The sequence below is a fragment of the Poseidonibacter parvus genome (genome assembly GCF_001956695.1).
Classification (GTDB): domain Bacteria; phylum Campylobacterota; class Campylobacteria; order Campylobacterales; family Arcobacteraceae; genus Poseidonibacter; species Poseidonibacter parvus.
On record NZ_CP019070.1, the window covers coordinates 57,672 to 173,014 of the forward strand.

Annotated in this window: 105 protein-coding genes, 1 tRNA gene, 1 rRNA gene and 1 pseudogene (2 of these 108 cut by a window edge); 63 read left to right on the forward strand and 45 right to left on the reverse strand. The window is 27.6% G+C overall.

The annotated features are described in order from the left end of the window. A protein-coding gene (locus tag LPB137_RS00265) for a class I SAM-dependent methyltransferase (RefSeq protein WP_076082804.1) crosses the window boundary here: on the reverse strand, window positions 1–220 show its start. Its footprint begins 359 nt before the window's first position; 220 of the gene's 579 nt are visible here — the first part of the coding sequence; it begins with the start codon at window positions 218–220; its stop codon lies off the left edge, out of view. 3 nt (window positions 221–223) lie between these two features. Continuing rightward, window positions 224–664, reverse strand: coding sequence for a deoxycytidylate deaminase (locus LPB137_RS00270; RefSeq protein WP_076082806.1), 441 nt, complete (start codon window positions 662–664; stop codon window positions 224–226). A gap of 160 nt (window positions 665–824) precedes the next feature. Between LPB137_RS00270 and accB the strand changes: the two genes are divergently transcribed. From accB to LPB137_RS00315, 9 genes are all read left to right on the forward strand, one after another. Beyond that, a complete protein-coding gene (gene accB, locus LPB137_RS00275) occupies window positions 825–1,286 on the forward strand; it encodes an acetyl-CoA carboxylase biotin carboxyl carrier protein (protein ID WP_076082809.1) in 462 nt (153 codons plus the stop codon). Window positions 1,287–1,295: 9 nt separating this feature from the next. Then, entirely contained in the window at window positions 1,296–2,648 is a 1,353-nt protein-coding gene (locus LPB137_RS00280; protein WP_076082812.1) for an acetyl-CoA carboxylase biotin carboxylase subunit, read from the forward strand. Window positions 2,649–2,902: 254 nt separating this feature from the next. Then, complete coding sequence (locus LPB137_RS00285) at window positions 2,903–4,432, forward strand: DEAD/DEAH box helicase (protein WP_076082815.1); 1,530 nt, start codon at window positions 2,903–2,905, stop codon at window positions 4,430–4,432. A 240-nt stretch (window positions 4,433–4,672) separates the two neighbouring features. After that, window positions 4,673–6,253, forward strand: a complete 1,581-nt coding sequence (locus LPB137_RS00290) for an inorganic phosphate transporter (protein WP_076082818.1) — start codon at window positions 4,673–4,675, stop codon at window positions 6,251–6,253. Window positions 6,254–6,361: 108 nt separating this feature from the next. Further along, on the forward strand, window positions 6,362–7,267 hold the full coding sequence (locus LPB137_RS00295) for an AEC family transporter (protein WP_228144716.1): 906 nt from the start codon (window positions 6,362–6,364) through the stop codon (window positions 7,265–7,267). A gap of 8 nt (window positions 7,268–7,275) precedes the next feature. Beyond that, the gene (gene asnB, locus LPB137_RS00300) at window positions 7,276–9,066 is read left to right on the forward strand and encodes an asparagine synthase (glutamine-hydrolyzing) (RefSeq protein ID WP_076082823.1); all 1,791 of its coding nucleotides are present in this window, start codon (window positions 7,276–7,278) and stop codon (window positions 9,064–9,066) included. Between the two features lie 57 nt (window positions 9,067–9,123). Then, the gene (locus LPB137_RS00305) at window positions 9,124–9,426 is read left to right on the forward strand and encodes a hypothetical protein (RefSeq protein ID WP_076082825.1); all 303 of its coding nucleotides are present in this window, start codon (window positions 9,124–9,126) and stop codon (window positions 9,424–9,426) included. Further along, window positions 9,427–10,059, forward strand: a complete 633-nt coding sequence (bluB, locus tag LPB137_RS00310; RefSeq protein WP_076082828.1) for a 5,6-dimethylbenzimidazole synthase — start codon at window positions 9,427–9,429, stop codon at window positions 10,057–10,059. It begins immediately after the preceding gene. After that, on the forward strand, window positions 10,056–11,126 hold the full coding sequence (locus LPB137_RS00315; RefSeq protein WP_156981713.1) for a TRAP transporter substrate-binding protein: 1,071 nt from the start codon (window positions 10,056–10,058) through the stop codon (window positions 11,124–11,126). The genes bluB and LPB137_RS00315 overlap by 4 nt, the downstream gene beginning before the upstream one ends. Before the next feature lie 35 nt (window positions 11,127–11,161). On the opposite strand, the gene LPB137_RS00320 is transcribed toward LPB137_RS00315, so the two are convergent. From LPB137_RS00320 to rsmA, 10 genes are all read right to left on the reverse strand, one after another. Further along, window positions 11,162–11,881 carry a succinate dehydrogenase/fumarate reductase iron-sulfur subunit gene (locus LPB137_RS00320; RefSeq protein WP_076082831.1) on the reverse strand — a complete coding sequence of 240 codons (720 nt, stop codon included), beginning with the start codon at window positions 11,879–11,881 and terminating at the stop codon, window positions 11,162–11,164. Beyond that, window positions 11,878–13,482, reverse strand: coding sequence for an FAD-dependent oxidoreductase (locus LPB137_RS00325; RefSeq protein WP_076082834.1), 1,605 nt, complete (start codon window positions 13,480–13,482; stop codon window positions 11,878–11,880). The genes LPB137_RS00320 and LPB137_RS00325 overlap by 4 nt, the downstream gene beginning before the upstream one ends. A gap of 1 nt (window position 13,483) precedes the next feature. Further along, window positions 13,484–13,894: a hypothetical protein gene (locus LPB137_RS00330; RefSeq protein ID WP_076082837.1), complete on the reverse strand. Its 411-nt coding sequence runs from the start codon at window positions 13,892–13,894 to the stop codon at window positions 13,484–13,486. A 164-nt stretch (window positions 13,895–14,058) separates the two neighbouring features. Beyond that, window positions 14,059–15,459, reverse strand: coding sequence for a PhoH family protein (locus LPB137_RS00335; RefSeq protein ID WP_076082840.1), 1,401 nt, complete (start codon window positions 15,457–15,459; stop codon window positions 14,059–14,061). Then, complete coding sequence (hemJ, locus tag LPB137_RS00340; RefSeq protein WP_076082843.1) at window positions 15,460–15,978, reverse strand: protoporphyrinogen oxidase HemJ; 519 nt, start codon at window positions 15,976–15,978, stop codon at window positions 15,460–15,462. It abuts the gene before it with no gap. Beyond that, window positions 15,978–17,165: a replication-associated recombination protein A gene (locus tag LPB137_RS00345; protein WP_076082846.1), complete on the reverse strand. Its 1,188-nt coding sequence runs from the start codon at window positions 17,163–17,165 to the stop codon at window positions 15,978–15,980. Before LPB137_RS00345 ends, hemJ begins: the two co-directional genes overlap by 1 nt. Continuing rightward, on the reverse strand, window positions 17,149–17,955 hold the full coding sequence (locus LPB137_RS00350; RefSeq protein WP_076082849.1) for a pseudouridine synthase: 807 nt from the start codon (window positions 17,953–17,955) through the stop codon (window positions 17,149–17,151). Before LPB137_RS00350 ends, LPB137_RS00345 begins: the two co-directional genes overlap by 17 nt. Continuing rightward, window positions 17,955–18,917 (reverse strand): KpsF/GutQ family sugar-phosphate isomerase, encoded by a 963-nt coding sequence (locus LPB137_RS00355; RefSeq protein ID WP_076082852.1) that lies wholly within the window; start codon window positions 18,915–18,917, stop codon window positions 17,955–17,957. Before LPB137_RS00355 ends, LPB137_RS00350 begins: the two co-directional genes overlap by 1 nt. A gap of 10 nt (window positions 18,918–18,927) precedes the next feature. Further along, on the reverse strand, window positions 18,928–20,889 hold the full coding sequence (locus LPB137_RS00360) for a ribonuclease J (protein ID WP_076082855.1): 1,962 nt from the start codon (window positions 20,887–20,889) through the stop codon (window positions 18,928–18,930). Further along, a complete protein-coding gene (gene rsmA, locus LPB137_RS00365) occupies window positions 20,876–21,670 on the reverse strand; it encodes a 16S rRNA (adenine(1518)-N(6)/adenine(1519)-N(6))-dimethyltransferase RsmA (protein WP_076082858.1) in 795 nt (264 codons plus the stop codon). The genes LPB137_RS00360 and rsmA overlap by 14 nt, the downstream gene beginning before the upstream one ends. A gap of 73 nt (window positions 21,671–21,743) precedes the next feature. Here rsmA and hisF point away from each other — a divergent pair, with 73 nt between their 5' ends. The 5 genes from hisF (at window position 21,744) to gltX (ending at window position 26,330) form a co-directional block, all read left to right on the forward strand. Further along, window positions 21,744–22,505 carry an imidazole glycerol phosphate synthase subunit HisF gene (gene hisF, locus LPB137_RS00370; protein WP_076082861.1) on the forward strand — a complete coding sequence of 254 codons (762 nt, stop codon included), beginning with the start codon at window positions 21,744–21,746 and terminating at the stop codon, window positions 22,503–22,505. A 1-nt stretch (window position 22,506) separates the two neighbouring features. After that, a complete protein-coding gene (locus tag LPB137_RS00375; protein ID WP_076082864.1) occupies window positions 22,507–23,190 on the forward strand; it encodes an SIMPL domain-containing protein in 684 nt (227 codons plus the stop codon). After that, window positions 23,187–23,723, forward strand: a complete 537-nt coding sequence (locus tag LPB137_RS00380) for a phosphorylase family protein (RefSeq protein WP_076082867.1) — start codon at window positions 23,187–23,189, stop codon at window positions 23,721–23,723. The genes LPB137_RS00375 and LPB137_RS00380 overlap by 4 nt, the downstream gene beginning before the upstream one ends. A gap of 26 nt (window positions 23,724–23,749) precedes the next feature. Next, window positions 23,750–24,832, forward strand: a complete 1,083-nt coding sequence (gene rlmN, locus LPB137_RS00385) for a dual-specificity RNA methyltransferase RlmN (protein WP_076082869.1) — start codon at window positions 23,750–23,752, stop codon at window positions 24,830–24,832. Window positions 24,833–24,920: 88 nt separating this feature from the next. After that, window positions 24,921–26,330 carry a glutamate--tRNA ligase gene (gene gltX / locus LPB137_RS00390; RefSeq protein WP_076082872.1) on the forward strand — a complete coding sequence of 470 codons (1,410 nt, stop codon included), beginning with the start codon at window positions 24,921–24,923 and terminating at the stop codon, window positions 26,328–26,330. Between the two features lie 45 nt (window positions 26,331–26,375). On the opposite strand, the gene LPB137_RS00395 is transcribed toward gltX, so the two are convergent. After that, window positions 26,376–27,035, reverse strand: a complete 660-nt coding sequence (locus LPB137_RS00395; protein ID WP_076082874.1) for a response regulator transcription factor — start codon at window positions 27,033–27,035, stop codon at window positions 26,376–26,378. Between the two features lie 50 nt (window positions 27,036–27,085). Between LPB137_RS00395 and LPB137_RS00400 the strand changes: the two genes are divergently transcribed. The 9 genes from LPB137_RS00400 to LPB137_RS00440 all read left to right on the forward strand — a co-directional run bounded on the left by LPB137_RS00400 (window position 27,086) and on the right by LPB137_RS00440 (window position 37,378). Then, entirely contained in the window at window positions 27,086–28,276 is a 1,191-nt protein-coding gene (locus tag LPB137_RS00400) for a sensor histidine kinase (protein WP_083657295.1), read from the forward strand. 72 nt (window positions 28,277–28,348) lie between these two features. Beyond that, window positions 28,349–28,729 (forward strand): FixH family protein, encoded by a 381-nt coding sequence (locus tag LPB137_RS00405; protein ID WP_076082877.1) that lies wholly within the window; start codon window positions 28,349–28,351, stop codon window positions 28,727–28,729. Between the two features lie 8 nt (window positions 28,730–28,737). Beyond that, window positions 28,738–29,946 carry a TolC family protein gene (locus LPB137_RS00410; protein WP_076082881.1) on the forward strand — a complete coding sequence of 403 codons (1,209 nt, stop codon included), beginning with the start codon at window positions 28,738–28,740 and terminating at the stop codon, window positions 29,944–29,946. Then, window positions 29,943–30,947, forward strand: a complete 1,005-nt coding sequence (locus tag LPB137_RS00415) for an efflux RND transporter periplasmic adaptor subunit (protein ID WP_076082884.1) — start codon at window positions 29,943–29,945, stop codon at window positions 30,945–30,947. The genes LPB137_RS00410 and LPB137_RS00415 overlap by 4 nt, the downstream gene beginning before the upstream one ends. Before the next feature lie 18 nt (window positions 30,948–30,965). Beyond that, window positions 30,966–34,055: an efflux RND transporter permease subunit gene (locus LPB137_RS00420; protein ID WP_076082886.1), complete on the forward strand. Its 3,090-nt coding sequence runs from the start codon at window positions 30,966–30,968 to the stop codon at window positions 34,053–34,055. 209 nt (window positions 34,056–34,264) lie between these two features. Beyond that, window positions 34,265–34,543 carry an HvfA family oxazolone/thioamide-modified RiPP metallophore gene (locus tag LPB137_RS00425; protein WP_076082889.1) on the forward strand — a complete coding sequence of 93 codons (279 nt, stop codon included), beginning with the start codon at window positions 34,265–34,267 and terminating at the stop codon, window positions 34,541–34,543. 19 nt (window positions 34,544–34,562) lie between these two features. Continuing rightward, entirely contained in the window at window positions 34,563–35,387 is an 825-nt protein-coding gene (locus tag LPB137_RS00430) for an MbnB/TglH/ChrH family RiPP precursor modification enzyme (RefSeq protein WP_076082892.1), read from the forward strand. Then, window positions 35,377–36,072, forward strand: a complete 696-nt coding sequence (locus LPB137_RS00435; protein ID WP_076082894.1) for an HvfC family peptide modification chaperone — start codon at window positions 35,377–35,379, stop codon at window positions 36,070–36,072. The genes LPB137_RS00430 and LPB137_RS00435 overlap by 11 nt, the downstream gene beginning before the upstream one ends. A gap of 67 nt (window positions 36,073–36,139) precedes the next feature. Further along, complete coding sequence (locus LPB137_RS00440; RefSeq protein ID WP_076082897.1) at window positions 36,140–37,378, forward strand: MFS transporter; 1,239 nt, start codon at window positions 36,140–36,142, stop codon at window positions 37,376–37,378. Here the strand turns inward: LPB137_RS00440 and LPB137_RS00445 are convergent. The 10 genes from LPB137_RS00445 to LPB137_RS00490 all read right to left on the reverse strand — a co-directional run bounded on the left by LPB137_RS00445 (window position 37,375) and on the right by LPB137_RS00490 (window position 46,474). Beyond that, window positions 37,375–38,730: an MATE family efflux transporter gene (locus tag LPB137_RS00445; protein ID WP_076082899.1), complete on the reverse strand. Its 1,356-nt coding sequence runs from the start codon at window positions 38,728–38,730 to the stop codon at window positions 37,375–37,377. The two genes, LPB137_RS00440 and LPB137_RS00445, sit on opposite strands and share 4 nt — an antisense overlap. A gap of 67 nt (window positions 38,731–38,797) precedes the next feature. Beyond that, window positions 38,798–40,060: a homoserine dehydrogenase gene (locus LPB137_RS00450; protein WP_076082902.1), complete on the reverse strand. Its 1,263-nt coding sequence runs from the start codon at window positions 40,058–40,060 to the stop codon at window positions 38,798–38,800. Window positions 40,061–40,074: 14 nt separating this feature from the next. Beyond that, window positions 40,075–41,289, reverse strand: a complete 1,215-nt coding sequence (locus tag LPB137_RS00455) for an LL-diaminopimelate aminotransferase (RefSeq protein ID WP_076082904.1) — start codon at window positions 41,287–41,289, stop codon at window positions 40,075–40,077. A 4-nt stretch (window positions 41,290–41,293) separates the two neighbouring features. Beyond that, the gene (locus LPB137_RS00460; protein WP_076082907.1) at window positions 41,294–42,106 is read right to left on the reverse strand and encodes a hypothetical protein; all 813 of its coding nucleotides are present in this window, start codon (window positions 42,104–42,106) and stop codon (window positions 41,294–41,296) included. Window positions 42,107–42,116: 10 nt separating this feature from the next. Next, window positions 42,117–42,806 carry a 23S rRNA (guanosine(2251)-2'-O)-methyltransferase RlmB gene (gene rlmB, locus LPB137_RS00465; protein ID WP_076082910.1) on the reverse strand — a complete coding sequence of 230 codons (690 nt, stop codon included), beginning with the start codon at window positions 42,804–42,806 and terminating at the stop codon, window positions 42,117–42,119. Between the two features lie 2 nt (window positions 42,807–42,808). Beyond that, window positions 42,809–43,624, reverse strand: coding sequence for a 16S rRNA (cytidine(1402)-2'-O)-methyltransferase (rsmI, locus tag LPB137_RS00470; RefSeq protein ID WP_076082913.1), 816 nt, complete (start codon window positions 43,622–43,624; stop codon window positions 42,809–42,811). A gap of 9 nt (window positions 43,625–43,633) precedes the next feature. Then, window positions 43,634–43,840 carry a 50S ribosomal protein L31 gene (gene rpmE / locus LPB137_RS00475; protein ID WP_076082916.1) on the reverse strand — a complete coding sequence of 69 codons (207 nt, stop codon included), beginning with the start codon at window positions 43,838–43,840 and terminating at the stop codon, window positions 43,634–43,636. Window positions 43,841–43,927: 87 nt separating this feature from the next. Next, window positions 43,928–44,800, reverse strand: a complete 873-nt coding sequence (gene miaA / locus LPB137_RS00480; RefSeq protein WP_076089143.1) for a tRNA (adenosine(37)-N6)-dimethylallyltransferase MiaA — start codon at window positions 44,798–44,800, stop codon at window positions 43,928–43,930. A gap of 35 nt (window positions 44,801–44,835) precedes the next feature. Continuing rightward, window positions 44,836–45,039, reverse strand: a complete 204-nt coding sequence (locus LPB137_RS00485) for a hypothetical protein (protein WP_076082919.1) — start codon at window positions 45,037–45,039, stop codon at window positions 44,836–44,838. A gap of 64 nt (window positions 45,040–45,103) precedes the next feature. Continuing rightward, on the reverse strand, window positions 45,104–46,474 hold the full coding sequence (locus LPB137_RS00490) for a peptidoglycan-binding domain-containing protein (RefSeq protein WP_076082922.1): 1,371 nt from the start codon (window positions 46,472–46,474) through the stop codon (window positions 45,104–45,106). 118 nt (window positions 46,475–46,592) lie between these two features. On the opposite strand from LPB137_RS00490, the gene LPB137_RS00495 reads away from it, so the two are divergent. The 3 genes from LPB137_RS00495 (at window position 46,593) to LPB137_RS00505 (ending at window position 48,153) form a co-directional block, all read left to right on the forward strand. After that, window positions 46,593–47,072 carry an OmpA family protein gene (locus LPB137_RS00495; RefSeq protein WP_076082925.1) on the forward strand — a complete coding sequence of 160 codons (480 nt, stop codon included), beginning with the start codon at window positions 46,593–46,595 and terminating at the stop codon, window positions 47,070–47,072. 71 nt (window positions 47,073–47,143) lie between these two features. Next, on the forward strand, window positions 47,144–48,004 hold the full coding sequence (mqnP, locus tag LPB137_RS00500; protein WP_076082928.1) for a menaquinone biosynthesis prenyltransferase MqnP: 861 nt from the start codon (window positions 47,144–47,146) through the stop codon (window positions 48,002–48,004). A 72-nt stretch (window positions 48,005–48,076) separates the two neighbouring features. Next, window positions 48,077–48,153: transfer RNA gene (locus LPB137_RS00505), tRNA-Arg, on the forward strand. Window positions 48,154–48,480: 327 nt separating this feature from the next. On the opposite strand, the pseudogene LPB137_RS00510 reads toward LPB137_RS00505, so the two are convergent. Then, a pseudogene (locus LPB137_RS00510) lies at window positions 48,481–48,987 on the reverse strand (IS30 family transposase); the annotation flags it as partial. Window positions 48,988–49,576: 589 nt separating this feature from the next. Here LPB137_RS00510 and rrf point away from each other — a divergent pair. Further along, a 5S ribosomal RNA gene (rrf, locus tag LPB137_RS00515) occupies window positions 49,577–49,692 on the forward strand. A gap of 518 nt (window positions 49,693–50,210) precedes the next feature. Here rrf and LPB137_RS00520 read toward each other — a convergent pair. Then, window positions 50,211–50,768, reverse strand: a complete 558-nt coding sequence (locus LPB137_RS00520) for a hypothetical protein (protein WP_076082934.1) — start codon at window positions 50,766–50,768, stop codon at window positions 50,211–50,213. A gap of 138 nt (window positions 50,769–50,906) precedes the next feature. Between LPB137_RS00520 and LPB137_RS00525 the strand changes: the two genes are divergently transcribed. The 8 genes from LPB137_RS00525 (at window position 50,907) to LPB137_RS00560 (ending at window position 58,289) form a co-directional block, all read left to right on the forward strand. After that, window positions 50,907–51,137, forward strand: coding sequence for a helix-turn-helix domain-containing protein (locus LPB137_RS00525; RefSeq protein WP_076082936.1), 231 nt, complete (start codon window positions 50,907–50,909; stop codon window positions 51,135–51,137). A gap of 111 nt (window positions 51,138–51,248) precedes the next feature. Then, window positions 51,249–51,587, forward strand: a complete 339-nt coding sequence (locus LPB137_RS00530) for a helix-turn-helix domain-containing protein (RefSeq protein WP_076082939.1) — start codon at window positions 51,249–51,251, stop codon at window positions 51,585–51,587. 103 nt (window positions 51,588–51,690) lie between these two features. Next, complete coding sequence (locus LPB137_RS00535) at window positions 51,691–52,050, forward strand: hypothetical protein (protein WP_076082942.1); 360 nt, start codon at window positions 51,691–51,693, stop codon at window positions 52,048–52,050. A 74-nt stretch (window positions 52,051–52,124) separates the two neighbouring features. Then, the gene (locus tag LPB137_RS00540; RefSeq protein WP_076082945.1) at window positions 52,125–52,505 is read left to right on the forward strand and encodes a plasmid mobilization protein; all 381 of its coding nucleotides are present in this window, start codon (window positions 52,125–52,127) and stop codon (window positions 52,503–52,505) included. Further along, on the forward strand, window positions 52,502–54,091 hold the full coding sequence (gene traI, locus LPB137_RS00545; RefSeq protein ID WP_076082947.1) for a TraI/MobA(P) family conjugative relaxase: 1,590 nt from the start codon (window positions 52,502–52,504) through the stop codon (window positions 54,089–54,091). The genes LPB137_RS00540 and traI overlap by 4 nt, the downstream gene beginning before the upstream one ends. 327 nt (window positions 54,092–54,418) lie before the next feature. After that, window positions 54,419–55,027 (forward strand): DUF6088 family protein, encoded by a 609-nt coding sequence (locus LPB137_RS00550; protein ID WP_076082950.1) that lies wholly within the window; start codon window positions 54,419–54,421, stop codon window positions 55,025–55,027. A gap of 48 nt (window positions 55,028–55,075) precedes the next feature. Continuing rightward, window positions 55,076–55,681, forward strand: coding sequence for a class I SAM-dependent methyltransferase (locus tag LPB137_RS00555; protein WP_076082953.1), 606 nt, complete (start codon window positions 55,076–55,078; stop codon window positions 55,679–55,681). A gap of 1 nt (window position 55,682) precedes the next feature. Next, window positions 55,683–58,289, forward strand: a complete 2,607-nt coding sequence (locus LPB137_RS00560) for a DEAD/DEAH box helicase (protein WP_076082956.1) — start codon at window positions 55,683–55,685, stop codon at window positions 58,287–58,289. A gap of 145 nt (window positions 58,290–58,434) precedes the next feature. Here the strand turns inward: LPB137_RS00560 and LPB137_RS00565 are convergent, their stop codons facing one another. The 4 genes from LPB137_RS00565 to LPB137_RS00580 form a co-directional block, all read right to left on the reverse strand. Continuing rightward, window positions 58,435–59,433 carry a type II toxin-antitoxin system HipA family toxin gene (locus LPB137_RS00565; RefSeq protein WP_076082959.1) on the reverse strand — a complete coding sequence of 333 codons (999 nt, stop codon included), beginning with the start codon at window positions 59,431–59,433 and terminating at the stop codon, window positions 58,435–58,437. A gap of 2 nt (window positions 59,434–59,435) precedes the next feature. Beyond that, a complete protein-coding gene (locus tag LPB137_RS00570) occupies window positions 59,436–59,762 on the reverse strand; it encodes a HipA N-terminal domain-containing protein (protein ID WP_076082962.1) in 327 nt (108 codons plus the stop codon). After that, entirely contained in the window at window positions 59,762–59,974 is a 213-nt protein-coding gene (locus LPB137_RS00575; RefSeq protein ID WP_076082964.1) for a helix-turn-helix domain-containing protein, read from the reverse strand. The genes LPB137_RS00570 and LPB137_RS00575 overlap by 1 nt, the downstream gene beginning before the upstream one ends. Window positions 59,975–60,144: 170 nt before the next feature. Next, window positions 60,145–60,483, reverse strand: coding sequence for a hypothetical protein (locus LPB137_RS00580; RefSeq protein WP_076082967.1), 339 nt, complete (start codon window positions 60,481–60,483; stop codon window positions 60,145–60,147). Between the two features lie 252 nt (window positions 60,484–60,735). Here LPB137_RS00580 and LPB137_RS00585 point away from each other — a divergent pair, with 252 nt between their 5' ends. Beyond that, window positions 60,736–62,136 (forward strand): hypothetical protein, encoded by a 1,401-nt coding sequence (locus LPB137_RS00585; RefSeq protein WP_076082970.1) that lies wholly within the window; start codon window positions 60,736–60,738, stop codon window positions 62,134–62,136. A gap of 270 nt (window positions 62,137–62,406) precedes the next feature. On the opposite strand, the gene LPB137_RS00590 is transcribed toward LPB137_RS00585, so the two are convergent. The 4 genes from LPB137_RS00590 to LPB137_RS00605 form a co-directional block, all read right to left on the reverse strand. Further along, window positions 62,407–63,525 (reverse strand): tyrosine-type recombinase/integrase, encoded by a 1,119-nt coding sequence (locus LPB137_RS00590; protein ID WP_076082973.1) that lies wholly within the window; start codon window positions 63,523–63,525, stop codon window positions 62,407–62,409. Between the two features lie 568 nt (window positions 63,526–64,093). Further along, window positions 64,094–65,092 carry a type II toxin-antitoxin system HipA family toxin gene (locus LPB137_RS00595; RefSeq protein ID WP_076082976.1) on the reverse strand — a complete coding sequence of 333 codons (999 nt, stop codon included), beginning with the start codon at window positions 65,090–65,092 and terminating at the stop codon, window positions 64,094–64,096. A 2-nt stretch (window positions 65,093–65,094) separates the two neighbouring features. Then, window positions 65,095–65,421 carry a HipA N-terminal domain-containing protein gene (locus LPB137_RS00600; RefSeq protein WP_076082979.1) on the reverse strand — a complete coding sequence of 109 codons (327 nt, stop codon included), beginning with the start codon at window positions 65,419–65,421 and terminating at the stop codon, window positions 65,095–65,097. Further along, entirely contained in the window at window positions 65,421–65,633 is a 213-nt protein-coding gene (locus LPB137_RS00605; protein WP_076082982.1) for a helix-turn-helix domain-containing protein, read from the reverse strand. Before LPB137_RS00605 ends, LPB137_RS00600 begins: the two co-directional genes overlap by 1 nt. A 209-nt stretch (window positions 65,634–65,842) precedes the next feature. On the opposite strand from LPB137_RS00605, the gene LPB137_RS00610 reads away from it, so the two are divergent. Beyond that, complete coding sequence (locus LPB137_RS00610) at window positions 65,843–68,971, forward strand: DUF3427 domain-containing protein (RefSeq protein WP_076082985.1); 3,129 nt, start codon at window positions 65,843–65,845, stop codon at window positions 68,969–68,971. Window positions 68,972–69,450: 479 nt separating this feature from the next. Continuing rightward, on the forward strand, window positions 69,451–76,521 hold the full coding sequence (locus LPB137_RS00615) for a type I polyketide synthase (protein WP_172802454.1): 7,071 nt from the start codon (window positions 69,451–69,453) through the stop codon (window positions 76,519–76,521). Between the two features lie 18 nt (window positions 76,522–76,539). On the opposite strand, the gene LPB137_RS00620 is transcribed toward LPB137_RS00615, so the two are convergent. Both LPB137_RS00620 and LPB137_RS00625 read right to left on the reverse strand, forming a co-directional pair. Next, window positions 76,540–77,214, reverse strand: coding sequence for a 4'-phosphopantetheinyl transferase family protein (locus LPB137_RS00620; protein WP_076082990.1), 675 nt, complete (start codon window positions 77,212–77,214; stop codon window positions 76,540–76,542). 7 nt (window positions 77,215–77,221) lie between these two features. Continuing rightward, window positions 77,222–77,686, reverse strand: a complete 465-nt coding sequence (locus tag LPB137_RS00625) for a hypothetical protein (RefSeq protein ID WP_076082992.1) — start codon at window positions 77,684–77,686, stop codon at window positions 77,222–77,224. 319 nt (window positions 77,687–78,005) lie between these two features. Between LPB137_RS00625 and LPB137_RS00630 the strand changes: the two genes are divergently transcribed. From LPB137_RS00630 to LPB137_RS00695, 14 genes are all read left to right on the forward strand, one after another. Continuing rightward, window positions 78,006–78,536: a hypothetical protein gene (locus LPB137_RS00630; protein ID WP_076082994.1), complete on the forward strand. Its 531-nt coding sequence runs from the start codon at window positions 78,006–78,008 to the stop codon at window positions 78,534–78,536. A gap of 86 nt (window positions 78,537–78,622) precedes the next feature. Further along, entirely contained in the window at window positions 78,623–79,279 is a 657-nt protein-coding gene (locus LPB137_RS00635) for a hypothetical protein (protein ID WP_076082996.1), read from the forward strand. 109 nt (window positions 79,280–79,388) lie between these two features. Next, the gene (locus LPB137_RS00640) at window positions 79,389–80,129 is read left to right on the forward strand and encodes a hypothetical protein (RefSeq protein ID WP_076082998.1); all 741 of its coding nucleotides are present in this window, start codon (window positions 79,389–79,391) and stop codon (window positions 80,127–80,129) included. Continuing rightward, on the forward strand, window positions 80,126–80,872 hold the full coding sequence (locus LPB137_RS00645) for a hypothetical protein (RefSeq protein WP_076083000.1): 747 nt from the start codon (window positions 80,126–80,128) through the stop codon (window positions 80,870–80,872). Before LPB137_RS00640 ends, LPB137_RS00645 begins: the two co-directional genes overlap by 4 nt. Next, window positions 80,872–81,579 carry a hypothetical protein gene (locus LPB137_RS00650; protein WP_076083002.1) on the forward strand — a complete coding sequence of 236 codons (708 nt, stop codon included), beginning with the start codon at window positions 80,872–80,874 and terminating at the stop codon, window positions 81,577–81,579. The genes LPB137_RS00645 and LPB137_RS00650 overlap by 1 nt, the downstream gene beginning before the upstream one ends. Continuing rightward, window positions 81,580–84,498 carry an RCC1-like domain-containing protein gene (locus tag LPB137_RS00655; RefSeq protein ID WP_076083004.1) on the forward strand — a complete coding sequence of 973 codons (2,919 nt, stop codon included), beginning with the start codon at window positions 81,580–81,582 and terminating at the stop codon, window positions 84,496–84,498. A 9-nt stretch (window positions 84,499–84,507) separates the two neighbouring features. Further along, window positions 84,508–86,163, forward strand: coding sequence for a hypothetical protein (locus LPB137_RS00660; RefSeq protein ID WP_076083006.1), 1,656 nt, complete (start codon window positions 84,508–84,510; stop codon window positions 86,161–86,163). A gap of 2 nt (window positions 86,164–86,165) precedes the next feature. Beyond that, window positions 86,166–87,182 carry a hypothetical protein gene (locus LPB137_RS00665; protein ID WP_076083008.1) on the forward strand — a complete coding sequence of 339 codons (1,017 nt, stop codon included), beginning with the start codon at window positions 86,166–86,168 and terminating at the stop codon, window positions 87,180–87,182. Window positions 87,183–87,191: 9 nt separating this feature from the next. Then, window positions 87,192–88,850, forward strand: a complete 1,659-nt coding sequence (locus tag LPB137_RS00670; RefSeq protein WP_076083011.1) for a GspE/PulE family protein — start codon at window positions 87,192–87,194, stop codon at window positions 88,848–88,850. Then, window positions 88,838–89,593 carry a hypothetical protein gene (locus tag LPB137_RS00675; RefSeq protein WP_076083013.1) on the forward strand — a complete coding sequence of 252 codons (756 nt, stop codon included), beginning with the start codon at window positions 88,838–88,840 and terminating at the stop codon, window positions 89,591–89,593. The genes LPB137_RS00670 and LPB137_RS00675 overlap by 13 nt, the downstream gene beginning before the upstream one ends. Beyond that, window positions 89,586–90,080: a hypothetical protein gene (locus LPB137_RS00680; protein ID WP_076083016.1), complete on the forward strand. Its 495-nt coding sequence runs from the start codon at window positions 89,586–89,588 to the stop codon at window positions 90,078–90,080. Before LPB137_RS00675 ends, LPB137_RS00680 begins: the two co-directional genes overlap by 8 nt. Further along, window positions 90,077–92,263: an RCC1 domain-containing protein gene (locus LPB137_RS00685; RefSeq protein ID WP_076083018.1), complete on the forward strand. Its 2,187-nt coding sequence runs from the start codon at window positions 90,077–90,079 to the stop codon at window positions 92,261–92,263. The genes LPB137_RS00680 and LPB137_RS00685 overlap by 4 nt, the downstream gene beginning before the upstream one ends. A 19-nt stretch (window positions 92,264–92,282) precedes the next feature. Further along, window positions 92,283–93,296 (forward strand): SH3 domain-containing protein, encoded by a 1,014-nt coding sequence (locus LPB137_RS00690; protein WP_156981714.1) that lies wholly within the window; start codon window positions 92,283–92,285, stop codon window positions 93,294–93,296. Window positions 93,297–93,305: 9 nt separating this feature from the next. Beyond that, complete coding sequence (locus LPB137_RS00695) at window positions 93,306–94,379, forward strand: hypothetical protein (protein ID WP_076083024.1); 1,074 nt, start codon at window positions 93,306–93,308, stop codon at window positions 94,377–94,379. Window positions 94,380–94,404: 25 nt separating this feature from the next. Here LPB137_RS00695 and purT read toward each other — a convergent pair whose 3' ends face one another. The 4 genes from purT to coaE are packed head-to-tail and all read right to left on the reverse strand — an operon-like array spanning window position 94,405 to window position 97,659. Beyond that, the gene (purT, locus tag LPB137_RS00700; RefSeq protein WP_076083026.1) at window positions 94,405–95,574 is read right to left on the reverse strand and encodes a formate-dependent phosphoribosylglycinamide formyltransferase; all 1,170 of its coding nucleotides are present in this window, start codon (window positions 95,572–95,574) and stop codon (window positions 94,405–94,407) included. Between the two features lie 15 nt (window positions 95,575–95,589). Continuing rightward, window positions 95,590–96,321 (reverse strand): glucosaminidase domain-containing protein, encoded by a 732-nt coding sequence (locus LPB137_RS00705; RefSeq protein WP_076083029.1) that lies wholly within the window; start codon window positions 96,319–96,321, stop codon window positions 95,590–95,592. Window position 96,322: 1 nt separating this feature from the next. Then, a complete protein-coding gene (gene dapF, locus LPB137_RS00710; protein WP_076083032.1) occupies window positions 96,323–97,072 on the reverse strand; it encodes a diaminopimelate epimerase in 750 nt (249 codons plus the stop codon). Continuing rightward, window positions 97,069–97,659 carry a dephospho-CoA kinase gene (coaE, locus tag LPB137_RS00715; RefSeq protein WP_076083035.1) on the reverse strand — a complete coding sequence of 197 codons (591 nt, stop codon included), beginning with the start codon at window positions 97,657–97,659 and terminating at the stop codon, window positions 97,069–97,071. Before coaE ends, dapF begins: the two co-directional genes overlap by 4 nt. 148 nt (window positions 97,660–97,807) lie before the next feature. On the opposite strand from coaE, the gene purM reads away from it, so the two are divergent. Then, window positions 97,808–98,803 carry a phosphoribosylformylglycinamidine cyclo-ligase gene (gene purM / locus LPB137_RS00720; protein WP_076083037.1) on the forward strand — a complete coding sequence of 332 codons (996 nt, stop codon included), beginning with the start codon at window positions 97,808–97,810 and terminating at the stop codon, window positions 98,801–98,803. Between the two features lie 47 nt (window positions 98,804–98,850). On the opposite strand, the gene LPB137_RS00725 is transcribed toward purM, so the two are convergent. Beyond that, window positions 98,851–99,882 carry a glyceraldehyde 3-phosphate dehydrogenase NAD-binding domain-containing protein gene (locus LPB137_RS00725; RefSeq protein ID WP_076083040.1) on the reverse strand — a complete coding sequence of 344 codons (1,032 nt, stop codon included), beginning with the start codon at window positions 99,880–99,882 and terminating at the stop codon, window positions 98,851–98,853. Window positions 99,883–100,065: 183 nt separating this feature from the next. Here LPB137_RS00725 and LPB137_RS00730 point away from each other — a divergent pair, with 183 nt between their 5' ends. Further along, window positions 100,066–100,395, forward strand: a complete 330-nt coding sequence (locus tag LPB137_RS00730) for a c-type cytochrome (protein ID WP_076083043.1) — start codon at window positions 100,066–100,068, stop codon at window positions 100,393–100,395. Here the strand turns inward: LPB137_RS00730 and LPB137_RS00735 are convergent, their stop codons facing one another. Next, window positions 100,396–101,019, reverse strand: coding sequence for a LysE family transporter (locus LPB137_RS00735; RefSeq protein ID WP_076083045.1), 624 nt, complete (start codon window positions 101,017–101,019; stop codon window positions 100,396–100,398). Between the two features lie 138 nt (window positions 101,020–101,157). On the opposite strand from LPB137_RS00735, the gene LPB137_RS00740 reads away from it, so the two are divergent. From LPB137_RS00740 to LPB137_RS00755, 4 genes are read left to right on the forward strand one after another with little or no spacing between them, the layout of a single operon-like run. Further along, entirely contained in the window at window positions 101,158–101,778 is a 621-nt protein-coding gene (locus LPB137_RS00740) for a TetR/AcrR family transcriptional regulator (protein ID WP_076083048.1), read from the forward strand. Then, entirely contained in the window at window positions 101,768–102,850 is a 1,083-nt protein-coding gene (locus LPB137_RS00745) for an efflux RND transporter periplasmic adaptor subunit (RefSeq protein WP_076083051.1), read from the forward strand. The genes LPB137_RS00740 and LPB137_RS00745 overlap by 11 nt, the downstream gene beginning before the upstream one ends. A 1-nt stretch (window position 102,851) precedes the next feature. After that, entirely contained in the window at window positions 102,852–105,899 is a 3,048-nt protein-coding gene (locus LPB137_RS00750) for an efflux RND transporter permease subunit (RefSeq protein ID WP_076083054.1), read from the forward strand. Then, entirely contained in the window at window positions 105,899–107,203 is a 1,305-nt protein-coding gene (locus LPB137_RS00755) for a dicarboxylate/amino acid:cation symporter (RefSeq protein WP_076083057.1), read from the forward strand. Before LPB137_RS00750 ends, LPB137_RS00755 begins: the two co-directional genes overlap by 1 nt. A 48-nt stretch (window positions 107,204–107,251) precedes the next feature. Here the strand turns inward: LPB137_RS00755 and LPB137_RS00760 are convergent, their stop codons facing one another. After that, on the reverse strand, window positions 107,252–107,821 hold the full coding sequence (locus LPB137_RS00760) for a YceI family protein (protein ID WP_076083060.1): 570 nt from the start codon (window positions 107,819–107,821) through the stop codon (window positions 107,252–107,254). Window positions 107,822–107,981: 160 nt separating this feature from the next. Here LPB137_RS00760 and LPB137_RS00765 point away from each other — a divergent pair, with 160 nt between their 5' ends. From LPB137_RS00765 to carA, 5 genes are read left to right on the forward strand one after another with little or no spacing between them, the layout of a single operon-like run. Then, the gene (locus LPB137_RS00765; protein WP_076083064.1) at window positions 107,982–109,091 is read left to right on the forward strand and encodes a pyridoxal-phosphate-dependent aminotransferase family protein; all 1,110 of its coding nucleotides are present in this window, start codon (window positions 107,982–107,984) and stop codon (window positions 109,089–109,091) included. Window positions 109,092–109,096: 5 nt separating this feature from the next. Beyond that, window positions 109,097–109,942: an ATP phosphoribosyltransferase regulatory subunit gene (locus LPB137_RS00770; protein WP_076083067.1), complete on the forward strand. Its 846-nt coding sequence runs from the start codon at window positions 109,097–109,099 to the stop codon at window positions 109,940–109,942. Between the two features lies 1 nt (window position 109,943). After that, window positions 109,944–111,197, forward strand: a complete 1,254-nt coding sequence (locus tag LPB137_RS00775; protein ID WP_076083070.1) for an adenylosuccinate synthase — start codon at window positions 109,944–109,946, stop codon at window positions 111,195–111,197. 4 nt (window positions 111,198–111,201) lie between these two features. Continuing rightward, window positions 111,202–111,753 carry a DUF507 family protein gene (locus LPB137_RS00780; protein WP_076083073.1) on the forward strand — a complete coding sequence of 184 codons (552 nt, stop codon included), beginning with the start codon at window positions 111,202–111,204 and terminating at the stop codon, window positions 111,751–111,753. A 1-nt stretch (window position 111,754) separates the two neighbouring features. Next, complete coding sequence (gene carA / locus LPB137_RS00785) at window positions 111,755–112,876, forward strand: glutamine-hydrolyzing carbamoyl-phosphate synthase small subunit (protein ID WP_076083076.1); 1,122 nt, start codon at window positions 111,755–111,757, stop codon at window positions 112,874–112,876. Window positions 112,877–113,102: 226 nt separating this feature from the next. On the opposite strand, the gene LPB137_RS00790 is transcribed toward carA, so the two are convergent. The 3 genes in view from LPB137_RS00790 to LPB137_RS00800 are tightly spaced (at most 9 nt apart) and all read right to left on the reverse strand, a layout consistent with a single transcriptional unit that may run on beyond the window. Then, the gene (locus tag LPB137_RS00790) at window positions 113,103–113,579 is read right to left on the reverse strand and encodes a phosphatidylglycerophosphatase A family protein (RefSeq protein ID WP_076083078.1); all 477 of its coding nucleotides are present in this window, start codon (window positions 113,577–113,579) and stop codon (window positions 113,103–113,105) included. Window positions 113,580–113,588: 9 nt separating this feature from the next. Beyond that, window positions 113,589–114,485 carry a DNA-binding transcriptional response regulator gene (locus LPB137_RS00795; RefSeq protein ID WP_076083081.1) on the reverse strand — a complete coding sequence of 299 codons (897 nt, stop codon included), beginning with the start codon at window positions 114,483–114,485 and terminating at the stop codon, window positions 113,589–113,591. Continuing rightward, window positions 114,482–115,343: the 3' portion of a bifunctional 2-C-methyl-D-erythritol 4-phosphate cytidylyltransferase/2-C-methyl-D-erythritol 2,4-cyclodiphosphate synthase gene (locus tag LPB137_RS00800; protein ID WP_076083083.1), read on the reverse strand. 263 nt of this gene lie beyond the right edge of the window; 862 of the gene's 1,125 nt are visible here — the last part of the coding sequence; its start codon lies off the right edge, out of view; the stop codon is at window positions 114,482–114,484. The genes LPB137_RS00795 and LPB137_RS00800 overlap by 4 nt, the downstream gene beginning before the upstream one ends.

Genomic DNA, 115,343 nt, shown 5'->3' on the forward strand with positions numbered 1-115,343 from the left:
AATCATTATCAAATAAATAGTTGTAATATTCACCAAAGCCACAACCTGCATCAACAATTACACATTCTTTTACTTCGTCTTGAATAAATTGTGTTAATACTTTAAAACGTATATACTGTGACTCTTCGCAGCTCCAGTGAACTCCTCTAGCACTAATCCCATATTTTTTTATGACTCTTTTATAAAATTGAGTATTATTTTTATATCCAATATTTGCCATGATTTAGCAGTTATCTATTTGTTCAATTATTACATTGTTATCTTTAATAAATTTAGAGATAAGTTCTGAGTTTGTATGTTCATAGGCTTTATCGTAAACAATTCTTTTTATTCCACTTGCTATTAAATTTTTTGAACATTCACTACAAGGTTCTAGAGTTACATAAATTGTTGCATCTTCTATACTAATTCCTTTTCTTGCTGCCCAAATTATTGCATTCATTTCAGCATGAATTTCGTAAGTTTTAGACCAGTCATGATGGTCTTTTGTATATTCTCCATTCCAATGGTCACTACAATTTGTATATCCAGCAGGAGTTCCATTATAACCCGTTGAGAGTATTCTTCCATCTTTTACAATTACAGCGCCTACTTGTTTTGATACACATTTTGAAGCACTTGCTATTTCTTTTGCAATATTTATAAATGTTTGGTCTTTTAACATTTTTGTACCTTGTGGTTATTTATAGAAGTATAGCAAATAAAAGAATAAAAATCATTGCTATAAACTTAAATTATGCTTATTTGTTTTAACAAAAATAAAATTATAATTAAAATTGTGATAACATGTTGAAAATTTGACAAGATTAATAAAAAGGCTAACTATGGATTTTAAAGAAATCAAAGAATTAATAAGAGTATTTGACAAGAGTGCATTAAACAAATTAAAAGTTAAAGATGGAGAATTTGAAATCTCTATGCAAACTGGATTTGAAGGTGGTACGGTTGTAACTACTGCTGCTGCACCTGTTGCTGCACCAATTGCTCCTGTTGCAGCACCTGTTGCTGTTGCTAGTTCTGAAGCTGCAGTAAGCACTGCTGTTACTGGTGATACAATTGATTCGCCAATGGTAGGAACATACTATGCTTCTCCATCACCTGAAGCTCCTGCATTTGTAAAAGCTGGAGATACAGTTAAAAAAGGTCAAACTTTATGTATCTTAGAAGCTATGAAAATTATGAATGAAGTTGAAGCTGAATTTGATTGTAAGATTATTGACATCTTAGTTAAAGATGGTGACCCAGTTGAATATGATATGCCTATATTTACTGTAGAAAAAATATAAAGATTTCATATGGCTGAAATTAAAAAAATATTAATTGCTAATAGAGGAGAAATAGTTCAAAGAGCTATACGAACTATTAGAGAAATGGGTAAGAAATCAGTTGCAGTTTATTCTGCAGGTGATAAAAATGCATCATATTTAAAACATGCAGATGAAGCTGTTTGTATTGGTGATGTTAAGTCTGCTGATTCATACTTAAATATTCCTGCACTAATTACTGCTGCAGAAATGACAGGATGTGATGCAATTTTCCCAGGTTATGGTTTCCTTTCTGAAAACCAAGATTTTGTAGAAATTTGTAGATTACATAATATTAAATTTATTGGTCCTTCTGTTGAAGTAATGGAAAAAATGGCTGATAAATCAAAAGCAAAAGATGAAATGATTAAAGCTGGTGTTCCAGTTGTACCTGGTTCAGATGGTGCTGTTCATTCACTTGAAGAAGGTAGAAAAGTAGCACTTGAAATTGGTTATCCAATTATGGCTAAAGCATCTGCTGGTGGTGGTGGAAGAGGAATGAGACTTATTAATGATGAGTCTGATTTTGATCAGCTATTCATGGCTGCTTCTTCTGAAGCTTTAGCTGCATTTGGTGATGGTACTATGTACCTTGAGAGATTTATTAATAACCCAAGACATATTGAAGTTCAAGTTATTGGAGATTCTCATGGAAATGCAATTCATGTAGGTGAAAGAGATTGTTCTTTACAAAGAAGACATCAAAAAGTTATTGAAGAATCACCTGCAATTTTATTAAATGATGAGACTAGAGCTCATTTACATGATGTTGCTGTTAAAGCTACAAAATTCCTTAAGTATGAAGGTGCTGGTACATTTGAATTCTTAGCAGATGATAAGCAAAATATTTACTTTATGGAAATGAATACAAGACTTCAAGTTGAGCATCCTGTTTCTGAAATGGTTTCTGGGCTTGATATTGTTGAATGGATGATTAAAGTTGCACAAGGTGAGAAATTACCAGCACAAGAAAAAATCAAATTTAGAGGTCATGCAATTGAAGTAAGAATTACAGCTGAAGATCCTAATTCGTTCTTACCAAGTCCTGGAAAAGTTACACAATGGATGGTTCCTGGTGGAAGAAATGTAAGAGTTGATTCACATTTATACGCAGGATACGTTGTACCTCCTTATTATGATTCAATGGTTGGAAAACTAATTGTTTGGGGAAGAGATAGAAATAAAGCTATTAATATTATGAAAAGAGCTTTAAATGAGTTTGAAGTAGAAGGAATTAGAACTACAATTCCATTCCATAAAAAAATGATGGAAAATGAAGATTTTATTTCAAATGAATATGATACAAAATACCTAGAAAACTACAAATCACTTGATGATATTTAAGAAATAAGGGATTAACCCCTATTTCTTAAAGCTTAAATTTATCTAAAATTAGATATAATCCGCCAAATTATACACATTTATATACCCCATTCTACTTTGATAATATGTTTACATATTCATATCAAAGATTCATTTTTGATAAAATAACTCAACTTTGACATAACTGAAATTACGCTTTAATCGTACATTAATGGGAAGATAAGATCTACTTATATAACCGTGTATCATTTAATAAAAATATACTAAGGTAAAAAATGACTTTTAACGATTTCAATTTTAAAGAACAGTTACAAAAAGCAATAGATTTTGCAGGATTTAAAGAACCATCACCAATACAAGCTGAAGCAATTCCTATTGTTTTAGAAGGAAAAGATATGGTTGGTCAAGCTCATACAGGTACAGGTAAAACTGCTGCTTTTGGACTTCCTGTAATTAATATGATGAAGGGACAACAAGGCGTTGAAGCTGTTGTTATTGTTCCTACAAGAGAACTTGCAATGCAAGTATCAGATGAATTATTTAGATTTGGTAAAAATTTAAACTTTAATACAGCAACTGTATATGGTGGGCAATCTTACTCTATGCAATTAAGAAATATTGATAGGTCTTCAATCATTGTTGCAACTCCAGGAAGATTTTTAGATTTATTAAGAGGTGGAAAAATTAATATTAAACCTTCTTACGTAATTTTAGATGAAGCAGATGAAATGCTTGATATGGGATTCTTAGATGATATTAAAGAAATTTTCACATTTATGCCAGCTGAAAGACAAACTTTATTATTCTCTGCAACTATGCCTCAAGCTATTAAAAATCTTGCAAAAACAATTTTAAAAGACCCAGCATTTGTTACATTAACTAAAAAAGATGTTACAAACTCTAAAATTACACAAACATATTATGTTGTTGATGAAAGAGAAAGAGATGATGCATTAATTAGATTATACGACTTTAAAAACCCTACAAAATCAATAATTTTTTGTAGAACAAAAAAAGAAGTTGATAGATTATCTACTTTCTTAGTTTCTCAAGGATTTATGGCAAAAGGTCTTCATGGTGATATGGAGCAAAGACAAAGAGAAGAAGCAATTAGAGCTTTTAAATCATCTAAATTAGAAATCTTAATTGCAACAGATGTTGCTGCAAGAGGATTAGATGTAAATGATGTATCTCACGTATTTAACTACCACTTACCATTTGATTCTGAATCATATGTACATAGAATTGGTAGAACAGGACGTGCAGGTAAAGAAGGTGTTGCTGTTTCAATTGTAACTCCGCATGAATTCAGAATGCTTCAAAAAATTGAAAAAAATATTGGTACAAAACTTGAAAGTAAAATTGTTCCAAATATTGATTCTGTTAAAGTAAAAAAAGTTGCAGATTTAAAAGACAAAATTACTGAACAAGATATTAAAGATTACGCTTTACAATTAGTTGAAGAATTAAAAGAAGAATTTGATATTTCAACAATTGCATTTAAATTAGCTTCTATGGTTGCTTCTTCTACTTATGTAAAAGGTAACGATAAAATCGGTAAATCTGAAAGTGATATTAAAAGACTTATTGAAAATGCTCCAAGAGGAGATGACAGAGGTGGTCGAGGCCGAGGTAGAGGTGGTTACCGAGGTGGAAACAGAGGCGGAAGATCTGGTGGTGGAAGATCTGATGGTCGTTCTGGTGGAAGATCAGGCGGTGATAGAGATAGAGGCGGAAGATCTGGTGGTAGATCTGACGGACGGTCTGGTGGAAGATCAGGCGATAGAAATAGAAGAAGAGATTAATCTCTTTTTCTACACCCAATAAACTTCAAAAACTACTTATAGTATATAATACAAAATAATAATCCTAAATCTCTTTTTATCTTTTCTAATATTGTAAAATTTACAAATTTTTCAGGTATATAATATAGTCTTTTATCATAAATTAACTACTTTAGCTATAAATAAATTAAGCTTATTTAAAGGTTTAGCAAGTAATTTTCCACTAAAATAATATCCATTTAAAATTACAAAAGGGTTACATTGGATATTAAAACTTTCGATTCTATAGATAAAGCTACTGAGAAAACAGTTTCAAGCTTTGCTAAACTTTCACTTGCATTACTTTTTATGGTAGTAGTTTTTCTTTGGTCTTATACTTCACATGGTGATGTTCCAAATAACACATTTTTAGTTATTGGTGCAGTATTTGGTGCATATATGGCTATGAATATTGGTGCTAATGATGTTGCAAACAACGTAGGACCTGCTGTTGGTTCAAAAGCAATGACATTAATGTGGGCAATTATAATTGCAGCTACATTTGAAGCTCTTGGTGCTTTTGTTGCAGGTGGTGATGTTGTTAAGACTATTAAAAAAGGTATTATTGATCCTGCTTTAATTTCTGACCCTCAAATCTTTATTTGGGCTATGACAGCTGCTTTATTATCAGCTGCACTTTGGCTTAACTTTGCAACATCTGTTGGAGCTCCAGTTTCAACTACTCACTCAATTGTTGGTGGTGTTATGGGTGCAGGTATTGCAGCAGCAGGTTTTTCTATTGTAGATTGGGGAACAATGGGTAAAATTGCTGCTTCTTGGGTTATATCTCCTGTTTTAGGTGGAATTATTGCTGCAGCTTTTCTTTATCTTATTAAAACTAAGATTGTTTATAAAAAAGATATGGTTAGTTCCGCAAAAATAATTGTTCCTTATTTAATAGCTGTTATGACTTGGGCATTTTCTACTTATTTAATTTTAAAAGGTATTAAAAGATTAATAAAATTAGACTTCTTTACTGCTGCTGGAATTGCTTTAATAATTGCAGTAATAGCATATATATTAGTAAAACCATTAATTGCAAAAGCTGCAGATAAGCTTGAAAATACAAGAGTTAGTGTTAATACACTATTTACAGTTCCTTTAATTTTTGCAGCTGCACTTTTATCATTTGCTCATGGTGCTAATGATGTTGCAAATGCAATTGGACCATTAGCTGCTATTAATGATGCTGTTATGAACTCTGAAATTCATTCAAAAGTTGATATTCCATTTTGGGTAATGGCAGTTGGTGCTTTAGGTATTGCCGTTGGACTTGCATTATATGGACCAAAGCTTATTAAAACAGTTGGTTCTGAAATTACTGAATTAGACCAAATGAGAGCTTATTCAATTGCTATGGCTGCATCTATTACTGTTATTATTGCATCTCAACTTGGACTCCCTGTTTCTTCAACTCATATTGCAGTTGGTGGTGTATTTGGGGTAGGTTTTTTACGAGAATATTTAGATTCTAATGAAAGTAGATTTTTACAAGGTTTAAGAAAAAAGTTTAAAAAGCATAAAAAAGAATTAGACTCAATGACTAAAGAGCTTGATGAATTAGAAAAACTTGAATCAAAGTCTAAAACTAATTATGTAAGAATTGTTGAATTATACAAAAGTATTGAAGAAAAACAAGAGATTGTAAAACAAGAGAAAAAAGACGTTAAAGAAGCTAAAAGTGTTAAGTATGTAAAAAGAGATGCAGTTAAAAAGATTATTGCTGCATGGGTTATTACTGTACCTGCTGCTGCTATTCTATCAGCTGCAGTATTCTTTATGATAAAAGGAATTATGGCTTAAGTAGAATTATCTACTTAAAGCCTAAGATCTTACTTTTTATTCTATTTGAAAGATTTTATAACTTTATGTTAAAATCACGAAAAAAATAGGAATTACTCTATCGAAGCTATCTTATCTGTTTTACCAGTTTATTTTTTTATTGTTTTAGGTTTTATGGCTAAGAAAGTTTTTAGTGATGAGATTAATGAAAGAACATTAGTTCTTTTATCTCTTTACTTTTTCCAACCTATTTTAATCTTTTGGGGACTAACAAAAGCTCCTATTGATTATGCATTTATAGCTTCTCCTTTAGTATATTTAGCAATTGTTTTAATTTCACTACTAATTTTATTAATAGTAAATAAAAAGATATTTAAACAAAGACAAGATCAATCTATTTATTTAGCAACTTCACTTGTAGGAAATACTGGTAATTTAGGTATTCCTTTAGGAATTGCACTATTTGGAATGGCTTCTGTTCCTTACACAAGTATTATAAATATTGCAAATATATTATTTATATATATATTCTCAGTTTATTTCTTTGCAAGAGAGCAATTTTCACTAAAAGAAGCAATTTTCTCAATTTCAAAAATACCTGGTATTTGGTTTGCAATATTAGCATTACTTGTAAATTATAATGGTATTGGAATTGATAAAAATATTTATACTGCTTTAGAAATGGGTGCTTATGCTTCTATGGTAATTCAATTATTAATTTTTGGTATGTATTTATCTAAAATCAAAATCAAATCTATGCCTTGGTATTCATCTTTACATATTAGTTTTATCAAACATATATTTTTACCATTATTTGGAATATTTATCATTTTATACTTTACCAATTTAAACGCTTATGTGGCTTCAATTTTAATTATGGAGCTTATGGTACCACTTGCTGTTAATAATGTGAATTTAGCAGCTTTATACAACTGTAAACCATATGATGTAACAGCTTCGATTTTGATTTCATCTGTAATTTTTGTTTTTCTTTTATATCCTTATATTCAAATTATTGAATATTTTATTAAATAGGACTTTGTATGTGTGGAATTTTAGGTAGTAATTTTTTATCAAATGATTTTGAACAAGCTTTACAAATACAAAATAATAGAGGTCCTGATTATCAAAAAAGTGTGAAAATAAATAATATGCAATTTGGTCATAATAGATTAGCAATTATTGATTTAAATGAAGAAGCAAATCAACCTATGGTTTTTGATGATGTTTTGATTGTTTTTAATGGAGAAATTTATAACTATAAGCAGTTAATTATTGATGAAAATTTAGAGTGTAAAACTGCTTCTGATACAGAAGTAATTATTAGACTTTATCAGAAATATGAGCATGATTTTTTGAATAAATTAAATGGAATGTTTTCTTTTTGCCTTTACGATATGAAAAAAGAAAAGTATTTTTGTGCAAGAGATAGATATGGTAAAAAACCATTTTTTTACTATTTTAAAGATAACAAATTTATTTTTGCTTCTTCAATAAAATCAGTTTTAAAGCTATTAGATAAGAAACCTAATTTAAATAAAGTTGCTGTCAATAAATATTTACAATATTTTGTCTCATATGGTGAGGATACTTTTTATCAAAATATTTTAAAACTTGAAGCTTCTACTTATTTAATTTACGAACCAAAAAAATCAAAAGAGCTTATAAAAAAAAGATATTATAAGATTAATACCTATAAAAAAATAAAAGATGAAAATACAGCATTAAAAGATATTGAAGAACTTTTAATATCTAGTGTTGAAACAAGACTAGTAGGTGATGTTGAAGTTGCATCATTATTAAGTGGTGGAATTGATAGTTCACTAATATCAGCACTTTATACAAAAATTTCTGGCAAAAAGATTAATACTTTTTCAGTTGGTTATGATGAATATAAAAACTATTGTGAACTAGATTTTGCACAAATTACAGCAAAGCATATAGGCTCAAATCATCATCCTGTGATAATATCAAAAAAAGAGTATATAGATAACTTTCATGATTCTTTAGATGCTCTAGAAGAACCTCATGGAGATAGTGCAGCAATCCCTTTAAATATTTTAAGTCAAAATATTCATCAAAGTGGAATCAAGACTGTATTATCAGGAGAAGGAAGTGATGAAATATTTTTAGGATATGATAATTATGCAAAGTTTTTAAAATATTATGAATTTGAAAAAACACTCTCACAAGGTCAAAATGACTTTTTAAACACAATAGTTTCAGCTTTGCAAAATAATACAAAAGAAAGTGAATACTTACGAAGAATCGTTAAAAAACAAACTTTATATAACTCTTTTGGAGAAATATATACAGATATTCAAAGAAAAAAGCTTTTTAATAAACTTCCTAGTTATAAAGCAGAAAAACCAAAAAACGATCCTGTTGATTGGATGAGCTATATTGATTTAAAAATATGGTTAGGAGAGTCTTTACTTTCAAAAGTTGATAGGATTTCTATGAAAAACTCACTAGAAGTTAGAACTCCTTTTTTAGATTTTAATTTAGTTAATTATATGTTTTCTGTGGATTCAAATATAAAAGTTGGAAATACAAATAAGTATTTACTTAAAAAAATTGCAGCTAAATATATACCAAAAGAAATTATTAATAGAACAAAAAAAGGATTTAACTCACCTTTTAATGAATGGCTAAATGAAGAATATGGAAAATCAATTTTAGATACAATAATAGATGTAAATAATACAACTAAATTATTTAATGAAACGTATATTAGACATATATATGAACTTTCATTGAACAGAAAATTTAAGCAGCATTTGTATTCTTTATTTATATTCTCACTATGGTTTAAAAAAGAGTATATTTCTTAAGAAACAAAAGTGTAAAATCAAGACTTATATAATTTATAATATTTTAAAGAGGACTATATGACAGTACTAATACCTGTTGATTCAACAAATAGAGACGAATGTGTTATTGCATCAATAGAAGAAAATAAATCATGGGCTTTTGTAACTTTAGATGGTGGTAAAATATCGAAGATAGAGTTTGTAGAAAGAAGAGAAGATATTTCTGTATGGATTGATGCAGTAGTGGTTATAAATGAGTTAGAATATGTTTGGCCATTTATGGATGAAGGAATAATTGCTTTAATTGCTCCAACACAAAAAAGTATTGATGAAATCGTTGAAGCTTTTTTATTCAAAGATTTACACGACTTTACAGTATAAATGATTTTTAATAAAAAAGATCAAACTACATTAGAAAATATTATTACCTCAAGACGTGATGTTAGAGGTAATAATTTTATTAATAAAAAGATATCAAAAAAGAAACTTTTAAAGATTTTAAACTCAGCACAAAATGCACCTTCTGTTGGGTATTCACAACCTTGGCGCTTTATAATTGTTGATAAAAAGAAAAAGGACTTAGTTTATAATCACTTTTCAAAATCATTTGAAAAAAGTAAAAAGAAATTTAAAGATAGAAAATTATACTCTTCACTTAAATTAGAAGGTATAAAAGAATCAAATATCAATATTGCTGTTTATTATAAAAAAAGTAAAAAAGATATTTTGGGTCAAACATATATGAAAAGAACAGGTGAATATTCTGTCATATGTGCAATTTTAAATATGTGGTTAACTGCAAGATCATTAAATATTGGTATGGGATGGGTTTCAATTCTAAAGCCGAAAAAAATAAATGATATATTTGATATTAAAAAAGAAGATTACAAATTTATCGCATATTTATGCTTTGGATATACAAAAGAGTTTTATGATGAACCAGAATTAAAAAAACTTGGTTGGAAAAAGAAGAAGAAATTAGAAAAATTAATCTTAAAAAAAGGAAAAATATGAAAAAAATGATTACAAAAGTAGCTATTACATCTGCATTACTTATGGCAATGTCTGTAAGTATGCAAGCAAAAGAAAAAGTTTATAAACTTAAACTTGCTACTACATGGGGAAAAACAACTGTACCTTTAATTGATACAACTTATGAGATGGTAAAATTAGCTGAAGAGATGTCAAATGGTAGATTAAAAATTAGAGTTGATACTGCATCAAAGCATAAAGCACCTTTAGGTATTTTAGATATGGTAAAAGCTGGTCAATATGATATGGGACACTCAGCATCTTATTATTGGAAAGGTAAAGATATAAATACATTACCTTTTACTTCTATGCCTTTTGGTTTAACTGCACCTGAGCAATATGCATGGTTTTATCATGGTGGTGGCTTAGAACTTATGCAAAAAGTTTACTCAAAACATAAAGTATTATCATTTCCTGGTGGAAGCACTGGGGTTCAAATGGGTGGATGGTTTAGAAATGAAATTAATTCTCTTGATGACTTAAAAGGTCTTAAAATGAGAATTCCAGGTTTTGCAGGTGAAGTTATGGCTAAACTTGGTGTTGTTGTTACAAATATTGCTCCTGGGGAGCTTTATACTTCTTTAGATAGTAAAACAATTGATGCTTTAGAATGGGTTGGACCATCAATGGATATTAAAATGGGATTTCATAAAATAGCACCATTTTATTATACAGGTTGGCATGAACCAGCTTCAGAAATGCAATTTTTAATTAATAAAAGATCATTTGATAAACTTCCAAAAGATTTACAAACAATCTTAAAAGTTTCAATGAGAACATCTGCATATAATATGTATATTAAAAACTACGATATGAATATTACTGCATGGAAAAATATGTTAAAAGATAATCCTGATATCAAAGTTAAAACATTTCCAAAAGTTGTTATGGATGAAATGAAAAAATCAAATAAAGAATTAAGAGATGAAGTTAGTTCTAAAAGTCCTTTACTAAAAGAAGTTTTAGATTCTCAAGATGCTTATCAGAAAAAAGCTAGAGAATGGACAAAGATGTCTGATTATCTATACTTAAAAGATAATTTAAAATAGTTTACTAAAATTAATTAAGAGCATTCAGCTCTTAATTAAAATCCATTTGGATTAAATCCAAAATTAATAGAAGAATCAAATTTTGAAAAGTTAGGATTTTCATATCCTTTTTGAACAGAGATATTTTGTAACTGCATAATATCTGCTTTTGGATCAATACCTTGTGGACATACAAAAGTACAGGCACTGCATAAAGTACAATCCCAAATACCTTTTTTTTGTATAGAAGCAATTATAGAGCTATTATCTAACACTTTCTTATCATTTGCATATCTTAATGCTCTTGTTAGTGCAAAAGGCCCTAGAAACTCTTTATTTACATCATATACAGGACAAGAACTATAGCAGGAATTACAAAGTATACAATTACTTTGTGTATCAATTAGTTTTATGTCATTATTAGTAATTTCTGCATTGCTCTTATCATCTAAAAATGCATTTGAAGTTTTTATTAACAATGTTTCATGTGAAACATCTGTAACTAAATCTTTTATTACTGAACGATTTTTCAAAGGTTCAATCAAATCATTATCTTGTACATTTGTTTTACAACTTAGTTTTTCTACACCATTTACAAGAACAGCACAAGAACCACAAACTCCACTTTTACATCCGCATCTAAATGTTAAACTTGCATCTTGAGTAGTTTTTATTTCAGTTAAGGCTTGAAGTAAATTTGTTTTTTGTATATCAAAGAAATCTATATGATTTTTATCTTCATTCTCTTTACTAAATCTTTTTATCTTTATTTTCATATTACATCCTCAAAATCTATTTGAAGTTCATTATTAAGGATTTTTGCAAAAGAGTTTTTTTGATATGCATTTAGTTCAAATGGATAATCATCTCTATAATGAGCTCCCCTACTTTCTTTTCTTTGTATAGCTGTTTTAATAATTATTTCTGCTATGTCTATCATATTAATAAATTCTATAAATTCAATTAGATTCTTATTGTATATTCTGGATTTATCTTGAATACCCATTTGCTTTATTTTTTGTTTCATAGCTAGTACATCAATTAATGCTAAAGTTAGATTTTCATCATTTCTAAATACTCCAACGTTATTGAAAAATAGTTTTCCTAATTTTTCTTTTTCATAATAAAAGTTTATTTCATTTGTATATGAATAAACTTCATTAATAAAGTTTTTTTGTTTAGTAAAACTTGCTGTTTCTTTATTTATATTATTGCTAGATTTTATATTATTCTTTGATGCATTTGTTCCTGCTATTTTACCAAGTGTTACAATTTCTAATAAAGAATTACCACCTAATCTATTTGCACCATGAATTGATGCTTGAGCAACTTCACCACAAGCATATAAAGATTTGATGTTAGTTTTGCTATCTATATCTGTTTTTATTCCACCCATGGAATAATGAGCAGCTGGGTTAATCGGAAGTAGTTCTTCTTCAATTTTGACATTTGAAAATTCTAGTGCTAGTCTTTTTTCTTGAGGCATAGTTTCATTTATTTTGTCAAGACCTAGATGTCTTAAATCTAAATATACTTTTTGATCTTGATTTATTCTTTTATATATTGCTCTAGCAACTTCATCTCTAGGCTTTAGTTCATCAATAAATCTTTGTTTGTTTTCATCAAGTAAAAAACCACCCTCACCTCTAGCACTTTCACTAACTAATATATTACTATTTTCTAATGCTGTTGGATGGAACTGTACAAATTCCATATTTGATAATATTGCACCAGCTTTTAGTGTACAATTTAATCCATCTGCAGTATTAGAAAAAGAATTTGTTGTATGGTTTGAATAAATACCAGCATAACCACCAGATGCTATTATTGTGCTTTTTGATAATATTTCTTTTATAGTCCCTTCTTGTATATCAAAAATAATAGCACCTTTACATGTATCATTCTCTATTATTAATTCAAGAAGCATATGTTCATTTAAAAAGTTAATATTCTCTTTTATACATTGATCATATAATGTATGAACAATTTTTAATCCTGTGTAATCACTTGAGTAACATGTTCTTAGTTTTTTAGTTCCGCCAAACTTTCTTTGTGCAATTTGGTTACTATTATTTCTTGTAAACGGTACTCCAATACTATCAAGCCAGTTTATTGTATCTTTAGCATTTTTACACATAAAGTTTATATTATCTTTATTAGCAAGTCCTCTTGATGCCTTATATGTATCTTCTGTATGAATATCAACACTATCATCATCTTCATATAAAACTGCATTTATTCCACCTTGTGCTTGCACTGTTTGGGAATGTGTTGGATATGTTTTAGATATTACAAGTACTTTAGTATCTTTTTGTTGTGCTGATAAAGCTGCTGTTAATCCTGCTGCTCCAGAACCAATTATTATTACATCATACATTTTATTCCCAAAAATCTTTTAAAGCTTCATTCTCTTTTTTTGTTGTAGCTTTTTTTTGAAAATCAAGATCTAGATTTTCAATTTGAGCAAGAGCATTTTCTAAGTCTTTGTTATTAATTTCATCATCAATTATCTCTTCAATACTTTCTTCTTGAATTATTTCTTTTTCATCCTTAATAATTTCAGGTTTTCTAAGATTTTTTTCTTTTACTTTTTCTTGAAGTTTTATGTAATCATTTATTAGTTCTTCATATTTATTGAAATCTAATAACATAAAACTAGGCTTTCCATCTCTTAATATTACAGCTTTATCAATCTCTTTTTTTGATACTTTATCAAATATCATCTTGCTTTTTCTGATTAATTCGGTTGATGAAAACATCTCATTTGATCTATATTGTAGTAAGTCCATTTATACTCCTATACGTATTGTAATATGTATTGTAGCACATTTTACAATATTAATAAAAGATTTAAATATTTTTTTGATTAAAAGAGGTATTTTTTAAGAGTCTTATATAGCGTATCTAATAGTCATAATAGCACATATATTTACATATGTACTATTGAATTTTTTTATTTTGAAAATATCATTTCTGCCCATTCTGTGATTGGACCTCTTAATACTTTTTGTAATTTTATTGCAAAAGTATTTACTAAAGTATTTTCATTTTTTGTGGATTTCAGAAGTGTTGTTAAAGAGTTTGTATATTTATTTACATAGAAGTTATCTATTTGTTTATTTGAACCTAGTATTACAACTTTAGATGTATTATCTATTCTAGATAAAACCATTTGCATAGTTTTATTTGACATGTTTTGTGCTTCATCAATTATGATAAATGCATTAGAAATAGTTCTCCCTCTCATTTCTCCTACCCACATAGTTTCGATACTGTAATTTTGAATCATCTGTTCTACTCTTGAAGTAACTTCACCATCATCAAGTTCTGGTATATTTTCAAGATTCTTTTTTGATTTCTTTTTATATTCTGTTCTAATTATGTATTCTAAACTATCCATTAAAGGATGGTTATAAATTCTGAATTTTTCTTCAAATCCTGGAAGATATCCAACATCTTCACCTTTATCTAGTGATTCAACTGAGTTTCTAATGTAAATGATTTTTTGGTATTGTTTTTGTCTTATTAGTTTAAGTGCCCCACTTAAAGCTAAAAGAGTTTTACCCGAACCTGCTTTTGCTTCTATAATTAAAACATTATATAAGTGAGATGCAATTGCATTTGAAAAGAATAATTGTTCTTTATTTAAAGGAGTAATTATTTGATTTCGAATTTCACCTTCATCTAAAACTCTAATTCTTTTATTTTCAATATTTGCTAAAATTACTTGATCTGAATCTATAACTTTAAAACAATATGAATAGTTATAGGGTTTATAATCTTTATCAAATTTATATATTTCTTGATTATCAAAATCTTCTAAATCTTGAAAATCTATTTCAATATCTTTTATAAACTCATAGTTAAACTCATCTTTATTTGAACCAAGTAACGCATCAGTTTTTATATCAAGTGATATTGCTCTAGTTCTTGCCATAATATCAAGTGATAAAAATTCAACTTCTTTTTCATAATAGCTATTTGAAAAAGTCGCTATTTCTAATATCTTTCTGTCATTAATTATATTTAAAGATACATTCTTTGAATTTAGTGAATACTCTTCTTTTGAAATAATATCAATTATTGTAGCTTGTTTATTTTGTATTTCTAATCGTATTATTTTGTAAGTATCTTTTTTTATTGATTCTTTAATTTTTGAATTTTCAAGTATTCTTGCAAACTCTCTTGCTTGAAAATTTATCTCATCAAAACCTGATTTTTTAGTATCAATTTCATCTAAAACTGTCTCAGGTAAAATTATAAGGTTTTTACTATCTTGTGATAGTTTAAAAATATTACTTGCATCTTCTAATAAAATATTAGTATCAAGTACGTAGTATTTATCAAATTTCATTTATTTTTTCTCTTTTTGTTTATAAACTTTATAGACTATAAAAGCACCAATTAAAAGTGTAATTACTGTAAAGGCTATTGAAAATGTTTTTGTTATCACATATCCCACAATCAATAAAGCTAAAATTGTTGGTACTTCATTATAAGCTCTAAAGAAATTACCACTTCTTTCATAATTATCATTTTCAAGTTTTTTTCTAAAATATCCAAGAGAGTAAGAATAAATTACTAATAATAGTGCAAATAAAAGTTTTGCATGCATCCAACCACCTGCTTCACTTGAAAGTAAATATGGATTTAAATATATCATAACAGCACCACTTATAATTGTGGCCCACATAGCAGGAACACCAATATATTTATACATTTTTAATTCTTGTATTTTTACTACTTCAACAAACTCTTTTTTATTTTGATGTTCAGTGTGATAGACATAAAGTCTTGGTTGATAAAACAACATTGCCATCCATGACATTACAGCCATAATATGAAATGTTAATATCCATGTGTAGTATTCCATTATGAATCCTTGTTTTTAATTTTTTCTACCCAATCATTTAAAGTTTTTTCATACCCAATATTTAATGAATTATATATGTTTAGATCTTCTTTTAAATACTTTTGTTCAACATAACCACCAAAATCGTGAGGGTATAAATAGCCTATATGCTGCGAATCTAAATGTTTTGGTATATCTAGTAGTTTTCCAGCTTTAATGCCTTGTAGAGCTTTATTGATAGCTTTATAAGCACCATTAGATTTTGGACTTGATGTTAAGTAAATTATACACTGCCCTAGCATAATTCTAGATTCTGGATATCCGATTTTATTACATGCTGTCATTGTACTAACGGCAAGATTAAAAGCATTAGGATTAGCATTACCAATATCTTCACTTGCAAAGATTACTAGTCTTCTTGTAATAAAATCAACGCTTTCTCCACCGTTTATTAATCTTGCCATATAATATAAAGCTGCATCAATATTTGAACCTCTCATTGATTTAATCATCGCAGATGCTAAATCATAATGAGTATTAGAAGAGGATACTCCATCCCCTATAACATTCTCTCTTAGTTGCTTCAATAAATCAATTGTAATCTCTTTTGAAACTTTATAAGAAAAGTTTAAAAGTGTAAGCATTGCTCTTGCATCACCTGAACTTGAAAGGATTAAATACTCTTTTGTTTCTTTATCAAATTTTGCATCAATATCTTTTAAAGCTATTTGTAATATCTTTTCCATTTCTTCTTGAGTAAAAGCTTTAAATTCATAAAGAAAAGATCTAGAACGAATTGCATTTGTCAATGTAAAAAATGGATTTTCTGTACTTGCACCTATTATCGTTGCATCATAATTTTCCATTATTGGAAGAAGTACTTCTTGTTGATTTTTAGAAAGTCTATGTACTTCATCAATGAAAATTAAAGGTTTAATTAAAGCATTTTTATATCTATCAAATACTTTACGTAAATCTTCAACTTTAATACTTGTGGCATTAAAATAGTAATAATCTGTATCTATTTCACGAGCTATTATTTTTGCAAGAGTTGTTTTTCCAGTTCCTGGTTTTCCATAGAAAAATAAGTGTGGTATTTCTTTTTGTTTTATAAGTTTATAAAGGGCTTTGTCTTTTGATATTATGTGAGATTGACCAACAAAGTTATCTAAACTTGTTGGTCTTAATTTGTTAGAAAGATCTGTCATCTTCTTCGTTTTGGCTTAAAAAGTCTCTTAGGTTTCTGTATTCTTCTTTTGAAAGGAATCTGCTTTTTCCTGTTGGTAGATTATTTAGTGAAATTCCACCAAATTCAAATCTTTTAAGATCTAAAATATCAAGTCCGAAGTGTGCAAAGAATCTTCTTAATTCTCTGTTTTTACCTTCATTTATTGATACTTTAATTTTTGAAAATTTTTCACCATTACTTACGATGTTATATCCTAAGAATGGAGCAAATTTCATTGATCTGATTTTACTACCTTTAAATGCTCCATCTGTCGCATCTTCAAGTTCTAAACCATGCATCATCGCAGATTCAACTTTTGGACCAATTGGGCCATTTACTTTTATTTTGTAAATTCTTTCTAAATTAGAGTGCATTAAAGCATCAACAATCTGAACTGAATCAGATAAAAGAAGTAAACCTTCACTTGCATAATCAAGCCGTCCTACAGACATAAAGTGAGCATATCTTTTACCTAATGAATCATAAATAGTTTTTCTACCTTGTGGGTCTTTCTTAGATACTATTTCACCCTTTGGTTTATTGTAAATAATTACCGTAGGCATTTTATTTTTATCTTCTTTAATAGGAGTTTTATTGATATGAACTTCATCATTAACAGTTACTTTTGTAGCTAAATTTTCAACTACAACACCATTAACTTTTACTTTACCCTCTTCTATTAATCTATCTGCTTCTCTTCTTGAATATTTACTATTATGTGATAAAAATTTATTTAATCTAACAGCTTCTAGTTCTTCTTCTTTTCTCATTATTTTATACCAGCTTCTATTAAGTCATGAATATGAAGTACACCAATTAGTTTGTCTTCATTATCTGTAACTATTAATAATTGTATTTTAAAATCTTCAATAACTTGTAATGCATCACTAGCTAAAAGATCTTTATTTTTTAATGTTTTAGGATTTGTTGATGCTAATGATTCAACTGTACAATCAATTGTAAAGTCATCATTCATTAGAGCTCTTCTTAAATCTCCATCACTTAATAATCCAATTACTTTATTGTTGTCATCTGTGATTATTACACTTCCAAGTCTACCTTCACTCATTTGTAAAATGGCATCTTTTAGTTTTGTTTCACGTGAAACTATAGGAAGATTCTCTCTTCTTAGTAAATCATCAACTTTTACAAAAAGTTTTTTTCCTAAGCTTCCTCCTGGGTGAAATGATGCAAAATCTTCTTTTTGGAAGTTTCTTTTTCTCATTAAAGTAACTGCTAATGCATCACCCATTGCCATAGTTAATGTAGTAGAAGACATAGGAGCAACATCTAAAGGACATCCCTCTTTTTCAACTTTTACATTTATAAAAACATCTGAGTATTTTGCTAGTGTAGAATTTTCATTACTAGCCATTGCAATTAGTGGAATATTAAATCTTTTAAGATGAGGAAGAATTTGAACTAATTCTTCACTCTCACCTGAGTATGAGATACCTAAAACAATATCTTCTTTACCAATCATTCCTAAATCCCCATGCATAGCTTCAGTAGGATGAAGGAAAAATGAACTAGTACCAGTACTTGCAAGTGTAGCTGCTATTTTTGTTCCAACAAGTCCTGATTTACCAACACCTGTAATAATAAGTTTACCTTTTGAATTTACAATTAAATCAATAGCTTTATCTATATCAAAAGATATTTTTCCTGCCGCTTTTTCTAATTCCTTAGCTTCTGTTAACAGTGTATCTTTAACTATTTGTTTAAAATCCATTCTTTTCTCCTTATTGTACAAATATAGTAGGTACAATCATTGGGTATTTTTTATATTTTCTAATACAATGTTTTCTAACGGCTTTTCTAATTTCATCTTCTATCATTCTAGTGTTTTTGAAAATACCTGGTTTAACATTTGCTAGGAATGTAGCTAATAAATCTTCAATTTCTTTTGCAAAAAATTTATCTTGTTTATCAGGAACTAATCCAAATGAAGTAACTTTTGCTCTATCGGCTAATGTTCTATCATTTTCATTGATTTGTGCAACAATCATAACAACACCCTCGTTTGCCATTGTTTGTCTATCCATAACAATATCATCAGAAATTTTGTGATTTAATTGATTATCAATATACACTTTTCCTGATTTAACAGTTTTAACTTTTTTCATATACTTAGGAGTTACTTCAATTTGCTCACCAGCATTCATAATATAAAGATTTCTTTCTAAAATACCACAGTCAATCCCTGTTTTACCATGCTTTAATGCATGATTATATTCACCATGAACAGGCATAAAGAATTTAGGTTTAACTAATCTTAACATTAATTTTTGCTCTTCTTGAGCTGCGTGTCCTGATACGTGAATATCTGCGTAATCTTGGTATGCTACTTTAGCTCCAGCTTTTAATAAATTATTTAAAATTCCAGATACACTAGCTTCATTTCCAGGAATTGCTTTAGCAGATAATACAATTTGATCACTTGGCTTGATTTTAATATGTCTATGTTCATGAATAGCCATTCTAAATAATGCTGACATTGGTTCACCCTGACTACCTGTAGTTACAATTAGTACTTCTTCATCTTTATATTTATTCACTTCATGTGCATCTATAAAAGAATCTTTTGGGAATTTAACATATCCAAGACCCATTGCTAAGTCTAAGTTTTTCTCCATTGATCTACCAATTACACAAACTTTTCTATTTGCTTTAATTCCTCTTTCAATAGCTTGTGCAACTCTATGAATATTTGAAGAGAATGTAGACATAATAACTCTACCTTTTGCATCAGCAAAAATTCTGTCAAATGTAGGCCCTACTGTTTTTTCAGTTTTTGTAAATCCTGGTGAGTGAGAGTTTGTTGAATCAGATGTTAATAGTAAAACACCCTTCTCTCCATAATATGCAAGTCTGTGTAAATCTGTTGGATATCCATCAACAGGAGTATGGTCAATTTTAAAATCACCTGTGTGAATCATAGTTCCAGCTTCAGTTGTAACCGCAATTGCAGATGAATCAATAATTGAGTGAGTAACATGCATCCACTCTACTTCAAATTCACCAATTTTAATTGGTTTTCTTTTTTCAATACATCTAAAGAATTTTCTAAATTCTCTCATTTTATGTTCATCAAATTTTGAACCAATCATTTCTAATGGTAATGATGTACCATAAACTGGGAATTGCATCTCTTTGAATAAATATGGCATTGCACCAATATGATCTTCATGTCCATGTGTAATAATAACAGCTTCAATTTTGTGTTTAATTTCTCTTAAATAAGTAAAATCAGGAATTAAAATATCAACACCATGCATAGTTTCATCAGGGAAATTCATACCAACATCAACAATAATTGCAGACTTTTCAGTCTCAATAATCATCATATTTCCACCAATTTCACCTAATCCACCAAGAGGAGTAATTCTCATTTTTGCAGATGTGTTTAAGTTCAATTTATAATGAGGATTTAACCTATCTTTTTGAATCTTTTCATTTACTAAGTGTGCTTTTTTAAGATCATTCATCCAACCATCACCTGTCATTTCAGTTGGTAGTTTTGCTTTTGGTCTTCTATTATTGTTATTGTGGTTTGGTTTTCTTTTTTGAGGAGTTTTTTGACCTTCATTTGAAGGCTTATTATCTTCTTTTTTTGTTTGCTTTTGTTCTACTGGATTGTTTTCAGTAGTTTCTTTAGCAGCCTGCGTGTTAACAATTGTTTCTTCTTGTTTAATTTCTTCCATTTTTTACCTTTGTATACAATTGGCTATACAAAGATGAACTGATTTCATGAGGTCTTATATTATCATTAATTCCAAGTTCTTCATAATATTGAGATATTAATTTTTTATCAACAAGCGAAGAAAGATTTTTTGATAATTTTTTTCTAGGCTGCACGAAGCAAGCTTTCAAAAATTTATTAAAATCTTTATCAATAGTTTTACTCATATCTTTTCTAATATAAAGAATAGAAGACATAACTTTTGGTGGAGGATCAAATGATTCAGGAGGAACGTCAAATAGTATTCTTGATTCAAGTGATACCATATCCGCAATTACTCCTAATGAAGAGAACTCTTTATCCTTAGGCTTCGCCGAGAATTTTAAAGCTACTTCTTTTTGAATCATTACAATGATACTCTCACAGTTTTTGTCTTCAAATGCTCTTAATATAATATTTGTTGCAATATAATATGGTAAATTTGCTATTAAATCATATTTACCATCATGTAGAGTTCCTTGGGCATCCCAAGCTTCTAAAACATCAGTGTGGATCAGTTTTAGTTTATTCTCTTCTAATTCTATTGCAAATTTGGACTCTAAAATACTAATTAAATCAGTATCTACTTCATAAGCAGTCATCTCTTTGTACTTGACTATATTTTTAGTCAAATCACCTAATCCAGGCCCAATTTCCACGACATAGTTATTGTTGTTGGGCATCGATTGGATGATTCTATCCAAAACCATAGTATCTTTTAAAAAGTTTTGTCCGTATTTCTTTTTTGCTTTTATATTTTCCATAATTGCGAAGAGTATAACTGTTTTTAACTTACAATTAGATAAGATAATAACTAATAATAATTAAGGAATTTATTTGAGTAGTTTTGCAAAAAGAATTATACCTTGTTTAGATGTGGATAACGGACGAGTGGTTAAGGGAATTAACTTTGTTGGACTTCGTGATGCAGGTGATCCTGTAGAAGTTGCAAAAAGATATAATAATGAAGGTGCAGATGAAATAACTTTTTTAGATATTACTGCAAGTCATGAAAATCGAGGGACAATTGTAGATATTGTGAAAGAAGTTGCAAAAGAAGTTTTTATTCCTCTTACTGTTGGTGGAGGTATAAGAAAACTTGAAGATATTTACAAGCTACTAAATGTTGGTTGTGACAAGGTTTCTATTAATTCATCTGCTGTAACAAACCCTGATTTAATTAATGAAAGTGCAAAACGATTTGGTAGCCAGTGTATAGTAACCGCTATTGATGTAAAAAAAGTAGAAGATGGTTCCTATCATGTTTTTGTAAAAGGTGGACGAGAAGATACAGGACTTGACGCTGTAGCATGGGCAAAAGAAGTATATGATAGAGGTGCTGGAGAAATTCTACTTACTTCTATGGATACTGATGGTGCTAAAACTGGATTTGAGTTAAATATTACTGAAAAAATTTCTTCAATGATTGATATTCCTGTTATTGCATCTGGTGGTGCTGGGACTATGGAACACATGAAAGAAGCTTTTGAACATGGAGCAAGTGCAGCCTTAGCTGCATCAATTTTCCATTTTAAAGAAATTGATATTATGGATTTAAAAAGATATCTAAGAGATAATAATATACCAGTAAGGATATAATATGAAAGTTAAGTTTTTATTTTTAATTGCCCTACTTCTACCTATTTCACTATTGTCATATGAAATTAGTTTTAATAAGAAATTTTCAAAATCTGTTGCTCCTGATGTTTTAGTTGCAAGTGTAAATATTAGTATTGAAAATGAATCTGAAGGCTTTATAGCTTCACATATAGAAAAGTTTACTAAGTATATTGATAGAAATAAAACAGTTCAAAAAAGCCATGGAAATGTAACTATAAGTCCAAAATATAAATATTTTAAGAATACTCAAAAGTTTATTGGTTACCACGGAAATTTAAGATATACAATAAAAGGTGAAAGTGCAAAAAATATAAACTCTTTTATTGATGATTTAATAGCTTTAGAATCAAAGTACGATAAAGATAACGTTAAACTTAGAATTTCAAAGCTTTCATGGACTGTTAGTAATAAACTTTATGAAAGTAATCAAGATACATTAAGAATTGATGCTTTTAAATGGATTGAAGTATATGCAAACTCTTTAAAAAATGAAATATCTAAAGAATGTGAAGTAAAAAATATTAATATTAACCAATCAAGTCCACAAGTTTTTAGAGCAAGAACTGCACAATCTCTTACAGAAAAACGAATATCAAATATTGCACCTATTAGTACAAATGTAGAAATTAAAATTGAACCAAATTTTGTTTTGGAGTGTAAATGATAATTTGCGCAGGAAGAAATGAAACTTTTAAATTTGCTAATGCAATGGGTGTTGGCTTGATTGAATCGGCAATTAATTTAACTAAAAAATGCCTAGAAGATAAACCTGAATTTATAATTTTTGTAGGAAGTGCAGGTTCTTATGGAGAGCATGAGATATTTGATATTGTTGAATCAAAAAGTGCTTCAAATATTGAATTATCTTTTCTTTCAAATGATTCATATACACCTTTAGATAAAATTGCCCAGTCAAAAAATGAAATGCTAAGAGATGACACAATTGTTAATTCATCAAATTATATTTCAACAAATGAAGAATTATGTAAGAAATACAATGAATATGGTGTAGGAATTGAGAATATGGAGTTTTTTTCTCTTGTTCAAGTAGCAAATGAATTTAATATTCCAATTGCAGGCGTATTTATAATAACAAATTATACAAATGAAAATGCACATAAAGATTTTATAAAAAACCATAAAATTGCGATGGAAAAATTAAGTGAATATTTGCTTAATAAGAACATCATAAAATAAAATAATAGAAAAGAAATGGAAAAGTAATGGCAAAAGAAGGAACACCCTCAATATATGACTTCTCACTTGATGAATTAAAAGAGACTTTAAAACCATCATTTAGAGCAAAGCAAATATATAACTGGTTATACAAGCAATACGCATCTTCGTATGATGAGATGAAAAATATACCAAAAGATTTGAAAGAAGAACTAGAAGAAAAATACCCTATTGATGTAATGAGTATTTTAAAAAAAGAAGTAAGTACTGATGGAAGTATTAAATATCTTTTTAAATTAAGAGATAATTTAACAGTTGAAGCTGTTTTATTACTTATGAAAGAAAAAAAGAAAAACGAAGAAGGTGTAATTGTCCGAAGTGAAAAATACACTGTTTGTGTTTCTTCACAAGTTGGATGTAAAGTAGGTTGTACTTTTTGTTTAACTGCAAAAGGTGGCTTTGTTAGAAACCTTACAGTTGGCGAGTATATTGCACAAATTGTAAATATTAAAAGAGATAATGATATCCCAGCTAATAAATCAGTAAACATAGTATATATGGGAATGGGTGAACCACTTGATAACTTTAAAAACTTTACACGTGCTGTAAATGTATTTAGTGAAGAAGAGGGATTATCTATTAATAAAAGAAGACAAACTGTTTCTACTTCTGGTGTTGCTTCTAAGATTGAGAAACTAGGAGAGTTTGATTTAGGAATACAATTAGCTATTTCACTTCATGCTGTTGATGATGACTTAAGATCTGAGTTAATTCCTATGAATAAAGCTTATAATATTCAAACTATTATTGATGCAGTTAGAAAATTCCCTGTTGATACAAGAAAAAAAGTGATGTTTGAATATCTTGTAATCAAGGGTAAAAATGACAGTATTGAAGCTGCTGCTAAATTAATTAAACTATTAAATGGTATAAATGCAAAAGTAAATCTAATTTTCTTTAATCCTTATCCAGGAACTGATTATGAAAGACCAGAAGTTGCTGATATGATTAGATTTAAAGACTATTTAAATGATAGAGGACTTATTTGTACTATTAGAGAATCAAAAGGTATAGATATCTCTGCAGCATGTGGACAGTTAAAAGAAAAGGATGCAAATGGGCTTACTTGAAATAGGACTACTAATATTTATAGCAATTGTAGCAATAGTATCAGGCGTAGGATTTTACATATATAATAAAAAAGAGGAGAAGTAAGAAATGGCAATTACAAGATTTGCACCAAGTCCAACAGGATATTTACATATTGGAGGACTTAGAACTGCACTTTATTCTTATCTTTGGGCTAAAAAAACTAATGGTGAATTTAAATTAAGAATTGAAGATACAGATAATGCTAGAAATAATGAAGATGCTGTAAGAGCAATTTTAGAAGCTTTTGAATGGGTTGGAATGCCAAGTGACTGTGAGATTGAATACCAATCTAAAAGAGTAGATATTTATAAAAAATATATCGCACAACTTTTAGAAGAAGGTAAAGCTTATAAGTGTTACATGAGCAGAGATGAACTTGATGCTTTAAGAGCAAAACAAGAAGCTGCAAAAGAAAATCCAAGATATGATGAAACTTGGAGACCAGAAGAGGGTAAAGTATTACCTCAAATTCCTGCTGATATTGAACCAGTTATTAGAATTAAAGCTCCAAAAGAGGGTGCTATAACTTTTGAAGATGGTGTAAAAGGTTCTATGAAATTTGAAGCTAATCAAGTTGATGATTTTGTAATTGCTAGGGCAAATGGAATGCCTATTTATAACTTTGTTGTGGCTATTGATGACCATTTAATGGGAATGACTGATGTATTAAGAGGTGATGATCACTTAACTAATACTCCAAAGCAAATTGTAATTTATAATGCTCTAGGTTTTGAAGTACCAAAATTCTTCCATATGCCAATGATTAATAACCCTCAAGGTAAAAAACTATCTAAAAGAGATGGAGCTATGGATGTTATGCAATATAAAGCTGATGGTTATCTTCCAGAAGCTTTATTAAACTTTCTTGTTAGACTTGGTTGGTCAAATGGAGATCAAGAAGTATTCTCAATGGATGAAATGCTAGAACTGTTTGATCCAAATAATATTAATAAGTCAGCATCTTCATATAATGCAGAAAAACTTTTATGGTTAAACTCTGAATATATAAAAGCTGTTTCAAATGATAGATTAGTAGAGGAGTTAAAAGCTTTTGATTTAGATTTAACACACTACAATAAGAAAACAGAGATACTAGATTTAGCAAAACAAAGAGCACAAACTTTAATTGAATTAAAAAATGCTGTTAATACAATTTTAGAAGTACCAACTTCATATGAAGCAAAAGGAAGTAAAAAGTTTGTTAAAGAAGGAACAGTAGAGTTTTTAAATAAATATCTAGTATTATTAGGTGAAAATAAAGACAATTTATATTCAGTTGATAAAGTTGAAGCAATTACAAAACCATTTATTGAAGAGAATGGTTTAAAATTTCCTCAATTATTTCAACCAATTAGAATTGCATTAACAGGTGGAACACAAGCACCTTCTGTTTACGATATTATTTCTATTTTAGGTTACGATGAAACTCGGTCTAGACTTGATAGAGCAATAGAAAAGAACTTCGACAAAGAATAAAATCAACTTACATTTTAGGTGCCAGATGGTACCTAAAGTGATTACCTATAATTTCAGTTTATAACCTATCCCTTTTATAGTAATTATCATATCTTTTCCTAAAACTTTTCGTAAGTTTTTTATATAAGTTCTAATAGTTGTAGCAGTTGGTACTTCATCATAAACCCAGTTATTCAATGAAATTTCATCTATTGAGACAGCTTTATTTTTATTTTTTAATAAATATTCAAAAACTTTTGCTTCTGTTTTTGAAAGATGAGTTTGCTTATTTTCAAAGATTATATCTTTTGTATTATAATTATATGAGAAGTTTTGGCTTAAAACTTTTATCTCTTGATTGTCTATTTGTCTTAATCTTTTTATATTATTAATACGCAAATTTAATTCGCTTAAAGTAAAAGGTTTTTTAATATAATCATCAGCACCAGAATCGAACCCTTCTTGCATATCTTTCGAAGTATGCAAAGAAGTAATATAAATGCTTGGAATATCAATTTGACGCTCTTTTAAGCTTTTCAATAAATCAAAACCATTTAATGAAGGTACATTTACATCAAGAAGTAATAAATCAAATGATCTTTCATAAATAGCTTCAATTGCTTCTTGACCATCAAAAGTTGTATGAACTTCATGTCCTAATTCATCTAAAAATTCTTCTATGATTTCATTTAATAAGGAATCATCTTCTAGTAGTAATATTTTCATTCTAGAAGTATAGTTAATTTTACATGGAAAGTATATGGAAAAAAGCTTTTATGTTATACTCTTGCAAAAAATATGAAAAACAGGAGTTTTATATTAAATTAACACAAAGTGAAAAAAGAACATTTATAAGATTTCTTGGTCTATATTTAGGTAGTTCATTTTTTTTGATACTTTTTATTGCAATACTTTATTTTCAAAATGAAAAAAATGTATATTTTGATTTAACAAAAACAAAAATGCAAAATATTGTATCTAATATCGGATCACAAGTTATTCTTGCACATATGCAAGGTAAAACACTTGATAAATCTCAATTTTTAAAAAGTGACCTCTATCAAATATCATTTTATGACAAATATAAAAATAAGTTATATGGAAACTTAGAAGAAAAAGTTGATTTTTCAAAAAAGATTATTCAAAAAGAAAAATATTTTATTTTAGTGCATGATGATGATTATGGACATCTAGGAATATTTCATATTGCTATAAAAGAAAACTTATATTATCAAAAGATTATTGACTTAAGAAATGAAATCATAATTCTTTTTCTAATTATATATTCTATTTTGGGATTAATTGGATTCTATCTTGCTCGTTTATTTTTAAAACCAATAAAAGATGAAAGAGAAAAGTTAAACAACTTTATAAAAGACACTACCCATGAATTAAACACACCAATAAGCGCAATTTTAATGTCTTTGGAAAATGAAAAATTAAGTAAAAAACAAATTGAAAGAGTGCGCTTAGGTGCAATTAAAGTGAGTGATGTATATAAAGATTTAACATATATTTTTTTAGAAGAAAGAGAAACAAAGACTAACCTAGAAGAAATTTCTTTAAAAATTTTAATCGAAAAAGAATTGAAATACTTTGAAGTCTTAGCTGAAAAAAAGAAAATAATAATAGATGTTAACTTAGAAGACTTAAAATATAAAATTGATGAATCAGACTTTATTAGAGTTTTTAATAATCTCTTATCAAATGCTATAAAATATAATAAACAAAATGGTTCTATTAGTGTTTTATTAAAAGAAAGAAAACTTGTTATTAAAGATTCAGGTATTGGAATTGATAATGATAAAATTAAAGATATTTTTAATAGATATTATAGAGCTACAAAGGACAATGGTGGCTTTGGGTTAGGACTTAATATCGTAAAAAATATATGTGATGAATACAATATAAAAGTTGATGTTCATTCAAAAGTAAAAGAAGAAACTACTTTTACTCTTACTTTTTAAGTTACTTCTATTTCCTCCACACTTTCTCCTCATTAAATATATATACTTCTTTAAATTAAAAAAGGAGTTTATATGAACTTATTCAAATTATTAACAATACTTGCTTTAACATTTGGTTTTTTAAATGCAGAACGAATCTTTCAAGAAGGTGAAAAAAATGGCTATAAAATTGTACTTAAATCAGAAAAGTCCTTAGTTGTTGGAGATAATATTTTCTTTGTCACTTTATTAAAAGATGGAAAAAACTTTACAAATGCAAAAGTTAAAGCAAAGTTTTTTATGCCAGAAATGCCTGGTATGCCATATATGGAATTTAAAGATAAAGCAAAATTAATTGAAAATAAATATCAAATGAAAATAAACTTTTCAATGGGTGGAACTTGGCAATATCATTTACTATTTAAAACAGAAGATGGAAAAGTACATAAAATAAGATCAAGTGTAAACTTATAGGTTTTATTATGTTAAAAAAGACTCTTCTATTCTCATCACTACTGTTTTTTAATATTTTAAATGCTCAGAATATAAATAGTTTAATAGATTATAGTTTTAAACAAAACTATAATCTAAAAGCTTTAGAACAAAGTATTAAAAGTGCAAAAGAACAAATAGAACTTTCTTCTAAATGGAATAATCCAAATTTATCTTTTGGTGTAAATGATATACAGTTTGATGATGTTTCAAGAAGAGATTTAGAACCAATGCAATCTGCATTTATAGGTATTTCGCAAGTGGTACCTATAAATGATAAACTTAAAACAAAAGAGAAAATAGCTAAAAATGATTATGAAATATCAAAATATTTATTAGAGGATAAAAAACTAGAATATAAATCTAAAATATATGAATATGTTTATTATATAAAGTTAGTAGAAAAGAGATTAGCTTTATATGAAGAGTTTAAAATAAATACTAAAAATCTTGAAAAACTATTAACGCAACTTTATACATATAATAAAGCATCTCAAGTACAAATATTGAATACACAAATATTATATGAAAATTTAAAGCTAAAATCACAAAAATTAAAAACAATATTAAATACAATAAATTTAAAACTTGAGCAAATAACATATAAAAAAATAGAAGATATAGATATTAATCTAAGTGTAAAAGAAGTGAAGTTATCTATGGCTATTGATACTCATCCGATGATTTTATTATTAGAGCAAGCATCAAAGAAACAAGATAATATTTCTGTTTTAGAAAAAGAAAAGAAGAATTCAGATGTAAAAGTTTCACTTAGTTATTTTCAAAGAGATAGTAAATATGAAGATTATGTAAATGTTTCTTTATCTATTCCTTTATCTATTTATGGAAGTGAAGATTTAAAAGCTAAAAAAGCAAAAATTAAAACTCTTGAATTAAATCATAAACTCCAAGATACAAAAATGACTTTTATAAATAAAATCAAAACTTATCAAAGTAATATTAATGATTCTATAAAAACAATAAATATTATTGAAAATAATATCCTTCCAAAATTTAGTCATTTACAAAAAGTTTTAGAAGCATACAATTCAAACGGTTTTTCAAATAATATTGATTCAAGTTCTCTTATAAAAAATCTAAATGAAATTATAAAATATAAACTACAAGCTATTGATGAAAAAGAAAAATATTTCACTGCAATAGCAAAATCAATGTATTTAAGAGAGGAAGTCCAATGAAATATATCTTAAGTGCCCTAATAATAGGCTTTACAATACTGAATGCTCAAATTCTTGAAGTTTCACAAGTATTCAATAAAAAGCTCGTCAAAGTACAAAAAGAGCATATAGGTACTTTAAAAAGCTTTTATGGAACAAGTGCTTTAAATGAAACAAAAATTTATGATATTGTTACAAGATTTGATGGATATATTACAAATTTATATGCAAACGAACAATATAAAAGTATAAAAAAAGGAAAAGCACTTTTTACAATATATTCTGATGAAATAAATTCAATACAGCAAGAATTACAAATTGCTAAGAAATTTAATAAATCATTAATAAATAGTAATATTGAAAAACTAAAAGCTTTAGATATAAATTCTTCAACTATTAAAAGAATAAAATCTTCAAAAAAGACAATTAAAAATATTTCATTTTATTCTCCTTCAAATGCAATTATTTTACAAAAAAACATTAACAAAGGAAGTTTTGCTAAAAAAGGAAAACTTTTACTCCAGCTTGCCTCTTTAGATGAGCTTTGGTTTATAGCTTCTGTTTATCAAAAAGATTTAAGCTTTATAAAAAAAGATATGAAAGCAAGAATATATCTTGATGGAATAAAAAAACCTATAGTTTCAAAAGTTGATATGATTTATCCTACACTTGATTTAAAAACTAAAACAGTAGATGTAAGATTTGTATTAGAAAATAAAGATTTAAAACTAATTCCTAATATGTTTGGAAAAGTTGATATTAAAACTATTGAAAAAGAAATGCTGACTTTACCTAAAACAGCAGTACTTTCAAAAGGTGATAAGTTTTTTGTTTTTCAAAACCTTTCAAAAACAGAATTTGAACCAATAGAAGTAAAAGCAAAAAGGATTTCTTCTAATAAGTATGAAATTATAGAAGGTTTAGAAGAAGGACAAAGTGTAATAAATAATGCATTGTTTTTACTTGATTCTGATGCTACTACAAATGGACTTTATAGTTCAGATGATGACGATGACTGGTAATAGGTAGTAGGAAAAACAATGGTTGAAAATATAATCTCATATAGTATAAAAAATAAATTCTTAGTTCTTTTTTCTGTAATAATCTTAACAATTGCTTCTTTTTGGGCTGTAAAAAATACATCTTTAGACGCCTTACCTGATTTATCACCTCCCCAAGTAATTGTGCAGGTTAAATGGGCAGGACAAAGTCCTAAGACAATTGAAGAGCAAGTTTCATATCCTTTAATATCAAATTTAATGAGCCTACCAAATATTGATACAGTAAGAGCCATGAGTTCTTTTCAAAATGCTTTGATATATATTATATTTAAAGATGGTACAGACCTTTATGATTCACGAAATAGAATACTTGAACAACTTTCTCAACTTCAAGGAACATTTCCTCAAGGTGTTGATGTTGCAATTGGTCCAGATGCGACAGGAGTTGGTTGGGCTTATGAATATGCTCTTAAATCTGAAAGTAAATCTTTAGATGAATTAAGAACTTTACAAGATTATTACTATAAATATGCCTTGCTTGGTGTTGATGGAGTTAGTGAAATTGCTTCAATTGGTGGGTTTATAAAAAACTATGAGATTACTTTAAATCAAGATAGATTAGTTCAATATAACATTAGTATTGATGAGGTTAAAAGTGCCTTAGTAAAAAACAATGACGAAAAAGGCGGTCGAATTATTTTAGAAAATGGCTTTGAGCATATGATTCAAGCAAAAGGCTATTTAAAATCACGTGTAGATATTGAAAATATTACAGTAAAAACAAACAACTCAATACCTTTAAAAATAAGTGATATTGCAAGTGTAAATATTACTTCAACAAATCGTCGTGGAATGGTAGATTTAAATGGTGAAGGTGAAATAGTAGGTGGAATTGTAGTTGTAAGATATGGTGAGAATCCATATTCAGTAATAAAAGCAGTAAAAGAAAAAATCAAGACTTTAAATGTAGAAGGTGTGCAAGTAGTTGAAACTTATGATAGAACATCGTTAATTGATAAGGCTATTGATACATTAAAAAATACACTTATTGAAGAATCAATTATTGTGATGATTATTACTGGTTTATTTTTATTTCATTTTAGGTCTGCACTTATTATTATAATAACACTACCTCTTACAGTTTTAATCACTTTTTTACTAATGAAAGCATTTGGAATGGGTTCAAATATTATGAGTTTAGGAGGAATTGCTATTGCTATTGGTGCAATGGTTGATGCAACAATTGTAATGGTTGAAAATGCTCATAAATATCTTCAAGGAAAAGAAAATATTTCAAATGAGGAAAGAATTAAAATTATAATTAAGTCTGCTAAGCAAGTTGGACGTCCAATATTTTTTGCATTAATATTAGTTGTAGTTTCTTTTTTACCAATTTTTGCACTAACAGGACAAGAAGGAAGACTTTTCACTCCCTTAGCTTTTACAAAATCTTTTGCAATGATTAGTGGAGCAATTTTATCAATTACAATTGTTCCAATATTAATGATATTTTTAATACGAGGAAAACTTTTAAGTGAAGATAAAAACTGGTTAAATAAGTTTTTCGTCACTTTATATTCTCCTTTGCTAAAGATATCTCTTAGATTTAGATATTTAATAGTATTTATTTTTTTAGCAACAATAATTGCAGCATATCCTGTTTATAAGAAGCAAAATTGGGAATTTATGCCAATGATAAATGAACAAACTTTTATGTATATGCCAGTAACTCCCTATGGTTTAGGAATTGATTTATCAAAAGAGCTTACACAAAAAACAGATAAAATCTTAAAATCTTTTCCTGAAGTTCAAACTGTATTTGGAAAAGCAGGTCGAGCTGATACTGCTACAGATCCTGCACCTTTAGCAATGATTGAAACTATTATTACTTTTAAACCACAAGAGCAGTGGAGGGAAGGAATGACATATAAAAAGTTAATGCAGGAAATGGATAAAAAACTTCAAATAGCAGGGCTTATAAATTCTTGGACATATCCAATTCGAGGACGTATTGATATGCTTTTAACTGGTATAAGAACACCTCTTGGAATAAAATTATATGGGAATAGTCATACACAATTAGAAATTACAGCAACTTTAATTGAGCAAAAACTAAAAAAGTTTGATAAAACTCTTTCGGTATCAACAGATAAGATTAATTCAGGGTATTATTTAAATATTGATGTAAAAGAAGAAATGCTTGCAAGATTTGGAATAAATAAAAATGATGTACTTTCAACAATATCACTTGGTGTTGCAGGCTCAAAAATATCAACTTTTATAGATGGCTTAGAGAGATATCCAATTAGCTTAAGATTTGAAACTACTCAAAGAGAAGATATAACAGTTTTAAATAATCTTCAAATTAAAACAAAACTAGGTTTTCAGCCTTTAGAAATGTTTGCAAATTTAAAGTATGAAGAAGGACCTTCTGTAATTAAGTCTGAAAAAGCTTTAAATGTAAACTTTATCTATATAACACCTAAAAATGATATATCTGCAAAACAGTATAAAGATGAAGCAAAGCAGTTATTAAAAGATATAAAACTTCCTAATGGGTTTTATTATGAGTGGGCAGGGCAAAGTGAGTATTTAGAATCTGCTATGCAAAGGCTAATGTATATTATTCCTTTAACTTTTGTGCTTATCTTTATTTTGATTTATTTTGCACTAAAAAATATTACATATACAATGATTATATTTTTCACCCTTCCTTTTGCACTCACAGGTGGAATATTTTACTTAGACTATTTAGACTTTAATATATCTATTGCAGTTATAGTTGGCTTTTTAGCCTTACTTGGTGTTGCTGCTGAAACTTCAATTGTAATGCTAGTTTATTTACATGAAGCAATGAATGAATTAAAACAAAAATGTATAAAAATTGAAGATAAGGATATCTTTGAATATATTTATAAAGGAGCGGTATTAAGACTTCGCCCAAAACTTATGACATTATTTGCAATTTTAGGTGGTTTAATTCCTATTATGTATATAAATACAGTAGGAAGTGAAGTAATGCAAAGAATAGCAGCACCAATGATAGGAGGAATGATATCATCTGCGTTTTTAACTTTGATAATAATTCCCTCGATATTCTATATTTTAACTTTAAGACAAAAAAATTAAGTATAAAAAAGACTATAAATAAGGGGTTTATTGAGAATTTTTCATAAAAATATATAATATTTTGTAATCTAAACATTCACTACACAATAAAAATGTATAATTCCCTTGTACATATGAAAGAGATAAGAAAAAAATGACGCTTTTTTAAATAGAAAAGTAAATAATATATATGATAAGATAATTATCAATTAAAATACTAAGGAAATAAAATGAATACTAAAATGAAATTAGCTGGAATTATGTTAGGAGCTGCTTTAACAACTACATCTGCATTTGCTGCAGGAAGTTCATGTGGAGCTGGAAAATGTGGTGGTGAAGCTAAGAAAGTAGAAAAGAAGGGTTCTTGTGGAGCTGGAAAATGTGGTGGTGAAGCTAAGAAAGACATGAAAAAAGGTTCTTGTGGAGCTGGAAAATGTGGTGGTGAAGCTAAGAAAGACATGAAAAAAGGTTCTTGTGGAGCTGGTAAATGTGGTTCAGATAAAAAATAATTTTTAAAAAGAATAAACAATGATAAATTTAAATGGATGTGGACTAGGGCTTAGAAGTGATTTTTTACTTGATATAGAATCAAGTAAATTTCAACCAGATTGGTGGGAGGTAACTCCTGAGAACTGGATGCATATGCCAAGGCTTTATGAAAAAGCTTTTGAAAAAGCAGTTTTTTCTAAACCTACTGTTGCACATGGTTTATCTTTATCAATTGGTTCTGCTGACAAACTTAATAGAAAGTTTGTCAAGCAAATCAAAACTTTCCTAGATAGATATAATATAGAGTTCTATTCTGAACATCTTTCCTTCTCATCAATAGACAATAAACAATCATACGAATTATTACCATTACCAATGACAAAAAAAATGATAGAGATTGTAAGTGATAGAGTAAAAGAAGTTGAGGATATAATTCAAAGAAATCTAATATTAGAAAATGCAACATATTATTTAGTTCCATACGCTGAAATGGCAGAGGTTGATTTTATCAATGAAGTAATGGAAAAATCAGGTGCTAAAATGCTACTTGATGTAAATAATGTTTTTGTAAACTCAGTGAATCATTCATTTAAAGCACGAAAATTTATTGACCAGCTTGATAAAAGTAAAGTAGCATATATGCATATGGCTGGACATTACTTTGATGAAGATTCAGGACTTAAAATTGATTCACATGGTATGCCTATTTGTTCTGGTGTTTGGAAACTTTTAGAATATACACTAAAACAAATTGATGCTCCTGTTATGATTGAAAGAGATAATAACGTACCACCTCTTGATGAACTTGTAGTAGAATACAAAAAAATGGAAAGTATTTGTAAGGCTGTTCGTAATGCAAAATAAAAAACCACTTGAAAGAGAAGTTCAAGATAGATTCATTGATATTATAAGTGAACAAAAAGAAAACTCTACAAATTCAGTTTATAATGTTTATCAAAAATTAGTCTTTTATAGATATGAAGAAATTATAAAAACTACATTTATCGAATTTTGCAAGTATATAAGTGAAGATGAATTAGAAAAAAGTATATATGAATTTTTAAAAAATCCACCAAGTACACCATTTGTATGGCAAATAGCAAATGATTATAGAAAGTTTGTAAAAAAACAAAAGCTTTTTCACGATAGAAAATATTTGTATGAACTATTATATTTTGACTGGATTGAAGTTGAAATATACATGAAAGAGTATAAAAAAATAAAAGTAAAAGATTTTGATTGGAATAAAAGCTATAAATTAGCTCCAAGTGCAAGACTTAAAACTTTTAATTTTGATATTATTAATAAAGAACATAAAAATAAAAGAGAAAATTTTTTAATTATATATTATGACTATAAAAGTGATGAGGTATTATTTAGAGAAATTAATCAGTTCTTATATGTACTAATAAAACAATCGAATAAAAAACAAAGTATTCTAAAAATTTTAGAAGCTTTATGTATAGAAAATGAAATAGATTTGGAAGAGGCTAAAATGGTTTTATATGAGCCTTTAAAAGAGTTACTATTTTCAAAGGCTATTTATTAAAACCTAAGTTCTTTTTGTTAGTATATAAGTTTATTAAAAAATATATTAACAAAGAAAAGAGTCTACAATGGGTTTAAAAAAAATCATTTTTCCAATATCATCATTATTTTTTGCAATTGCTTTTTTAGCTATTGGTTATGGAATGATTTTAACATTTATAGGTGTTTACTTAAAAGACTTAGGTGTTAATAATACTGTTATTGGGATTATTAATGCTGCATTCTTTTTAGGTGCTATTTTATCTTCAATATTTTCTCAAAAAATTATATCTACTGTTGGACATATTAGAAGTTTTGCTGCTTTTGCTGCTTTAATGATTATTTCTTTTCTTTTGCATTCTGTTTTTTTTAATGAGATTTTATGGGCAGCCTTAAGATTAATTTCTGGCTTTTCTTTTTATGGTTTATTAATAATATTAGAAAGCTGGTTAAATGAAAAAAGCTCCGAAGAAAGTAGGGGGAAGATATTAGCTATTTATACAATAATTTTCTATTTAGCTACTGCATTAGGACAACTTTTTCTAAATATTGATGAGCATTTTAAGCAATTTATTTTTACAATAGGTTCTGTTCTTGTTCTCTTTTCTGTTCTTATTATCTCTTTAACTAAAATAAAAGAACCCATCTTAGAACCTTTTGATAAATTTAGTTTTCCAAAAATATTTTCAATAGTTCCACTTGCAACAGTTACTAGTTTTATTAGTGGATTTGTAGTGGGAGGGTTTTTTACAATGCTTCCTATTTATATTCTTATGCAAAGTGATTCGCTTGAACTTGTTTCAAAATTTATGCTAATTTCAATAATAGGTGGACTAATTTCTCAATGGCCTGTAGGAATACTTTCTGATAAATATGGAAGAAGAAAACTTATTTCTATTGTTTCTTTTCTTTCAGCTTTTACATCTCTTTTCTTTATTTTATATGCACAAGAAGAACTGTATTTATATATTCTTGGTTTCTTTCTAGGATTAACAATATTTACCTTGTATCCATTAGCAGTTGCAAGAGCTAATGATGTTGTTGATGAAAGTAAAGATATTATAGAGATAAGTAGAACATTGCTTTTTACATATGGAATTGGTTCTTTTCTTTCACCTCTTATAATAGGTGTTGGTCTTAGTCTAAGTCCTAACTTTTTGTTTATAAGTTTCTTTACTCTATGTTTTATTCTAAGTATCTATGCTTTAACACAAGAAAGAGTAAAAGACAAAGACTTAAGTGTCTTTGTAAATATTCCAGTTGCATCTGGGGCTGAATTACCACAATTAGATCCTAGACAAGATGAGAACTATGAGAAAGAGGTTTAAATAGTTTTGTTACAAACCTCTTTTAAAACTCTATTTGTATAAAAATATGCAAAAATAGCTGCTGAATAAATCATAAATAAAATACCAAACCATAGATAAATAAAATCAAGTTCAAAATATTTTACGATTACCCACGCAATAATAAGTTTTGCAACAATTTGTCTATATAAACTAATATATAAAATCATTTTAGGTTTTTTAATTCCCTGAAGTGTTGATACACAAATAAACAGAACAATATAAGCATAGAAAATCCAAATTTCAACTAGTAAGTAATCAACTCCAAAATTTACAACTGTTTCATTTGAATCAAATTGTGTAATAATAAATCTTCCAAGAAGTGTTAATAATACAATTCCAATTGTAGAAATAATAAATCCATATTTAAGTGATACTTTTAAAGTTTCAATAACTCTATCATATTTTTTAGCACCATAATTGTTTGAAACTAATGTTAAAACAGCTGTATTAAGACCAAGTGCAGGTAAAAGCATTAGTTGTTCAACTCTGTATCCAATTCCATAACCAGCAACTGCTTGCATACCATAATGAGATACAAAATAAGTAAGTATTAAAGAACCAAATGCCATTGTAAGCATACTTAAACTAATAGGTAAACCTTGAGATAAAAATAGTTTATATACTCTTAAATTAGGTATAAAGTATTCAAGTTTTTCAAAGTGAATAACTTTTGTTTGTAAAACTTTGTAAAACATAAAACACATATTTAATACTTGAATTAAAACTGTTGCTATTGCAATACCTTGTATTCCCATAGCAGGAATAAATAAAAACCCATAAATAAATAAAGGGTTTAAAACTAAGTTTGCAAAAAAACCAAATATAAGTGTATTTCTATATGTTTTTGTATCACCTTGGGCTACTAATATTGAGTTAAGAGAAAAGTTAAACATAAAAAATACTGTACCAAATAAAATAGGGTTAATATATTCAATAGAAGTATTTAAGTATTGCTCACTTGCACCTAAAAGTATAAACAAAGAAGGTGCTGCAAAATAACCTATAAGACCTAAAAAGATACCAAGTATAGGAATAAAAAATAAACCTTTATGTGCATAAATAGAAGCTAATTTATATTTCTTTTTTCCAAATGCATTTCCAAGTAGGGCTGTAATCGCAGATGAAAATCCATATCCTAATCCAATAATTAAAAAGAATATCATAAATGATAAAGATAGTGAAGCAATAGCCTCAGTTGATATAAGTCCTGCGTAAAATGTATCTACAACATTATACATTGTATTAAAAAACATTCCTACACTAGCTGGAATGGCTAATTGTTTAATAAGTGATGGAATATTTTGTGTAGTTAAGTGTTCTGATTTTCTCAAAAGGAAAGTCCTTGTATCAAAAAGATAGTTTAAGGGTGTATTTAATAATTAATTAGAAAAGAAGAGTTTAGTCTTCTATTCTAATCATTGAAGGTTCAGCTGTAACAACACCTGCTTCTTTGATATCGTTTAATGCTTTATTTATATCTTTTTCTATACAAGTATGAGTAGAAAGTAAAAGATGAGCACAAGTTCTATTAAGTGGCTTTTGAATCATTTTCTCAATTGAAATATTATGAGTTGTTAATATATTAGCAACTTTTGCTAATACACCAGTTTTGTCTTCAACTCTTAATCTTAAATAATATTTTGTTTGAATATCATCTTTATTCATAAGTTTTAACTCTTCACCATAAGAAGTTTCAAAACCAAGCATAGGTGAGCCTTTTCCTCGTCTTGCAATATCAACGATATTTGCAATAACAGCTGAAGCTGTAGCATCTCCACCTGCACCTGGTCCATAGTACATTGTTTCACCAACTTTATCACCAATTACAGAAACACCGTTCATAACACCATCAACTTTTGCAATCATCTGTGCATTTGGAATTAATACAGGATGAACTCTAAGTTCAATTTTGTTTTCTATTTTTTTAGCAATTGTTAATAATTTTATTGAATAATCAAACTCAGAAGCAAAATCAATATCTTCAGGAGAAATGTTTTCAATTCCTTCTATTAAAATATCTTCAGGTTTTGCATCAATTCCATAAGCAATAGAACCTAAGATTAATAGTTTATGAGCAGCATCAAAACCACCAACATCAAATGTTGGATCAGCTTCTGCATAACCTAATTCTTGAGATTCTTTTAAAATAGTGTCATAATCAACACCTTCATCAATCATTTTTGTAAGCATATAGTTACAAGTACCGTTCATAATACCTTTGATTGATAAAATATTATTTGCAGTTAATCCATCTCTTAATGCATTAACAATCGGAATACCACCAGCAATTGCTGCTTCATATTCAAATGCAGTATCTCCTGCTATTTCTTGAAGATCATATCTGTGATAAGCTAATAAGGCTTTATTAGCAGTAACTACTGCTTTGCCTTTTTCTAATGCTTTTTTAACAACTTCATAAGGCTTTTCAATTCCACCCATAAGCTCAACAACAATATCAATTGACTCGTCATTTAAAACTTCATCAATATTGTCTGTTAATTTTATTGAAACGTCTCTGTCTTTGTTTAAGTTAGAAACTACTCCAAGAACAGGTTCAATTTCGATACCAGCACGTGCTGTGATAATATTTTTATTATCTCTTAAAATATTTGCAACACTTGCTCCTACTGTTCCTACTCCAATAATTCCTACTTTTAACATTTGTTTTCCTATCTTTATTTTTCTAATGATTTTAAATATTTCTTAATATTTTTTGCTGCTTGTCTAATTCTTTTTTCATTTTCAATTAGTGCAATTCTTACATGTGTATCACCATAGTGTCCAAATCCAATACCAGGACTTACAGCTACTTTTGCATGTGTAATTAATTGTTTTGAGAATTCCATACTTCCTAAATGCTCTGCTTGTTTTGGAATTTTTGCCCAAATAAACATAGAAGCATTTGGTACATCCATATCCCAACCCGCATCTTTAAATGCATCAATCATTACATCACGTCTGAACCTGTATTTTTCAATATGCTCTTCAACACATTCTTGTGGACCATCAAGTGCAACAGTAGCTGCTACTTGAATTGGTGTAAACATTCCATAATCAAGCCATGATTTTATTCTTTTTAATGCACCTACAAGTTTTTCATTACCTACAATAAATCCAACTCTCCATCCTGCCATATTATATGACTTTGATAATGTAAATGATTCAACTGCAACATCAAGCGCACCAACTGCTCCAAAAATTGAAGGAGTTTTATATCCATCAAAAGTAATATCAGCATAAGCAATATCTGAAATTACATAGAATCTTTCTCTTTTTGCCATATCAACTAATCGTTGGTAAAACTCTGGTGTTACTGTAGCACAAGTTGGATTGTGTGGGAAGTTAACTAATACATATTTAACTTTTGGAATTGATTCATCTAAAGTTTTTTGTAATCTTTCAAAAAATAGATCTTCATCAACTTTAAAATCTTTTCCAAATGAAAGTTCAAACTTGTGAATAGCTGCTCCACTTAACATAAATGCGTATGAATGAATTGGATATGTAGGATCTGGTACAACTGCAACATCGCCTACATTTACAATAGCTTGAACTAAGTGAACATAACCTTCTTTAGAACCCATTGTTGCACAAGCGTGTTTATCTGGATCTAGGTAATCTACACCATATTTTCTTTTATACCAGTTACAAATTGCAAGTCTAAGCTTGTAAATACCAGCACTTGCTGAATAACCATGATTTTTTGCTTTATCAGCTGTTTCTTTTAATTTATCTATTACATGTTGTGGTGCAGGACCATCAGGATTTCCCATAGAAAAATCTATAATATCTTCACCAGCACGTCTTGCTTCCATTTTTATATTATTAACTTCTGCAAACACGTAGTTTGGAAGTCGCTTCATTCTTTCAAACTCTATTTCTTCAAACACTTGACTACTCCTTAGTAATACTAATTCCTCGCTTTAAATTAGCAAGGGAATACAAATCATCTATTTTTATATATGTTGTATTATTTGGTACATCTACTTTTAAATTTTGATGCAAACTATCATCTTTAAAGTTTTCTATAATCTTTAAATCATTATCATAAAAAACTACATTAGGATGCCATCTATTACCACTTTTTGAAATGATATTTATGCTATTTGCATTAGCAACTTTTAGCATATATGGTTTAAGTGGTTTTTTTAGAGATAATTGATTGTTATTTACTAAATCTTTTGATTTCTTAATCACAGAATTATCACTAATAATAGAATATCTCCAGTTATATGTTCCCTCTTTTTTTATAAAGCTTACTTTACAATTATTTTTTGCAAGTGCTTTTGATAATCTAAGAGGGTTAATGGCGGCTTCAGTTTTTAATTTTATATTCCAAATAAAACTGTTTCCATCATATTTTGCATCTTGAACTAAATAGTAATAATGTCCAAGAGATTTAAGTGAGTCTTGCAAAATCATTAAAGATTTTTTTGGATTGTCACTTATTTTAAAAGAAACATCTATATATCTTGATGTTCTATATTTTAATTTTAATAAACCATTACTTTGTAGTTTACTTGTTAATGCTATATAGTTTACTTGACCATTAGTATAATACGCAGAGCTATTATTTTTAAAAATATAGTTAATAAGGTTTTTATGCTTATTAAAAGCACTATTTCCTAAAATATTCTTAATTGGTGTATTTATATTTGCATTTAAAGTTATTGTACATACTATTATTAAAATTAAATTTTTTATCATTTTAAATCTCTTATCTTTTTAGATTATAAATTAATATCCCAGCTGCTACTGATACGTTTAATGAATCAAATTCATGTTCCATTGCAATTGATACTTTTAAGTCTAGTTTTTTAGCAACTTTTGGAGAAATTCCTTCACCTTCACTTCCTAAAAATAGTGCAACTTTATCGGTTTTCTCAATTTTTCCATATTTTTTTAAATCAACACCATCCATAGTTGCACCAATTAAAGTGAAACCTGAATCAATTAATTCACTTGCTAAATCAGCAGATCTTGGATGAACTGTAAATGGTAAATCAAGTAATGCACCAGCACTTGTTCTTACAATTCCTGAATTATTAATTGTTTTAATATTTGAAGCAATTAAGCCTTCAATTCCCATTGAATAAGCAGTTCTTGCAATTGCACCAATATTACCAACATCAGTTAATCCATCAAGAACTAAAATAAAGTTCATTTTCTTCAATTCTTTGATTGGGGTATAGTCAAATTGACTTAACTTTAAAAAGAAACCTTGATGATTTCCACCTTTTGCAAGAGCTTGAGCTTTTTGATTATCTACTTTGTAAATAACCTTATCTAGTTTTGCAAACCTTGAAAAAAGTTTTTTATCTATTTCTTTTGAAAGAAAAACTTCTTCAATTAAATTTGGGTAGTTGTCTAGTACGAATAGTACGATTTGTTTTCCATATATTATCATGGCTAGATTGTATCTAAAAGTTGTTGATAAACCTCTTTTGTAGATTGTCCTGTAAGTTTTGAGATAAGTTTTGCTTTAACTTTAGGTGCTAAGTCAAGGTCTTGAATGTCTTTTAATTCTAAAGCTGAACCTATAGTTTCTAAAGGTTCAATTATCACAACCCATTCACCTCTTATATTTATATTTTTAAACTCTTCAAAAAGATTTGAAGCTTTATTTTTATAAATAGTTTGATGTAGTTTTGTAATCTCTTTTGCTAAAAATATTGTTCTATTTGGAGCTTTGTCTTTTAATTCTTCTAGTAGTTTTGCAAGTCTATGTGGTGATTCATAAAGTATTGCTAATTTATTATCATTTAAAATTGCATCAAGTTTTGAAGCTCTTTGCTTTCCTTTGTGGTCTAAAAAACCATGAAAAGAAAAAGTAGTACTTTCAAAACCACTCATTGCGTAAGCAGTTAATACAGCATTTGCACCAGGAAGTACATCATATTCTATATTATTTTTTATGCAATAATCAACAAGTGAAGCACCTGGATCTGAAACACAAGGCATTCCTGCATCACTTACGTAAACAACATTTTTAGTAAAAGTTTCTTTTGATAATGTTTCTAAGACTTTTTTTTCATTGTGAGAATGATAAGATTTGTATTCTTTATTTGAAAAATCTAGATTATTTTTTTCACCTAAAAGTGAAAGTAGTTTTTTTGTGACTCTTGTATCTTCACAAAAAATTAGTTCACACTCCTGTAAAACTTGAAGAGATCTTTTTGAGACATCTTCAAGATTTCCAATTGGAGTGGGAACTAAGCAGAGCATAAAGTTCTACTACTTAGAAGCAGCAGCGTATTTAGCTTTGAATTTCTCAACTCTACCAGCAGCATCAACAATTTTTTGCTCTCCAGTAAAGAATGGGTGACAAGCTGAACAAATATCAATTCTCATAGTTTCAACATTTGATTTAGTTTCAAATGAATTACCACAAGCACAAGATACTGCACAAGTTTTGTAATCTGGGTGTATATCTTTTTTCACGCCATATTCCTTATATAAATTAATGTAAAATAAAAGGTCAAGTCTTAATGTTGCCCTTTATTAAACTCTTTTGGACGGGGATTATATCTAAAAATACTTAAGAATCTCTGAATTTAAGTTTGTTATAATATCTGAAATTTGAAGATTATTAAATTGTCCTTTATTAAAGGTATTTTGTCTCTTTGCTAATTTACTAGTATTTAAAGCAATTTTTTCTTCAAGTTGTTTTTTATTTAATTTTCCATCTAAAAACTCTAGTGTTTCAATAATTCCAATTGAAGACATGGCATTTGGTTTTCTTGTATATTTTTTTTCTAGATAAATTACTTCATCAATGATTCCATCATCTATCATCATTTTTGTTCTTTGATTAATTCTTTTTCTTAAATCTTCTTTTTCCCAAAGTATTTCAAAAAGTTTTAAATCTTTTACTATAGGAGTTTTAGGATTTTGAATAAAGTATTCACTAGGAGTTAAATTTGTTTCTTTATAAATGGCATAGGCTTTTTCAACTCTATATTTATCATTTCTTTTGATTTTAGACATATAATCTTCATCTTTTGAATATAGTAAATCATAAACTTCACCAACATTGCTATCAAGTTTTACTTTTGAGTTTACACCTGTAGATAAGCCTTCAATAAGTGCTTTTAAATAAAAACCAGTTCCACCAACGATGATTAAGTTTTTATTGTTTTGTAAAGCATAGTTTTTAGCTTTTTTATAACAATCAATAAATTGCATTACATCATACTCAACATTGGGATAAACTTCATCTATTCCAAAATGAATAATATCCCCTCTTTCTTCTTTTAAAGGTTTTGCAGACGCTATATCTATTTCTTTATATACAGATAATGAATCTAGTGAGAGTATAATAGAGTTTGTTTTTTGTGCTATTTCTAAGGATAAACCAGTTTTACCAGAGGCAGTTGAGCCAATTATTGCTATTTCTTTCATTGGCAAATTTTAGCTAATTTTTAGTGAAAGCAATATTATTTAGATTTTTGAGTTTCTTTGCAGTCTTCTATTTTCTGGTTTAATTTATTTATTTCTTGTTCTTTTTTTATTAGTTTTTTTAATAATGTTGAAACATTTTCTTTTTCAGATTCTACAACATGAGTTTGTACTTTTGATGCACATGCAGTAAATAATATTGTAATACTTATTATAAGTATTGTAGGTTTAAGGAATTTCATAAAGTTCTTTCTTTGTAATGTTAGATTAAAACAAAAAGCATTACTGCTTTTTGTTTTTGGGATACTATAAACCTAAAGATTTTAAAGTCTTTAAAGTAAGAGCACCTTCATTTAATTTGTTAGCTTTTTGGTAAGCGTTAACAGCAGCTTTTGTTTCTGAACCATAAACACCATCAATTTTAGTGATGTTAAAGTTTTTAGCTTTTAATGCTCTTTGTAAATTTGAAACTACATCAGAAGTTGTATTTGTTTCACAAAGAATTCCTTGCCATTTAAGGTAAGAATCTGCAACTTTAACTTTTGTTGGTACATTTGTATAAACAGCTGGAATGTTAGTTTTCATTTCTTTTGCTGGAGTTGCAACAACTCTAGTTTTAACCATTTTGCATACAGCTGGAATTTTAACTTCTTTAGTAGTAGCAGGAGTTGCAACAACTTTTTTAGTTACCATTTTGTAAACAGCTGGAATAACAATTTTTCTAGTAGTAGCAGGAGTTGCAATTACTTGAGTTGGAACATTTTTATATGTTGCTGGAATTTTGATTTCTTTAGTAGTAGCAGGAGTTGCAACAACTCTTCTTTCTACAGTTCTGTAAACAGCTGGAGTTTTAACTTCTCTAGTTGTTGCAGGTTTATCAATTACTTTTGAAGTAAGTGTTTTATATTCAGCTGGATATTCAATTAAACATAAAATATCTCCAGTTGAGTTATCAACTTTTTCAATTTCACCTCTACCTTTTTTCCATGCAGTATATGCAGGCTTAACTAAAATCTTTTCAGACATAGTTTTATAAGTAGCTGGAACTGTAACTAATTTAGTTTTTTCTGGCTCAACCATAATAGTTTCTTTAACTGTTTTATAAGTTGCAGGTACTGTAACAATTCTTGAAGTTTCAGCAGATGCCATTACATTTTGATTAGCTTTTTTGTAAGTTGCAGGTACTACAACTAACTTAGTTGTTTCTGGCTTAATTAAAATCTTTTCAGTAACAGTTTTATAAGTCGCAGGAACTGCTACTAATTTTGTAGAAGCTTCTCTAATAGTAACTTTCTTTTCAACTACTTTATAAGTTGCAGGAGTAATTGAAATATTAGTTCTTGCTTCTTTTAACATTTTTTGAATATTTTTAGTTTCATATTTTGCAGGAACTAAAACCTTTGCGTAACACTCACCAGCTTTTGCATTCGCAGGTACTAATGAATTACTTACAGCATTTGAATCTTTAGATTCAGCATTCATTGCATTAATTGAACTTAATGCTTTTGTTTTATCCATCTCTAATTGAGAAATTTTCGCATTTTGTGCTTCAATTTCTTTTTGTAATTGCATTACTTTATCAGATGATGTACCCATTGTATCTTTAGATGAACATCCAGTCATCCCAATAACAGCAGCAGTTGCTAGTATTGCAGAATTTCTTAAATAATTTGACATTTTATCCCTTTAAAATTTTTTATTTATAAATCTTAGCTGAATAATTATAAACATTACTTTAAAATTTATAAAAGTTATGTTACTATTCGTTAACTTATTAAAATTCGAGGAGAATAAATTGAAAAAAATTATTGTATCAACATTAGTTGGATTAATTGGAGCTGCATCTTTAAGTGCTGCTGATTGTGTAATGGTAAAGGACTTAAATGTTCAGTTTAAAAATGCATCTACTGTATATTCTAATTCTTCAGAAATGAAAGAAATCAGAGAATATGCACAATTTTTAAAAGAAACTGATTTATACACACTTATTGAAGGACATACAAGTTCTTTAGCAGGCGCTAAATATAACTATGATTTATCATCAAAAAGAGCTACAAAAGTTAGATCAGAATTAATTAGATTAGGTGTTAGCCCATCAAAAGTAAGAGCTATGGGATTTGGTGAATCATCTCCTTTATACAACAACAACACTGAATCTGGTGCTGCACAAAATAGAAGAGTAATTGGTGAAGTATTTAATACAGCTGCTGAATTATCAAACTACATTGCAAGTGAAAAATCAAGAATTGCAACTATTAAATATAACGAGCAATAAAACTCTTAAATAAATAAAGACAAACTAGCGTCTTTATTTATTTTTTTATTATTCTTAGCTAAAATTCTTTTATGGAAAAACTCTTAAAAAAACTTAATGATTTTAATGAACTAGTAATGTTCAAACATTCGATATTTTCACTACCTTTTATTTTTATTGCTATGGTTGTTGCTGCAAATGGTTGGTTTGGATTTAAATTAATGATACTTGGTATTTTAGCCGCGCTTACTGCAAGAAATTTTGCAATGGGATTTAATAGATATATGGATAGAGATATAGATGCTTTAAATCCAAGAACTGTGAATAGACCAAATGTAGATGGAAGGATTTCGGCTTCTTCTATGTTAATATTTACAATTGCAAATGCATTAGGATTTATTCTAATCGCATATTTTGTTAATGATTTAGCGTTATATTTATCTTTACCTATTTTATTTGTTATTGGCTCTTATTCTTATTTTAAAAGGTTTTCATATCTTGCACATATAATATTAGGTATATCTCTAGGACTTGCACCAATAGCAGGTGTTGTAACAGTATTAGAAACTATTCCTTTATGGTCTGTATTTCTTAGTATTGGAGTTATGTTTTGGGTTGCTGGGTTTGATTTACTTTATTCTTTACAAGATATCGAAGTAGATAAAAAATTAAATCTTCACTCAATCCCTTCAAAATTTGGTGCTAAAAAGACAATGCTAATATCAAAAGTATTTCATTTTTTTACAGTAGTTTTTTGGTTATTATTTGTAATAAACTCAGAGAGCTCATTTTTTGCATATTTAGCAGTAATAATAAGTGCACTGATGCTAAGTTATGAACATTATTTAGTAAATAAAGATTTTACAAAAATAGATAAAGCCTTTTTCACTGTTAATGGCTACTTAGGAATTGTATTTTTTATATTGATTGTGTTAGATAATATTTTTTACTAAAAAAGAAAGAATTTTTATAACATAAAAGGTATCTAAGTTTTTATGTGGTAATATTCTTTCCTTATTTAAAGCGCGTCTGTGGCTCAACTGGATAGAGCACTGGGTTTCGGCCCCGGCGGTTGGGGGTTCGAATCCCTCCAGGCGTACCATTTAGAAGCCCGATTTAATCGCTGTTTACAGTGTTTAGGTCGGGCTTTTTTTATTTGTCAAAATATCTAAATTCCCACCTAAATCCCACCTTTATAAATTTCTTTCTAAAAGTATCGTACTTTGAGACATCTAGTTTTTTAGGTTAAAAAGATCTATAAATTAAAAATTTAAATAACGCCTATTCAACTTAGAAGTGCAACACCAATCTAAAATTATGCTGCTAATTTCCTTTGTAAAATCTTAAAAAATATCTCATTTGGAGTTTTATAGCCAAGAACTTTTCTAGGTCTATTGTTTAGACGATTTTGTATATTTACAATTTCAGTTCTTGATTCCTTCTCCACAACTTTAGGTCTTTTATCTATAGAAATTCTATTCTTAATAATACCTCTAGTATTGTAATCATTACTTCTTTTGTGATACTTTTTATTTTTATGTCTTAGCTTAAAATATAATCTTCCTCCACAACTTTTGTTATGGTAAATGTATTGATATATAGTTTCATAAGATACTGTATATGAAAGCTTTTGTTTTTTCATAACACCTGATATCTGTTCTGGAGACCAATCTAATTTTAGTTTCTCTTGAATATAAATTTTAACCTTTTTGGTGAGTTTTACAAATTTGTTTTTCTTATTGTGTCTAGTAAAGGTTAATTGCTCAGAAACTTCAGCTTGATATTTATTATATTTACTATCTCTGCTAATCTCTCTACTTATTGTTGATTGAGATTTATCTAATATTTTTGCTATGTCATTTTGGGTATATCCAACTTTAATATAAGCAGATATTTGATATCGTTCTTTTAGGGGTAACTGCGTGAATTTTTTCATAAATATTTTCCTATTTTGTGGTGAAAAGGGATATCTAATATCTAGTTAACCCTTCTTAACACCTTACTTCTAGAATTTATGCATTTATGATTTGAATTGGGTTTTTATTTTATTACTAATTGTAATTTATTTTATTTAAACTCTTTCTTTTCCCAATCTTTCCATCTCCTTTTTTTACTTCTAAATCTAGAATATAAATTTAGGATTGTAAAAAAGATGATTGTTCCTATTATTATTATTGTCAGTGTTGGATTTTGAGTCATATTATTTCTTTAATAGTTCAGGGTTTTCGTAAAGGTTTCCAAGTAGCAGCATTTTTAAGTCGCTATAAGAACAAGTGAAATCACTTGACACTTTGTATTATATATGATATAATTTTTGTCTAATTTGAAGATAACCTCTAAAACAAAGGATATTTCATAAAGAACACATTCGTGTTTTTGTTGAATTATCTCTCTGGTAGTTCATGTTAGTTCCGTTCTGTGAGTTTTTTGCCGAGAACTCAAAATGGAATATTCAAGTTTAGCTAGAAACAAACAAGAATACTGTGTAACCCAAGTCTAGTGCTTGGGTTTTTTTTTGCCTAAAAATATGTGTTTTTAGAGTTGTGGATACACCCATACCCATTCCGAACATGGCCGTTAAGCACTTCATCGCTGATAATACTGCATCTTTCAGGTGTGGAAATGTAGGACAGTGCATATTTGCACAGTTGCTCTCTTTTGAGTGACTTATCTTACAAAGGAGGTGAGCCTTGTTTACAAGTTTTCTAGCAGTGAACTTTAATGTTCCTTATATTATTATCGCAGCATGCTATGCAGTGATATTTACAGTCTATTTATATATGGCTGTAACACATTAATTAATGTGAAAAATAAAACGTAACGGCAATTACAGTTTTCCCTAGTCCTCGGTTTGACTAGGGTTTTATATTAAACTACTCCGTAAAGATTCTAAATCATGAAAGATTTAATCCCTTCACATTCAGCACATATATCTACATAATAAAGTATGATTTTATCGTCTATAAAAACTTAGAATTTATAATGATTGAATTAAAAGCATCGTAAGTTGAGCTATAAAGCTATCGTAGATTGAGAACATATTTAAGTTTAAACTACTTGTAATAGGAATCCTACCAAGAGAATTTATATAAGAGATACTACAAATATAGTATCTCTACTATTCTTAAAAGATAAGGAGTACATAAATGCTCTTTGTATCTATTTCCAGAAGCCTTTATAATTCATAATTTCTTCATGTTCTTGTATTAAAACATAACATTCAATTTTAGATAAACTATTTTCAATAAAATTACTCAATTGCACTTTATTATTTTTATTAATTAGAGTTACTTCAATACCCTTAATCCTTGATATTAACTCATCTTTAGAATTGAATACTGTGAAGTTGCTTTTTTCTTCTGATATATCTTTAAGAATATTTTGTAAATATTTTTTTGGAATCATCTTATTTGCCCAGTCAAAAAATGAACCATCCGTATAGCTCTTTATTTTATCTCTTAACTGATATTTAGTGTGATCAAGTATCAAATCAAAAAAACTTAATACTTCTTCATTTATTAAATCTATTTCTTCTTTTTTAATAATTTCATCATAGATACCAAGTTCTAGTAATTTATTTTTTATTGTTTTAATTGAATTGTTTTTTTTCCATTTTGAAATTGCAGGTTGTCCTATATTTAATATATTTGACAGTTCAGAAATTGTGTGAACATTATAATATGACATAAGCCTATCAATTAATCGTGATGCATTCATAAAAATCCTTAATACAATAAACTATAATTAAGCAATTTAAAAGCTTATAAATGGAAAAATTCCTTTAATATTCCGTTTATTGGAATAAAGTATATTGTTAACTTATTATAGTAAGTTATTAATAAAAGGAGAATAAATATGGAAATTTCGGATATAGATGCAATTGACCCAAGTTTTAAAACATTAGTCTGTTTAAATCAAAAACAGACAGCTCAAATATTAGGAGTATCATCAAGCAGTCTAGAAAATTGGAGATCTGCGGGAATTGGTCCTTCCTACAAAAAAATAAATAGTGGAAAGCGTGGACGAATTCTTTATACAAAGAGTTCAATTGTAGAGTTTTTAAATAATACTGTAAAAACAGTATAGTTGTCCACTTATAGAGTTTTGGCAAACAGTCAAAAGTGGACTAATACCATCAGTAAGATGATATAAAATATTATCATAAATATCTTATTGGTTAAATAAATAAGGTTAAAAATGAATAGTAAAAATGAAAAAGTAAAACTAGGTTTTACAACGATTCAACATGATCCCAGGATAAAATTTAATTTATCAAATAATGATTATTGTATAGCAGATGCTATTTATAATTTATCAAATAATCCTTCCTCAATTTGTCCAGGTTGGTGTTATGCAAGTAGAGAGAAAATTGGGATATTCTTTGGTGTGAGTAGACAATCTGTAATTACTATAGTTAAAAAACTAGTTAAAAGTAATTTAGTTGAGATTCATAATGAAACAAAGTATATACGAACAACCCAATTATGGTATGACGAATTTGTCACATTTCAAATGAAAAAATCAAACAGGGTGTAAAGAAACTTGACATTAAGGTGTAAAGAAAGTTTACAGCAGGGTGTAAAGATTCTTTACACAATAAGAATATATATAACAATATTCATAAAGAAGAGGAAGAAGAATGAAATATACAAATGAATTTAAAAATTCAAAGTTTGAATTATTTTATAAATTTATAAAAAATGATGGACTAGTTCCTAAGAAAAGTGAAAGATTACATAAGAAAAAGATTTATAGTAATCTGATGAATAATCAAAAAATGACACTTGAAAATTTTGAAGATTACTTAGTATGGGATAAAAAAGAATCTATTAAAAGTATTATAGGTGAAGAAATAAATTATAAGAAATTAAATGGACAAATTATTGATGTTAGTTTTGAAGATAATGATTATTTAAAAATTCATATGAAAGAGGGAAATATTCTAATTCAAATAAAAGATTTTGCAGACTTTAAAAAGTTAGCATCAAATGTTTTATGAGAAAAGGATAAAAATGATTTTAACAATGCAATTAAATCATCAAAAAAGTGATCATCAAGTAGTGAAAGATTAATATGAGAAGACCTTTAAATCAAAACCAAAGAAGAGATATAAAAATAACGGTTAGAGTTAATCAAAATGAGCAAGAAAACTTGGTTTTAAACTCTAATAAACATGGACTAAAAATCCCAGGATATTTAAGATCATTAGGTCTTAATTATTCTATAAAATCTATTGTTGATGAAAAAGCAGCTGCTAATCTTTTAAAAGTAAATGCAGATATGGGAAGATTAGGAGGTCTTTTTAAAATGTGGTTAGAGGATAATAGAGCAGATAAACATGACTTTAGTAACACTAGAACTTACAAAGATATAGACAATCTTGTAAATGATATAGAAAGACTAAAGTTAATATTAAAAAATGAAGCATTAAAAATAATGCAGAAACAAGCATGATAGTTAAAAAGGTAGCTGCAAAAAAAGCTACAAAATCAAGTTATAAAGCTTTAGCAAATTATATATTAGATCTAAGAAACAATATGGAAAAAGTAGAAACTTATTATTTCTCAAATTGTAGTTATACGGAAATAGCTCACAACATTCTAGAGATTGAAAATACACAATCTTTGAATCAAAGAGTAAAACAAGATAAAACTTATCATTTGATTGTTTCTTTTCAAGAAGATGAGAATCCAAGTGATGAGATAATTCAAGATATTGAAAAGGAACTTTTACAATCAATAGGACTTGAAGATTGTCAAAGATTGAGTGTTATTCATAGTAATACTAATTATAAGCATATGCATATTGCAGTTAATTTAATAGATCCAATAACTCACAAGATTAAAAATCTACCTTTTGATAAGTTAACACTACAAAGGAAAGCTGGAGAACTGGAAATAAAACATAATTTAAAAATTACAAATCATGTTAGAAAAACTCTTGAAGAAAAAAAGAATGATATGGATGATAAAACTATTCATACAGGAATAGTTAATTTTAAAGATTGGGTAAAAGAAAATGCTGCAGCTGAGATTAAAAAAGTTTTAGCTGATGATAAAACTACCTGGAAAGATCTATATAAAACTTTGGCCAAATATGATCTAGAGCTAAAAGATCGAGGAAATGGAAATGTAATATCAAGTAGATCAAGAAAACTATTCATAAAAGCATCAGATATAAGCAGAGAGCTTTCAAAAGCTAAATTAGATAAAAGATATGGAGAAAAAGATAAAGAGGCTTTAAAAACAATTATAGACAAAATAGAACCTATACATAAGTTTGAACTAAAAACTAATCTTAAATCAAATCTTTGGGATGAATATAGAGAGTTTGAAAAAATAAAACTCCAGGAAAAAGAAATATTATTAGTAAAAGAAAAGCAACAAAGAGAATTATATAAATTGAATGTCAAAAAAAAGTGGCAAATACACAGAGAAAAAACTATGAAAGATAGAACTATCTCTAGACAAGAGAAACAAAAAATTTATAAAATGATTAATGAATCTAGAAAGAAAGAGTTAAGTACTTATCAAGTCCAATTTAAAGAGCAAAGATTAGAAATATATTCAAAGTATAAAAAGCTTTCATATAAAGATTATCTTATAAATAAATCTTTAACTGGCAATAAAATGGCCCTTGAATCGTTGAGAAGAACTAAACCAGAAATTAAACCTAAGGAAAACACTTTTGCAGCAATAAGTGGAAAGATGAATAATCAAATTTTTTCTTTTGGTGATAAATTAATTAATAAAGATGGATCCATAACCTATAGACTTAATGACGAAAGTAAGGTCATAGACAAAGGTAATTATTTAAAAATAAATATAAATAATAACAAATCAAATGAAGTTCTAAATGTTTTAAAAATAGCAATAGCTAAATATGGAAAGGATTTAGATATTACAGGAACGGAAGACTTTAAACGAGAAGTAATCAAAACTGTACAAAAGTATAATTTAGATGTTAAATTTAAAGATGAAAAAATGCAAGTTATTAAAAATATATATAATAAAAAGAATGAAAATAGTTATTCTTACTAAATCTATTACGTTTTTATTTTAAGTGTTAGTTCATAATGATTTTATTACTAACTTGGTAATAAGACATTACTAAAAGTATAGCTAGTACTGTTCCTAAGTATTGGCTATATTGTTACTAAGTGTGTTTAAATTTATACAAAAAGATAGAAACTCATTCTTAAAAATAAAATTTTGACAAAAAAAATACAAAAATACGATTTTTTTAAATACATAATTGATATATTTGGGAATTTTTACTAGCTATAAACTATATAATTAATATTTAATAAACTTGAGATCCAGAAAAAGATATACTTTTTTCTGGAAATATACTAATAGGAAAATACTATGAAGCTCTATGAAAAGGTATTTTATTTCATATCTGGTCACGGTAGGGGATGGGCATTCTCATCAAGTGATTTGATAAAGAAATTTGATAGACAACAAATAGATAGTACTTTATCTGATTTATCAAAAAATAAAAGAATCAGAAGAATAGCTAGAGGTATTTATGACTATCCTAAATATAGTGATTTCTTGCAAAAAGAGTTAAGCCCAGATATTTATCAAGTAGCTCGTGCATATGCTAGAAAATTTAATTGGAGAATAGAAGTTTCTGGAGATAGTGCTTTAAATCTTTTAGATCTTTCAACACAAATACAAGCAAAATATATTTATCTTTCAGATGGACCAAATAAAAGGTATAAAATACTAGAGAACATAACTCTAGAATTTAAAAAGTCAGCTTTAAAAGACATTGGTTTTAAATATAAAGAGAGTTCTTTAATTGTTCAATCATTAAAAGCTTTAGGCAAAGATCATATAACTTCTAAAACGATTCATAAAATCAAAGAGCAAATTGATTATAAAATGTATGATAAAATTTTAAAAGATACACAAAGTACGACACTATGGGTATATGAAATCATAAAGCAAATTTGTGAAAAAAACAAATAGAGGAATAATAATGATAGAATCAAAAACATTATCTTTGGATGATAGAACATGAAGAATACAATCAATTATTATGAAAAAAATGCAAATTCTCTAATTTCTCGATATGAATCAGCTGATATAAGTGACTTACAAGATTTTTTAATAAACACTTTTACAAAAAAATCACAATTACTTGAAATTGGTTGTGGTTCAGGACGTGATGCTATGTTTATGACGAAACATAACTATAATATTATAGGAATTGATGGCTCATCAAATATGATAGAGGAAGCAAAAAATATTCATCCTGAATTATTGGGGAAACTATTTCAAAAAATTTTACCAAATGATTTACAATTTGATAGAGAATTTGATGGAATTTATTCAATTGCTACATTAATGCATTTAACAAAAACTGATATAAAAAAAACCATCCTAAAAATATATAATTTATTAAATCAAAATGGAAAATTTTTAATGTCTATTTCTTTATTTAGAGATGATATTGATAAGAATGGGTTTGATGAAAAAGGAAGGTTCTTTTTAGTATTGAATTTTGAAGAGTGGATTAAAATTTGTGAAGATTCAGGATTCAAAATCATTGAAACAAAAAGAAATAAAGATGGACTCAATAGAAATGGCATTGAGTGGCTTACTTTAGTAGCTCAGAAATAATATGAATATAGAAATTATTAAAACAAATGTTATAGATTTTTTAAAACCTACGTTTAAATTTGAAAAAGAGCTACTGAGAGGTTTTTTATTAATTAACTCAAATAATAATGCAATTATGATTGATTATCAAATCTGTGATAAGTCAAATGCTTTTAAATACAATGAGTATACAAAAGAGCAGAACTCTTTAATGTTTAAATATGATTCATGTTATAGATTTTTGATAGATGATGAAAAAGATTTTGAAGAGTTCAAAGTTATTTATTCACATATTCAAAACAATGATTTTAACGAAGATAAAATAAAACAAAGTGGAGTAAATAGAGAATTAAAAGAAATTGATCCAACACTGCCAGAGGCTTATTTTGAGTCAGCTTTTATTGAATGTTATGGTAGAGAGTCTTTGTCAAAAATAAGAAGAGAGTTTCCTATTATTGATTTTGATGGTCAGACAAGATGGGTTGACTATCTAATACAACATAAAGATTATAATATTGCAATAGAAAAAAATGGTGAAACTTATCATCATCCAATAATTACTGGAAAAACTAAATATAAATCTCAACTACATAAACAAAATTCTTTAGTAGCTTATGGATTTAAAGTTTTTCGTTGGTCATTAGAGGGAATGAAAACAACTGATAATTTTTACGATGAAGTAAAAAAATATATCGGTGATCTTGAAGATTTACTAGATTTACAAAAGCTTTCAATTTCAAGAGAAATTACACTTTTAAGTCATCAAATTGATTCACTTAAAGAACTTGAACAAAGAAGAGAAAACGGAGAAAAAAACTTTTTAGTTGTTCTTCCAACAGGTACGGGTAAAACTGAAATTTTAATTGCTGATTTGATAGAACAGTATAAAAAAGACAAATATTTAAAAGTTTTGATTTTAGTTCCCACAAAACAGTTAAAAATAGACACTATAAAGAAAGTAAATTATAGATTTGAAAATGAATTACATGTAAAAGTATTAATTGGTGAAGAGAAAAACTCCCAAATCTTAATACAAACATATTCTTGGATGAGTAGATATTATCAAAAATTCAACAGTTTAGATTTTGACTATATTGCAGTTGATGAAGCTCATCATGCCGTTGCACCAACTTTACAAAAAGTTATTCAATATTTTAATCCTCAAATGCTTTTAGGTTTAACAGCAACAGATAAGCGACTTGATGAAAAAAGTTTGGCTGAAATATTTGGAAAATATGAATCAAACCTAACATTGGTTGAAGCAATTAAACAAGATATTCTAGCTCCAATAAAAGCTTTTAGAGTTAAAAGTAATATTGACTTATCAGAAGTTAGATTTAATGGAAAAGACTATTCTTCAACTGATTTACAAAAAACAGTAATTACACCATCAAGAGACCAACTTATTGTTGATGTGCTAAAAAAGTATTTTGTTGATAAAACTATGCCTTTTAAATCAGGATTGATTTTTTGTGTTTCAGTTGCACATGCCAAAAAAGTAGCAAAACTTCTACAAGACAATGAAATATCATGTAAAGCCGTAAGTGGAAATGATAATAATTCACAAAAGTATATTGAAGAATATCAAAATGGAGAAATCCAATTTTTAACAACTTGTTCATTACTTAATGAAGGATGGGATTCTCCAAGAACTTCAATTATAGTTATGGCAAGACCCACTATGTCTAAAGTCTTATATGCACAACAGTTAGGACGAGGCACAAGAAAACATAAAGGAAAAGAAGCACTTTATGTAATTGATGTTGTTGATAACTATGGAGGGGTAGGAACATTTAAAAATACTCCTTGGTCTATTCATTCATTACTAGGAATATCTGAATACAAACCTTGGGCAAATATGTTAAATCCAAATAAATTATCCTATGAAGAAATTTTACTTGAGGGACTTTATGAAGAAGAGAGAAAACTTGAATATATAGATATTTTTACTTTTGAGGAGAAATATGCTGATTACCTTAGTGATGAACAACTAGCAAGAGAACTTTTTATCTCAACAGGAACATTACGTTCTTGGGTAAAGAAAAATGAAGTTACTCCAGATGTTCAAATTTCTATAGGTAAACAATTTCTAAACTATTATCACCCTTCTAAAATTGAAGAGATAAGGAAAAATAAAAAGTTAAAGGTTCATAATGATGAAACCATATATGAAGATTTTTTTGAGTTTATCAATGAAGGAACTTATTCTCTTTCTTATAAAATGATTTTTATTTTATCATTTCTACAAACTATTGACCATAATGGAGAATCAACTTTAGATGATTTAGTTATGGAATTTAAGAAATTTTACCAATATAGAATAGATAAAAACTTGAAAATGGATAGAAGTAAAAGTCCTTTTGAAAAGCAAGACTTTATAGATAATAACTCAAAAGTTAAACAAAATATTTTGGCAAATCCATTTGAAAAATTTGAGAGAAAAAGATTTATGTATCATTGTAAAGATTTGAATAACATTGCATTTTCAAATGTTTTATGGAACAAAATTAATAATAAAAATGATATCCAAAAAATAAAAAAGAAATTTTTTGATGATTTAATTAAATATTATGAGGAATATGGGAACTTTGATATTGATTATTGGAAAAGTAATTGGACTATAATTTAGGAGACAAGATTGTCAAATTTATATCAAAAAAACTATGTGTCTGTAGATACCCATTTAAAGAAGTTATGTAAGATATATTTGATAATTTTAGTACAAATTAGTGCTACGATTTGAAGTGTTAGAAATAGTATAAAAATATTTTATACTACTTAATCCTCAATCTTTTCATCCTATCTTTATAAGATTCTTTATAAAACTCTTTTGCTTTAGGACTTAAAAAAGATTTATCAATCAAATCTTTTACCTCTAAATATGAATCTTCAATAAATTTTATAATTTTATTAAATCTTATTTCAGGTAAATCTATATACTTAGCAAAAGTTTTAAAATCATCATAAGTATAGTAACCATATGCTTCATATGTTTCTGTATAATCATCTAATAAATCTATTGCCATATCTCCATATTTTTCATTTATATGAAATCTTGTGTTTAATAAATCATAACTTGGTGTTAAAAAGTATTCATTAGAATCTGCTTTACTATACAAAGAAAAGTTTTTAAGATGAGCATCGCCATTACATATTAGATAATTTAAAATAATTCTTTTGAAAAAATCTTCTTGTGATACTATACTAGTTGCTACATGCTGTTTTATCATCTTTGCACAATCTAAATAACTACAAGCATCATATTTATAATTTTCTCCATGAGTTACTGGTGTTATTCCCATAATTCCTGCAAAATCTTCTTGATCATATTTCAAGTTTGTTTCTTCATCATAATCAAATCTTTTTGTTATATAAGCTAACTCTCCATCACTAAACCTAATCAAACCACATGAAGCTGTAGGAATTTTAAATATACTCTTTGAAATAAGCATTGATAAATGTTCATTTGCCACAATATCTTTTTCATTTTGAATATGTCCATCCCCATTAGTAATAGGTTTTAATATATATTTACCATTACTTGCCGTTGGTATTAAATCTTTTTTTTCAAAAGTTAAGGAGATTTTATCTTGTACTCCAGAGATTGACATTCTAGGAGATAGTTCTGCTCTTTTTTTAGTAAATTCAATTCTGTCAAAATTTAAAGGATTTGGTACATTCCCATTAAATAGTTCTTTAATACATTTTGAACAATAGTTATTCCGTAATTTCTTATTTGCTGCTAAGCAGCCTAAACATATCTTATCTTCCATTTTTATATCTCATCTTTTTCTATTGTAATAGAACCTATTGTGTTCTCTTTTGTTGTTAATAGTAATCTTGAAAAATCATCATTTTTATCAATTCTAAGTTCTTTGCATTGAATATCTTTTAATTTACCTTCTGCTAATAAATTATAAAAAAAAGGAAATAAATTCTTTGAGGTAAACTCCTCTTCTTGTAATGGAAATGTAAGACTAATAGCTTTTGAATTATCTTTACTTAAATACTCTTTGTTATAAACAAAACTATAGCTATTTTCATCAAGTTTTGTAAGTAAACCAGTAAATATACTATTTCTAAAAACTTTTGCTCTTTGCATTATTTAATCTTCACTTTGATATCCAATTCCATTCCTAATACATCTAAAAGTTTTTCTAGTGTTTTAATTGTAGGATTTGCTTTTCCATTTTCAATCTCAGATATTGAAACATAATTAACACCCGAATAATCTTGTAAATCTTTTAATTCAAGATTTAATTCTTTTCTTCTTTTTTTAATAGTCTTACCTATTTTAGTAGAGGTAGCTTCCATTTTAATACCTTAATATATATTTCTATTTAGTATATAAGTTAAATATGACCAATTATATAGCTTCTAAAATAAATATTTGCTTTAGTTTTAGTATATATACTAAATAGTATTGTTTCCATTATGAATATTTAAGAGAATATTTCATATTTAGCATATATATGAAATATAAGTTATAAAATATCTTCTGGATTAATTTCTCTAGTATGTGGATTATATGGCTTATGTTTTTTATCTCCAATTACAATTTTTTTTATTTTTGGAGTTTTATCTGTTTCTTTTAGTTCTGCAGTTTTATTTTGTACAATGTTAGAGATAGAAAATCTTTTATCTTTATTAAAAATAAATTCTTGAAAATATCTATTAAATTGTTTATAAGACATAGAAATTATTTCTTCTTTTTTGAGTAGTTCATATAAATGTTTGGCAACAACAAGTCCTCTTTTATAATACAAATCTTTAATATAATCATAATTACTAAAAAATTGAACTTTAGCAGTACCTCTTTGCATAATTAATGTCCTTTAATGTCTTTTTAATAGATTTAAGGTTATTTTACTTATATATAACTTAAAAATTAATCAAGTAAGTAAAATTGAGATAAAGTGACATATAATGCATTAGAAGAAAAAGGCAAGATGTGTAAAAGACTGTCATTAATAAATTAATTGAAAGTTTTTACTATCTTGAATTTATTCACAATGTAATTGTTCAACAGAAATGATACATATTGAATTAAAAATATTTATAATAAGGATCCTGTATTGATTAATGATAAAGAACTTAATGAACTATTTGAGAAGAAAAAAGAGTATTTTAATAATAAAACAAAAGATGAGATAAAAGATTGTATTACTAAGGATTCTGAATATAATGTGGTAACTTTAAAACTTGAACTTAAAGACTTTGGTTTTTTTAAAGAAGCTAAAAATGTAGAAAAACTGATGATTTATTTTGGAGTATACGATAATGATACAAATGAATATTTAGATTATTCAACTTATTCAAATGTTGATATTAATGCTGATATCATATTGTCAAGAAGATCTGTCATAGTTAAAAAAATCAATAAATATTTAAATTTTGATGCTAACTTATCCTTTAAAATATTTATTGTCCCTATTATTCAAGAAAATGAAGACTTGATCTTTTCTTTAGAACAAAAACTATATTTACCAGATATAACAAGTACTAATAATGAGAACTTTTTGGGTAGTTCAAAGAAACTTCTTACATTTCTATATAGTAAAATATTGCCAATATTTATATTTATTTTAATTCCTGCCAATGTATATATTTATTTAATAAAAAAAATAGGTTTAGTTGAATCCTTAATTGATATTTCGACAATAACTACAACGGTAATATATTTATTAAATGAGACAATAAATATACTTTTTGATAATTTACTTTCATTTTTTATTGGAGGAATATTATTTATTCCAGTTTATTTATTAATTATATTTTTTTTCACAGTTTATGGCTTTTACATTTTTAGCAAAGTCTTTAGAGTTATAAAAAAGTTAGTCTTATGTAATACAAAAAATGAATATCATGAGATACTTTATGAAAAAATTACAATAAAAAGGCTCCATTTCGATTTAGTACCTATGATTAAATCTTTTTTCTCAACTAAATATATATATTTATACTCATTAACTTATTCATTGCTAGTATTGTTTTTATTTATGGTCTTTTTTATTACTCAAATAGCTGATACAAATAAAAATAGTATAAATAGTATAAATAAAATAAATACTGTAATATCGATTGCTGCGAATGAGTATATTCAATATTCTGCCTTTCCTAAGCTAGCTAATATAAAATTAAAAAATGAATCTTCTAAAAAAGAATTTGTATTATTTATGGGCTATGATAAAACATACAGTTACTATTACGATATAAGTTATATTAATAATGTTTTATCAAAGTATTCAAGTAATGAAATACAAAAGTTTATGGAAGATTATAAAAAACACAATAATCATCAAAAAATTGAAATTTCTTTTCAAGATATATTTAAAACTTTTCTAGCTGGACATATAGATAATAATAATATAAAAGCAATAAAAAATGATATGTATGAGTTTTATGATATAGGTAAATTTAGTATGGGTGGAGATATTTTTTCTAAATTAAAAGATGGAGAACTTAGTATCAAATAAATCTTTGCCTATTATCAGTATATTCAGCTAATGGAAAACTTTCTAATTGATTTAATAGGTGTGATGGAGTTGCTTATATAGATAATTAGATTTAGTTGAATTAGTTGAAATTCAACTAATCACTACCAATTACAACCAATTCTATTTGATATGGTTCTTTTAAATATGTTTCAGTAACAGCTAGTAACTCTAACTGAGTTTTGATAGCAAGTGATTTGGATAAACCTGGCTGAACAATTTAAAATATAATATATCTTATTACAAACAGACTTAGAACTTTAAATTGAGAATAGCATCCTTCCCACTTTCAGGAGATAATTTAGCATATCTCATAGTCATATTAATATCACTGTGATTCATCAATTTTTGAATAGTAAAAATTGGTGTACCATTAATTGCTAAATGAGAAGCAAAGGTATGTCTTAAAGTATGAACTACTGCTCTATTTTTTCTATCATCTTGATCTATTCCTTTATTAAATAAATCATTTATAACTATTCTCATTTGTTTCTGAATAGTGCTTGGATCCTTGTTAAATATTTTATCGTTTAATTCATGGTTGACAGTCCAATCTTTTAATAGACTAGATAATTCGTCAGTTAAAAAAGCTGTATAAGATACTCTTGCATCTTGATCTTTTTTTAGATCATATAGTGTAATTAAATTATTACTAAAATCAATATCTTTTTTTGATATAAAAAGTATTGAGGCTAATCTTGCTCCAGTAGTTAAAGCAATCTTTGAAAAAAGAAAAAGTTTTTTATCATCTTTTAGATAGTTATATAGAGTTTTTATCTCTTCTTCTTTTAGATATCTATCTCTTTGATTTCTAACTGAATCCATTTCAATATATTTTCTATAATCATTTTTTAATAATTCTTCGTTTAATGCAAAATTAGTTATAGATTTTAGAATTGTAAGTATGTTATGTATGGTTTTAGTTGATAAAGGTTCACCTCTTGGGTTTTCCTTTTCTTTTAAGTTTTTTTGTAATCTTCTAATATCTTCTTTAGAGACAAATTCAAGGTTTAGATCTTTAAAAAAAGGTTCCAAATGTTTTTTAAATGATGCTAGATCACTTTGTTTACTTCTGCCTTCTTTCCTATTCTCAAAATATTTTTCTTTTATATCATCTAATAAAACTTTTGTGCTTCTCTTATTTTTTGCAAGATTAGGAAGTTCTTCTCCTAATCTTTGTTTCGTAATAATTTCATTTCTATATCTATTACAATAATGAGTATCTATTCCTTCTGATTGTTTTCCTATTTTTTGTTCAATATCTTTATTGTTTAAATCTTTATATCTGATATAATATGTTTTATCAATCCTATTTTTAGTTTTTGTTTCTCTATAGAATACTCCAGAATATCGAGTGTTTATCCTTTTCATTTTTCCCACCTATTTCCCATCTATAATTATCTAATATTGGAATTATAGGTTATTATAAATTAAAATACAATATCATTAATTTTCTATAAATCCCTTATTTATGGTACCTTGAGGAATATTGGAAAGAATGTAAAATATTGGAAAAATTAATTTCTCAAGTTTCGGCCCCGGCGGTTGGGGGTTCGAATCCCTCCAGGCGTACCACCTAGAAGCCCGATTTAATTACTGTTTGCAGTGTTTAGGTCGGGCTTTTTTTATGTCTATTAAAAAATCGATTCACACCTATTTCACACTATATATAATATTTATAAAAACAAACATATAGGTATCTAAAAAAAGTCTATGTCCTGTATGTACAATAAATAGTTGTAATTGCAATTGATAACTAATAAAAACTCCAAAATATAAGAATATTGAAAGTATTTTCCAGAAAAAAGTATAAAATATTAAAAAAATTATGTGACGTGAGATGCCTATTTAAAGAAGTTATGCAAGATATATTTGATAATTTTAGTACAAATTAGTGTTACGATTTAGAGTGTTACAAATAGTATAAAAATATTTTATACTATTTAATCCTCAATCTTTTCATTCTATCTTTATAAGATTCCTTATAAAACTCTTTTGCTTCAGAGCTTAAAAAAGATTTATCAATCAAATCTTCTACTTCTAAATATGAGCCTTCAATAAATTTCATAATTTTATTAAATCTAATTTTAGGTAAATCTATATACTTAGCAAAAGTTTTAAAATCATCATAAGTATAGTAACCATAAGCTTCATAAGTAGAAGTATAATCATCTAATAAATCTATAGCCATATCTCCATATTTTTCATTTATATGAAATCTTGTGTTTAATAAATCATAACTTGGTGTTAAAAAGTATTCTCTAGAATCTACTTTACTATATAAAGAGAAATTTTTAATATGAGCATCACCATTACATATTAGATAATTTAGAATAATTCTTTTAAAAAAGTCTTCTTGTGATACTACACTTGATGCTACATATTTTTTTATCATCTTTGCACAATCTAAATAACTACAAGCATCATACTTATAGTTTTCTCCATGAGTTACTGGTGTTATTCCCATAATTCCAGCAAAATCTTCTTGATCATATTTCAAGTTTGTTTCTTCATCATAATCAAATCTCTTTGTTATGTAAGCTAACTCTCCATCACTAAATCTAATCAAACCACACCAAGCTGTAGGAATTTTAAATATATTCTTTGAGATAAGCATTGATAGATGTTCATTTGCCACAATATCTTTTTCATTTTGAATATGTCCATCTCCATTTGTAATAGGTTTTAATATATATCTTCCATTAGCTGCAGTTGGTATTAAATCTTTCTTTTCAAAAGCTAAGGAGATTTTATCTTGTACTCCAGAGATTGACATTCTAGGTGATAATTCTGCTCTTTTTTTAGTAAATTCAACTCTATCAAAATTTAAAGGATTTGGTACCTTTCCATTAAATAGTTCTTTAATACACTTTGAACAATAGTTATTTCTTAGTTTTTTATTTTCTGCTAAACAGCCTAAACATATCTTATCTTCCATCTTTATATCTCATCTTTTTCTATTGTAATAGAACCTATTGTGTTCTCTTTGGTTGTTAATAATAACCTTGAAAAATCATCATTTTTATCAATTCTAAGCTCTTTACATTGTATATCTTTTAGTTTACCCTCTGCTAATAGATTATAAAAAAAAGGAAATAAGTTTTTTGATGTAAATTCTTCTTCTTGTAAGGGGAATGTTAAACTAATAGCTTTTCCAATATCTTTATTTAAATACTCTTTATCATAAACAAAGCTATAGCTATTTTCTTCAAACTTTGTAAGTAAACCAGTAAATATACTATTTCTAAAAACTTTTGCTCTTTGCATTATTTAATCTTCACTTTGATATCTAATTCCATTCCTAGTACATCTAAAAGTTTTTCAAGTGTCTTAACCGTAGGATTTGCTTTTCCATTTTCAATCTCAGATATTGAAACATAATTAACACCCGAATAATCTTGTAAATCTTTTAATTCAAGATTTAATTCTTTTCTTCTTATTTTTATAGTTTTACCTATTTTAGTAGAAGTAGATTCCATTTTAATACCTTAATATGTATTCTTATTTAGTATATAAGTTAAATATGTTTAATTATATATCTATAAAAATTAATATTTACTTTAAATTTAAGGTATATACTAAATAATATGATACTAATTGATAATATTTGAAAAAAGACTTCATATTTAATATATATGTTAAATTAAAAATATGATAAACTCAATTTACAAAAATAATTGGATTCTAAATGTTTAAAAATGGATTATACGAACAACTTATAAATAATTTGATTTCAAACAAACTAAATTCTTTGGATTTAGAAACCATCTATTATAAAACTACTACTATTGAGAAATCAGAAGCCTCTACTTTTTTAACGCAATATATAAGTGACTTTATAAATCATTCATTAAATCTAATAAGTGGTGAAAATAGTATTGAAACACAAATAAATATCATAAATAAAATAATCTTATTACTTGAAAATGAAATAGAAAAGCAAGACTTTAAAGATAATTTACTTGATATTAATACTTCTATTTTAAAAGCAGTTATACCAAAACTTGATTCTCATATAAAAGATTTTGATACTTATATTAAAGAAATTACTCCATATACAGGGCTTACACAAAGTGAACTTTTTACGGGAAGTAATGCTGGAGTTTCTTTGGAAAGTGAAATAAAAAAAGAGATACTTTCCTCTGATAAAATATATTTTTTGGTCTCTTTTATTAAGTGGTCAGGAATTAGAATATTTGAAAAAGAGTTAAGAGAATTTACAAAAAGTGGAAAACAATTAAAAATTATCACTACTTCTTATATGGGAGCAACTGATTTAAAAGCGGTTGAATTTTTAGCAAGTTTACCAAATACTGAAATCAAAGTTTCATATAATACAGCAAATGAAAGATTGCATGCAAAATCTTATTTGTTTTTTAGAGATACGGGATTTCATACGGGATATATAGGCTCTTCAAATATTTCAAAAAGTGCACTTACAAGTGGATTAGAATGGAATTTAAAAGTAACAAATTCAGAAATTTCGCACATAATAAAAAAGTTTCAAAAAACTTTTGAAACATATTGGGAAGATAAAGAATTTGAAGTTTTTACACAAGAAAAAAAGCAAAAACTTCAAACGGCACTAAAAAATGGTTCCATAAAAGATACAAATAATTTTTCAACCTTCTTTGATATAAAACCACATCATTATCAAGAAGAAATTTTAGAAGAACTTCAAGTACAAAGAGAGATTCATAAACGTTACAAAAATCTTTTAGTTGCTGCAACAGGAACTGGAAAAACAGTTATAAGTGCTTTTGATTATAAACGATTCAAACAAAATAATCCAAGTGCAAAACTTCTATTTGTAGCACATAGAAAGGAAATTTTAATACAAGCTAGAGCTACTTTTCAAGCGATATTAAAAGACAATAATTTTGGTGAATTATGGGTTGATGGAATTACTCCTTTAAGTTATGAGTATTTATTTACTTCTGTTCAGACTCTGCAAAATAATATTGAAAAACTCTCTCTTACAAAAAACTATTATGATTTTATAATAATTGATGAAGTACATCACATAGCTGCAAAAAGTTATAGACCAATTTTGCAAAAATATGAAGCTAATATTCTCTTAGGTCTTACTGCAACACCTGAGAGAATGGATAATGAAAATATTTTAGATGATTTTTGTGGAGTAACAGCTTCTGAGATTAGACTTCCTGAGGCATTAAATAGAAAACTGCTTTGTCCTTTCCAATATTTTGGGATTAGCGATAGTGTAGATTTACAAAATATAAAATGGCAAAATGGAAAATATCAAACTAGTGAACTAAATGATGTTTTGTTAAGTGAAAAAAGAGTTGGTGAAATAATCACAAAATGTGAAGAATATCTAACAGATATAAATGATGTCTTGGCAATTGGCTTTTGTGTATCACAAGAACACGCAAAGTTTATGAGTGAGAAATTTAAGGAAGTTGGTTTAAAAGCAGATTTCCTTATAATTGGAAGTTCTAATAGAGATGATGTGAAATCAAGATTGTTAAAAAAAGAAATAAACTATTTATTTGTAGTTGATATCTTTAATGAAGGTGTTGACATTCCCCAAATTGATACCATATTATTTTTACGTCCAACTGAGAGTTTAACTGTGTTTTTACAACAATTAGGAAGGGGACTTAGATTTACTGAAAACAAAGAGTGCTTGACTGTTTTAGATTTTGTTGGAAATGCTAGAGATGAATATGATTTTGAAGGTAAATTTAGAAACTTAATTGGTAAAACTTCTAATAGTGTAAAAGATGAAATAGAAAATGAATTTCCTCATTTACCTTTAGGATGTTTAATAGTTTTAGAAAAAAAAGCTAAAGAACATATTTTAAATAATATTAAAAAAGCAACTACACTTGGTAGAAGAAAATTAATATCAAAAATAAGAAATTATGAAAATCAGACAACTTTACCACTTACAATTAGAAATTTTACGAAGATAAATCATCTTTCTTTAGAAAATTTATATAAAAAAGATAGTTTTTCTAAATTGTGTTATGAAGCTGATATTGTAGAAGATTTTGATGAAGTTAATGAAAAAGAACTGATAAGAGCAATTTCTAAAAAATGGCTATTAACAAGATCTCATAGTTATTTTGAATTTATTTTAGAACTTATAGATAATAATTTCGATTTTACAAAAGAAATTATGGAAAAAAATAAACAATCATTTTTGATGCTTTATTATGATTTCTTTCAAGACCCAAATAAGTTTAATAGTTTAGATGAGGGAATAAAATATATAGGGAATAATAAAATCTTAATTAAGGAATTAAAAGAGGTAATTGAAATTTTAATAGATAAAATCACTCATATTGAAAGGGATTTAGACTTACCATATTTTTGTCCAATAAAACTACATTCAAGATATACAAGAGAACAGATTTTATCAGGTTTTGGACAAAACAGTTTTCAAAAAAAATCAAGTAGTAGAGAAGGTGTTTTAAATATAAAAGACAAAAATACTGAACTTTTATTTGTAACATTAGAAAAAACAGAAGATAGATATTCCCCTACAGCTATGTATGACGATTATGCAATAAATGACAGATTATTCCATTGGCAATCTCAAAACTCAACTAAACCAGATTATCCAAAAGGTTTAAGTTATATTAATCACCAAAAAGAGAATAAAAATATTATCTTATTTGTAAGAGAATCAAATCATAATGAAAATAAAAATGTAATGACATATATATGTCTAGGGAAAGTTATTTATAAAAGTCATTATGGAAGTCAACCTATGAGTATTATATGGGAACTTGAAAATAAAATACCACCATTTTTATGGAAAAATATTGCAAAAATGGCAGTTGGATAAATAAAAAGAACCGCTGAGTTTATGTGGCTTTACATCATTAAACAATTTTAAAATAGAATTCAAATATTGCAAATTAGTGTTACGATTTCTAATATCTTTTCTAAAAAATATTTTATATCAATTCTGAGATACGTCTTTGACAAATGCTACACTTTCTAGTGGTTGTAGTAGTGATAAAAATTGATTTGTGTTATATTCTTTGTTCTCTTCAATACTAGAAATTCCATTGATTATATTAAATATAAAAAATTTATAAATTTATTATTAATAAGATCTAATTATTTGTTTTCTCTAGTAAGATTAATATTTTATAAGATATAGTTTAATTAACTATTGATAAAAATTGTATATATCTTTTATATAAGTTTTTTTAATATTAAAAGTTTGCTGTCTTAACTTATTGGCTTTGTTATTTTAGAGTCAAGTTTATTGCAAAATTTTACTACTTAATGAAGTTTATCATTTTTAAGGAAAAAAATATGTCTGTTATAACAAATACCAACAACCCCTGGATAAGCTGCTATGAAACCAGAGAAAATGCAAAGATTCGTTTGATTTGTATTCCGCATGGTGGAGGAGGATCACATGTTTACAAAGAATGGGCAGAGAAATTACCTGATTTTATAGAAGTTTATGCACTTAATTTCCCAGGTCGAGGAAGCAGACGTGAAGAAAATGCAATTTGCAATATGTTTGAACTTCGTGATGAAATTGCTAATGTAATATCTCAAATTTCAGATAAACCTTATGTTATGTTTGGTCATAGTGTTGGTGCTTTAGTTGCTTACGAAGTTGCAAAAGAGATTGAAAAGCAAGGTATTATGCCACCACTTAGATTAATTCTATCAGCTCATAAGGCTCCTGAGGATTCAAAAGAAGATGAGCCTATGTATACGCTTAGCGATGAGGATTTAATGAGTAAAATCTTAGAGCTTGGTTTATTACCTGAGGATGTACTTGAAAATAAAGAATTACTTGATTTTATTTTGCCACCACTTAGAGCTGATTTTGAAATTTCAGAAACTTATGAGTATGAAAAAAGCGATGCTTTAACTATTCCAATAACTGCAACTTTTGGTAAAACTGATCCATTATTAAATGAACAAGATATACAAAAATGGGAAAAATATACAAATAGTGAATATAAAATCAAAGAGTATGATGGCGATCATTTTTATACAGTATCAAAACAAGAACTTCTTTTTGATGATATTGTAAAAGAGTTAAAGCAAGATTTAAAAGCTCTTCCTCTTTCAATTATGCACGGAATAAGTGCAGAGTATCCAAAGAAGTGTTTACATGAACTCTTTAAAGAACAAGCACTAAAAAACCCAGAAAAGATTGCAGCATTAGATGTTGATAAACAAATAAGCTTTAAAGAGTTAGACGAACAAACTGATTTATTAGCAAGAAAATTACAAACTTTAGGCTTAGGCGTTGATGATATTGGTGGAATTTATACCCAGAGTTCAGTTGAATATATAATTGCATATTTAGGAATTTTAAAAGCAGGTGGGGCGTATATGCCTTTAGAGGTTGCTTATCCTACAGAATTGTTAAAAAAAGCATTAAATAAAGCTAAACCAAAAGTTATAGTAACGACAAATGAATATATTGAATTCTTGCCACAAAATGAGCAAATAGTATGTTTAGATGAGAATTGGCAAGAAAGATTAACAAAAGAAAATCTTCCAGAACTTTACGCAAATCAAGAGAAACCAGATATTGACTCACTTGCATATTGTGTTATGACTTCAGGTACAACAGGTGAACCAAAAGGGATTATTTGTCCTCATAGAGGTGCTGTAAATTCGTATTATTGGAGATATAACTATTATCCATATCAAGACAATGAAAGAGAAGCTTGTAATGTCTTTTTTGTATGGGAAGCTGTTCGTGCATTGCTTCAAGGTTTCCCTACTTATGTTATTCCTGATAGCTCAATTTACGATCCATGGAAATTAGTAAGCTTTTTAGAAGAGCATAAAATTACAAGAGTGCTTTTTACTCCTTCATTATTAGAGCAAATTTTAAATACTCCTTATATAGATTTAACAAATCGTTTATCTGGCTTAAAAATTGTATGGTTAAATGGTGAAGTTGTACCAACTACATTAAAAAATAGATTCTTTGAAGTTTTCCCAGATTGTAAACTTTTAAATGATTATTCTGTTTCAGAAACTCATGATATTTGTACTTATGATTTAGCGCTTTTAGATGAAAGATACTCACCTAAGTTCTCAAGTGTTGGAAAACCAATGTCAAATGTGAGCATTTATCTTTTAGATGAAGAACAAAATCCAGTTCCACAAGGTGTTAGTGCTGAAATTTACGTAGCAGGTGATTCACTTGCTAGAGGATATTTAGGAGATAAAGAAAAAACTGATGAGAGATTTGTAAAAGATACTATTAAAAATGATGGTTCAATTATGTTTCGTTCAGGTGATGCAGGACGATTCTTGCCAAATGTAGAATTGGAAATAAAAGGTAGAATTGAGTTTATGATTAAACTTCGTGGTTATACAGTTGTACCTGGTGCCGTTGAAGCTGCTATTAATGATCATAGTGCAATTAACGCATGTGTTGTAGTTACAAAAGATAACCCTCAAACAAAACAACCTGATGCATTAGTAGCGTATTTAGTAAGCAATAAAAGCATGGAAGATAATGAATTAATAATATCTCTAAGAGAGCATTTAAAAAACAACTTGCCTCATTATGAAATCCCATCTTATTTAATAGTTCTTGATGAATTACCACTTAATAGTGTTACAGGAAAATTAGATAGAAAAAAATTACCAGATCCTGATGTTGCAGCCCACAAGGCTATAGAAAATGCACCAAAAATTGGTGGAACGTTAAATGAACAAATAATTATAGATGTATGGCAAGAAGTTTTAGGAACTCCTATAAACTCAGTTAAAGATAACTTTTTTGATTTAGGTGGGCATTCTTTATTAGCAGTTAAAATATGTTTTGAGCTTTCACAAAAGCTTAATATTCAAGTTTCAGTTGTTGATATTTTTAATAAACCAACAGTTCAATCTCTTGCAGAGCTTATTGATTCAAAAAAAGATGGCGGAGGGCTTGCTCATCTTGAAAATATTACGAGTTCAAAAGATAAAGATAATCAAAATAGTTCAAGCGATTTAGCAATTATCGGAATGGCTGGGGTTTTCCCAGGTGCAAAAAATGTTGATGAGTTTTGGGATAATCTGTGCAATAAAAATTGCTCTATTAAAGAATTAAGCAGTGAGTATTTAGAAAGTATTGGTGTTAGTGCTGAGATTTATGAAGATGAAAATTACCGCGCATATGGGGCTTTAATAGATGACGTAGAGCATTTTGATTATCAATTTTGGAATTTAAGTAAAAAAGAGTCTGTTTTAATGGATCCTCAACATAGACTATTTTTACAATCTTGTTATCACGCACTAGAAAACGCAGGAATCAAGCCAGGTAAGGGCGAGAGAACTGGTGTGTTTGGTGGTTCTTATTCACCTCTTTATTTATTACACCAATTAGGCGGTGGTGGTTTTATGGATCCAACTGATCCTATGGAATACCATTTAACTGAAACAGGAAATGATAAAGATTATTTAACAACTAGAGTTTCATATATGCTTGATTTACAAGGGCCTAGTATTGGAGTTCAGACTTCTTGTTCAACTGCTCTTTCAGTTATTAGTTCAGCTTGTCAATCACTAGAACTTAATCAATGTGATATTGCTCTTGCAGGTGCTTCAAGTATTACTTTCCCTCAAGGTGGTTATCAATATGTTGAAGGTCACATAAACTCACTAGATGGAAAAGTAAGAACATTTGATGAAAAAGCTAGTGGAACTATTTTAGGTGATGGTGTTGGAGTTGTTGTTCTTAAAAGGTTAGATGATGCTCTAAGAGATAAAGATACTATCTATTCTGTTATAAAAGGTTATGCAACAAATAATGATGGTATTGAAAAAGCTGGATATTCAGCTCCAGCAGTAAAAGGTCAACAAGTATCAGTAACACAAGCACTTGAAAACGCAAATGTAGGAGCAGATTCTATTAGCTATATAGAAGCTCATGGAACAGGAACCCTAGTAGGTGATCCAATTGAAATAAGAGCTTTAAGTGATGTTTATGAAAGATATACTGACAAGAAACAATATTGTGCTCTAGGCTCAGTTAAGCCAAATATCGGACATAGTAATATTGCTGCAGGAATGGCTGGTATTATGAAGGCAAGTTTATGTTTATATCATAAAACATTAGTACCAAATATAAACTATGATAAACCAAATCCAGCAATGGATATTGAAAATTCTCCTTTTTATGTAAATACAGAGCTTAAAAAATGGGAAGTTGATGGAGATTTCCCAAGACGAGCGGGAGTATCTTCTTTAGGAATTGGTGGGACAAATAATCACTTTATTCTAGAAGAAGCTCCAGAAGTTCAAATAAATGAAGATAAACAAGAAAAAGATAAACAAGAAAAAGATAAAAATCATAATCTTTTCTTGCTTAGTGCAAAAAGTGAAAACTCACTAAAAGAAAATGCTCTATCAATAGCCAACTTTATAGAGAAAAACCCAAATATTAGTTTAGATGATATTGAATATACGTTAAGAGAAACTAAACTATTTTATGAGTATCGAGTAGGAGTTTCTTGTACTGATAAAAACTCAGCAATTAAGGCTCTAAGAAATAGCGCAAAAGGTACTAAAGTTAGCAAACTTAGTTCAAAACAAATACAAAGTGATATAAAAAATGTTTTTGTTTTCTCAGGTCAAGGCTCACAGCATGAGTTTATGGGACTAGGACTATATCAAAATGAACCAAGATTTAAAAAATACTTTGATGAATGTTGTAAAATTTTAGAAAAAGAATTAGGCGTTGATTTTAAAGAATTACTTTTTGAAAAAGGTGCAAAAGCATTTGAATATGCCTATTATACTCAGCCATTAATTGTAGCTCATCAGTACTCAATTGCTAAAACTTTAATGGATTGGGGAATAAAACCTGATGGACTTGCAGGTCATAGTATTGGCGAATATACAGCTGCACTTATTAGTGGAATATTTTCTCTTGAAGATACTTTAAAACTTGTAATAACAAGAGGTAAACAGATGCAAAAAGCAGGAGTTGGCACAATGCTTTCAGCCTCAATGCCATTACTTGAAGCAAAAGAAATACTAAAAAAACATAATCAAGTTTCAATTGCCGTTATAAATACACCTAATAGTATTGTCTTCTCAGGAGAAGTTGAAGCTATTTTAAAACTACAAGAAGAGCTAAGAGCAAAAGATATAAAGTCTCAAAAAGTAAATGTTTCTCAAGCATTTCATTCACCAATGATGAGTGATGCTGCGCAAGAGTTAACAAAAGTAGTTAAAACAATAAAAAGAAATAAACCACAGATTCCTTTAATGTCAAATGTTACAGGAACTTGGATGAGTGAGAACCAAGTTAATGATGACGAATATTGGGGAGCTCATATGCGCGAATGTGTGTATTTTTCTGATAATATTGAGGGATTATTGGCTAAAAGCCCAAGTAATGTAATTGAAGTTGGAGCTAATACAATTTTAACTACTGCAATGCGTAGTTTTACTGGGAAACTTGATAATAAACCTTTAGTTATTCCTAGTTCAAGACATCCAAAAAATACATCTACAAATGATGCAGAAGCTCTAGATAATGTAATAGCTCAAATGTGGGTAAATGGTAGAGAAATTGACTGGAGTCTTTATAGTAATTATAAAGGAAATAGAATTGCATTACCTGGATATTCATTTGAAAAAGTGAGTTGTTGGGCAACTAATACAAATCTAATGAGTGGTAGTGTAGAAACTAGTTCTAGCAAAGATGAGATGATTAAAGATGTATCAAATCGTGGTTTTATTCCTTCTTGGACAAGAAGCGTTTTCCCAAATGTAAATGATGATTTAAAAGAGCAAAAATGGTTAGTTTTTGCTAAGGCAGATGAATTTTCAGATGATATTATAAAGTCATTAAAAGATAAAAATGCAAGTATTGAAGTAGTTTATCCAGAAGATGTAAAAATGGATGATGCTAATTCTTTTATAACGCTTTTTAATACTCTTAATAAAGAAGAAAAATATCCAAATAGAATACTTTATTTATGGACTTTAGGATTAAGTGAAGATGTAAAAGAACAGTTAGATATGAGTTTTTACCCACTACTTAATTTTACAAAAGGTTTAGCATCACAAAGCTCATTTGATACGCTTAAAGTGTGGATTCTAACTGATTATACATTTAGCGTAAATGATGAAAAAACAAATCCAGTTAAAGCTACTCTTTTTGGTCCATCAATAGTTTTACCACAAGAATATTCTCAAATAGAATGTAGAATGATTGATGTCTTACCTGCTGAAATTAGCTCTACTGATACTAAAAGAAGAGTTTTAAATGAAATATCAGCTACAAACCCTGATATCGAGCCTTTTGTTGCAATTAGAGGTATTAAAAGATTTGTAAAAAGATATGAAAAAGCAGCAATTGCACCTGTAGAAAATCAAGATGGTTTTAAACAAGATGGAGTTTATATAATCACTGGAGGACTAGGTAGAATTGCCAGAACTCTAAGTGAAAAATTAGCTACATTTAATGCAAAGTTAATCTTAACTACAAGAGGTAATGCAGATACGCAGAGGATTAAAGAACATATTCAAGTGCTTGAAAGTAAGGGTGCAAAAGTGCAGGTTCTTCAAGCCAATATGGGTGAATTTGATGATGTTGAGAATATTATCAATGTCGCAATTAAAGAATATGGAAAAATTGATGGAATATTCCATCTAGCAGGAGTTGCGGATTTAAGATATTTACCTGATATAGATAAAGAAATTTGTGAGTTAGAGTTTAATCCAAAAATTCATGGACTTTTAAATTTAGAGAATGTATTGAGTAAATTAATTGAAGAAAAAGATATCAAGCCTGATTTTGTGATGATGTTCTCTTCTCTTGCTTCAATATTAGGTGGTTATAGTATGACTGCATATACAGCAGCTAATCGTTTTATGGATGCATTTACTCAAATAAATCCATATAGACTTGGTATAAAATGGCTATGTACAAACTGGGATGATTGGGATTTTGAATACTCAAAAGAGCAAGTTAGCGCATATGAACAAACTGTTGCAAAATACTCTATGAGCCCAGAAGATGGTATTGAGAGTATTCAAAGAGTAATTTCTATGAGTGAACCTCTTCAAATTCTAATTTCTACAAGAGATATGAATCCAAGAGTTGAGCAATGGTTACATCAAAAAGCGCAGGATGAAGAGGATTCAGAAAACAGTGATGAAAAACTAGCAGATGATTTAGTTCAAAGAGTTTCAAAAATTTACAAAGATGTATTAAGTATGCCTGAACTAAATGATGATGATAATTTCTTTAGTGTTGGGGGAGATAGCTTGATTGCAAGTCAAATTTTATTAAAACTTCGAAGAAATTTAAAAGAATATAGCAGTAAGCTTACACTAGCTAGTGTGTTTGATTATCCTTCTGTAGAATCATTGGCTACTTGGCTAAAAGAGAACTAGCAACTTAAAGTTGCCAGTTTATCTAAAGTTTTTATAGAAACTTTTATATTCTAAGAAGTTAAAATGTTCTTTACTGATTTTTGATTGCGAGCAAACAGAACAATAGTGTTTTTCATCTAAATTGAAGTTATAAAAATACCATTGTTTCTCGTCATTATCATTTTGAAAAACTTTTGCATAGTGTTTGTCGTATGGTTCAACTGTAAAAGATGATAAAGACTTATAAACACCAACTCCTAGTGCTTTAATGTAGCTTTCTTTTAGTGTCCAAATTTGGTAGAAATTTTCTAGTTTTCCATTTATATAGTCTGTTTCTTCTGTAGTTAATATCTCTTTATAGTCTGTTAAATCAATATCTTTGATCTGTTCTATATCTATTCCAATATTATTACTATCAATTACACAAGCTACCCAATCTCCAGAGTGAGTGATATTAAAATCTATATTTTCTAAGTTTTTTAAAAATGGTTTTCCCGTTGGAGATCTTTCAATGACTATATCTTTCTTATCAATTCCATTTTTATCTAAAGCATAATAAAGCAAAGCAGAGCTTAAAAGTGAACGAATATAATCTTTTCTTTGATGATATTGTTTTGCATATTCAACTCTTTGAGCAGAAATTGTTTTTTCTAACATTGATAAATCATGATCATTGATATTAAAATCAAGTTTTAAAAAATATACATTTTGCATATTTTCTTTAATCCAAGTCTTTTTTCATTTTAAGTCTTATGTTTTTTCTTTTTTGATGATATTCTTGCGAGTCTTCGTATTCGATATAATTATCATATCTTGCATGTTTGAAGCCAGTTTTTTTCTTATGCTTAATTGGACACCAAAATTCTTCTGTTCTTGAGCCTATTTCTGCGCAGTATTGAATTACACCATTTACATATCCACAAAAAACACAAAAAACCTTTTCCATAAAATTTAAATGGCTTAAATGATGTCTATCTATTATAATGTATTTACTTCTTTTAACTTTTGGAATTTTGTATACAGGAAAGTTTATAGCTTGATATATGCTTGCAAAAATATCTGCAATTATTGCTGGTATTATCATCATTGCTATAAAAGGCATTGTAATTAAGTATGATATTTTAGTTCTTGCAAAGAATTTACTTGAGAAAAGTTTAACATCAGGTTTTTTGTCATTTTTATTCATTTTATTCCTAAGTTTTGTTTGTAAAATACTATCAAAATGACTCTTAACCCTTAATTCACTTTTATATCACAATTAAAGAGTAACATTAAGAATATATGTGTTCTACATTTATAAATTTTAGTTTAAAATAATTAAAGTTTAAAATCTTATGATTTCTTACATATTATTAATAACCCTTAATATGGTCTTTTTAATAAGAAAATACTTTTTTTAGAAAAATATATTTATAAAAATAATCACAATTAAGCTTAGTTTTAATTATAAGTATGATACAATTAGTTAAATAGAATATTGTCTATTAATTATTTTAAGGAATAAAATGCCATATCTAGTTGGATCACTTATAGCAATCGTAACTGCTATGACTATTTTATTTACAAGATATGAAGCGGATGATAGTACTATAAAAGCGGAACTTGAAAATATGAGAGTTATGTTTTCAATGGTTGATGGTTTTGTTGAGACTTGTATTAATACAGATAGTAGTTGTTTAGATGATATTAGTTTTGAAAAGTTAAGTATTGCAGGAGTATTAATTAATAATTCTGTTGTGTCAGGTAGTGGATTATCATCTACTGTAACTTTTCCACACAATGATGTTATTTGGCAAATAATTCCAAATAAAAATGCAAGTAATTCATATAAATTATTAGTTGATATGAGGGCAAGTGCAGGCTTGATGAGTAAAGCTATTTTTTCTGAAAACTTCTCAAGTAGAGAATTTTGTGAAAAACCTCTTTTTGGTACAGCAGAACTAAAAGAAAATCAATTTGATGGTACAGATGATTTTGAAGATAGTGGTTCAAGCACAACAAGTGATGGATTTTTTGTCTGTACAGTATTTAAATAGTTTGGTGCGATTTATAGTATAAAAATAAATTGTTAAAATTTATGGTAGGTTGGTAGGAAAATTAAAATTAATAAAAAAGGATTAAAATGCCACAGTTAATAGCAATGGTTATAGTAGTAGTTGGAGCAATGATTTACATGTTTCAAACGTTTGGTGGAACAGGTGATAAGATTGAAGGTATTGCACAAAAGTCTAGTATTATGACAGAAATTAATAATATTAAAAATGGACTTCAGCTTGCAGCTAGAGATGAAGTTTTAAGAGCAACAGATAGTACAACCGCTGATAAAGTAGAAACTTTAGAAGGATTAGCTGAGTTAGAATATTTTGCTGATCAAATTAATGATGAGTTAGATGCTACAGCAACAACTGATACTGCAAATGTATATCAAGCAATTTCATTTGGTTCAGGAAATACGATGGAAATTTCACTTGTATTACCAGCTAAAGCTAATGCTACTACTCTTGCAAGACCAGGATTATTCATTGATATTTCAAAAGGTTCATTAGCTACAAATGCAGGCTTCTTAGAAAAACAGTTAGTAGCAGATTTAGGTGCATTAGCAAGTATTGATGTAAATCAAACTTCAGCTACATATAATACTACAATAGATGCAGCAGGTGATCTTACAACACCAGCAGCACTAGTCGCTGCTTCAGGTACTACTGCTGCAACAGATGAAGATGGTAAATTTGTTATTTATTTTAAAGATTTACAACGTGGTGTTATTGATAATCAATAATAAAATAAAAATAAACACATTAGGCTTTTTAGCCTAAGTGTTATCTAAAACAAAAAATGAGTATTAATTCCTAATATTCATTTTTTATTTTACAAAAGGGTAAATACAAATGTTAGGAAATATATGGCTATCATCAGCACTCATTGTTACAGCTATATATTCTGCATCGTCTTTATATAAGTCTTATTCAGATACCCAAGAAGCAAAGCAGATTCAAGAAAACTATCAAATAATATCTGATATAAAAACTCTTTTAGCAGAACAATACAATAAAAATCCAGATGAAGTAACTCGTGATGAAATTATGATGCATTTACCAGCTGGTGGAAATTGGGAAAAGGTACTTCTTTTAGATAGAAACAGTACAAGTACTCTTGAAAACGATGCATTAGTTGATGAAGATGGGAATTTTGTCTTAGACGAAAGTGAACAACTAAAACTTTTTGCTTTAAGAGCAAAATTAAGTAATTTGTCTGATTCAAATACTGAAAATACAGTTGATGGAGTACATACTTTTATTGTTGGAAAAGAAGAAAAAAATATAGTAAATAAAAATATATCAATTGATGATAGTTTAGAAAAAGCCATTGAGTATTTAAGTACAGCTATTTTGTATTCAACTTTGACAAGTTCAGAGATTGAAGTAATATTAGAAGATGCTATTGAAACATACACTCCACATAGTGACATATATCAAGATATGAAAACTAGTGAAACAGAAGTTATTGATGATGTTGAATTAGCAATTAGAAAAAAAGCGTTTTTTAAAAAAAGATTAGAAGAAGAGTTACTTTTAAATAAAAATGCAATGGAAACAAAACTATATTATCACTTGAAAGATTTATTATGATTAAAATAATTTTAGTATTTTTAACACTTTTTATATCTCTAAATACTTTACATGCTGAAGATTCAGAATTTATACAACAACAAGAGTTATTCTTAAAGGTAAAAACGATTATTCAAGAAGAAGAGTCAATTGCTCGTGCTTATGAAAATTTTATATTAAATGAGAAGAAATTACCAACAACTTTTGCCCAACTTGTAACAGATGAGTACTTAGATAGCGGTTTTACTCTAACACCTTTTGTAGATGGAGAAACTGTATCTGTAAATGATTTTGGATTTAGAAAAGAGATAAATAACAGACTTAAAGGTTCGTCATTAGAAGAAGATGAAAGTATACAAAGATTATATGAAAGTGATTTATTTAGAAAAAAAACATACTTTTATGATAGAGATGAAATAGGAATAAAACTTGAAGATGAGTTTGTAAATCATTTATATTTTTTAAGTTCAACTGCAGGATTTAATTTAATTAAGTGTGGTATAAGTCCTAAGAAAAAGTATTGTTGGAATAAAGAAGATACAGATGAAAATGTTATATATATTTATCAAGAAGATGCTCAAACAAATTTACTGATGTATTACTCAGTAGATAATTTCAAAACAGGCCCAATAATCATTACAAATGACACTTCTTTACATATAACTAGTGATGAGTTTAATTCAATTCCAAAAGGAGCTCTTTTATATGATACAGAAGCTGTAAAGTATATAAAAACTAGAGACTCTATTGAGGTGGTGAAATAATGAAAATATTAATAATACTTTATTTATTTTTTAATTTTCTAAATGCAAAAGATACCTTAGTAGTACAACAGCAAAATGTATTGTATGTTCAAAATCTAATAGAAGTAGAAGAAAAAATAGCAAGTAATTTTGAAAAATATTTACTAAATGAGTATTCAATACCAAGTTTAAATGATTTAATAGATGATGAATATTTAGGAAGTAATTTTACAACTACAAATAAATTCAGTTCAAGCGATATAGATTTTGTATCAGGTGATAATTTAAAAATAAAATATGCAATTACTAAAGATGTTCAATTATATGTTACTGCTTTATATGAAAGAGATTTATATAGAAATATGACTACAGTTTATAAAGATGAGAACACTCCAAGTAATTCATATGTTTCTTTTGAACTAGAATCAAAAGTTGCCGAAAATATTTTAGAGATTTTAGAAGCAGGTTCTAGTATTGCTAGTGAATGTTCTGCAACTTTAACAAATACTTACTGTATTACAAATTTAAGTGCAATAAGATGGTATGACTCAATTTCACGTTGGATTGAATATAGTAATGAAGACTTTGAAGAAGGAAATGTGACAATTAGTACAACAGGTCTTTTGTCAAGTACAAAGTTAGATGAATTAAATGTGGGTGCCTTTGTTCTTGTAAATAATGGCGATAAATATATAAAAACTCTTACAGATATTGCAAAGGTTGATTAAATGAAGTTTTTACTTTTACTTTTATTATTAATAAATATTAGCTTTGCAAATAGTCAAAATATATCTAGAATGAATGCCTTAAAAAAAGTTATTCAAAAAGAAGAATATATTGCCTTAGCAATAAATAAATACATATTGCAAACAGGAACTATTCCTAAAACAAATTTAAATAAATTAGATTGGGAAAAATTAGATCATGAAGATTACTTAGGAGAGAGTTTTAATAAAAAGAATCCTTTAACTTCTGAAGATATAGATGTTTACTATGATACTCAAACTTACAATTTTTTTATTAGAGGTGTTGTTGTTGATATTGGAACAGAAGAAGAACCAGAATCATCTTATGATGAAGATTTAAAGTATCTTTATAACTTTTATAAAAGTAGAATATTTAGAGTAAATACAATAGCTCCACTAGATACAACAGAAGAAAAACTAAAAAAAGGCTCTCAAGTTCTTTATTCCTCAACTCAAAAAGAGATAATAAAAATACTTAGTTCAACAAGTGACAATACAATAAAACTTGATAGTCAAGAATGTGAAGTAAGTAGTTATTATTATGAATTAAAAGGAAAAGAATTAACTTACAAATACTGTAAAACGGTTGATAATCCAATTACTGTATATCAAGATTCTCCTATTTATGTTGAAGACTATACGGAATTAGAGTATATAAAAGCAAAAATCGGTGATAAGGCTTATGCCAAAAAAGATGGAACTTGGTACGAGTATTATTATCAAGGAGATACAAATCCTCCTTGGGTTGCAGTATATTTAGGTACAGCTATTAGCGCAGCTGATGAAGATGAAAATATTGAGGATTTAATACTTTCTTATATTCCTGATGCAAAAGATTTAGTTTTTAGACAAGATGGTGGATGTATGCTAGCAAATGGAGATATCTTTTGTTGGGGTAACAACAAGTATAAAAAAGCTGGGATTGAAAACTACGGACAATTAGACACTTCTTTAAGTCCAGATTACGTTAATACTCCTGTAATGTTAAAAGTTCAAATTGATGATACAACTGAAATTAATGGTATAACTAGATATGACAAGAATTGGTACAATAATCCATATAGAGTAAAATTTGAAAAGATGAGTATGAATAGTACTAATGTATGTGGAATATCACCAATTTTTTCATATTCAGTTGATGGGATTGCAAAAAAAATTGGAGGAGATTTATACTGTAATGGTAGTATTTCTTCTACATATTTTGAAGATATAGAAGAAGAGGTTAAAAGTACTTCAATTTTAAAAAAGAATAGATTTTTTGCTTTAGGAAAAGATGATAAATTAAATAATGATAATGAAATATATTTGCAAGATATTGTGATGGTTGAAGACACAGCTGCAGTATTGTCAGAATCAGGAGATATTTATACTTTTGGACGAAATTATAAAGGCGCTCTAGGAATAGGAAGTGATGATAAGTTTATAATAGAAAATACTCCACAGAAAATTGATACAGATATTATTTTTGAAAAAATCTTTGCCCTTCGAGACATAAAAGGATTTGGAGCTATTGATGAAGATAACTATTTTTGGATTTGGGGAGAGCGACCAAATGGTACTATTTATAATGAACCTACACTTTTAGATACCAGTAAAAGATTTGATAAAGATGCAATTTTTGTAAATACAAATGAGTTTGTCTTAAAAGGTGTTGATAATGTCTTTTATAAAACAACAGAAGATAATTCTATTAGTTCGTTATCAGAAATTCCAAGCAGTGCAATAAGTGTATCTATTTATGGAGATTTTTATACATATGTTAATGAAGATTTAGAGTTAAAAGGAAGTGCTAACTTACTTAAATGTATGCAATCAAATGAAATTTATGAATGTAGTGATGAGAATAAAAATATTTTTGCTTTGGCTATTGATAAACTAAATGAAAAATCAAATACAATAAATGGAAAAGATTTTGCAAACTTTTCAAATGTTTCTATTTTTAAATTAGATAGTGTAATAAAAGAAGAATTTGAAGATTTTGAAGATATTTCGAAAATAGATATTTCAGAAGAAACAGGATGGAAGGTGAAAAACAAATCTGATGATAGTGAAATAGCACTTGATTCCTTTAGAACTTCATATCCACCAACTAATATATCTGCACAAGATGGACCTGATGATGCAGAGAGAATCGATCCTTCTAGAATTCTAGGAATAATTAAAGTTGGAACAGAATATGTGGAAAAAACATACAATTTAGGTATTGAATATGCAAATAATGAAGTTGAAGTAGAGTTCGATTTCTTTGAGATTGATTCTTGGGATTATGAGAAATTTAATGTTGAATTAAATGGTGTTAACTTTATTGAGGACGGTTTTATTCATGATGATCATGAGGTATTTACTGACTCGAGTGATACGGGAATAGCAGTTAAAAATTTAGTTACTGTATATACTCAAACTGGTGAAAATCGTAAATATAATGATGAAAAATATCACTATAAATTAAGACATAAGTTAAATTCTAGTGGAGATTTAACAGTGAAATTTAGTACAAGATTATTAGTTCCGCCTGAACCTGGAGCATCTTCTGATAATGCAAATTATAATTATCTAGTTCAAGGACTAGCAGATGAATCTTGGGGAATTGATAATGTACATGTAAAAGTAAAAGAAACAAATAAAAAATTTGTGTGTGCAATGACAGGTTTTGCTAGTAACTCGCAAATGTATTGTTGGGGTAACACTGCAAGGAGTATACCTATTTTAAGCACATCTTTATATGATATGAGTAAAATAAATACTGTAAATAAATTATTTATTACTCAAGAGAATGAGAAAAAAGAAAAAATGTCTTACAGTCAATTTAATTCAATTGGTGAAAATGATTCTGAAGGGAATTTATTCCTTAAGTTTCCTACTTATATTGGAGGATTTGATTATGGTTTTTATTTTAAATAAGGGAAAAGAATGCATTATGCTTTAAGAAATGTTTCATTAATCACAATTGCTGTTTTCATGTTAACTGCTTGTTCAACAAAGAGTTATCACAATGAGATGACTACAGATGTTGAAAAGTTAGTTAATGAAAAAAGTTATGATAGAGTTAGAAACTCATACTCTGAAGAATTAGTATCAGAAAAAAATAAAAATAAAGAGTTTATAGATATTTTAAGTGACAAGTCACTAGGAGATGTTTTAAAAGAGTTAGAATTAATTGATGGTAATTTTTACTATTTAAAAAGTAGTGATATTTTAGTTCCTAAAAGTAGAATGAAGATTCATAATATGGCTGAATTAAATCAGTATTTAAATGCTGTACTTGATAAAGAACTTTTTATAAAAAAGAATGGTTCAATATATCTAGTTAAACTTTTAAGTACAAGTGAAACAAAAAAACAATCAATTAAAGATATTCCTTTTAAGTTAAACGGTCAAATTTCAGTTGAAGAATTAATTAAATTAATAACTGCAGAATCTGGTTATGAAGTTTCAATTGGAAATTATATAAAAGACAAAGATGACTTCCAAAATAGTATTGTTTCTGTGAGATCTAAAAACTTAATAAATGCAATTAATTCTCTTGCTCATGCAAAAAATGTATATGTTGATATTGATTATGATAAAGAGATGATTAATATAAAAAGATATAAAGATGTTGTTGTTGAGTTAAATATTCCATTATTAAATATTACAACTACAAATGAAACGTCATCAAGTGAGACTAGTGGTGAAAGTAAAGTTGAAAATAGTTCAGAAATTATTCTTTATGATGAGCTAGATAAAATGATGAAAAATATAATTGGTAATGATTCTATTTCTACATACCATATAGATAAAGCAAGTGGTCTTATTTTTATGAAAGCAACTAAGACTGTTGAGTCAGCAGTTAGAACAATTGCAAAAGCATATGAAGATAGTTTTGCAAGAGAAGCTACTATTGTATTTGAAAGAATTGAGCTAGTTTTAAATAAAAGTAGAGAATATGGAATTGGTTCTGTTTCAAGAACAGCAGGTGCATCAGATTCTACTGGTGTTACAAAATCCTTAGCAACAGAAGGTGCCATCTCATTTCTTAACCAAGGTGCAACTAGATTGTTACAAGTTACAGGAACAATTGATAATCAAATAGGAAAAATTTTAAACTATAGTAAAAATGTAATGGTATTAAAAAATAATATTCCTTCTGTTCAATCAATTAGTCAAAATACAGACTATATAGAAAAAATTGAAACAACTGTTAATGATAATGTAACAACTTCAGAAGCTACTGTAAATACAATTAAAGATGGTACTTCAATAACTGCAATGGCTAAGATATCAAGAGATAAACTATTTTTAAATATTACTCCTAATATTAAAAAACTTATAAGTATTTCAGAGGCAACTGTTGGTGATTCTACTATTCAATTACCAGAATATAAAGACCAAAGTTACAATATTTCAAGAGAGATAAAAGTTGGTGAGACTTCAATTGTTGGTTCTATAATTGTTCATGATGATGCAAAAGAGTATGAAGGTATACTTCCTTTAGAAGGTTTTGCAATTGGTGGTAGTGATTCAAAATCTTATGTAAGAAGAGAAATAGTGTATGTTGTTTCTGTAGAAAGTATTAAAGGCTTCTAATAATGAGTATGTTTGCAGATCCATATGAACAATTCTTACTAGATTATTTAGTAACAAAACTAGAAAATGGATCTAATACTAGAAAAGCTTTACTTTTGTATAAAGAACAAATCACAAAAGAAACAAGATTTAAAAAGAGACTTGATGCTGCTATTAAAGATATGGAAATAGGAAAGCATAAGCTTGAAGCAATTTTGCATAAAAACAAGTTTTTAAATGACTTTCAATACAGCCTAGTAGTAAATAGTACTAATACTGTTGATGGTTTAAAACTTGTACAATCTTTTGAAAAAGCAAACTCTAATTTATTACCTAAGATGATTAATCCTATATTTGTTCCATTATCAATCATTATTTTTTCTTTTTATGGTTTGATTTTATATTTAGGAATGCTTGAAAAAGATTTAGTTGGTTTACGAAAACTAAACTCTGATGTAGAATCTTTTTTAGGAATTCCTGCATATTTTACTTATGATTTTGCATATATAGGACTTGGTATTTCTATTTTTATTACTTTATTTATACTACTTGGATACATATACACAGAAAAATATAAGCCAGCTTGGTTATATAAAGTCTTTAAAACTCAATGTTATTCAGATGGTAGATTTATGTTTAGAATTTTAAATGGTATGTTAAGTGCAGGTATTTCATTTCACAAGACATCATTAATTCTTTCAAAAGATTACTTTAAAGTAGGACTTCGTCCATTTTTTGCAGAACTTGCTGATATTATTAATAAGAATAAAAAATTATTCTTGGTTTTTGAAAAGTATAACTTCCCACCCTTAATTACAGCAGATATCAAATTATCAGAATTAAGTAAAACAAGCTTTGCTGATGTTACAAAAGCACTATATCAAACATGTGATACAATGTATGAAAAAAATATTGCATATATGGTTATTCAGTGGAGACTGATTTTTTGGTTAATAGCTATGCTTGTTACAGTAATAATAGGTTCAGATATTATAAATTTAGTTATAAGTACATTTACTTTTAAAACTCTGTACCAATAAGAAGAAAAAATGATAAAAAATTTAATTAAAAAATACAAATCAAAAAAACTTTCACTTTTAAATAAAAAGAGTAAAAAAATTAATATAAAAGAATATATTAAAGAAAAAAAGAGTTTAGTTACTGAATATGTGAAAAAAGAAGATGAGAAAGATGCTGTATTATCAACACTAATTGAAGATGTAATAAAAGAAAAGTTTAATTTTGCAGGTGGTTATGGAGATTTAATTGCAAACGAATCTAAGTATGCAGAGTTTGTTAGAGGATTAGGTTATGAATATTATGCTTCATATAATGAATTATCAAAATTATATCAAGATACATCATTTCAATTAGATGAGAGAAAATTAGAATTTTGTACAACTATGTATATTATTACACTTGAAGATAAGAAAACTAAAAATAAAGTTCTAGGAATTAGAGATGTCGTAAATTTAGATTTTGATGTTTTAAGTAAATTCTATTTTACAAAAATTGTAGTTTTAGGTGAGGGTGTATTATCTTCAGTATTTGGAGAAGACAGAGAGATTATATTTGGTTCTGGTGCAGATACTGATAATGATGATGAAATTAATAAATATTTTGACAAGATGATGGGTCAAGCCATTTTACTTGGTGCTTCTGATATACATATTCAAAAGACAAATAGATATGCTTCTTTATGGTTTAGAATTGATGGTATTAAAGTTGATATGGGAACAATGCCAATTGCAATTGCAAAAACAATTAAAAGAAGACTTGTTACTATGGCTGATCAAGAAGATTCTGATTTTGAATCAATTAATGGTGTTATAAACTATGATTATGGAAAGAAAAATATTAAATTCAGACTTGGTCTTATTAACTCTAAATTAAACTTTTCATTAGTTATGAGAATGATTGGTGGAAAAGGTGTTGTTTCTCATAATTTAAGGGGTCTTAATTATCCAGATGAAACAGTTGATATTCTTGATAACTTAACAAAATACTCAAATGGTATGATTCTAATTACTGGACAAGTTGGTTCTGGTAAAACTCACTTAATGTATGCACTTTTACAACAACTTGCAAAACAGCAGCAATATGTAATTACTATTGAAGATCCTGTTGAGTATGTTGATGAATCTTTCTTCCAAATTGACTTATCAGAGTTTGCAAGTGCTAGTGAAGAGTTTAAATATGGTTACCCTGAAGCAGTAGTTGATATTCTAAGACAAGATTCAAATATTATTCTAATTGGGGAAACAAGAGAACCAGAAACTGCATCACAACTTGTAAATGCATCAAACTTAGGACAGTTAGTATTCTCTACTATGCATACGAACTCAGCACCTGCTACAGTATCAAGAATGACAAGTTCATTAGGTATTAATGAAGGGGATGTTGTAGATAACTTAAGAGGTATTGTATCTCAAAGATTAGTACGTAAACTTTGTGATTATTGTAAGATTGAAGATGGTGAAGGTGGTTATAAAAAAGTTGGTTGTGAAGAGTGTAATAGTAGTGGATTTAAAGATAGGGTTCCTATTGCTGAGGTTATTAGATTCAAATTAGGATTTGGTGGAGATTTTGAGAATCCAGCTGAATATATGACAGTTGAAAAAGCATGTATGGCACAATATCATGCTGGTCTCATTACTAAAGCTGATGCAACTGCAATAATCAAAGGGGAGGAAGTATGGTACGATTAGTAGTAACAGATTTCCAAACTAAAGAAGACAATGAAACTTTCTATCTTAATGATGAATTTGATATTTCTCAGAAAATGTTCACTTATGATTCTTTTAAAAAACATAGTGTATATTTATCAAAGTATGAGGTTACAAATACAATATACTCTTTGAATTTATTATCAAGAAAATATTTAAATAAAAACCAATTATTAGTACATATTACAGATAGTGAATATTTTATATTGTTTAATCATAAAACTGTATATTCCGCAAAGATAAATCAAAACTTTATTACTGATGATATTATAAAATCAATTCTTATTACAAAACATATTGCGATGCTTTCAAGTGGTGGTAGTATAAAAAAATATTACTATGTGATTAGTTCAAAATATAAAAGTGCAGTTGAAAATATTTTAAAGCAGAATACAAAAAATGAAAAAAATGAGGAGATAGCTTATAGTTTAGGTAATGTTGAAGAACTAGTTAAACCTTTAAATGAGCTAGATACTTTTAAGTCACATTCTGCAAAAAATATTTTTGTTTTATTCTTTGTAATATTAATGGCATGGGTTATGTTTTTTGGTTTAGAGCAATTAACAAAAAAATATATTTATAAAGAGCCTTTAGAAAAACTAAAAAGAGAAATAAAGATTGAAAAAAGATTAATACAAAGACAAAAGATTTTATTAAATAGAACTAATAAAAAATATAAAGAATTAACTGATTGTATTACTCCTATTGAGGTGAAGAATGATTAGTATTAATAGTAAAAGATTTAAACTAATTATAAAATATGGTTTGATTATATTTGTTGTTTATCTTATTGGGTTTGTCTTCTTTAAGTTAGCAAGTTTTTTTAAACTAGCATATGAAAAAGACCAGTTAACAACTGAGCTTCAAAGTAAAAAACAAGAAACACTTAGTTTAAAAAGAAAAGTTGTAAATGTAAAAGCTAAAATGGTAGAAGTTGAATCTAAATATATTAAAAAAGAGGAAATTGATACTAAAATAAAAGACATATATAAAAGAATGTCAGTATTAGATTATAATTTAAAATTTTTAGATTCAAAAAAAATGTGTATTGATAACTATATAATAGTTACACAATTAACAGCAAGAAGTGAAAAAGGATTAAGAGCAGGTGAGGGAATTTTATCTTATTTAGGTGAGATGAAAAAGAGTGAAAATAATAATACTATTTATTTTGTAAATTATATATCAAAGCCAAAGGATATTAAAAAATGATTTTTATTAAATTTTTTATTTTATTTTTACTATCATCATCTTTGTATTCAAATGAGATGTACTTTGATAATATATCTTTATCTAAAATAAAAAAAGTAATAAAAAAAGAAGAGCAAATTGCAAAAGCATATAAAACTTATGTTCTTAAAAATGCTTTAAAACCAACTTCTATTTCTAGTTTGGCAACTTATTTACCAGATGGTTTTAGTTATTCAAATTTATTTGGACAATCAATTTCTTTAGATGACACGAACACTTATATCATAAGTTTAATTCCTTCAAATGTAAAATCATCACTATATGATAAGTACTATTCAAATGAAAATAGAGTTTATTCAAAAGCACCACTTAGTAAAGAAAATCATAATGTTTCAATTGTATTTTCTTCTAAAGAAGAGTATATTTTTAATAACTTGAGTTTAATTACTACAGATGATACATTGATTAAGAATAAATATTTATTAGATGATAAGGGAGTTCTTCATTGGTATGATGATAATGGAGATATATTATACTCTTTTGATGAAAAAATTATAGTTTATCCAACAGCTAATATGATTGATAATGGAAGTATTTCTTCAGAATTTAAAAATATTTTAGATAATGCTAATACATCTTTATCTCCAGGTCAACAGATATTTAATATGGAAGATGGCATAGCTCAAGAATATATTAATATTGGTGGAGACATAGGTATTATTAAACTTGGTGATACTACAAGAGATATTGGAGAGACAATTATCCAATTTACTAGACGTGCTGGTGGAATGATAGTAAATGGAGATATTTATACTTGGGGAAATAATGCAAATCAAATTGTAGGATTAGGTACAAATAATTTTACAGGTTCTTCAGATAGTTATTATAAGTATCCAGTTATTACAGGTCTTATAAGAGCAAAAGCAAAAACATATAATAGTGATATTGATGATAAGAACTACTTCTCATCCCCTTTGAGACCAAAATTTGTAGATTTTTTCTCTACAGTTTATCATAGTACTTGTGGCGTTACAGTAGAAGGTGCTATATATTGTGGAGGAGCAAAAGGAAGTGCTGTTTCTTTTGGTAATAATTTTACTCACATAGTAAATTCAGATGGAAGCCTTGTTAATAGTACAGATCCAGAAATGTTATACAGAAGTAGATATTTTGATGGAAGTACTACAGATAAAAGTGCAAAAAAAATGTTTGCAAATAATCAATTATGGCTTATTCTATCTCAAGATGGCGATATTTATAGATGGGGTTATGATCATAGTTCTGGATTTTCAGGTAATGGAAGTACTCAATTTAATTATTATAATAGAGATACAAATAAAGATCCTGAAAAAATAAGTGTTAGTAACAATGGTACAAGTGTAAACTTTGATGACATAACATATCTTTTAACAATAGGATATAGAAAAATGGGTGCCTTATCACAAGATGGTGATATTTATATTTGGGGTATAGAACCAAAAATTGCAGATGGAAGTTGTGAAGTTACATGGGAAGGTACTACTATGAACTTATGTGCCCCACTAAAAGTTGAAACAGATATAATTTTTAAAAGTATTAGTGGTGGATTAGAAGCTTTTTTAGCAGTATCAACTGACGATAAATTTTATAAAATATATCAACCTAAAAACAAAAAACCTATTATTTTATCTATTGAAGATGAGATAAAAAGTTATTCAGACTATGTTGCTGAAGATGATATTGAACTATTATCAGTAGACTTTTCTAGTAAAACACCAATTTCTGAAGCAACATGGAATACAGGAATAGTTTGGGTGAATAGTAAAAATGAACTTAAAGGTGATTATTTTACAAGTGAAAATGAAAATGATGATTTTTTTAAAGATGCCATCTCAAAAATAAAATGGAAAAAGATTAAAGTAATTCAAGATGACAATGGTATGTGTGGAATTGATATCTACAATCAAATGTATTGTTGGGGTAAAATGTCATTTTATAGAACAGTTGAAACATCATATATTGATTTAATGGGAAATACTTTTATGCTACCAGTATTTAACACAAATCTATATGATTTAGAAAAAGACTTTTTACTTGCAGAAGGTGGATATGATGGATATCTAACAAAGATGACATCAGGGGATTGGAATCCATCTAACAATGATTTTTTTATAAAATACCCAACATATATAGGTGGATTTAATTATGAGTTTATATTTAAGTAAAAGTTTTAAAAGGAAAAAAATGAAGAGAATTAGTTTTATTATAGTATCTATTTTTGCAGTTATTAATTTATATGCACAAGAAGGTGAGAAAGAGGCTATAAAGAATATTGATAAGTTAGATGTTTTAGACCAACAATCAAAAAATTTCTTTAAAAGTATTACAGGACTTGAAAAAGATTATCTTGAAGAACAAATTGATTCAATTCAAAATAAAACAAATAATCCAAATAACATTAAGAATACAAATAAAAATACTCAAGGTATATATGTAGAAAAACCTGAAGTATCTCAAGAAGATTATGAAAAAAATGTATTTAAACACCAAAACGAAATGGCTAGATTAACTAGTGATTTTACAAGAACAAATAAACTAAAAGATATTAAGATAAAAAGTATGTATTCTTTCAATGGAAAAGATTATGTGATTTTAAAAATAGACAGCAAAAAAAGTGCTGGAGCTAATAGTGAATTAAGTTCAAATATTGAAGGAAGATTTGTAAGAGGTGATAATATCTTAGGTCATAAAATTATAGATATTGACGTTAGAACAAAAACAGTAAAGTTATATAAAAAAGTTGATGAGGAGTATGGATATTTAATTTATTTAAATAATTATGGAACATCAGTTAGTGATTTAAAAAAAGAGCCTAAAGCAAAAATTATAAAAGCTGAAAAAGAAGAAAAAGCAAAGAAAAAAGAAAGTACAAAGATACGAGAGAAAAAAGTTTATAGCATAAAAGAATCTTTTGCAAAGATAAAAAACAAAGAGCTTAAAAAAGATTTATCTGAATGTTTATATACAGTTGATATACAGAATCTAAATGTTAGAAATACAAATGATTTAAATGCAACAATTTTAAGAGTTTTAAAAATAAATGACCAATTTACTATACAAGCAAAAAAAGGTAATTGGCTACATTTAGATACTATTTATAAGAAAAAATCTGGGGATGTTATGGTTGTTGAGAATGACTCAAATTGGGTTAAACTTATAGATGCTAATTTATTAGTAGATGATGAAAATTGTCAATAAGGCATAGCTTTGAGCAATAATATAAATGAATGTAAGGTAAAAATCAATCATCATATTAAAAATATTTCTGAAGAGATAAAACCATTTACTGATATATTCAATAAAATATTTGTATTCGATGAAATATTAATAAGTGAAAATGGTGGTAAAACAAAGTTAAATCGACAAATATTAAATGACCAACATGATTTAATGCAAAATAAAATTTTACTAATTAACTCTGAATTAGATCAATCTTTAGATGTAGTTAAAACATATTTAGAAGTATTATTAATAGAATGTAATAAATCTAGTCAAATTGAAACGGTTAATTTAATATATGATGATAAGAACTTCATAGATTTATTAGAAATGGATTTAGAGACTAAAGTTATTCCTCGTGCATCTAAAAAGAAGCTTTTACAAGATGTTCAGAATCTATCAAATATAAAAAACAAGATATTTAATTTAAAATATCTTGTAACAATGTTTGATACAACAATAGTTTATAAATATCTAAATAAACTAGGAGTTGAGGATTTAATTAATAGTACATTTATTTTTGAGCTTATTGATACTTTTGCTTTACATTTTGAACAATTAAAGAAGTTTGAATATGTGATTAATAACTTTGATAAAGAAATTGATGATGTAAAAGATTTTTCTGTTCTTAACTATTTACTTGAATTACATAAAAGAAGATCTGATAATTATATTTATGCAAATTTTAGATATAAAATATCTTTAGATTATAACATAGACTTAAACTTAAGAAAAAAAGTTAAAATGAATATTCTCTATCTTGAAAATATTATTTCATCATTTATCGAACAATCATGTATGGATTTAGTAAAAAAAGAGATGAAAAAAGGAAAAATTAATAAATTAATTGAAGTAAATATTTTTAAACATAAGAATAAACTTCAATTAGTAGTTAAAAATAATGGCTTTGAAGTAAAAAATATTCATACTTTATTTCTTTCTGATACTGAAAATAAATATATAATTGAAGCAAAAAACCTAGCAGGTATGCTAGGTGCAGCTATTGAAATAACTGCTCTTGAAGATGAAGGAATGGCATACTCTTGCTCATTTAAAATCTAAATAGAACTAAAGTTTTTCTTTAGTCCTATTTGTCGTCAAAGTTTCCAATAATCTCTTTTGCTTTTTGTAAGGCTTTATCACTTGAATCTTTATCAAATGTCAAAGCAACAGCCATTCTTCTTCCTATATGACTTTGTGGTTTTCCAAATACTCTAATAATAGAATCTTTTGTAAATGATTGATCAAAAATATCAATTTGTGGATTAAATGTATCATTTCTTGCTTTATACGCAGCACTTGCGCCTGCTCCATAATCAATATAATCTAAAGGCAGTCCTAATACGGCACGTACATGAAGTGCAAATTCACTCTGACTTTGTGTAATCATAGTAACCATTCCTGTATCATGTGGTCTTGGACTTACTTCAGAAAAATATACTTCATTTCCTTTTACAAACATCTCTACACCAAAAATACCACGACCACCAAGCCCATCAGTAACAGTTTTAGCAATATCTTGTGCTTTTTTCTTAGCCTCTTCGCTCATATTCATTGGTTGCCATGAGAAAATAAAGTCACCATCTTGCTGTATATGTCCAATTGGTTCACAAAATACTGTTTGCTTTTCATTTCTTACTGTTAACATAGTGATTTCATAATCAAAAGTAATAAACTCTTCAACAATTAATTCACTAGCATCACCTCTAGCTTCTTTTGCAATTTCCCAAGACTCTTGTAAATCATTTGCAGATTTGGCAACACTTTGTCCGTGACCTGAAGAGCTCATTACGGGTTTAATAACACAAGGGAAACCCATCTTTTGTGCTGCTTTTTCTAAACCTTCATAAGTGCTTACAAACTCATATCCACCAGTTTTAACTCCTAAATCAACTGCTGCAAATTCACGAATGTTTTTTCTATTCATTGTTTTATTTACTGCATCAGCATTTGGAATTACATGAAAACCTTCTTCTTCAGCTGTAAAAAGTGCTTGAATATTAATAGCTTCAACTTCAGGTAGAATATATGTAGGTTTTTCTCTTCTTATTACATCTAAAATCTCTTCTTTATTTTTCATATTAATTGTATAAGATTTATTTGCTACTAACTGTGCAGGTGCGTTATTATAGCTATCAACGGCAATTGTCTCAATACCTAATCTTTGTGCTTCAATCACTACTTCTTTCCCAAGTTCTCCACTTCCTAAAAGCATTATTTTTATTGAGTCAGATTTTAATGGTGCTGTAAAATTCATTTATTTTCCTTATGTTTATTTAATTTGTTGATAAAATCTTTTATCATATTTCTTTAGATTGTTTTTTAAAATTACTTTTTTTAAAATTCTTAAATATTCTTCTGCAATTCCTGAATAGTTTATCATAGTTTGTGAAAGTTTAAGACCTGTTGGTTTCTTATTTTTTAATCTTATTGCATATCTTTCTTTATGAAAAGCTTTATAGGCATTATTCCTATTAAGGTTTAGCATATAAGCATTAACTGAGGCTTGCATTGTTTTAAACACTCTAATAAAGTGTTTAGCTCCAGCGTTTCTTTGTTTTGGAATCATTCCAATTTTTGAATTATATGTCCAATGCCCGAATATATTATTTGCTTCTTTTACAAAACGACTTTTCCCCCAACCACTTTCAATCGCAGCTTGAGATAGACTCAACGCTGGAGGAATTACATCAATTTTACTCATATAAGATTTTAAATCATAAAGCTTTTTAATTCGGTATTTTTTCTTTATTTTTAAAAGTTTTAAGAATTCATCTGAATTAGTATCAATATTCAATAAGTTAGAATTTAATATATTTTTTACAAAATTTCTTTCTTTTAAAATCTTTTCATTTTCATTTTTACTTAGTTTATAAATATATTCGAAAAAATAAATCTTTTGCTTTTCTCTATCTTTAATCTCAAAATACTCTTTTGGCATACCTTTTGCAAAAATAGCTGAGCTAAATAGTAAGATAAAGAATAAAAGTTTATTTATTAACATTTTAAAAACTTGTAGTAAAAACTTTTTTAACAGCACCTTTGAAATAAATAGTACTATCAATCAAAGATAAAGTAAGTTCTTCCCCACTTTTTGGGTAAACAAAAGTTTTGTCTTTTACTAAATTTAGATTATTTGCTCTTAAAAAACAAGCTGCCATTCCAGTTCCACAAGCTTGCGTTTCACCTTCAACACCTCTTTCATAAGTTCTTACTTTTAAAACTTTTCCATCTTTACTATCTTCTATTTTTGCAAAGTTAACATTTGCATTATGTTCATATCTCATTTTTGCACACAAGTCATGGTCATACTTTTCTAAGTCATCTACAATGGTTACCAAATGTGGAACCCCAGTATCCACTAAATACCAAGTGAATCCTTCTTGCTTGAACTCTTCTTTTATAACAATTGGAGCTGTTAATTGTGTTTCAACGATTGAATTTTCAACAATAGATTTTATTAAACCTGCACCAGTTAAAAAGTTCATAGTACTAGGTGCTAAATCATTTGTATACGCATAATGTGCACAAGCTCTCGTACCATTCCCACACATTGAAGCATCACTTCCATCACTATTGTAAAATAACCACTCGAAATCTGCATTTTCATTTGGAACTAGCACAATTAAGCCATCAGCACCAATACCTTCTGTTCTATTACAAAGTTTTATAGCTTCTTGTGAATAATCTTTTTTTGTAAATGTATGAAAGATTACAAAATCATTTCCACTTGCAGAATATTTTGTATATGTCATGTAGTTACCTTTATAATTTTTTTAATTTCATTTTCTAAATGTCTTAAATCTTTTGAGTTATCTATTATCAAATCAGATAAGCTCTTTTTTTCTTCAATATCCATTTGATTTGACATTTTTAATTTTGCTTCATCTTCACTAATATTATCTCTGTTCATTAATCTTTTTGTTTGTATATCTTTTGGAGTATATACTAGTAAAGATTTTGGTATTGGATAATGCATTTTTTCAAAAAATAAAGGAATATCTATAAAGTATGTTTTATTTTTTTCTTCTAATAATTTTGATTCTTCAATAATTTGCTTTTCTATTAAAGGATGAAGAAGTGCTTCTAGTTTCAATTTATTTTCTTCATTAGAAAATATAATTTTTCCTAGCTCTTTTCTTATTACTTTTCCATCTAAGACATATTTGTCTCCAAACATTGAAGCTATTTCATTTGAACTTTCATCTAATAATTTGTGTGCAATTTTATCCGCATCAATTATAGAAAAACTATGTTCTTTTAAAATGTTACAAACAGTACTTTTACCTGTTGAAATTCCACCTGTTAAGGCGATTGCATTTTTAAATAAATTTTTACTCATAAAAACAATTCTACAATAATAAATATTTATTTAAATTGAAGGAAGTGTTTGTCTTTTAGGGCATTAATATTTATAAACATTTAGATATAATACAAAAATATTTAAAAATTAATCTAAGATTAAAGATAAGCTATTAAAAAGGTGAATAATGAGCACAGTAAGTTACAAAGACGCAGGCGTTGATATCGATGCAGGAAATCAGTTCGTAGAAAATATTAAACCACATGTTAAATCTACAATGATCCCTGGTGTTCTTGGTGGTATTGGTTCTTTTGCTGGTGCTTTTGAATTACCACAAGGTTACAAACAACCAGTTATTCTATCAGGTACTGATGGTGTTGGAACAAAATTAAAGTTAGCAATTGATGCTAAACAATTTGATACAGTTGGAATTGACTTAGTTGCAATGTGTACAAATGATTTATTATGTAATTTTGGAGAACCATTATTTTTCCTAGATTATTATGCAACTGCAAAACTTGAAGTTGAAGAAGCAACTTCTGTTGTAAAAGGTATTGCTGAAGGATGTATTAGATCTGAGTGTGCACTTGTTGGTGGTGAAACTGCAGAAATGCCAGGAATGTATAAAGACGGCGATTTTGATTTAGCTGGTTTTTGTGTTGGAATTGCAGAAAAAGAAGAGCTAAATAGAATTGAAAAAATTGAAGTAGGAGATACTTTAATTGCCTTACCATCTTCTGGTGTTCATTCAAACGGTTTCTCTCTTGTTAGAAAACTATTATTAGAAAAATTAGGAATGAGTTTAGATGATGATTTCCAAGGTAAGCCTTTAAAAGATGTATTATTAGAGCCAACTAGAATTTATGTAAAAGAATTCAAAGCTAATAAAGAAAATATCAATGCCTTAGCACATATTACAGGTGGTGGAATTACAGAAAACTTACCAAGAGTTTTACCTGATAATTTAAAAGCTGTTGTAAAAAGAGATTCAATTAAAGTATTACCTATTTTTGAATTTATGGGACAACATGTAGAACTTGAAGAAATGTACAGAACATTCAATATGGGTGTTGGTATGGTTTTAGTTGTAAATCCTGCAAATGTTGATGCAGTTCTAGCTAACACTGATGGTTATGTTATTGGTGAAATTGCAGCTGGAGAAAAAGGTGTTGAATTTATTTAATAAATTCAATTTCTTCTTTTAGATTTAAAGCCTAAACTCAAAAGAGTTTAGGCTTTTTTTATGTCCTTATAAAACTTTAAAATATCTACAACTTTTGATGCATAGCCCCATTCATTATCATACCAAAGTAAAAGTTTAATCATTTTTCCATTTTTTACATCTGTATAACGGTGGTCAATAATAGTTGTATATTTTTCTTTTTTAAAATCACTTGAAACTAAAGGTTCATTATTATTTAGCATTACTTTAAATTCTTGATTATTTTCATACTCTTCGAAAATATCGATAATTTCTTCTTTTGAAGAAGCTTTCTCCACAAATAATGTTACGTTTATAGCTCCTACTGTATCAGTTGGAACACGAAGTGAACTTGAAGAAATTAAAGTAGAATTAAACTTAGGTAATACATATGAACAAGCTTTTATAGTTGTAGTTTTGTTTGGAATAATATTTTGTGTAGAAGACCTTCCAAACTCAAAATTATATTCAACATTTCTTGTCTCACTAGCAACAAAACTTCCATCTAAAACTCTTTGATGATTTAGTAAAGGATGAACTGTAACAATATCAGCACACAATATTTGCTTTTTATCATCAAGTAGTTTTAGTGCGGGAAGTAGTGCTGTTGCATTACAAGAACTTGTTGAAATTACTTTATGCTCTTTATAATCTAGTTCTTTCTCATTTGCTCCCAAGATTACATTTATGTCAGCTTTTGAGTTTGGATGTGTTAAAAATATAGCTTGGACATCCAAACTTTTTAAAAGTTTTATATCCTCTTTTTTTCCACTTGAATCGATTATAATATCAATATTTGATAAATCAATATCACTTAATGTTTTAAAATTAAGTACTTCTATTTTTGTAAAACTATTTTTTATAAAGTTCTTATTTACAATTTTAAACTTATCCTCTAAAGCTCCATATGTTGAATCATAGTTTATTGAATAAACTATATTTTCAAGGTAAGGATTTATTTCATTAATAGCTAGGATGTCAAAGTCTTTATTTTGCATTAGCTGTTTTAAAACAGCTTTTCCAATTCTTCCTATACCATTTATTAATACTCTTGTTTTCATAAGCTAAAACCTATACAAATTATTTTTTAGGATTGTATCATAAAAGGGAAATTTTGAAAATAGTATTATTTTGATACAATCATCTTTTATATAAGATTTTATTATATTAATTTATAACTTTTTTTGATATAAATCAATAAAAAATCTTTTCATGTTTGCTAAAGTTCTAAGAAAGGATTAAAAATGAAAACGATTATCGTTATGTTTATTGCTTTATTAGGAATAAGCCTTCAAGCAGATGTAGAAAATGGAAAAAAACAATATCTAGCAAATTGCGCTATATGTCATACTGTAAATGGTGGAAGTGCATTTGGAAAAGATTTTAATATTGTATCTTATACAAGAAAAAAAGAAGATATTAAGGCTTATATAAAAGATCCTTATTCTAATTTTGAAAGATTTGGTTATAGCGCAAATGCAATGCCAACATTACCTTTAAAAGAAAAAGATATTGATGATATTACAGATTATATAGACTCTTTACAACCGTTTAAAGTGTGGATGAAGAAATAGTTATGCTCTTTTTGTCATTGACATAAAAATAGCTGCAATTATTAAAAAAGCTCCAGTTATTCTGTTTTGAATTTTCATAGCTTTTACATCTTTTATTAAAAATTTTAGTCTTGAAGCCATAGAAGAGTATCCTGTCATTACAATAATATCAATAACACATAAAGTAAGACAAATTATTCCAAATTGTAGCCATAATGATTCATTAGGATTTAAAAACTGTGGTATGAAAGCTACTAAAAAAACTGTAGCTTTAGGATTAGTTACATTTATAAGAGTTGCACTTACAAAAGCTTTTTTAGCACTATAGTCTTTTATTTGTTCCCCATCTTTGGCCAGTTCTACTTTTTCAAATATTTTAGATAATCCCATATATACTAAGTATAAAACACCAATCCATTTAATTATTGTAAATACTAAAACAGATTTTGCAATAATAGCTCCTAAGCCAATTACAACAATAAATGTTTGGATTAAAAGTCCAGCTTGTAATCCAAAAATAGCAGCATAAGATCTTTTAAGACCATATTTAATTCCATAGTTCATTGAAACAACAGCCCCTGCTCCAGGAGAGATTGAAATAGCAATAGTTGCTAAAAGTAGCGTTAACCAAACATTTAGTTCCATGGAAGTTTCCTTTTTATTTGGCAAATTATATCACAAAAGTATTTTAGAGATATTCCTGTCATATATATTTATTGTAAATTTTATAAAAATGTATTATAATATTATAAAAACTAACCAAACGGTTAGTTAGGATTTGGAATGACAAAAAAAGAGAAAATATTAATCATTGCAGAAGAAGAGTTTGCTAAACATGGTTATGATGCAGTAAGTATGAATGATTTAGTAAAAAAACTTGATATGAATAAAGCTACGATTTATTATCACTATAAAGATAAAAAAAGTTTATATCAGACAATAGTTAAAAAAGCAATTACTAAATCTAATGAAAATATAAAAAAGATATTTGAACAAGAAAAAGAGAATAAAACTCTTTTAAGAGATTATGTAAATGCAATTATTTTAACAATAAAAGAAAATCCTAATATTGTTCCAATTGCTCTGCGAGAATTAGCAAATTTTGGAGCTAATATTGATGAAAGCTTCATTCCTTTTGTTGAAGAAGAAGTTAGTGCTTTACAGAAAGTATTAGATGGTTTTGATTTAAAAGAGGAATATAAAAATATGAATATTTATGCTTTCTATTCTTTTATTACTGGAACTATAAATAGTTTCTATGGCATTCAAATGTCAGACCTTCCTCTTGGAAATGATGAGGATTTAAAACAAAATAGCAAAAAGACTCTAGATTTTATTTCACATTTTATCTCAAATATAATCATAGATGCAATAGTAAAAACAAGGAATCAAAATGAAATATAGAATATTATCAATCTTAGTAGTATCAGCAGTATTATTAACTGGATGTATTAATGAAAAAGAAGAGGTGATAGAAAAACCAAGTACAAAAGTTGTAAAAATACTCGATTTAAAAAATAGCGAGAATTTTTCTAGGTCTTTTTCTTATCCTTCTGAAGTTTATGCTTTTCAAGATTCAAGTTTAGCTTTTGAAGTAAATGGAAAAGTTGTAAAGTTTTATTATAAAGAAGGACAAAAGATAAAAAAAGGTTCTGTTATTGCAAAACTTGATGATGCAATATATAAAGCAAACTATAATGCAGCTCGTGCTAATTACAATCAAGCTCTTGCTGATTATAATAGATATAAAAAACTTTATGAATCAAAATCAGTTGCAAAAATACAGTTTGAAAAACAAAGACAAAACCTACAACTTACAAAAGCAGCTATTCAAGTTGCAAAGAAAAATTTAGATGAAACAAAATTGCTTGCTGAGTTTGATGGAGTTATTGCAAAAAAAATGGTTAATGATTATGCAAGAATTACAGCAAAACAAGCAATTGTAAGACTTCAAGATAATTCATCATATAAAGTTAAGTTCTTTGTTCCTGAAAGTGATATTAGAAAAGTAAAAGGCGAGTTAAGTGTAGAGCATATTGAAAGTTTAGTAGATTTTTATATCACTCTTGGAAATGATAAAGATAAAAAATATAAAGCAAAACTAATAGATATTTCAACAACAGCTGAAAAAGTGACTCGAACATTTGAAGCAACCTTGCAAATGCAAGTTCAAGATAGTGTAACAATTTTACCAGGAATGACTGCACAAGTTAATGTAATTGAAAAAGAACAACATAAAAAAAGAGTTTTTATTCCTTATAAATCAATATTTACAAATACAAATAACAGTTCACTTATTTGGGCAGTTAATGAAGATAATAGGGTATATAAACAAGAGATAAAAATAGGAAATATATCTGGCGATTTAGTTGAGGTTTTAAGTGGACTTGATGGTGTATCAAAAATTGTAACATCAGGAATTAGGTTTTTACAAAACAATGATGAGGTAAAAGCTTATGAGAAAATAGGTGAATAAAATGGATTTTGCAAAATTTAGTTTAAAAAACAAATTGTTAATTTATGTACTTACAATTATAGGTGTTGCCTATGGTTTAATTGTTTATGAGCAAATAGGTAAACTTCAAGATCCTGAATTTACTATAAAAGATGCCTTAGTAATTACAAACTATCCAGGGGCAAGTGCAATTGAAGTAGAAAAAGAAGTTTCAAATAGATTAGAAGAAAGTATTCAAACTCTTCCTTTTGTAAAAAAAATAGTTACAAAAAACTCTTCTGAACAATCTTTTATAATTGTAACTATGAAAGATAAGTATAAAGCTGATGAGTTAAAGCAAATTTGGGATGAATTAAGAAAAAAAGTTACTACAACATATCTGCCTCCAAGAGTTCAAACGCCTTATATAAATGATGATTTTGGTGATGTATATGGAATAATGCTTGCTATTTATGGGGATGAATATACTTATGAAGAATTAAAAGATTATGTAGATTTTTTGAAAAAAGAGTTTATTTTAGTTGATGGAGTTGGTAAGGTCGATACTTATGGAGAACAACAACGTGCTTTAATTGTTGAAATAAATAAAGAAAAATTATCTCAATTAGGTATAACAAAAAACGCAATTATTCAAGAATTAAATTTAAAAAACCTTATTCCTAATTTTGGGAAAATAAATATAGGAACAGAATTTATAAGAGTAAAAGCAGATGGTTTTAAAGATATAAAAGAGCTAGAAAATATTGTAATAAAAGGAAATAATAGTCAAGCTCAAATATTTTTAAAAGACATTGCAGTAATTAAAGATTCATATCAAGAGCCTTATTCAGAGATTTTAAAATATGATGGTCATAAGTCAATTGCTATTGGTATTTCCACTTCTGAAGGTGGAAATGTTGTAAAAATGGGTGAACTTATAAATGAAAAATTAAAACAACTAGAATCAAAAAAACCTCTTGGTATTCAAATAGGAACTATTTCAAATCAAGCTAGTGATGTTTCTTTATCAATAAACTCTTTTATGATAAATTTAGTACAAGCTGTTGCCATTGTAATTGTAGTTCTACTTATATTTATGGGATTAAGATCTGGTTTAATAATAGGAAGTGTTTTACTTGTAACTATTGTTATTACTTTTATTTTTATGCCATTATTTGATGTTTTACTAGAAAGAGTCTCTTTGGGGGCTTTAATTATTGCACTTGGAATGCTTGTTGATAATGCCATTGTTGTAGTTGATGGTATTTTAGTTCGAATAAATAAAGGAATGGATGCAAAAGAAGCTTCAAGTCAAGTCGTAAAACAAACAGCCTTACCACTTCTTGCAGCAACTATTGTAGCAATTCTAGCTTTTGGAGCTATTGGTTTATCTGATGATGCTACAGGTGAGTTTACTCAATCCCTTTTTTATGTTGTATTGATTTCTCTACTTTTATCTTGGGTTACTGCTATGACATTAACTCCAATTTTAGCAGTGCAGTTTTTAAAACCTTCAAATCAAAAGAAAAAAAATAATGAAGAAGAAAAAGAAGAATATACTTCATTTATCTATAAATCATACTCAGCACTTTTAAAATTTGCAATTAATCATAGATTTATCATAATTATAATTGCACTTGCAATGTTTACAGCTTCCATTATGGGCTTTAAATATGTAAAACAAAGTTTTTTCCCTGATTCTTCACGGCCTCAGATTATTGTTGATTATTTTCTTCCTCAAGGAAGTTCGATTGAAACAACATCTAAGTATGTGAGTTCTTTAAATAAAGATATTCTAAATATACATGGAGTTAAGCATATTTCTACTTTTGTAGGAAGTGGTGCATTAAGGTTTCTTCTTACTTATGATCCTGAAAAACCAAATTCTGCTTTTGCCCAAATGTTAATTGATGTAGAAGATTATAAGCACTCTGATAAAATAATTAAAGATATTGAAACTTTAGGAAAAAATAGATACCCAGATATGAATGTATATGGAAAAAAATTTATTTTAGGACCTGGAGGTGGAGGAAAAGTTCAGGCAAAAATATTTGGTAATGATTTAGATAAACTCAGAGTTTATGAAGAAAAAGTTTATAAAATTATAGAACAATCACCATATTCAAAAGGTACTAGAAGCGATTGGAGAAATAAAGTAAAAGTCTTAAAACCTGTGATCTCTTATGAAAAAGCTAATTTAAATGGCATTACAAAAGATTCAATTGCCAATGCAATATTAGATACTTTCCAAGGTAGAACAATTGGGATTTATCGAGATGGGAAAGAGCTTTTACCTATAATTTTAAGATCAACACAAAGTGAAAGAAGTGACATAAAAAATATTGAAAGTATTCAAATATTTTCAAATGTTGCAAATAAAATGATTCCTTTAAAGCAATTAATTACTTCATATGAAACAGTTTTTGAAGATGATATTATTTATAAATATAATAGAACAAGAGCAATTACAATTCACTCAGACCCAATTGAAGGTAAACTTGCAAATGATTTACTTTTTGATGTAAAAGACAAAATTGATAGTATTGATTTTGAAGATGGATATTATGTGCAATGGCATGGACAATATAAAAGTTCAAAAGATTCACAAAAACCAATTATTGAATCTTTACCACTATTTTTTATTATTATGGTTTTAATTATAATTGCGTTATTTAACTCAATTAAAAAAACATTAGTAATTTGGTTGGCTGTTCCTTTCGCACTTATTGGTGTTGTAATTGGTTTACTTGTTATGGATTTACCTTTTGGGTTTATGTCCCTACTTGGTTTTTTATCTCTTTCGGGAATGTTAATTAAAAATGCAATTGTTTTAATTGATGAAATAACACTAGAAAATGAAATAAATAAAATGCCTTTAAACAAAGCCATTCATCATTCAGGAATCAATAGATTAAGAGCTGTTACAATGGCTGCACTTACGACAGCTTTAGGAATGATTCCTTTAGTCTCAGATCCATTTTTTGCATCAATGGCAGTTGTTATAATATTTGGTTTAGTAGTAGCTACTTTCTTAACAATGATTTTAGTTCCTGTATTTTATGCAATAATTTTTAAAGCTGAGAAATTATAATGAAAGACTTATTAAAAAAATTATGGTTTCAAGTAATTATTGGAATGTTTTTAGGTGTAGGAATTGGATTATTACTTTCACCTACTGCTTTTGCTTTAATATCAAAAGACTTAGCTTTTGCAATTGCTCCTTGGGTTGCATTAGTTGGTAATATTTTTTTAGCTTTAATTCAAATGATTGTAATTCCCTTGGTTATGAGTTCAATTATTTTAGGAATTACAAGTGCAGAGGATACTCAAACATTAAAAGTATTAGGTTTGAAAATTGCTCCATATTTTGTATTTACAACAATAACCGCAGTTACAATTGGAATTTGTATAACATATTTTATACAACCAGGAAATTTTGTATCTGCTGATATTATAAATCAAATTTCATCTACACAAGTTGTTTTAAAAGAGACATCAGTTTTAAAGGATATTTCTATTCCTGATATGATTGTTGATTTAATTCCTGTAAATAGTGTAAAAGAAAGACTTGATGGTAATATTTTAGCTTTTGTAATTTTATCTATTTTTATAGGTGTGGCTTTAATGAGTATGAAAGAAGATGATGCAAAACCTTTAAAAGACTTAGCAAAATCTTTACAAGCTTTTTCTCTAACTGTTGTTTCATGGGCTATGAAATTAGCACCATATGCAGTTTTTGGATTGTTATGTAATATCACAATTAAAATTGGTTTTGATGCGATTTCTTCAATGTCGATGTATGTATTTACTGTGATTTTAGGCTTGCTTGCTCTTCTTTGTTTTTATTTGATTATTGTTTATTTAAGTTCAAATATTAAACCTTTAGACTTTTTAAAAAGAATAAGAGAAGTTCAATTAATGGCTTTTTCAACTTCTTCTTCAGCTGCTGTAATGCCTTTGTCTATGAAAACAGCAGAAGAAGAGTTAAATATTCCAAGTCCTATTTCTAAGTTTGTAATACCTTTGGGAGCTACAATTAATATGGATGGAACAGCACTTTATCAAGTAAGTGCTGCAATATTTTTAACACAACTTTTTGGAATTGATTTAGATTTAATTGATGTTGTTATTTTAGCAGTTACAACTGTTGGTGCTTCAATTGGAGCGCCTAGTACTCCCGGAGTTGGAATAATAATACTTGCAACAATTCTTCAAGGTTTAGGTGTACCACCTGATGGGGTTGCACTTATTTTAGGAGTTGATAGAATTTTAGATATGTGTAGAACGACTATAAATGTAACAGGAGATTTAACAGCTACAATTGTTATGAAAAAATTAGTTTCACTTTCAAGTAATTCTGAAGAATTAGCAAGAAAAATAAGTGATAAAAGCTAAGACTTGAGAAGATTAGGGATTTAATTTTAAATCCCTAATTAGCTTAAATTATTGAGCTTTAACACCTGCTAATTCGATGATTAGTTTTACTTTTTCACCAATAGCAACACCACCTGCTTCTAATAAAGAGTTATATTTAATTCCGTAATCAAATCTATTAACCTCTCCTTCAAGTGTAACACCAACTCTAATTTTTCCTCTTGTATCTTTGATTGTTCTTCCACTTGTTTCTACTTCAAGTTCAACGTCTTTTGTAACACCTCTCATAGTAAGTTTTCCAAAAGCTTTATCTCCATCAACTTTATTTAATACAAAAGTAATTTCTGGAAATTGTTCTGCTGCAAAGAAATCAGATTCTTTTAAGTGATTATCTCTTTTTGCATTTGCTGTATTAATAGAAGCTACTTCAACAGTACCTTTTAGAGATTCTAAAACATTTTTAGTTTCGTCATACTCAAATGAACCTTTAAAATTATCAAATTGTCCAGTAACATTTGAAATCATCATGTGTTTTACTTTAAATCCAACACTTGAGTGAGTCTTATCTACATTAAATGTTGCTCCAAAAAGTGCACTTGCTGTTAATATCGATGCTAATCCTAATTTTACTAATTTCATTTTTTTTCCTTTTTATAATTAAGTTTGTTATGTAAAATTTATTATACATATAATCAATAATGATTGTCAAGTTTAATAAGAAGATTTTTTAACCTTTTCATAATAAAGACTTAGATAAAATAATACGTTTTGCTATAAAGAAAGAAATAAGGAAACTAATATGTTATTAACTCCAGGACCTACTCCTGTACCAGAATTCGTAAGAAAAGCCATGGCTGATATTACAATTCATCATAGAACTCCAGAGTTTGAAGCTATTTTTGCCCAAACTAGAGAACTATTATTTGAACTATATGGAATGGATGAAGTTGTAATGCTTGCATCTAGTGGTTCAGGAGCTATGGAAGCTTGTATCACAAACTTAACACACAAAAAAGCCCTTACTATTAATTCAGGAAAATTTGGTGAAAGATTTGGAAAAATATGCAAAGCTTTTGACATTGAATATACTGAAATTAAAAATGAATGGAATAAAGCAGTATCAGTCGAAGAAGTACTGTATGCTTTAGATCAAGACCAAGATATTGATGCAATATTTATTCAAATTTGTGAAAGTGCTGGAGGATTAAGACATCCAGTAGAAGAAATTGCACAAGCTGTTAAAAAGTTGAATAGAGATATATCTATTATTGCTGATGGAATCACTGCAATTGGTGTTGAAAAAATTGATACCTCAAAACTAGATGCTGTAATTACAGGTAGTCAAAAAGCTTTAATGCTTCCACCAGGACTTGCAGTAATTGGTTTATCAAATGATGCAGTTGCAAAAATAGAAAAAAAATCAAGAGGTTTTTATTTTAATTTAGCAACTGAAATTAAACAACAAAGAAAAAATACAACAGCTTGGACAGCTGCCACAACACTTATTATAGGTTTACGAGAAATTTTATCTAATATAAAAGAAAATGGTGGTTTTGATGCACTTTATACTAAAACTGCATTAAGAGCTAAGTCTTCAAGAAAAGCATTAAAAGCAATTGGTTGTGAAATATATCCAACAACTCCTGCTAATTCTATGACTACTGTGTATACAGAACATGCACCAGCTATTAGAAAAATATTAAAAACAAAATATGATGTAAATATAGCAGGTGGACAAGATCATATAAAAACATTAATTTTTAGAATTAATCATATGGGATTAGTTGAAGATAATGAAGCTGCATGGGTTTTAAATGCAGTTGAGTTAGCACTTGATGAATTAAAAATAAGAGAATTTGATGGAACTGCAAATAGAGTATTTTCTACAAATATGTTCAAAGGAAATTAGAATAAATGGTATTTGAACACGAAATTCCTAAAGGAAGCAGATTATATTTCGGAAAAGTAGCGCGAGCTAAAAGAGCTTTAGAAAATAAAGTATGTGCTATTTTAGATGATAAAGGTTTTGAGGAAATTATCACTCCAAACTTTTCATATTCACAACATCAATCAATTGAGAATGAAAAAAAATTAATTAAATTTTCAGATGAAAAAAATGAGCAAGTTGCGTTAAGAGCTGATTCAACACTAGACGTTGTTAGAATTATTTCAAAAAGATTAGGTAGAACTACTGATCACAAAAAATGGTTTTATGTTCAACCTACTTTTACATATCCTTCAACAGAAGAGTATCAAATTGGATGTGAGTGGATAGGTCATAATAATATTGCAGATATTATGAATTTAACTACTGATATTTTAAAAGCTCTTAATGTTGAACCAATTTTACAAGTATCAAATATAAATATTCCAAAGCTTGTTGCAAAAGAATTAAATATTGATATTGATTTATTTAAAAATGGTGAAATAGCATCACTATTTAAATTAAAATGTGATTGGTTAAACAAATTAATAAAAGTAAAAAGTATTGAAGACTTAGAAGGTATTGTAAATATTGTTCCTTCATCAATACAAGACCAATTAAAAAAACTATTAACTAGAGCTAAAGAAGTTAATTATTCAAATATGATTATTGCACCATTATATTATGGTTCATTGAAATATTATGATGGTATTTATTACAGAGTTATTAGTGATAATTTGACAGTGTGTAAAGGTGGAATGTACTCAAGCGAGGGTTCATGTTCATTAGGTTTTGCACTTTATACAGATAGTTTATTAAAAATTTTAGAGGATTAATATGAGTAAAGCAGATTTAATTGTAGGAATACAATGGGGTGACGAAGGTAAAGGTAAGATGGTTGATATGCTTGCCCAAAATTACGATATGGTTTGTAGAAGTCAAGGTGGTCACAATGCTGGACATACAATCTGGGTTGATGGTGTAAGATATGCACTTCATTTAATTCCATCTGGAGTTTTAAATCCTAAAGCTATTAATATTATTGGAAATGGAGTTGTATTATCTCCTGAATCAATTATTAAAGAAATGGAACAATTTGGTGATTTAACTGGAAGATTATTCATTTCAGATAAAGCACATTTAAATTTACCATACCATGCTTTAATTGATCAAGCAAAAGAGAGACTAAAAGGTGATAAGGCTATTGGTACAACTGGAAAAGGAATAGGACCTGCATATGCTGAGAAAATTTCTAGATCAGGATTTAGAGTAGGTGAGTTATTAAACCCTTCTAAATTAACGACTGCAATTTTAGAATACTTTGCACAAAACAGAGCAATTTTTGATGTATTAGAAATTGATACTCCAAAAGAAGATGAATTATTAGAATTATTAACTTCATATAAAGATGCATTAGCACCACTTATTGCAAACACAACAAATATGGTTTGGGATGCAATTGATGCTGATAAAAAAATATTATTAGAAGGTGCTCAAGGTACTTTACTTGATATTGACCATGGAACATATCCATATGTTACTTCTTCTTCAACTGTAAGTGCAGGTGCATGTACAGGTTTAGGAATTAGTCCAAAAGATATTGGAATGGTTACTGGAATTGTTAAAGCATATACAACAAGAGTAGGAAATGGACCTTTCCCATCAGAAGATTTTACAGACGAAGGTCAAAAAATTGCTGATATTGGAAAAGAAGTTGGAGTTACAACAGGTCGAGGTAGAAGATGTGGTTGGTTTGATGCAATTGCAGTAAAACACGCAGCTAGACTTAATGGTTGTGACCAGTTATCATTAATGAAATTAGATGTACTTGATGGTTTCCCAAAAATCAAAATATGTGTAGCATATGATTTAAATGGTGAAAGAATTGATTATATGCCATCTGATTTGGATAATGTAAAACCAATTTATGAAGAGTTTGACGGTTGGGATACACTTGTAGGTGCGAGAGATTATGATGCACTACCTGTTAATGCAAAAAAATATATTGAAAAAATTGAAGAAGTAACATCTGTTAAAGTAGGAATAGTTTCGACTTCACCAGAGAGAGCTGATACAATTATAAGGGGCTAATATCATGAGAATGAAGACACACCATACACCATATATTTCAAGAAGAATTACAAGAGATTTACTTACTTGCGAATTTGTTGAAATTAGAAAAGAAAAACATAGTATTGAAGCTCAAGTTGAAAGAATCTTAGATGAAGATATTGATAAAGAGTATGATTTAGACGAAAAAGTTGATAATATTCTTGATGAACAAGAAGAAGAAATAGAATTCCATAATGCTGATAGAAGACAGCTTTTTTGGATGACTAAAAAAAGATTAGCAAATGATTTTGGTGTAATATTAAATAATGAAGATAGATTTTCAGATATTGCACATCAAATTTTAGATTATTTATGGGATGAAGATTATATTCATTATAGATGTTCAGATAATCAAATTAAAAATGTAATTTTTGCTTCTATTGACCAATTTATGAAAGGTTTTGAAGAAGCAGATTCTGATGTATTAGCAAAACTTAAAACATATAAAAGAAAGCTAATACCGGGAACTGAAGATTATGACGTTGTTTATCATAGATTATATGAAGAAGAATTAATAAAAAGGGGATTGATTTAATATGCAAAAAGTATGGATATATTTAGAAAACGGAACATTTTTAGAAGCTAAGTCATTTGGAGCATCTGGAACATCTGTTGGTGAAATAGTTTTTAATACATCATTAACTGGTTACCAAGAAATTATTTCTGACCCATCTTACGCAGGACAATTTGTAACTTTTACTATGCCAGAAATTGGTAATGTTGGTGTTAATGCAAATGATATGGAAAGTAATACTTGTCACTGTAAAGGTGTATTAGTTAGAAATTACCATAATGATTATTCAAACTATAGAGGTGAAGATAATTTAGATTCATTATTAAAAGAACATAATGTTTTAGGTATTTGTTCTATTGATACAAGATATTTAACTAAAATGTTAAGAGATGAAGGAGCTATGATGATGATAGCTTCTACAGAAATATCTTCAAAAGAAGAACTAGCTAAACAATTAGCAGCATCTCCTAGAATTGAAGATATTAATTATATTGAACAAGTATCAACTAAAGAGCCTTATATTCATAAATTTGGAGCATGGAATCATCAAGAACTATCTTATAACAAAGCTGTTATGAGTGATAAAAAAGTTGTAGTAGTTGATTTTGGAGTTAAAAGAAATATCTTAAATGAATTAGTTGAGTCTGGTCTTGAAGTTGAAGTAATTCCATCTTCATTTAAAGCAGCTGATTTAATAGCAAGATTTGAAGCAAAAGAAATTGGTGGTATTTTCCTTTCAAATGGACCAGGTGATCCTTTAACACTAACAGAAGAAAAAAAGCAAGTTCAATTATTAATTGATGCTAATATTCCAATGTTTGCAATTTGTTTAGGTCATCAAATGTTATCAATTGCTCATGGTTTTGATACATACAAGTTAAAATTTGGACAACATGGTGGTAACCATCCTGTAGCAAATCCAGATAATGTAGTTGAAATAACTGCACAAAATCATAACTATAATGTTCCTGATAATATTATTGAAATAGCAGAAATAACACACCAAAATTTATTTGATAATACAATTGAAGGTGTAAAATATAAAAATAAAGAGATTTTCTCAGTGCAACATCACCCAGAAGCTAGTCCAGGGCCGCATGAGTCGAAGTATATCTTCAACGAATTCGCCAAGATTGTAAAATAAGTCATCTTATTTTTGCAATTTCTGCGTTAAAAGTCTAAATTCACGCGTCACGTACTTGATGTACGCTCCTTATGAATTTAGACTTTTGCCTTGAACTTACAAAAAACAATAACTTCTTTGACAATCTTTTATAAATTTTAAAGGTTGAAGTTTTTATGCAATAAAAAAGGGAAAGAGTAAAAACTCTTTCCCTTTTTTATTGCTTTGATTAAATGTAGGTTATATTTTATAATACATACATTGTTAATAACTGATATGTTCCTGATGTTGCAACACCTGCTGCAATTCCTGCAACGATATCATCACCCATAACTCCCCAGCCACCTTTTACATCTCTATCAATTCTTCCAATAACTGAAGGTTTCCAAATATCAAAGATTCTAAAGTATATAAATGCAAGTGGAGCCATTATGATCATGTTTTCTTGTGTAATTCCACAAATAGATATTGCAATCCACATCCCTGCTAATTCATCAATTACAATCTCTTTTCCATCATGTTGTCCAACTTCTTCTTCATATATATTAATTTGCTTTACAGCGATTACTGAGATTAATAGTGATAGTAAAAAAATAGTTGATACATGCACGTATTGTATTAGAGGAAGTACTAATAATAAAGAAATAAAAGAACCAACTGTTCCAGGTGCTACTGGACTTAATCCTGAAAATCCTACTGTTAAAAAAAACTTTCTTAAATTCAAATTCGATCCTTATTTTTTCTTTTCAATACCAAGTTTTTTTCTTTTTTCCCAAAGTGATTTTCTTGAAATTCCTAATTTTTTAGAAAGTTCTGTATCTGGGTATTTTGATTGGTATGATAAAACCATTAATTTTACATAATCATTAATTGTCATAATATTTGTATTACTCATTAATAAGTTTCCATCGTTAAACTCCACTTTTCTAAATGGAAAATCATCTTCAGTTTCAAGTGATGAAATAACACAATCTTTATCTTCAATAAGTTTGATTAAATTTTCTTTAGCACTTCTTTTTAATGAATGATAATCAGTTAGGTATATAATAGTTTTCTTATCTTCAATAGCATTTAATTGCTTTTGCCATGTATTGTTTCCAAGTGAAATAAAACTAATTGGTTTATCTAGTTTACGTGATAATTCAAATACTAATTTATCTGCACATTTTTGTGAGTTTGATTCTATTAATGAAGGAAAAGATGGTGGTAATAAAACATCACTACTATCAATATCTGCCATCATGAAATCAATATATTCACGTAATGTTTGAAGCTCTCTTTTCATAGAACGGCACTCTTTATAATGATAAATTTTTCTTACTAACTCATCCATAATAAATGGCTTCATAATATAATCTTTTGCACCATCTTTAATAGGGTTTGTTACAGTTTCATCAGATATATAAGAAACTAATAGAAGTATAATTGATTTTTTTTCACTATATCTTTTAATTATGTTTTTACATAAAGGTGCTGGAAGTGAAGTTGAAAGTAATACAATATCGTAATCTTTTGTAAGATTATCAATATTTGGTGATTCTATATAATCACAACTATGTCCATCATCTAATAATCTTGAAACTACTTTTTGTGCTAAATAGATTTCATTTTCTATAATTAATATATTCATTTATTTTTCCAGTCATAATATTTTAAAGTTGCAATACTTTGTACTGCAACACCTTCACTTCTTCCTATAAAGCCCATTTTCTCTGCAGTTGTTGCTTTAATATTTACGAAGGGTTTTTCAATTCCTAATAGCTTTGAAATAGAATTTTTAATTTCATTTTTATGAGGGTTTATTTTCGGTATTTGAGCTATTATTGTTAAATCAACATTTACAATTTCGTAACCAACATTATAAATAAATTCAACAATATTTTTTAATAGAATTTTTGAGTCAATATCTTTAAATTCAGCAGAAGTATCTGGGAAAAACTCACCAATATCTCCTGCTCCAGAAGCACCTAACAATGCATCTATTAAAGAATGAATCAATACATCACCATCGCTATGTGCTTTGAATCCATAATCTGTAGGTAGTTTTATACCACCTAAGAACATATCTCTTTTGTCTTCAAATTGATGTATATCAAAACCGGTTCCTGTAAAGAAGTTATTTGAAGGAGCTTTCAAAGAAGGTAAGCTATCTAATTCATCCCCAAAAGTAAGTTTTTTACTTTCAATACTTCCTTTAATATATTTAATACTTCCATTACCTGCTTTAATAGCAGAACTATCATCTGTATATTCTATTTTAGTATTTAATGATTCTTTTAATATTTTAGTGTTTGAAAGTTGAGGCGTTTGTATTAATTTAACTTTTTCTCTGTTTATTGTTTTATCTTCATAGACTACAGTATCAGAAACATTTAAGACAGGTACTATACAATCAGCATTGTCTTTATTTTCTAATAACTCAATAATTACACTTTTGGGGATACAAGCACGTGCAACATCTGAAATCATAACATGAGATGTTGTTACT

Bases quoted from the DNA above. Each gene is read 5' to 3' on its own strand.
- LPB137_RS00735 (WP_076083045.1), bottom strand. From the start codon at position 101,019: ATGGAACTAAATGTTTGGTTAACGCTACTTTTAGCAACTATTGCTATT.
- purT (WP_076083026.1), bottom strand. From the start codon at position 95,574: ATGAATTTTACAGCACCATTAAAATCTGACTCAATAAAAATAATGCTT.
- mqnP (WP_076082928.1), top strand. From the start codon at position 47,144: ATGGAAAAACTCTTAAAAAAACTTAATGATTTTAATGAACTAGTAATG.
- LPB137_RS00395 (WP_076082874.1), bottom strand. From the start codon at position 27,035: ATGAAAATATTACTACTAGAAGATGATTCCTTATTAAATGAAATCATA.
- LPB137_RS00555 (WP_076082953.1), top strand. From the start codon at position 55,076: ATGAAGAATACAATCAATTATTATGAAAAAAATGCAAATTCTCTAATT.
- LPB137_RS00360 (WP_076082855.1), bottom strand. From the start codon at position 20,889: ATGGAAGAAATTAAACAAGAAGAAACAATTGTTAACACGCAGGCTGCT.
- LPB137_RS00660 (WP_076083006.1), top strand. From the start codon at position 84,508: ATGCATTATGCTTTAAGAAATGTTTCATTAATCACAATTGCTGTTTTC.
- LPB137_RS00405 (WP_076082877.1), top strand. From the start codon at position 28,349: ATGAACTTATTCAAATTATTAACAATACTTGCTTTAACATTTGGTTTT.
- traI (WP_076082947.1), top strand. From the start codon at position 52,502: ATGATAGTTAAAAAGGTAGCTGCAAAAAAAGCTACAAAATCAAGTTAT.
- gltX (WP_076082872.1), top strand. From the start codon at position 24,921: ATGGCAATTACAAGATTTGCACCAAGTCCAACAGGATATTTACATATT.
- LPB137_RS00400 (WP_083657295.1), top strand. From the start codon at position 27,086: ATGTTATACTCTTGCAAAAAATATGAAAAACAGGAGTTTTATATTAAA.
- LPB137_RS00375 (WP_076082864.1), top strand. From the start codon at position 22,507: ATGAAAGTTAAGTTTTTATTTTTAATTGCCCTACTTCTACCTATTTCA.
- LPB137_RS00650 (WP_076083002.1), top strand. From the start codon at position 80,872: ATGAAAATATTAATAATACTTTATTTATTTTTTAATTTTCTAAATGCA.
- LPB137_RS00315 (WP_156981713.1), top strand. From the start codon at position 10,056: ATGAAAAAAATGATTACAAAAGTAGCTATTACATCTGCATTACTTATG.
- LPB137_RS00525 (WP_076082936.1), top strand. From the start codon at position 50,907: ATGGAAATTTCGGATATAGATGCAATTGACCCAAGTTTTAAAACATTA.
- LPB137_RS00725 (WP_076083040.1), bottom strand. From the start codon at position 99,882: ATGAAAACAAGAGTATTAATAAATGGTATAGGAAGAATTGGAAAAGCT.
- LPB137_RS00330 (WP_076082837.1), bottom strand. From the start codon at position 13,894: ATGGACTTACTACAATATAGATCAAATGAGATGTTTTCATCAACCGAA.
- coaE (WP_076083035.1), bottom strand. From the start codon at position 97,659: ATGAGTAAAAATTTATTTAAAAATGCAATCGCCTTAACAGGTGGAATT.
- LPB137_RS00380 (WP_076082867.1), top strand. From the start codon at position 23,187: ATGATAATTTGCGCAGGAAGAAATGAAACTTTTAAATTTGCTAATGCA.
- LPB137_RS00490 (WP_076082922.1), bottom strand. From the start codon at position 46,474: ATGTCAAATTATTTAAGAAATTCTGCAATACTAGCAACTGCTGCTGTT.
- LPB137_RS00550 (WP_076082950.1), top strand. From the start codon at position 54,419: ATGAAGCTCTATGAAAAGGTATTTTATTTCATATCTGGTCACGGTAGG.
- LPB137_RS00570 (WP_076082962.1), bottom strand. From the start codon at position 59,762: ATGCAAAGAGCAAAAGTTTTTAGAAATAGTATATTTACTGGTTTACTT.
- LPB137_RS00350 (WP_076082849.1), bottom strand. From the start codon at position 17,955: ATGAGAAAAGAAGAAGAACTAGAAGCTGTTAGATTAAATAAATTTTTA.
- LPB137_RS00535 (WP_076082942.1), top strand. From the start codon at position 51,691: ATGAAATATACAAATGAATTTAAAAATTCAAAGTTTGAATTATTTTAT.
- LPB137_RS00355 (WP_076082852.1), bottom strand. From the start codon at position 18,917: ATGGATTTTAAACAAATAGTTAAAGATACACTGTTAACAGAAGCTAAG.
- LPB137_RS00745 (WP_076083051.1), top strand. From the start codon at position 101,768: ATGAAATATAGAATATTATCAATCTTAGTAGTATCAGCAGTATTATTA.
- LPB137_RS00325 (WP_076082834.1), bottom strand. From the start codon at position 13,482: ATGTATGATGTAATAATAATTGGTTCTGGAGCAGCAGGATTAACAGCA.
- LPB137_RS00435 (WP_076082894.1), top strand. From the start codon at position 35,377: ATGCAAAATAAAAAACCACTTGAAAGAGAAGTTCAAGATAGATTCATT.
- LPB137_RS00530 (WP_076082939.1), top strand. From the start codon at position 51,249: ATGAATAGTAAAAATGAAAAAGTAAAACTAGGTTTTACAACGATTCAA.
- LPB137_RS00595 (WP_076082976.1), bottom strand. From the start codon at position 65,092: ATGGAAGATAAGATATGTTTAGGCTGTTTAGCAGAAAATAAAAAACTA.
- LPB137_RS00750 (WP_076083054.1), top strand. From the start codon at position 102,852: ATGGATTTTGCAAAATTTAGTTTAAAAAACAAATTGTTAATTTATGTA.
- LPB137_RS00625 (WP_076082992.1), bottom strand. From the start codon at position 77,686: ATGAATAAAAATGACAAAAAACCTGATGTTAAACTTTTCTCAAGTAAA.
- LPB137_RS00645 (WP_076083000.1), top strand. From the start codon at position 80,126: ATGATTAAAATAATTTTAGTATTTTTAACACTTTTTATATCTCTAAAT.
- LPB137_RS00320 (WP_076082831.1), bottom strand. From the start codon at position 11,881: ATGAAAATAAAGATAAAAAGATTTAGTAAAGAGAATGAAGATAAAAAT.
- LPB137_RS00765 (WP_076083064.1), top strand. From the start codon at position 107,982: ATGTTATTAACTCCAGGACCTACTCCTGTACCAGAATTCGTAAGAAAA.
- LPB137_RS00345 (WP_076082846.1), bottom strand. From the start codon at position 17,165: ATGACAGATCTTTCTAACAAATTAAGACCAACAAGTTTAGATAACTTT.
- LPB137_RS00780 (WP_076083073.1), top strand. From the start codon at position 111,202: ATGAGAATGAAGACACACCATACACCATATATTTCAAGAAGAATTACA.
- LPB137_RS00420 (WP_076082886.1), top strand. From the start codon at position 30,966: ATGGTTGAAAATATAATCTCATATAGTATAAAAAATAAATTCTTAGTT.
- LPB137_RS00280 (WP_076082812.1), top strand. From the start codon at position 1,296: ATGGCTGAAATTAAAAAAATATTAATTGCTAATAGAGGAGAAATAGTT.
- LPB137_RS00730 (WP_076083043.1), top strand. From the start codon at position 100,066: ATGAAAACGATTATCGTTATGTTTATTGCTTTATTAGGAATAAGCCTT.
- LPB137_RS00580 (WP_076082967.1), bottom strand. From the start codon at position 60,483: ATGCAAAGAGGTACTGCTAAAGTTCAATTTTTTAGTAATTATGATTAT.
- hemJ (WP_076082843.1), bottom strand. From the start codon at position 15,978: ATGGAATACTACACATGGATATTAACATTTCATATTATGGCTGTAATG.
- LPB137_RS00755 (WP_076083057.1), top strand. From the start codon at position 105,899: ATGAAAGACTTATTAAAAAAATTATGGTTTCAAGTAATTATTGGAATG.
- rsmI (WP_076082913.1), bottom strand. From the start codon at position 43,624: ATGCTCTGCTTAGTTCCCACTCCAATTGGAAATCTTGAAGATGTCTCA.
- LPB137_RS00430 (WP_076082892.1), top strand. From the start codon at position 34,563: ATGATAAATTTAAATGGATGTGGACTAGGGCTTAGAAGTGATTTTTTA.
- carA (WP_076083076.1), top strand. From the start codon at position 111,755: ATGCAAAAAGTATGGATATATTTAGAAAACGGAACATTTTTAGAAGCT.
- miaA (WP_076089143.1), bottom strand. From the start codon at position 44,800: ATGAAAGAAATAGCAATAATTGGCTCAACTGCCTCTGGTAAAACTGGT.
- LPB137_RS00630 (WP_076082994.1), top strand. From the start codon at position 78,006: ATGCCATATCTAGTTGGATCACTTATAGCAATCGTAACTGCTATGACT.
- LPB137_RS00305 (WP_076082825.1), top strand. From the start codon at position 9,124: ATGACAGTACTAATACCTGTTGATTCAACAAATAGAGACGAATGTGTT.
- rsmA (WP_076082858.1), bottom strand. From the start codon at position 21,670: ATGGAAAATATAAAAGCAAAAAAGAAATACGGACAAAACTTTTTAAAA.
- LPB137_RS00615 (WP_172802454.1), top strand. From the start codon at position 69,451: ATGTCTGTTATAACAAATACCAACAACCCCTGGATAAGCTGCTATGAA.
- LPB137_RS00565 (WP_076082959.1), bottom strand. From the start codon at position 59,433: ATGGAAGATAAGATATGTTTAGGCTGCTTAGCAGCAAATAAGAAATTA.
- LPB137_RS00600 (WP_076082979.1), bottom strand. From the start codon at position 65,421: ATGCAAAGAGCAAAAGTTTTTAGAAATAGTATATTTACTGGTTTACTT.
- LPB137_RS00685 (WP_076083018.1), top strand. From the start codon at position 90,077: ATGATTTTTATTAAATTTTTTATTTTATTTTTACTATCATCATCTTTG.
- LPB137_RS00740 (WP_076083048.1), top strand. From the start codon at position 101,158: ATGACAAAAAAAGAGAAAATATTAATCATTGCAGAAGAAGAGTTTGCT.
- LPB137_RS00605 (WP_076082982.1), bottom strand. From the start codon at position 65,633: ATGGAATCTACTTCTACTAAAATAGGTAAAACTATAAAAATAAGAAGA.
- LPB137_RS00520 (WP_076082934.1), bottom strand. From the start codon at position 50,768: ATGAATGCATCACGATTAATTGATAGGCTTATGTCATATTATAATGTT.
- LPB137_RS00450 (WP_076082902.1), bottom strand. From the start codon at position 40,060: ATGTTAAAAGTAGGAATTATTGGAGTAGGAACAGTAGGAGCAAGTGTT.
- dapF (WP_076083032.1), bottom strand. From the start codon at position 97,072: ATGACATATACAAAATATTCTGCAAGTGGAAATGATTTTGTAATCTTT.
- LPB137_RS00425 (WP_076082889.1), top strand. From the start codon at position 34,265: ATGAATACTAAAATGAAATTAGCTGGAATTATGTTAGGAGCTGCTTTA.
- LPB137_RS00270 (WP_076082806.1), bottom strand. From the start codon at position 664: ATGTTAAAAGACCAAACATTTATAAATATTGCAAAAGAAATAGCAAGT.
- LPB137_RS00560 (WP_076082956.1), top strand. From the start codon at position 55,683: ATGAATATAGAAATTATTAAAACAAATGTTATAGATTTTTTAAAACCT.
- LPB137_RS00795 (WP_076083081.1), bottom strand. From the start codon at position 114,485: ATGAATATATTAATTATAGAAAATGAAATCTATTTAGCACAAAAAGTA.
- LPB137_RS00675 (WP_076083013.1), top strand. From the start codon at position 88,838: ATGGTACGATTAGTAGTAACAGATTTCCAAACTAAAGAAGACAATGAA.
- LPB137_RS00440 (WP_076082897.1), top strand. From the start codon at position 36,140: ATGGGTTTAAAAAAAATCATTTTTCCAATATCATCATTATTTTTTGCA.
- LPB137_RS00485 (WP_076082919.1), bottom strand. From the start codon at position 45,039: ATGAAATTCCTTAAACCTACAATACTTATAATAAGTATTACAATATTA.
- LPB137_RS00415 (WP_076082884.1), top strand. From the start codon at position 29,943: ATGAAATATATCTTAAGTGCCCTAATAATAGGCTTTACAATACTGAAT.
- bluB (WP_076082828.1), top strand. From the start codon at position 9,427: ATGATTTTTAATAAAAAAGATCAAACTACATTAGAAAATATTATTACC.
- LPB137_RS00665 (WP_076083008.1), top strand. From the start codon at position 86,166: ATGAGTATGTTTGCAGATCCATATGAACAATTCTTACTAGATTATTTA.
- LPB137_RS00540 (WP_076082945.1), top strand. From the start codon at position 52,125: ATGAGAAGACCTTTAAATCAAAACCAAAGAAGAGATATAAAAATAACG.
- LPB137_RS00410 (WP_076082881.1), top strand. From the start codon at position 28,738: ATGTTAAAAAAGACTCTTCTATTCTCATCACTACTGTTTTTTAATATT.
- accB (WP_076082809.1), top strand. From the start codon at position 825: ATGGATTTTAAAGAAATCAAAGAATTAATAAGAGTATTTGACAAGAGT.
- rlmN (WP_076082869.1), top strand. From the start codon at position 23,750: ATGGCAAAAGAAGGAACACCCTCAATATATGACTTCTCACTTGATGAA.
- LPB137_RS00575 (WP_076082964.1), bottom strand. From the start codon at position 59,974: ATGGAAGCTACCTCTACTAAAATAGGTAAGACTATTAAAAAAAGAAGA.
- LPB137_RS00670 (WP_076083011.1), top strand. From the start codon at position 87,192: ATGATAAAAAATTTAATTAAAAAATACAAATCAAAAAAACTTTCACTT.
- asnB (WP_076082823.1), top strand. From the start codon at position 7,276: ATGTGTGGAATTTTAGGTAGTAATTTTTTATCAAATGATTTTGAACAA.
- LPB137_RS00610 (WP_076082985.1), top strand. From the start codon at position 65,843: ATGTTTAAAAATGGATTATACGAACAACTTATAAATAATTTGATTTCA.
- LPB137_RS00635 (WP_076082996.1), top strand. From the start codon at position 78,623: ATGCCACAGTTAATAGCAATGGTTATAGTAGTAGTTGGAGCAATGATT.
- rlmB (WP_076082910.1), bottom strand. From the start codon at position 42,806: ATGATAATATATGGAAAACAAATCGTACTATTCGTACTAGACAACTAC.
- LPB137_RS00775 (WP_076083070.1), top strand. From the start codon at position 109,944: ATGAGTAAAGCAGATTTAATTGTAGGAATACAATGGGGTGACGAAGGT.
- LPB137_RS00655 (WP_076083004.1), top strand. From the start codon at position 81,580: ATGAAGTTTTTACTTTTACTTTTATTATTAATAAATATTAGCTTTGCA.
- purM (WP_076083037.1), top strand. From the start codon at position 97,808: ATGAGCACAGTAAGTTACAAAGACGCAGGCGTTGATATCGATGCAGGA.
- LPB137_RS00620 (WP_076082990.1), bottom strand. From the start codon at position 77,214: ATGCAAAATGTATATTTTTTAAAACTTGATTTTAATATCAATGATCAT.
- LPB137_RS00770 (WP_076083067.1), top strand. From the start codon at position 109,097: ATGGTATTTGAACACGAAATTCCTAAAGGAAGCAGATTATATTTCGGA.
- LPB137_RS00680 (WP_076083016.1), top strand. From the start codon at position 89,586: ATGATTAGTATTAATAGTAAAAGATTTAAACTAATTATAAAATATGGT.
- LPB137_RS00285 (WP_076082815.1), top strand. From the start codon at position 2,903: ATGACTTTTAACGATTTCAATTTTAAAGAACAGTTACAAAAAGCAATA.
- LPB137_RS00640 (WP_076082998.1), top strand. From the start codon at position 79,389: ATGTTAGGAAATATATGGCTATCATCAGCACTCATTGTTACAGCTATA.
- LPB137_RS00335 (WP_076082840.1), bottom strand. From the start codon at position 15,459: ATGAAATTTGATAAATACTACGTACTTGATACTAATATTTTATTAGAA.
- LPB137_RS00590 (WP_076082973.1), bottom strand. From the start codon at position 63,525: ATGAAAAGGATAAACACTCGATATTCTGGAGTATTCTATAGAGAAACA.
- LPB137_RS00760 (WP_076083060.1), bottom strand. From the start codon at position 107,821: ATGAAATTAGTAAAATTAGGATTAGCATCGATATTAACAGCAAGTGCA.
- LPB137_RS00705 (WP_076083029.1), bottom strand. From the start codon at position 96,321: ATGTTAATAAATAAACTTTTATTCTTTATCTTACTATTTAGCTCAGCT.
- LPB137_RS00690 (WP_156981714.1), top strand. From the start codon at position 92,283: ATGAAGAGAATTAGTTTTATTATAGTATCTATTTTTGCAGTTATTAAT.
- LPB137_RS00460 (WP_076082907.1), bottom strand. From the start codon at position 42,106: ATGATAAAAAATTTAATTTTAATAATAGTATGTACAATAACTTTAAAT.